103 protein-coding genes, 1 tRNA gene, 1 pseudogene and 1 riboswitch (1 of these 106 running past the window's edge) are annotated in these 106,612 nt (G+C 45.1%); of the genes and pseudogenes, 33 read left to right on the forward strand and 72 right to left on the reverse strand.

The window, feature by feature from the left end:
- From FN782_RS11050 to FN782_RS11085, 8 genes are all read right to left on the reverse strand, one after another.
- On the reverse strand, nt 1-305 hold the beginning of the coding sequence (locus tag FN782_RS11050) for a DNA-3-methyladenine glycosylase family protein (RefSeq protein WP_142505867.1). It extends 598 nt beyond the left edge of the window; 305 of the gene's 903 nt are visible here — the first part of the coding sequence; its start codon is at nt 303-305; the stop codon falls past the left edge of the window.
- A 61-nt stretch (nt 306-366) separates the two neighbouring features.
- The gene (locus FN782_RS11055; RefSeq protein WP_142505868.1) at nt 367-987 is read right to left on the reverse strand and encodes a 3D domain-containing protein; all 621 of its coding nucleotides are present in this window, start codon (nt 985-987) and stop codon (nt 367-369) included.
- 244 nt (nt 988-1,231) lie between these two features.
- Nucleotides 1,232-2,893 (reverse strand): putative ABC transporter permease subunit, encoded by a 1,662-nt coding sequence (locus FN782_RS11060; RefSeq protein WP_142505869.1) that lies wholly within the window; start codon nt 2,891-2,893, stop codon nt 1,232-1,234.
- Nucleotides 2,894-2,895: 2 nt separating this feature from the next.
- Entirely contained in the window at nt 2,896-3,627 is a 732-nt protein-coding gene (locus tag FN782_RS11065; protein ID WP_142505870.1) for an ABC transporter ATP-binding protein, read from the reverse strand.
- Nucleotides 3,628-3,765: 138 nt separating this feature from the next.
- On the reverse strand, nt 3,766-5,016 hold the full coding sequence (locus FN782_RS11070) for an O-antigen ligase family protein (protein WP_142505871.1): 1,251 nt from the start codon (nt 5,014-5,016) through the stop codon (nt 3,766-3,768).
- Nucleotides 5,017-5,395: 379 nt separating this feature from the next.
- Entirely contained in the window at nt 5,396-6,364 is a 969-nt protein-coding gene (locus FN782_RS11075; protein ID WP_221930179.1) for an HPr family phosphocarrier protein, read from the reverse strand.
- Nucleotides 6,365-6,832: 468 nt separating this feature from the next.
- Complete coding sequence (locus tag FN782_RS11080; RefSeq protein ID WP_142505873.1) at nt 6,833-7,270, reverse strand: DUF6114 domain-containing protein; 438 nt, start codon at nt 7,268-7,270, stop codon at nt 6,833-6,835.
- Between the two features lie 19 nt (nt 7,271-7,289).
- Entirely contained in the window at nt 7,290-7,832 is a 543-nt protein-coding gene (locus tag FN782_RS11085) for a DUF6230 family protein (protein WP_185956241.1), read from the reverse strand.
- Between the two features lie 471 nt (nt 7,833-8,303).
- Here FN782_RS11085 and FN782_RS11090 point away from each other — a divergent pair, with 471 nt between their 5' ends.
- Nucleotides 8,304-9,500: a LuxR C-terminal-related transcriptional regulator gene (locus FN782_RS11090; protein WP_185956242.1), complete on the forward strand. Its 1,197-nt coding sequence runs from the start codon at nt 8,304-8,306 to the stop codon at nt 9,498-9,500.
- Between the two features lie 276 nt (nt 9,501-9,776).
- Nucleotides 9,777-10,118, forward strand: coding sequence for an IDEAL domain-containing protein (locus FN782_RS11095; RefSeq protein WP_142505876.1), 342 nt, complete (start codon nt 9,777-9,779; stop codon nt 10,116-10,118).
- 57 nt (nt 10,119-10,175) lie between these two features.
- On the opposite strand, the gene FN782_RS11100 is transcribed toward FN782_RS11095, so the two are convergent.
- On the reverse strand, nt 10,176-11,795 hold the full coding sequence (locus FN782_RS11100) for an ABC-F family ATP-binding cassette domain-containing protein (protein WP_142505877.1): 1,620 nt from the start codon (nt 11,793-11,795) through the stop codon (nt 10,176-10,178).
- A gap of 119 nt (nt 11,796-11,914) precedes the next feature.
- On the opposite strand from FN782_RS11100, the gene FN782_RS11105 reads away from it, so the two are divergent.
- A complete protein-coding gene (locus FN782_RS11105; RefSeq protein WP_185956243.1) occupies nt 11,915-12,853 on the forward strand; it encodes a DMT family transporter in 939 nt (312 codons plus the stop codon).
- A 17-nt stretch (nt 12,854-12,870) separates the two neighbouring features.
- On the opposite strand, the gene FN782_RS11110 is transcribed toward FN782_RS11105, so the two are convergent.
- The 6 genes from FN782_RS11110 to FN782_RS11135 form a co-directional block, all read right to left on the reverse strand.
- A complete protein-coding gene (locus tag FN782_RS11110) occupies nt 12,871-14,094 on the reverse strand; it encodes a transglutaminase-like domain-containing protein (RefSeq protein ID WP_185956244.1) in 1,224 nt (407 codons plus the stop codon).
- 19 nt (nt 14,095-14,113) lie between these two features.
- Nucleotides 14,114-15,469, reverse strand: a complete 1,356-nt coding sequence (locus FN782_RS11115; RefSeq protein ID WP_142505880.1) for a DCC1-like thiol-disulfide oxidoreductase family protein — start codon at nt 15,467-15,469, stop codon at nt 14,114-14,116.
- Nucleotides 15,470-15,487: 18 nt separating this feature from the next.
- The gene (locus FN782_RS11120; protein ID WP_185956245.1) at nt 15,488-16,156 is read right to left on the reverse strand and encodes a DUF5819 family protein; all 669 of its coding nucleotides are present in this window, start codon (nt 16,154-16,156) and stop codon (nt 15,488-15,490) included.
- Nucleotides 16,157-16,222: 66 nt separating this feature from the next.
- Nucleotides 16,223-16,546, reverse strand: coding sequence for a hypothetical protein (locus FN782_RS11125; RefSeq protein WP_142505882.1), 324 nt, complete (start codon nt 16,544-16,546; stop codon nt 16,223-16,225).
- A 145-nt stretch (nt 16,547-16,691) separates the two neighbouring features.
- Nucleotides 16,692-17,000: a hypothetical protein gene (locus tag FN782_RS11130; protein WP_142505883.1), complete on the reverse strand. Its 309-nt coding sequence runs from the start codon at nt 16,998-17,000 to the stop codon at nt 16,692-16,694.
- Nucleotides 17,001-17,322: 322 nt separating this feature from the next.
- On the reverse strand, nt 17,323-17,646 hold the full coding sequence (locus FN782_RS11135) for a hypothetical protein (RefSeq protein WP_142505884.1): 324 nt from the start codon (nt 17,644-17,646) through the stop codon (nt 17,323-17,325).
- Between the two features lie 367 nt (nt 17,647-18,013).
- Here FN782_RS11135 and FN782_RS11140 point away from each other — a divergent pair, with 367 nt between their 5' ends.
- Nucleotides 18,014-19,654, forward strand: coding sequence for an SLC13 family permease (locus FN782_RS11140; RefSeq protein WP_142505885.1), 1,641 nt, complete (start codon nt 18,014-18,016; stop codon nt 19,652-19,654).
- Nucleotides 19,655-19,693: 39 nt separating this feature from the next.
- On the opposite strand, the gene FN782_RS11145 is transcribed toward FN782_RS11140, so the two are convergent.
- Complete coding sequence (locus tag FN782_RS11145) at nt 19,694-19,873, reverse strand: hypothetical protein (RefSeq protein WP_142505886.1); 180 nt, start codon at nt 19,871-19,873, stop codon at nt 19,694-19,696.
- 55 nt (nt 19,874-19,928) lie between these two features.
- Complete coding sequence (locus FN782_RS11150) at nt 19,929-21,263, reverse strand: transcriptional regulator (RefSeq protein ID WP_142505887.1); 1,335 nt, start codon at nt 21,261-21,263, stop codon at nt 19,929-19,931.
- Between the two features lie 417 nt (nt 21,264-21,680).
- On the opposite strand from FN782_RS11150, the gene FN782_RS11155 reads away from it, so the two are divergent.
- The 4 genes from FN782_RS11155 (at nt 21,681) to erm (ending at nt 27,923) form a co-directional block, all read left to right on the forward strand.
- Nucleotides 21,681-22,778, forward strand: a complete 1,098-nt coding sequence (locus FN782_RS11155; protein WP_142505888.1) for a hypothetical protein — start codon at nt 21,681-21,683, stop codon at nt 22,776-22,778.
- Complete coding sequence (locus tag FN782_RS11160) at nt 22,775-24,733, forward strand: McrB family protein (protein WP_142505889.1); 1,959 nt, start codon at nt 22,775-22,777, stop codon at nt 24,731-24,733. Before FN782_RS11155 ends, FN782_RS11160 begins: the two co-directional genes overlap by 4 nt.
- A complete protein-coding gene (locus FN782_RS11165) occupies nt 24,717-26,501 on the forward strand; it encodes a DUF2357 domain-containing protein (protein ID WP_185956246.1) in 1,785 nt (594 codons plus the stop codon). The genes FN782_RS11160 and FN782_RS11165 overlap by 17 nt, the downstream gene beginning before the upstream one ends.
- 561 nt (nt 26,502-27,062) lie before the next feature.
- On the forward strand, nt 27,063-27,923 hold the full coding sequence (gene erm / locus FN782_RS11170; protein WP_142505891.1) for a 23S ribosomal RNA methyltransferase Erm: 861 nt from the start codon (nt 27,063-27,065) through the stop codon (nt 27,921-27,923).
- Nucleotides 27,924-28,257: 334 nt separating this feature from the next.
- Here erm and FN782_RS11180 read toward each other — a convergent pair whose 3' ends face one another.
- The 8 genes from FN782_RS11180 to FN782_RS11215 all read right to left on the reverse strand — a co-directional run bounded on the left by FN782_RS11180 (nt 28,258) and on the right by FN782_RS11215 (nt 35,581).
- Nucleotides 28,258-29,592: a helix-turn-helix transcriptional regulator gene (locus FN782_RS11180; protein WP_142505893.1), complete on the reverse strand. Its 1,335-nt coding sequence runs from the start codon at nt 29,590-29,592 to the stop codon at nt 28,258-28,260.
- Nucleotides 29,593-29,836: 244 nt separating this feature from the next.
- On the reverse strand, nt 29,837-31,210 hold the full coding sequence (rlmD, locus tag FN782_RS11185) for a 23S rRNA (uracil(1939)-C(5))-methyltransferase RlmD (protein ID WP_142505894.1): 1,374 nt from the start codon (nt 31,208-31,210) through the stop codon (nt 29,837-29,839).
- A gap of 135 nt (nt 31,211-31,345) precedes the next feature.
- Entirely contained in the window at nt 31,346-31,528 is a 183-nt protein-coding gene (locus FN782_RS11190; protein ID WP_142505895.1) for a hypothetical protein, read from the reverse strand.
- 86 nt (nt 31,529-31,614) lie between these two features.
- Nucleotides 31,615-32,418: an energy-coupling factor ABC transporter ATP-binding protein gene (locus tag FN782_RS11195; RefSeq protein WP_221930180.1), complete on the reverse strand. Its 804-nt coding sequence runs from the start codon at nt 32,416-32,418 to the stop codon at nt 31,615-31,617.
- On the reverse strand, nt 32,415-33,257 hold the full coding sequence (locus FN782_RS11200; protein WP_142505897.1) for an energy-coupling factor ABC transporter ATP-binding protein: 843 nt from the start codon (nt 33,255-33,257) through the stop codon (nt 32,415-32,417). The genes FN782_RS11195 and FN782_RS11200 overlap by 4 nt, the downstream gene beginning before the upstream one ends.
- A complete protein-coding gene (locus tag FN782_RS11205; protein WP_142505898.1) occupies nt 33,254-34,021 on the reverse strand; it encodes an energy-coupling factor transporter transmembrane component T family protein in 768 nt (255 codons plus the stop codon). The genes FN782_RS11200 and FN782_RS11205 overlap by 4 nt, the downstream gene beginning before the upstream one ends.
- Nucleotides 34,022-34,043: 22 nt before the next feature.
- On the reverse strand, nt 34,044-34,649 hold the full coding sequence (locus FN782_RS11210) for an ECF transporter S component (protein ID WP_142505970.1): 606 nt from the start codon (nt 34,647-34,649) through the stop codon (nt 34,044-34,046).
- 29 nt (nt 34,650-34,678) lie between these two features.
- Nucleotides 34,679-35,581: a YegS/Rv2252/BmrU family lipid kinase gene (locus FN782_RS11215; RefSeq protein ID WP_142505899.1), complete on the reverse strand. Its 903-nt coding sequence runs from the start codon at nt 35,579-35,581 to the stop codon at nt 34,679-34,681.
- A gap of 91 nt (nt 35,582-35,672) precedes the next feature.
- On the opposite strand from FN782_RS11215, the gene FN782_RS11220 reads away from it, so the two are divergent.
- Entirely contained in the window at nt 35,673-36,191 is a 519-nt protein-coding gene (locus FN782_RS11220; RefSeq protein WP_142505900.1) for a hypothetical protein, read from the forward strand.
- Nucleotides 36,192-36,550: 359 nt separating this feature from the next.
- On the opposite strand, the gene FN782_RS11225 is transcribed toward FN782_RS11220, so the two are convergent.
- The 5 genes from FN782_RS11225 to gatC all read right to left on the reverse strand — a co-directional run bounded on the left by FN782_RS11225 (nt 36,551) and on the right by gatC (nt 40,530).
- Entirely contained in the window at nt 36,551-36,853 is a 303-nt protein-coding gene (locus FN782_RS11225; RefSeq protein WP_142505901.1) for a hypothetical protein, read from the reverse strand.
- A 129-nt stretch (nt 36,854-36,982) separates the two neighbouring features.
- Nucleotides 36,983-37,279, reverse strand: coding sequence for a hypothetical protein (locus FN782_RS11230; RefSeq protein WP_142505902.1), 297 nt, complete (start codon nt 37,277-37,279; stop codon nt 36,983-36,985).
- Nucleotides 37,280-37,333: 54 nt separating this feature from the next.
- Nucleotides 37,334-38,770, reverse strand: coding sequence for an Asp-tRNA(Asn)/Glu-tRNA(Gln) amidotransferase subunit GatB (gene gatB / locus FN782_RS11235; RefSeq protein ID WP_142505903.1), 1,437 nt, complete (start codon nt 38,768-38,770; stop codon nt 37,334-37,336).
- Nucleotides 38,770-40,227: an Asp-tRNA(Asn)/Glu-tRNA(Gln) amidotransferase subunit GatA gene (gatA, locus tag FN782_RS11240; protein ID WP_142505904.1), complete on the reverse strand. Its 1,458-nt coding sequence runs from the start codon at nt 40,225-40,227 to the stop codon at nt 38,770-38,772. The genes gatB and gatA overlap by 1 nt, the downstream gene beginning before the upstream one ends.
- Nucleotides 40,228-40,239: 12 nt before the next feature.
- Nucleotides 40,240-40,530 (reverse strand): Asp-tRNA(Asn)/Glu-tRNA(Gln) amidotransferase subunit GatC, encoded by a 291-nt coding sequence (gatC, locus tag FN782_RS11245; RefSeq protein WP_142505905.1) that lies wholly within the window; start codon nt 40,528-40,530, stop codon nt 40,240-40,242.
- Between the two features lie 370 nt (nt 40,531-40,900).
- Between gatC and FN782_RS11250 the strand changes: the two genes are divergently transcribed.
- Together FN782_RS11250 and FN782_RS11255 are read left to right on the forward strand one after the other, a co-directional pair.
- Nucleotides 40,901-41,506 carry a DUF5819 family protein gene (locus tag FN782_RS11250; RefSeq protein ID WP_142505906.1) on the forward strand — a complete coding sequence of 202 codons (606 nt, stop codon included), beginning with the start codon at nt 40,901-40,903 and terminating at the stop codon, nt 41,504-41,506.
- Entirely contained in the window at nt 41,503-42,474 is a 972-nt protein-coding gene (locus FN782_RS11255; protein WP_142505907.1) for an HTTM domain-containing protein, read from the forward strand. Before FN782_RS11250 ends, FN782_RS11255 begins: the two co-directional genes overlap by 4 nt.
- Before the next feature lie 282 nt (nt 42,475-42,756).
- On the opposite strand, the gene FN782_RS11260 is transcribed toward FN782_RS11255, so the two are convergent.
- Nucleotides 42,757-43,746, reverse strand: a complete 990-nt coding sequence (locus tag FN782_RS11260; protein ID WP_142505908.1) for a ketoacyl-ACP synthase III — start codon at nt 43,744-43,746, stop codon at nt 42,757-42,759.
- Nucleotides 43,747-43,976: 230 nt separating this feature from the next.
- On the opposite strand from FN782_RS11260, the gene FN782_RS11265 reads away from it, so the two are divergent.
- The gene (locus tag FN782_RS11265) at nt 43,977-44,729 is read left to right on the forward strand and encodes an SDR family NAD(P)-dependent oxidoreductase (RefSeq protein ID WP_142505909.1); all 753 of its coding nucleotides are present in this window, start codon (nt 43,977-43,979) and stop codon (nt 44,727-44,729) included.
- Between the two features lie 305 nt (nt 44,730-45,034).
- Here FN782_RS11265 and FN782_RS11270 read toward each other — a convergent pair whose 3' ends face one another.
- The 8 genes from FN782_RS11270 to FN782_RS11310 form a co-directional block, all read right to left on the reverse strand.
- The gene (locus FN782_RS11270; RefSeq protein WP_142505910.1) at nt 45,035-46,150 is read right to left on the reverse strand and encodes a hypothetical protein; all 1,116 of its coding nucleotides are present in this window, start codon (nt 46,148-46,150) and stop codon (nt 45,035-45,037) included.
- Between the two features lie 333 nt (nt 46,151-46,483).
- Nucleotides 46,484-46,777, reverse strand: a complete 294-nt coding sequence (locus FN782_RS11275) for a TM2 domain-containing protein (protein ID WP_142505911.1) — start codon at nt 46,775-46,777, stop codon at nt 46,484-46,486.
- Nucleotides 46,778-47,429: 652 nt separating this feature from the next.
- A complete protein-coding gene (locus tag FN782_RS11285; RefSeq protein WP_142505913.1) occupies nt 47,430-47,987 on the reverse strand; it encodes a cysteine hydrolase family protein in 558 nt (185 codons plus the stop codon).
- Nucleotides 47,988-48,369: 382 nt separating this feature from the next.
- A complete protein-coding gene (locus FN782_RS11290) occupies nt 48,370-50,145 on the reverse strand; it encodes an acyl-CoA dehydrogenase family protein (protein ID WP_142505914.1) in 1,776 nt (591 codons plus the stop codon).
- 31 nt (nt 50,146-50,176) lie between these two features.
- Entirely contained in the window at nt 50,177-51,358 is a 1,182-nt protein-coding gene (locus tag FN782_RS11295) for an acetyl-CoA C-acetyltransferase (RefSeq protein WP_142505915.1), read from the reverse strand.
- 43 nt (nt 51,359-51,401) lie between these two features.
- On the reverse strand, nt 51,402-53,843 hold the full coding sequence (locus FN782_RS11300) for a 3-hydroxyacyl-CoA dehydrogenase/enoyl-CoA hydratase family protein (RefSeq protein ID WP_142505916.1): 2,442 nt from the start codon (nt 53,841-53,843) through the stop codon (nt 51,402-51,404).
- 216 nt (nt 53,844-54,059) lie between these two features.
- Nucleotides 54,060-54,296: a 4Fe-4S dicluster domain-containing protein gene (locus FN782_RS11305; protein ID WP_142505917.1), complete on the reverse strand. Its 237-nt coding sequence runs from the start codon at nt 54,294-54,296 to the stop codon at nt 54,060-54,062.
- A 286-nt stretch (nt 54,297-54,582) separates the two neighbouring features.
- Nucleotides 54,583-54,876, reverse strand: a complete 294-nt coding sequence (locus tag FN782_RS11310; protein ID WP_142505918.1) for a Rossmann-fold NAD(P)-binding domain-containing protein — start codon at nt 54,874-54,876, stop codon at nt 54,583-54,585.
- Nucleotides 54,877-55,377: 501 nt separating this feature from the next.
- On the opposite strand from FN782_RS11310, the gene FN782_RS11320 reads away from it, so the two are divergent.
- From FN782_RS11320 to FN782_RS11330, 3 genes are all read left to right on the forward strand, one after another.
- Nucleotides 55,378-56,088: a YqcI/YcgG family protein gene (locus FN782_RS11320; RefSeq protein WP_246064931.1), complete on the forward strand. Its 711-nt coding sequence runs from the start codon at nt 55,378-55,380 to the stop codon at nt 56,086-56,088.
- Nucleotides 56,088-56,726 carry a LysE family translocator gene (locus tag FN782_RS11325; RefSeq protein ID WP_142505921.1) on the forward strand — a complete coding sequence of 213 codons (639 nt, stop codon included), beginning with the start codon at nt 56,088-56,090 and terminating at the stop codon, nt 56,724-56,726. The genes FN782_RS11320 and FN782_RS11325 overlap by 1 nt, the downstream gene beginning before the upstream one ends.
- A gap of 234 nt (nt 56,727-56,960) precedes the next feature.
- Nucleotides 56,961-57,848, forward strand: a complete 888-nt coding sequence (locus FN782_RS11330; RefSeq protein ID WP_142505922.1) for a DUF6612 family protein — start codon at nt 56,961-56,963, stop codon at nt 57,846-57,848.
- Nucleotides 57,849-57,915: 67 nt separating this feature from the next.
- On the opposite strand, the pseudogene FN782_RS11335 reads toward FN782_RS11330, so the two are convergent.
- The 9 genes and pseudogenes from FN782_RS11335 to FN782_RS11380 form a co-directional block, all read right to left on the reverse strand.
- A pseudogene (locus FN782_RS11335) lies at nt 57,916-58,173 on the reverse strand (zinc ribbon domain-containing protein); the annotation flags it as partial.
- A gap of 98 nt (nt 58,174-58,271) precedes the next feature.
- Nucleotides 58,272-58,718, reverse strand: a complete 447-nt coding sequence (locus FN782_RS11340; protein ID WP_142505923.1) for a riboflavin biosynthesis intermediates N-glycosidase — start codon at nt 58,716-58,718, stop codon at nt 58,272-58,274.
- Nucleotides 58,719-58,736: 18 nt separating this feature from the next.
- On the reverse strand, nt 58,737-59,669 hold the full coding sequence (rnz, locus tag FN782_RS11345; RefSeq protein ID WP_142505924.1) for a ribonuclease Z: 933 nt from the start codon (nt 59,667-59,669) through the stop codon (nt 58,737-58,739).
- Between the two features lie 46 nt (nt 59,670-59,715).
- Entirely contained in the window at nt 59,716-60,552 is an 837-nt protein-coding gene (locus FN782_RS11350) for a methyltransferase domain-containing protein (RefSeq protein ID WP_185956247.1), read from the reverse strand.
- Between the two features lie 265 nt (nt 60,553-60,817).
- Complete coding sequence (gene bioB, locus FN782_RS11355) at nt 60,818-61,816, reverse strand: biotin synthase BioB (RefSeq protein ID WP_142505926.1); 999 nt, start codon at nt 61,814-61,816, stop codon at nt 60,818-60,820.
- Nucleotides 61,817-62,044: 228 nt separating this feature from the next.
- On the reverse strand, nt 62,045-63,637 hold the full coding sequence (locus tag FN782_RS11360) for a helix-turn-helix domain-containing protein (RefSeq protein WP_142505927.1): 1,593 nt from the start codon (nt 63,635-63,637) through the stop codon (nt 62,045-62,047).
- Nucleotides 63,638-63,973: 336 nt separating this feature from the next.
- Nucleotides 63,974-64,654 carry a molybdate ABC transporter permease subunit gene (modB, locus tag FN782_RS11365; protein WP_142505928.1) on the reverse strand — a complete coding sequence of 227 codons (681 nt, stop codon included), beginning with the start codon at nt 64,652-64,654 and terminating at the stop codon, nt 63,974-63,976.
- A gap of 2 nt (nt 64,655-64,656) precedes the next feature.
- Nucleotides 64,657-65,445 (reverse strand): molybdate ABC transporter substrate-binding protein, encoded by a 789-nt coding sequence (gene modA, locus FN782_RS11370; protein ID WP_142505929.1) that lies wholly within the window; start codon nt 65,443-65,445, stop codon nt 64,657-64,659.
- Between the two features lie 379 nt (nt 65,446-65,824).
- Nucleotides 65,825-66,583, reverse strand: a complete 759-nt coding sequence (locus tag FN782_RS11380) for a C40 family peptidase (protein ID WP_246064932.1) — start codon at nt 66,581-66,583, stop codon at nt 65,825-65,827.
- A 321-nt stretch (nt 66,584-66,904) separates the two neighbouring features.
- On the opposite strand from FN782_RS11380, the gene FN782_RS11385 reads away from it, so the two are divergent.
- From FN782_RS11385 to ptsP, 4 genes are all read left to right on the forward strand, one after another.
- The gene (locus tag FN782_RS11385; protein ID WP_142505931.1) at nt 66,905-69,547 is read left to right on the forward strand and encodes a sigma 54-interacting transcriptional regulator; all 2,643 of its coding nucleotides are present in this window, start codon (nt 66,905-66,907) and stop codon (nt 69,545-69,547) included.
- A gap of 247 nt (nt 69,548-69,794) precedes the next feature.
- Nucleotides 69,795-70,133, forward strand: a complete 339-nt coding sequence (locus FN782_RS11390) for a PTS sugar transporter subunit IIB (protein ID WP_142505932.1) — start codon at nt 69,795-69,797, stop codon at nt 70,131-70,133.
- Nucleotides 70,134-70,262: 129 nt separating this feature from the next.
- Nucleotides 70,263-70,532: an HPr family phosphocarrier protein gene (locus FN782_RS11395; protein ID WP_142505933.1), complete on the forward strand. Its 270-nt coding sequence runs from the start codon at nt 70,263-70,265 to the stop codon at nt 70,530-70,532.
- A 22-nt stretch (nt 70,533-70,554) separates the two neighbouring features.
- Nucleotides 70,555-72,267, forward strand: coding sequence for a phosphoenolpyruvate--protein phosphotransferase (ptsP, locus tag FN782_RS11400; RefSeq protein ID WP_185956248.1), 1,713 nt, complete (start codon nt 70,555-70,557; stop codon nt 72,265-72,267).
- 99 nt (nt 72,268-72,366) lie between these two features.
- On the opposite strand, the gene speD is transcribed toward ptsP, so the two are convergent.
- Nucleotides 72,367-72,771 carry an adenosylmethionine decarboxylase gene (gene speD / locus FN782_RS11405; protein ID WP_142505935.1) on the reverse strand — a complete coding sequence of 135 codons (405 nt, stop codon included), beginning with the start codon at nt 72,769-72,771 and terminating at the stop codon, nt 72,367-72,369.
- Between the two features lie 194 nt (nt 72,772-72,965).
- Nucleotides 72,966-73,736 (reverse strand): enoyl-ACP reductase FabI, encoded by a 771-nt coding sequence (gene fabI, locus FN782_RS11410; protein WP_142505936.1) that lies wholly within the window; start codon nt 73,734-73,736, stop codon nt 72,966-72,968.
- Nucleotides 73,737-73,948: 212 nt separating this feature from the next.
- Between fabI and FN782_RS11415 the strand changes: the two genes are divergently transcribed.
- The gene (locus FN782_RS11415; RefSeq protein ID WP_185956249.1) at nt 73,949-74,431 is read left to right on the forward strand and encodes a DinB family protein; all 483 of its coding nucleotides are present in this window, start codon (nt 73,949-73,951) and stop codon (nt 74,429-74,431) included.
- Here FN782_RS11415 and FN782_RS11420 read toward each other — a convergent pair.
- Entirely contained in the window at nt 74,428-74,763 is a 336-nt protein-coding gene (locus FN782_RS11420; protein WP_185956250.1) for a DUF2512 family protein, read from the reverse strand. The two genes, FN782_RS11415 and FN782_RS11420, sit on opposite strands and share 4 nt — an antisense overlap.
- Nucleotides 74,764-74,861: 98 nt before the next feature.
- Here FN782_RS11420 and FN782_RS11425 point away from each other — a divergent pair, with 98 nt between their 5' ends.
- A complete protein-coding gene (locus FN782_RS11425) occupies nt 74,862-75,215 on the forward strand; it encodes a L,D-transpeptidase (RefSeq protein WP_142505938.1) in 354 nt (117 codons plus the stop codon).
- Between the two features lie 21 nt (nt 75,216-75,236).
- On the opposite strand, the gene FN782_RS11430 is transcribed toward FN782_RS11425, so the two are convergent.
- Nucleotides 75,237-75,623, reverse strand: a complete 387-nt coding sequence (locus FN782_RS11430; protein WP_142505939.1) for a hypothetical protein — start codon at nt 75,621-75,623, stop codon at nt 75,237-75,239.
- A gap of 10 nt (nt 75,624-75,633) precedes the next feature.
- Complete coding sequence (locus FN782_RS11435) at nt 75,634-76,563, reverse strand: alkaline phosphatase family protein (RefSeq protein WP_142505940.1); 930 nt, start codon at nt 76,561-76,563, stop codon at nt 75,634-75,636.
- Nucleotides 76,564-76,668: 105 nt separating this feature from the next.
- Here FN782_RS11435 and FN782_RS11440 point away from each other — a divergent pair, with 105 nt between their 5' ends.
- The 4 genes from FN782_RS11440 to FN782_RS11455 all read left to right on the forward strand — a co-directional run bounded on the left by FN782_RS11440 (nt 76,669) and on the right by FN782_RS11455 (nt 78,594).
- Nucleotides 76,669-76,983 (forward strand): DUF1811 family protein, encoded by a 315-nt coding sequence (locus FN782_RS11440; protein ID WP_142505941.1) that lies wholly within the window; start codon nt 76,669-76,671, stop codon nt 76,981-76,983.
- Between the two features lie 243 nt (nt 76,984-77,226).
- Nucleotides 77,227-77,592 carry a winged helix-turn-helix transcriptional regulator gene (locus tag FN782_RS11445; protein ID WP_142505942.1) on the forward strand — a complete coding sequence of 122 codons (366 nt, stop codon included), beginning with the start codon at nt 77,227-77,229 and terminating at the stop codon, nt 77,590-77,592.
- Between the two features lie 35 nt (nt 77,593-77,627).
- Nucleotides 77,628-78,326, forward strand: a complete 699-nt coding sequence (locus FN782_RS11450) for a tetratricopeptide repeat protein (RefSeq protein WP_142505943.1) — start codon at nt 77,628-77,630, stop codon at nt 78,324-78,326.
- Between the two features lie 88 nt (nt 78,327-78,414).
- Nucleotides 78,415-78,594: a hypothetical protein gene (locus FN782_RS11455; protein WP_142505944.1), complete on the forward strand. Its 180-nt coding sequence runs from the start codon at nt 78,415-78,417 to the stop codon at nt 78,592-78,594.
- 128 nt (nt 78,595-78,722) lie between these two features.
- On the opposite strand, the gene FN782_RS11460 is transcribed toward FN782_RS11455, so the two are convergent.
- Both FN782_RS11460 and FN782_RS11465 read right to left on the reverse strand, forming a co-directional pair.
- Nucleotides 78,723-79,043, reverse strand: a complete 321-nt coding sequence (locus FN782_RS11460) for a YbjQ family protein (RefSeq protein ID WP_142505945.1) — start codon at nt 79,041-79,043, stop codon at nt 78,723-78,725.
- Between the two features lie 386 nt (nt 79,044-79,429).
- Entirely contained in the window at nt 79,430-80,398 is a 969-nt protein-coding gene (locus tag FN782_RS11465; RefSeq protein WP_142505946.1) for a 4-hydroxy-3-methylbut-2-enyl diphosphate reductase, read from the reverse strand.
- A gap of 206 nt (nt 80,399-80,604) precedes the next feature.
- On the opposite strand from FN782_RS11465, the gene FN782_RS11470 reads away from it, so the two are divergent.
- A complete protein-coding gene (locus FN782_RS11470; RefSeq protein ID WP_142505947.1) occupies nt 80,605-80,943 on the forward strand; it encodes a hypothetical protein in 339 nt (112 codons plus the stop codon).
- 272 nt (nt 80,944-81,215) lie between these two features.
- Here FN782_RS11470 and FN782_RS11475 read toward each other — a convergent pair whose 3' ends face one another.
- From FN782_RS11475 to FN782_RS11485, 3 genes are all read right to left on the reverse strand, one after another.
- Nucleotides 81,216-83,105, reverse strand: coding sequence for a bifunctional homocysteine S-methyltransferase/methylenetetrahydrofolate reductase (locus tag FN782_RS11475; RefSeq protein ID WP_142505948.1), 1,890 nt, complete (start codon nt 83,103-83,105; stop codon nt 81,216-81,218).
- Nucleotides 83,095-86,571, reverse strand: a complete 3,477-nt coding sequence (gene metH, locus FN782_RS11480) for a methionine synthase (RefSeq protein ID WP_142505949.1) — start codon at nt 86,569-86,571, stop codon at nt 83,095-83,097. The genes FN782_RS11475 and metH overlap by 11 nt, the downstream gene beginning before the upstream one ends.
- An 88-nt stretch (nt 86,572-86,659) precedes the next feature.
- Nucleotides 86,660-86,768, reverse strand: a riboswitch (SAM riboswitch).
- Between the two features lie 86 nt (nt 86,769-86,854).
- Nucleotides 86,855-87,208 carry a hypothetical protein gene (locus FN782_RS11485; RefSeq protein WP_142505950.1) on the reverse strand — a complete coding sequence of 118 codons (354 nt, stop codon included), beginning with the start codon at nt 87,206-87,208 and terminating at the stop codon, nt 86,855-86,857.
- 264 nt (nt 87,209-87,472) lie between these two features.
- Between FN782_RS11485 and FN782_RS16885 the strand changes: the two genes are divergently transcribed.
- Nucleotides 87,473-87,628 (forward strand): hypothetical protein, encoded by a 156-nt coding sequence (locus tag FN782_RS16885; protein WP_185956251.1) that lies wholly within the window; start codon nt 87,473-87,475, stop codon nt 87,626-87,628.
- 171 nt (nt 87,629-87,799) lie between these two features.
- Nucleotides 87,800-88,657: an EcsC family protein gene (locus tag FN782_RS11490; RefSeq protein WP_142505973.1), complete on the forward strand. Its 858-nt coding sequence runs from the start codon at nt 87,800-87,802 to the stop codon at nt 88,655-88,657.
- A gap of 357 nt (nt 88,658-89,014) precedes the next feature.
- On the opposite strand, the gene FN782_RS11495 is transcribed toward FN782_RS11490, so the two are convergent.
- On the reverse strand, nt 89,015-89,593 hold the full coding sequence (locus tag FN782_RS11495; RefSeq protein WP_142505951.1) for a type 1 glutamine amidotransferase family protein: 579 nt from the start codon (nt 89,591-89,593) through the stop codon (nt 89,015-89,017).
- A 721-nt stretch (nt 89,594-90,314) separates the two neighbouring features.
- On the opposite strand from FN782_RS11495, the gene FN782_RS11500 reads away from it, so the two are divergent.
- The gene (locus FN782_RS11500) at nt 90,315-91,016 is read left to right on the forward strand and encodes a pirin family protein (protein WP_142505952.1); all 702 of its coding nucleotides are present in this window, start codon (nt 90,315-90,317) and stop codon (nt 91,014-91,016) included.
- Between the two features lie 180 nt (nt 91,017-91,196).
- Here FN782_RS11500 and FN782_RS11505 read toward each other — a convergent pair.
- The 3 genes from FN782_RS11505 to FN782_RS11515 all read right to left on the reverse strand — a co-directional run bounded on the left by FN782_RS11505 (nt 91,197) and on the right by FN782_RS11515 (nt 93,780).
- Nucleotides 91,197-91,272 (reverse strand) — tRNA-Ala (locus FN782_RS11505).
- A 147-nt stretch (nt 91,273-91,419) separates the two neighbouring features.
- Nucleotides 91,420-92,808, reverse strand: a complete 1,389-nt coding sequence (locus tag FN782_RS11510; RefSeq protein WP_142505953.1) for a hypothetical protein — start codon at nt 92,806-92,808, stop codon at nt 91,420-91,422.
- Between the two features lie 42 nt (nt 92,809-92,850).
- Nucleotides 92,851-93,780 carry a DUF6612 family protein gene (locus FN782_RS11515; RefSeq protein WP_142505954.1) on the reverse strand — a complete coding sequence of 310 codons (930 nt, stop codon included), beginning with the start codon at nt 93,778-93,780 and terminating at the stop codon, nt 92,851-92,853.
- 310 nt (nt 93,781-94,090) lie between these two features.
- On the opposite strand from FN782_RS11515, the gene FN782_RS11520 reads away from it, so the two are divergent.
- Entirely contained in the window at nt 94,091-94,333 is a 243-nt protein-coding gene (locus FN782_RS11520; RefSeq protein WP_142505955.1) for a hypothetical protein, read from the forward strand.
- A 100-nt stretch (nt 94,334-94,433) separates the two neighbouring features.
- On the opposite strand, the gene FN782_RS11525 is transcribed toward FN782_RS11520, so the two are convergent.
- The 5 genes from FN782_RS11525 to FN782_RS11545 form a co-directional block, all read right to left on the reverse strand.
- Nucleotides 94,434-95,759: an esterase/lipase family protein gene (locus FN782_RS11525; protein ID WP_142505956.1), complete on the reverse strand. Its 1,326-nt coding sequence runs from the start codon at nt 95,757-95,759 to the stop codon at nt 94,434-94,436.
- A gap of 151 nt (nt 95,760-95,910) precedes the next feature.
- The gene (locus FN782_RS11530) at nt 95,911-96,627 is read right to left on the reverse strand and encodes a Gmad2 immunoglobulin-like domain-containing protein (protein WP_185956252.1); all 717 of its coding nucleotides are present in this window, start codon (nt 96,625-96,627) and stop codon (nt 95,911-95,913) included.
- Between the two features lie 80 nt (nt 96,628-96,707).
- Nucleotides 96,708-97,979: an MFS transporter gene (locus tag FN782_RS11535; protein WP_142505958.1), complete on the reverse strand. Its 1,272-nt coding sequence runs from the start codon at nt 97,977-97,979 to the stop codon at nt 96,708-96,710.
- Between the two features lie 105 nt (nt 97,980-98,084).
- Nucleotides 98,085-99,455: an ATP-grasp domain-containing protein gene (locus FN782_RS11540; protein ID WP_142505959.1), complete on the reverse strand. Its 1,371-nt coding sequence runs from the start codon at nt 99,453-99,455 to the stop codon at nt 98,085-98,087.
- Nucleotides 99,452-100,585: a KamA family radical SAM protein gene (locus tag FN782_RS11545; RefSeq protein ID WP_142505960.1), complete on the reverse strand. Its 1,134-nt coding sequence runs from the start codon at nt 100,583-100,585 to the stop codon at nt 99,452-99,454. The genes FN782_RS11540 and FN782_RS11545 overlap by 4 nt, the downstream gene beginning before the upstream one ends.
- A gap of 323 nt (nt 100,586-100,908) precedes the next feature.
- On the opposite strand from FN782_RS11545, the gene FN782_RS11550 reads away from it, so the two are divergent.
- Complete coding sequence (locus FN782_RS11550; protein WP_142505961.1) at nt 100,909-101,814, forward strand: acyl-ACP desaturase; 906 nt, start codon at nt 100,909-100,911, stop codon at nt 101,812-101,814.
- A 74-nt stretch (nt 101,815-101,888) separates the two neighbouring features.
- Here FN782_RS11550 and FN782_RS11555 read toward each other — a convergent pair whose 3' ends face one another.
- A complete protein-coding gene (locus FN782_RS11555) occupies nt 101,889-102,302 on the reverse strand; it encodes an Lrp/AsnC family transcriptional regulator (protein WP_142505962.1) in 414 nt (137 codons plus the stop codon).
- A 119-nt stretch (nt 102,303-102,421) separates the two neighbouring features.
- Between FN782_RS11555 and FN782_RS11560 the strand changes: the two genes are divergently transcribed.
- Entirely contained in the window at nt 102,422-103,180 is a 759-nt protein-coding gene (locus tag FN782_RS11560) for an MBL fold metallo-hydrolase (RefSeq protein WP_142505963.1), read from the forward strand.
- 50 nt (nt 103,181-103,230) lie between these two features.
- On the opposite strand, the gene FN782_RS11565 is transcribed toward FN782_RS11560, so the two are convergent.
- Nucleotides 103,231-103,920 carry a Crp/Fnr family transcriptional regulator gene (locus FN782_RS11565; RefSeq protein WP_185956253.1) on the reverse strand — a complete coding sequence of 230 codons (690 nt, stop codon included), beginning with the start codon at nt 103,918-103,920 and terminating at the stop codon, nt 103,231-103,233.
- Nucleotides 103,913-104,158, reverse strand: a complete 246-nt coding sequence (locus FN782_RS16890) for a thioredoxin domain-containing protein (protein ID WP_185956254.1) — start codon at nt 104,156-104,158, stop codon at nt 103,913-103,915. The genes FN782_RS11565 and FN782_RS16890 overlap by 8 nt, the downstream gene beginning before the upstream one ends.
- A gap of 172 nt (nt 104,159-104,330) precedes the next feature.
- On the opposite strand from FN782_RS16890, the gene FN782_RS11570 reads away from it, so the two are divergent.
- Nucleotides 104,331-104,735, forward strand: coding sequence for a DUF6789 family protein (locus tag FN782_RS11570; RefSeq protein WP_142505965.1), 405 nt, complete (start codon nt 104,331-104,333; stop codon nt 104,733-104,735).
- A 136-nt stretch (nt 104,736-104,871) separates the two neighbouring features.
- Here the strand turns inward: FN782_RS11570 and FN782_RS11575 are convergent, their stop codons facing one another.
- Both FN782_RS11575 and thiM read right to left on the reverse strand, forming a co-directional pair.
- Nucleotides 104,872-105,432, reverse strand: a complete 561-nt coding sequence (locus tag FN782_RS11575) for a DinB family protein (protein ID WP_142505966.1) — start codon at nt 105,430-105,432, stop codon at nt 104,872-104,874.
- Between the two features lie 109 nt (nt 105,433-105,541).
- Nucleotides 105,542-106,360 (reverse strand): hydroxyethylthiazole kinase, encoded by an 819-nt coding sequence (gene thiM, locus FN782_RS11580; protein ID WP_142505967.1) that lies wholly within the window; start codon nt 106,358-106,360, stop codon nt 105,542-105,544.
- Between the last annotated feature and the right edge of the window lie 252 nt (nt 106,361-106,612).

A 106,612-nucleotide genomic window follows, 5' to 3' on the forward strand; every position in this document is an offset into this window, starting at 1 on the left:
TTCATGCAGTCATAAAAAGGTTGCAATTCTACATCCAGGGAGAACATTCTTCGAATCGTTCCCTTTAGGATCTCACACTCCTGTTCACTTAATGATTCCTCCGCTTGGACTCGGATCTGTCCGGCCTCCCATTCCAAACAGATCGTAACAGGTCGGTCCTTTAGCCACAAGGTTCGATACAGCAAACCATTTCGATATCGATATAGCATTTTATCAAAACGAACCAAACGCCGAATGGTCGCTTCAAAAGAATACGGCTCTTTAGGTGAAAAGTGCCATTCCACCATATTTGAACTCCCCTTCACATATGTATCCTCCTGATTATACCATTCATGTTAAAGGGAAGCATCTGGAAACCAAACCAGATCAATCAATCAGTTCCACTTGAATTCCTCTTTTCACACCAAATTGGCGTGCTTCATTTACGTCTTTCATATAAAGATCAATCCGTTTTCCTTGGATGGCACTGCCTGTGTCCTGTGCGACACGGTAACCAATCCCTTCAATATACACCAGCGAGCCGATCGGTATCACATCAGGATCGACTGCTATTGTATATCCCTCAACCGCTTCGGCTCCACTGGAAGTAACACCAAATGCAGGATGGTCTGGTGTCTTACCTGTAGACTCCGGACCCGATGTATAAGCCGTCAAAGTAAATTTTCCGATGGACTTCCCACGATTGATGGCCGGCATTGCATTTGTCTGTTTCTTCTTTTTCTCTCCTTGAACCGGGACGCGCAATGTTTGTCCTACCCGAATCAAGGAAGGATCAGCAAGGTTGTTGATCTCGGTAATCTTTTGTACATCCACCCCATATTTTTGAGAGATTGCATAAACCGTATCTCCTTTTGCGACAGATATCGTCTTGTACTGAGCTCCTGCTTCCGCCTTTTCAGACCATTCTGCTCCATCGTTTCCCCATATCATCACATATCCCAATCCCGCTATACTGAGAGCAATGATCAACCACCGGTTAACAGCCAATGATTTTCACCTCAATTATTAATAGATTGATTCATTTTGCTAGATTTCATCTAATATCATCATGGTCGAAACCGGTGAAAATTATACTCCCATACATTGCCCTTAAACGTAGCAGGATGCTTACGGTCAGGAAGCCTTTCAAAGCAAAAACAGCGTACTGGTAACAGATACGCTGTCTATCGCTATGGAATGAATGAGAAGTAATCGGAGATAATTGAGTTATGGGCAAAATCTAGGAAGAATTCTACATTTCAATATCCGGATATCTTCTCTCTGCTAACCGCTTGACTCCCTGAAAAATACCGTAATCGGCTCCCAACAGCAATATCAAAATGAGGCTATTCAGCAGAAGTTCGGGAAGGCCTGTCATTTTTAACAGCCAAACAATACCTCCAAACACCACTCCCAACAAGCTCTGGACCAACATCATCCACAGACCTTTACCTCCTCCACGAAACACTTCCTGTGGGGTATTCCAATCCAATCGTGGAAACAAAAGATCCAGACCGATTCCTATTCCCGTTGTAAGGGCCCCTGCAGTCAAACCAAGCAGAAATGTCCAAAACAGAACATCGCCTCCAGCTCCCATGAAAAACTGCAAGGTTCCGATCATAACAGTGATCAATCCGGTAAATGCCAGTGCCAGGAGCCACTTTGCCAACACTTGGACTCCCGCTGATACCGGAAGCGTCTTGGAGTAGGAAAAAAGCTTTCCCTCGCGGGACACAGAAGATAAGAATACGCCATTCATCCCGGTGAGAAAAACAACCGCTCCCACCCCAGACCAGATCAACAGGTCATGAAAAAAGGGCAGCGCCTGCAACTCCGCCAGATTCTGCTTCCACTCTCCTTTGACCCACATGGGCAACAGTATGGCCATCGGAGGAATCATCACTCCCAAAACTACTTGCATGGCAAAAGCGGGAGTTCGAATCAGCAATCGCCATTCCTTCCCAAACAGGGCCCTTAACGGTGAATGCGGTTCTCTGATTTTCTTTAAAAGCGCTTTTCCCCGTTTCCCATATTGTCGATCATTGCTGACCAAACCCGGATAGTACAGCCATTTAGCAAGCGTTGCTGCAAAAATTGCAGCCAAAAGACTCCCCACAAGGAAAAGAACCCAAGACATGATTCCATCTATAAAGGACGTTGTGATCATATCCGTCGCCCAGATTGCAAAGGGGAACGCATTTTTTAACATTTCCAGTATACTACTGGAGTCTTTTAACCAAGCTGCAGTCGACTCTTCATCCATATGCTCCAAAATGCCACCATTCATGACTATCTGAAATCCAAACATAGTCATGATGAGAATAAAAGGTCCCAGAGCATGTATCATTTCCCGGTATCGCCGGAAGTTGGTGACTCGCATAAACAACATCACCAATACTGCGGTCACTCCAAGGGGGACTACCGGCAGAATCATCATAATTGGAACCAACTTGATATAAAAATCGATTCCCACACCTTCCAACCATCCATAAACGAGAAAGCCAGGCAGTGTTAACAGAAGAAATAAAGGCATCTCTGCTGCCCAAATCCCAAACATCCGGGAAGCAAAAACCTGACTCGGAGTAACGGGAAGGGATAACAGTCCTTCACTGTCCTCCGCAAAGTAAAGTCGACCCGTTACATGAAAAAAGCCAAACAGAAGAACAGCCAGCTGACCGACTCCGGCCGCCAACCATAGTATGGCTTCCGGTTGACCGGTCCACTTAAACCCCAGATATAATCCCTGATAAAATACAACAATAAACAAAGAAACGGGCACCAAAGCGATCAGTAAGAAAATATAAATGGCAAGTTCCCATTGACGTTCTTTCTTGACAAAATATCGATGCTTCATAAGTGACAAACGGAATTGACTTTTGAATGCCAACCACAACAAAGCACGCCAAACTCCCATATTTATGTCAACTCCAAAAACAGATTCTCCAATGTTTGTTCATCGTTCATTTGACCACCGGTGCCTTGTCGCAATTCCTCCAATTTTCCTTCAGCTACCAACCGTCCTTCCTTCAAAACGGCCAAGCGATCACACAATCTCTCTGCCACTTCAAGAACATGGGTGGAAAAGAAAACCGTCTTCCCGTTTTCACTATACCTTCGCATCTCATCCTTGAGAATGGAGGAGGATTTCGGGTCCAATCCAACCATGGGTTCATCCAGAATCCAGACAGGGGGAGAGTGGATCAAAGCCGCAATCACGCTGATCTTTTGCTTCATACCACGGGAATAGCTGGAAATCAAATCTCCGAGAACATCTTGCATTTCAAATCGCTCCGCTAATTCCGGAATTCTCTTATTACGCTCATCTCTGGAAACCCGGTATACATCCGCCATGAACGTTAAATACTCCATTCCAGTCAAGCGGGAAAACGGATCAGCACCGTCCGGTACATATCCAATCCTTTTTTTGGCTTCTATTGGATTTCTGGAAATGGAGACACCATCCACCTCGATATCTCCTTCATCCGGCTTCAATATACCTGTAATCATTTTGATCGTCGTCGTTTTTCCCGCTCCATTGGGCCCTAGAAATCCAAAAATCTCACCCTTTGGAACCGTTAACTGAAGACCATCTACTGCCAGAGGACCTGTTTTTGCGTAACGTTTACTGACATTCCCAATCCAAATCATTCGAGTGTTGCACTTCCAATCCTATAGACTTATTTTTTAAAAATATTCCTCATTCCATTGTAGTTTGAAAAGATCCAATTCTCAATCGTCAATCACAAAGAAGAAAAAATATGGACCCATCGGTCCACAAAGTAAGAGTCAATATTCGCTTTTCTTCCTGTCCGAACACCAGTCCGGTCGATGAAGACACCGTTTTTCATATTGCTGATGAATAATGATGACGGCCAACATAAAGATCAGCCCAATCTGTGGAGCAATGATCGGATAATCATACATTCCATGACCCAAAAGGGCAAAAACAATCGAGATCAGTGACCCTGCCAATCGTTTCTCTTCTTTGGTATTTGCTGTTTTTCTCCAACGCCGGGCGCGGTGTGTGGTTACCACGATTAGACTGAGAAGCAAAGTCAATCCAACGATTCCATATTCCACAGCAATTCCCAAAAGAATATTGTGAGCATGAAACAAATATTTTCCCGTCATCTGATCAAAGAGATAACTGAAATGGAGCGGTAACACGCCTGTCAGCCAATTTTCCATAAACAACTGAAAACTGTTTTGCCACACAAAGATCCGGACTTCCGCAGTGGCAAAAAGTGTTTCTTCACGGGGAATCAAGGTTTTATTGGTATAAATAACCATCCCCAAAGTAACCAGTCCCAAAAACAGCAACACGGCACGTGTACGATTTCCAGTCATCCACACCTGAATCAACAGGCCGATCACCAAGCCTACCCAGGCTCCTCTGGAACCGGTGCACCATATGGCTCCGCAAAATACAACAAATGAAAGAAGCGCCCCTGATTTCATCAATCGTGTTTTCAGTACAGACGAAGCATAGATGCTGAGAAGCGACAGACAGATCAACATCGCCGCAGCCAAGTTGGAATTGGATGCTGTTCCAATGCTTCGTACGGATTCAGCCTGTTGCATCGGATAAAAGCCCAACAAATAAAAAAGAGTGGACTTCTCTGTGGGAATCCAATCCACACGCTGAAATATCGTAACAATCGCAACATACAGCCCAAAAAACCAGAACATCAGGTAAAGGTTCTGAAATTCCCGCCAATCCCAACGAAGAATCTCCTTTACCCAGACAGAAAGCAAATAATACAGACCGAAAAAAAAGATGGGAACAAAACCAACCGGCAACCATCCAAATAACAGATAGGGGTTAAAGAACCAACTGATTAACGACCAAAAAACAAACCCAAGGAATATTCGTTCCGGCCATCCGAATACATGCCACTTCCCCCTGTGGAATAACAGGACTCCCACACCGATTAACAATAAAACAACCACAGGAAAAATCGGGGAAAGCAAAATCATGATATATAATAATTGCATCCATCGCTTATTGATTTTATCTTTTCGTGAGTCAGTACCCAACTAAAAGACTCCCTTTACCAGAAATTACGATACTATAGCATTATATCCATCCAATAACAAAAGAACAAGATCTATAACATAAGAAGGATCTTAACTTATGCCAATGGACGAATTAAACCTCTTGGATTGGATACATCTTTTTGCTGATGAATAAATCTCTCACGCCACTTTATCATTTTAAACCAAAGGGGGTCAAAGCTAGGACATCTTATTCGTAATCATAGGAAGGTTGATCAATTATTTACTTCCATCTAACATAACGGCATTCCTTTGATCTTACTGTTATATACATTTTTTGTATAATATACCTGTCGTTTATTGTTATCCAAACAAAAAAGCAGACGGTGATTCGCCTGCTTCATTTCTGTCAGTCTCTACTCTACTTTTCTGTCAGAAACTGAACCATACCCTGAACGGCTTTCTTTGCGTCTGATCCTTTGGCGACAACCTCTGTAACGGTTCCGGGAAATCGCTTCATTAAAACCACTTTCCCCCATTCCTTCGCATTAAATTCCTTTTCTTCTTGCTTGAGTACGATAGTTGATTGATACCTTTTTGCCGTCTTCACAATTTCCAAAGCCGTAAAATATCGTTTCAGGGTGATTTTTTCTTCTTTGGAACCATCATTATGGTCCGGTTCCTTTAAACCCTCTTCAGAATCCGAAGGGTCTTCCCCGTCTGGGGGAGGAGCCTTTCCAGGATCATTGACTCCTTCCTTTTCTTGAGAAGTGTTATCTTTTTTGTCCTTTTCCATTTCTCCAGAAAGCATCTGGTTGATCTTATGCTTCATCTCTTCTTTGTTCTTGGTGGAAATGCTGCGAAGATCAATAAAGATCCCATCTTTTGGCCGTTCCAAGGATACGTCTTTTGTGGTGTCCAGTGCAAGAGAAGACATATTGGCATCCCTGGCTTTCATATGTTCCACTCGAAGATAGACATCATGAAGAACAATGGTAGGCAGCAGGGAATCCACTTGCAAAGGCGCATTCAGTTGATGAATGCCATCCGGCTTCATTTTGAATCCAATCGCACTGACATCTAGGGATAAACCATGAATGGTCACCACTTCTGAATCCTTTACATTTACATTCCATCGGCTCTGTCCATTCACATAGGAACCACCCATGTTCATACCGGAAACCACAGCTTTTTGAATATTAAGTTTTATCACCAAACCATGATTTCCAGGACCCAATCCCAACCCTAATCCCTTGGATTCAATTCGATCTGCACGAATTACCAGGGCCTCCGATACTTTATGGGATTGAATCGCAGATGCCGATGGAAAAGAAGCAAAAAGAAGACACAATATCAAGAATACAACCTGGAAGATCCTTCCCTTGTTCAAAAGCATTCCCTCGTTTCATTCATCCTGACCGCCGGTCAGAACCATACCAACTACATCTTCTCTTTAGTTTTTTATATCTTTACAGAACTGCTGTCTTTCATCCCACGATTCAAACTGTGGGATGAAAGATGGCGTTGCTCTTGCCCCCCTTTTAGAGGGGGAGCAAGAGCAACCCCGTCGCAGGACAATCGAACGTATGAGCGGTGCTCATCCCACTCGTAGCGGATTGTTCCCTGAAAACGTTATGGTATGGGGTTCCAGCGGCGAACGCGTCTCTCCCGCTGGGTAAAACCATAAGAGTGAGTGAAAGGAACCAGCGTACTGGTAACAGATACGTTGCCCATGCGGGTACATGCGAACTAGCCGTAGAACTGCATGGGACGGGCTGATTTGGGAGTTGTCCGAAACAAGAAATGGACTGAGGGCGCTAACTACCCAAAAATCCAATGCCTTTAGGCGTGTGGAGTCTCAAACGGCCACTTTCTCTTTCAACTTCTCCCTATCTTTTTCTCCTTTATTGGAATCCTTTTTTTCATCCCAGGCAAAACAGAGACAACCTCCCACCATCCCCAACAACATTCCGACCAACATCCCTCCCAAAGCTCCTATCAAGGAAAGAATGGAGATCAACACCCCGAAAATACCCAGTAATCGAACATATTTTGGAAAAAACCACCCGATAACACCGCAAGCCAGCTGGAGACCACCAAACAGGACTCCCGTAAAGGCAAAGTTTCCCGGAACAAAGGCCAGCCAGTACAAGTGCAACGGGATATACAGTGTAATGAATCCGGCAAGGGTCAACAAAATCAATCCTGCTTTGGGTCGCTTTGATTTTCTTTTATGTTGCAGTGAGTCGCTTTGGTTTTCAATGGTTCTGTCACCCAATGCCTGAGCTTCCCCCATACAAATCCTCCTTTCCTCTTTATTTCAGATAGTGCAGATCCAATTTCATTCCAGGAAGTGTAATGCTGTTGTTATACAGATAGTGCGCCCGTATTTTTGGATTCTTCAGAACCAGATGCGGGGACTTCATCTCAAATTTCTTACGGACATCGTGCGAATAGTTCTCCTTAATCGTTAATTTTTTAAATGAGTGATCACCGATCAGCCGAGTCATATCCAGCACCATTCCATTGGATTTGACTTCTCCTGATGAGGTTACCATCACGCGGACTTTTCCTTGACCTGGCACATTTAAATCCTTATACAGTTTCAGTCCCTTGATTTTTGCGTTCATTTGAGCATTCGCTTGAGGAATTGCTTTTTTTTCACTTGTTTCCCCCACAGTGGGCAATAAGCGAAAGTCTGTAATCATAATCCGATCGGCCTCGATATTAAACCCTCCAACACCGGCAATGGGAACCGCCAACGCCACTCCACCCATATAAAAAGCGGACAGGAAAAACATCAATACAGCCATTGAAATCGTGATACTGGACCAAAACAATTTTCCACGATAATTCAACCAAACCACCTCATTCCATTATTTTTGTCTTCTTCGAACCAACCAAAGACCTTGGCCTATCACCCAGTGATAACGCTTTCAATTCATGGGAAATATTTTGTAAACTGCCTATATGCAACCCCATGAAATCGAAATTGCCTTTTATTGGTTGTTTCGAATTGTATAATCATTCTGATTTGTCAACAACCCTGAAAATAAAGGAATGAATTTCCCTATGTATAGGGGGATGAGATAAATGGAAAAAAAGAGTGCATTGGAGCTTTCCGTCTCCCTTTCTCACTGCAAGATCGGTTATCAGCAGTTCAAAGACAATTGTTTCTCTTTTTGCATAAACTTTTATTCATTATATTCACTATTTATTGTATAATTATTAGATAACGGATACGAACCGCATGGTTCTTCGATTCCCTCATAGATCCTGACATGTATCAGGATCAACTGGATGATTTACAAAGAAAGGAATTGTCTGGGATGCGACTTCCTGTTTTCCTATCCGCTCCCTGCATCTCACGATCCGAATTGCAGCAACTTATGGACGTGATTCATCAAGGGTATCGAGAGGGGTTGGCGAGCTGGAAAGTTAAACTCTCCACCTTACAGATCTCGGAAGAGGAAAAACAATCATTTTATGAACTATTTCAACTTCTGATACGTAATATGAATTTAATCCCTTCTGATTACGACCAGTTTCAACGGAAATTTGTCCAGTTTATCCGACGGCAAAAACCCTTATTGAACAACGCCCATATGGTGCTTTCACTGGGAATGTTCGAGGAAATTCTTATGGGATTGCTTTTGGAGAGCAAGATTCCCAACATCCAAACCTGCTATCGTTGGCTTCATTCTCTTATCATAACCCTCACCCTTGATTTTTTTCATGAAAAATCTAATGATTGCAAAAAATATCCATCCACAAACCCACACACCAACAAAACATCCAAAAAGGAATCCTTTGCCTCTCTACAAAAAATCGTCCTTCGACTGGATGAATTATTGTTAACATCCCGCTCCTTGGAGGAACTTCTGACTGACTCTGTCCGTTTCATTGCCCAGGTTGCTGACTTTCAGCGAGGAGCCCTGTTCTGGTATTCCTCTGTCACCCGAATTGTGGAAGGAATCTATTCGTACCAGGTAGATCTTACTCAGGTTCGTCGGGTTCGGGCTCAGGAGTCAAACATTCCAGGATTGTTATCAGCTATCCATAAAACCCGTCCTGTATATATGAGAGATGCAAAAGTTTTTTTCCCTCTTCAATATGTAAAGCAGTTTCAGTTGACATCCCTCTTGGTCACACCTTTACACGGACAAAACAAACAACCGATTGGATTCCTTTTATTGGACCAGAACGGAGACCACTTTGAACCCGATGTCGAAATCATTCAGTTGGTGGAAAGCTTAGTATCAAGGGTATGTATGGCTCTCAGAGTAAAATTATACGAACATTCCCCTGCTGCAAAGGAAAGCCCTTCATTCCAATCTCTTACACACAGGGAACAGGAAATCTTACAGATGATTTCTTATGGATATTCCACAAAGGATATTGGAGAACTGCTTTATATCAGTGAACATACTGTAGCAGAATATGCTCAGGCAGTCCTGAAAAAGTTGAATGCTAAAAACCGTCCTGAAGCTGTTGCTAAAGGAATGAGAATCGGAGTGATTCAGTAGCCGAGTGTATTAGATATGCATTCCGACAAAAGCTGCAAGCTATGCAGTTTCTCGCAAATGTATTCAATGATCTTATTTTGAGGTTATATCTTTGACTAAAACGGGAATATTCATAATAGAAGGCCGAATTTCCAGAAACTACTCACCACACTTTTCTTGACGAAGGGAAATACAACCGTTATCATTTCTAGAAACGTTATGCTTATCCTTCACCCCTGACACTGGCTTCCAGTTCGGTCCAATCAGCCGACATCCATTCCAAAGGCGGTGAAAACCATGACAACCTTGCTTCACTTTAATATGCAGGACGGAGACTGGGTAAAAGGTAAAACAATAAATGATGAGCTATTTCATGGATATATTGAGTCCATTCATCCCGTTGAGGGAACCGTAAAAGTTCGGATTATTCAATCGGATAATCAGTTGAACATCGGAAAAGTTTCAGACAGTACCGTTGATCGCATCCAACCACTATATACCGAACCTTTGGATCACGAAGGACAGATCCTGAACTGTATCGATCTCGCTCTTTCTTCGAGGGACAAAAAGTGGTTTATGGAACTAACCCATATCCTGAAGCGAATTCAAACAGAAAAAAACAATAAATCAGCATCTTAAAAGAACAATCGGCGAAACCTTGGAGGTTCGCCGATTGTTCTTTCACTTGCCTATTGCTTATGCTTCATACATTTTTCGTACTTTTTCCTGCAAGCCTTCATCTTCCAGATACTCATCATATGTGATCATCTTATCCACCAGACCTTTCGGGGTCATCTCAATAATCCGGTTTGCCACAGACTGAACCAATTGATGATCGTGTGAGGTAAACAGGATGGTTCCCGGAAACTCTTCTAAACCCTTGTTCAAAGCTGTAATTGCCTCCATATCCAAATGATTGGTCGGGTCATCCATAATCAGAACATTAGCACCAGAAAGCATCATCTTGGCCAACATACAGCGTACCTTCTCACCACCCGACAATACATGTGCCTTTTTCATCACTTCTTCTCCGGAAAAAAGCATTCGCCCAAGAAATCCCCGTATAAATGTTTCGGATTGATCCGCGGAATACTGACGCAACCAATCCACCAAATTGTGTTCCACACCATCAAAATAGGCGTTATAATCCTTCGGAAAATACGCCTGGGTAGTGGTAATTCCCCACTGGTACTCACCGGCATCCGGTTCCAACTCTCCTGCGAGAGTCTGGAAAAGCGTTGTTTTTGCCAAATGATCCGGTCCGACAAAGGCTACCTTATCCCCTTTGTTGATGGTAAAGCTAACTTGATTTAGCACATGCTGCCCTTCCACTTTCTTGGTAAGACCCTCTACCCGCAACAGGTCATTCCCCGCTTCCCGTTCCGGCTCAAACTTAATAAACGGATATCTGCGGGAGGATGGCTTGAGATCCTCCAGGGTAAGTTTCTCCAGCATCTTCTTCCGGGAAGTTGCCTGACGCGCTTTCGCTTTGTGCGCACTAAAACGGGCAATAAAGGTTTCCAGTTGCTTCCGCTTCTCTTCTATCTTTTTATTTTTTTCTTTGGCCATCTGCTGAGCCAACTGACTGGATTCATACCAAAAATCATAATTTCCAACATATAGCCGAATCTCACCAAAATCAATATCTGCCATATGCGTACAGACGGTATTCAAAAAATGTCGATCATGGGAGACCACAATCACGGTATTATCAAAATGAAGAAGGAAATCTTCCAACCACCGAATCGCCTGAATATCCAAATGGTTGGTCGGCTCATCCAGAAGCAATATATCCGGTTGCCCAAATAATGCCTGAGCCAAGAGAACCTTCACTTTGTCATTTCCATCAATATCTTTCATTTTCTTATTGTGAATATCCTCGGTGATCCCAAGTCCAGACAAAAGCTGGGCTGCCTCTGACTCCGCCTCCCAGCCATTCAATTCCGCGAATTCGGCTTCCAATTCCGCTGCCCGAACCCCATCTTCGTCCGAGAAGTCCGGTTTGGCATAGAGGCTATCCTTTTCCTTCATAATTTCATATAATCGTTCATGACCCATAATCACTGTCTCTAACACTTGGTTTTCCTCATATTGGAAGTGATCCTGTTTCAGAACAGCCAATCGTTGTCCAGGGGTAATGGAAACATCCCCTTTGTTGGGTTCAACTTCCCCGGACAATATTTTCAAAAAAGTGGATTTCCCTGCACCATTAGCCCCAATCAGACCATAACAGTTCCCTGGTGTAAATTTGATGTTCACATCTTCAAACAGCTTTCGCCCACCATATTGCAGGCTGACACCTTGCACCGTGATCATAAAATCATCCGTCCTTTAATCTGTAAACTCCCACCTATTGTAACATGGAGACCAAAGAGAGAATAGAAGGACACCCCTCTTCTATTTACTTTATATATAAAGGGAAGGAGGAAGCCTCTTTGTTTCGAACACATGGGATATCCTATGTTCAGATGGGATTATCCATGATGATCGTTGGCAGTCTGGTAACTGCCAGCAAAATGACCATGGAGCAAATCCCTCCTTTTTTAGCCAATGAATTCCGTTTTTTGATTGCATCCATTATATTTCTTCCGATGCTAGTTCTCAAGGAAGGCGGAGTTTGCTTTACTGAAAACCGTCCCCATCAACCGCTTTTATTCATCCTGTCTTTTTCCGGAACCTTTCTGTTTAATATACTGTTGATGTACGGTGTATCGTGGACCACTGGTGTAGAAAGCGGTATTCTCACCAGTGTCACCCCGGCAGCAGTAGGGATTCTCTCATTCCTTTTGCTAAAAGAGCGACTTGGTCTTTTAAAGATCACCGGCATTCTTTTTGTCATCCTTGGAACAGGAGTCATCCAGATTCCTGGAGCTGAAGCAGGAACTGCCGGACAAGCGCCCCACCCCGGTCTGGGCAATCTGCTCGTTTTGGCTGCTGTATTCAGTGAGGGACTTTTTATTACACTGGGAAAAAAGGCGACCGGTCGCGTCTCTCCATTATATGTTTCCACCATGGTAAGCGTTTATGGTGTTCTCTTATTCCTACCGGGAGCCTTATGGGAACTTCGCACCTTTGATTGGGCAGAGGTTACTTGGGGAGGATGGACTCTCATTCTTTACAACGGTGTGATCGTTACCGTTGTGGGATTTCTGCTTATGTATGCGGGTATTTCCCGGATTCCCGCCAGTTCAGCCGGAATGTTAACTGCTCTGATGCCTGTCAGCGCTGTTCTGTTTTCCGCCTTCTTCCTGAAAGAAACGATCACATGGGTCCACGGGATCGGGATTTTCGCAGTCCTAACGGGGATGGGATTTTTGGCACAAGAAAAAAACCTGCATCCATCTCTGAAAAAACAGAAACGTCAGGTTCAATGAAGGAAAAGAAATATGATTTAGTTGACATTCAGATAGACAAATAAAACAAACAGATCTATTGCCAGAAAAAATAGAGCAATGGAAGAAAAGACCAGGGTTCTCTCCCCCCTCAAGGCGGACATCCATCCATAGAAAGGAACAGAGACGGCATAGAGAACACTGAACAGAGTGGACTCTGTGATCATAGACCAGACCATGAAGAAGATCGTTAACCAGGCGGCTGTTTTTTTCAAGATGAGAAACAGCCTGCTTTTCCCTCTTTCAACTACCTTCCAATTGCCCAGATAATCTTCCCCCTTGGGGGCAAATCGCTCCGAAGAGCTGTATAGATACATCGGCTGATAATAAGGTATTTTTTTATCTTTCAATAATTCTTTTCCCCATACCAATCTCTCTTCCCCAAACACCATAGTAAACTCTCGCATCTTACCAGAATGGTGCGACACAGTGTCAGGATAACGGGGAATACAGGGATGCTCTGTATCAACAGAAAAAATCACCCGTTGCCCTTCCGTGTTTCCAAAATAATGGGAAGGTTTTAGTGTACGGATATTACTGAAAAAAAAGCGCCATATCTGTTTTCTCTGAACATTGGCCATACTGGCATCCACAGGAATCCATCCTTTATCTTCCAAAAACACCTCATTCCACGCATGCGGTTGAAATACATCCACAGCAAAGGTACCAAACAACATTCGGCAAGGAATCCCAATGGAACGGCACAAGGCAGCATACAGGGCAGAAAACTCGCCGCAGTCCCCTTTTTTTGTCTTCAAAAAATGAATGCTCCCCCTTTTTTTTACTCGAACACGGTATGAAAACTGACGGTAGACATATTGAAAAATCGCATAGGCTTTTTCTCTATCCGTGTTTAAACCCTTGCAAATATTGAGTGCTACATCCTTGATTTCCTGGTTAATCGTGATAAATGAGGTGGACCGCAAATACCTTTCTCTTTCCTCTGAAGTTAATGAAACCGTTTGATGGCTGGAAGGGGAGGAATGGATTTTGACCCGGTAGCGAAGCTTCAGTTTTTCTCCGGATTCCAACTCATAATACTCAATGGTGTTTCCCCCAGTATTATTCACAGATAAAGGATCTCGGTTACGTTGAAGCAACGTTGCGGTTTGGGCGTGATTGGTGGGAAGTTTGGACAACCAAACCTTTGTTTTTCCCTTTCTCCTGTTTCGAAACTGAAAATAATAAGTCACTTCCCGATCCTGGGCTTTTTTCTTACGCAAGTCCCAACCCCCGTTTTTTCTATTTTTGCTCAATCCTACAGACATTCCCCTGGCACTGTCCCTGAGGAATAATCGTCCGTCTGCTGGCGAAAAAATCATATATTCGTTGCCCAAGTCCCAACCAGACTCCCAGGTACATTACAGGTACTCCCCACCACAAGATCGGAGCTCGTTTCGCAATTTCAATCAGGCTGTGGATTCCATTCACGGTTTTTCCTTTTTTCAGAAGAACCATGTGCATTCTCTTTTCCGCATCTTCCGGCGAAATATGATATTTGGAGAGAACTTCCTCATCCCGAAAGGAAGCAACATCCATGACTCCAAACCAGTCCAGTTTTTTAATATTGTTGATGCTTCCTGTACACAAAGGGCACCAAGAATCATACAGAACAATGGCAGTAGCCTGCGGCGGTACAGACGACTCTCTTTTTTTACCAATCAAAGCCTGTATTCGACTCCTCCATGTTCGAAGCATACTGTTTAACATACGGTATTCCCCATCAGTCAACAACAGAAGTTGAATGCTAATCATGGTGGCGGAGAAAGAGATCAATCCCATAACGATTGCAATTCCCACATGCATCGAAATAACCCCAGCCATTGCCACATATTTCGTCCGTCGATTAAACAATAGGAAGGGAAAGGAAACCTGTACCAAGACGGTAAAATATGCTCCGAGAACCATGGCAATCTCAAATCCATGAATGAGATCCCGAAAGAATGGGTGGGTATATTCCCCCACTTGCAATATATAGTACAAGGCTGTTCCCTTCTGCCACAACTCTCCCATCGCTTTATGCAACCCGGAGGTTAAATATACCATGCTTACCTGAACAATACATGCCAAGATCGCTAGGTTATGCAGATAATACCGGTACTTTACCGCAGAAGCTTTTGTTCCAGGATCAAAGGTGGGACCCTTCTTCTTTTTCAAATAGGAGTCGATGGAGAAATAAGCGGTGGTATCGGCTACACACAAGTAGAGTAACAGAATCCGCATGATATTATCTCCACCGTCAAGAATCACCCCATTACGTGAGAAGATGGACCATGTAAATATAAAGTTGATAATGGAAATGATTCTACCTTTAAATCCTAAAGTAAAAAGGAGCGCTGCCAATATCCCCAAATGAAAGATTACATCGAAATATGCGACTGAATCAGAAAACTGATACAGGGATATTTTCGAACTGAGGGAAAGTTCCGTCAAGAAATCTTTATGCTGAATCATTCCCTGTGGTCCCCACAAGAAGTAACGTTGACTGTAGTGAATCAGATAGAAATAGAGAATCAGTAACCCAAAAGAGATTCTTAAGATACTCGCTCCCATTAACATCTGTTTCTTTTTATTCACTTCTTTTAACATTTTCAGCATCTCTCTCACCTCTTTCAATTAAAAGATAGGTGCAACATCCGACTGGTAAGGAGTCCATTCCAAGTTCGTAACCGTTTCCTTGGGTGTATAATCGCTTTTGTTCCGCTTGGAATAAGGAACGGAAGAGATTCTTTTAATCAATACCTGCGATTCTTCAATCGTTGCTGTGGGATAAAGGCTTTTGGCATATGCCTGTGCATATCGGTTTAACATTTTTTTACCCAGTTTGACTCGGAGGTCGTCCGAATCACTTTGGATAATATCTTTATATTTTTTCTCGTCCAATTTTTTCTCCTTCACCTTGTCCTTTAACTCATACACAATATCATTTTTACGCGTCATCGCCGTTACAGCGCCCCTTTGAATCCGCACCAGGCGATTATAAGGAGTAAATCGGTTTTTTTGATTCTTTTCGATCATAAAGGTGGTCAAATCAATCCATCCTGTTTTACGTATCTTTCCACTCTCTTCTTTCAGTTTCAATCTCACATAAATCCGGTTTTTTTCCGTTACAGGATCAGGGGCAAACAACCTCCAGTTTTGCGTGAAAAGTGGCTCAATATAACCGGATATCACGGATGAATATTTTAATTTCACCGGATTAAGGGGTAAATTGTATAAGGCAGTCCATGTAAAATGAAATACAAAAACCATTCCTGTCACAAGAAATAATATTTTTTTAACCAATTTCCCACCCTCCATCCATTTTTGCGGGCACAGCGGAAAAATTCCACTGTGCCCGCAGTTGTGAGATTAATCAAACACGACGTCCAGCTTTTCCTTCTGAGCGCTGCTCATGCTCTCAACCTCTTTTTTCTCACTTCCAAACAATTGATTTTTACCCCATTCATATGCATCTTTTCCAGCCTCTGCTCCAACGGCTGCGGCCGCCCCAGTCAATGCTGCCATTCCCACAGCTGCTGGGGTCGCTTCAGGCTTTACCACATCTTCCTTCGCTTGGGATGTCTGAATCGCCAATTCTTTAGACTCCATCTCGGCACTGGCGGACACAGACCCAGCAGCAGCACTTCCCACAAAAACGGACAAAGCCATTCCAGTTGCTAAAAGCTTATTCACAGAAAACACTCCCTTTATTGAATATTCTGTTTAATATATCCATATTTTAAAATTGACGATAGTGACAAGTCAATAAATTTTTTGTAAAGAAATATCATATTTCCAAAAATCCTGTCCATAGCTCTCTTACCCTTGTCAAGTGAGATCAATCAAAAATGACGTCTAACTTTCCTGATTTAAGTTTTTCCGGAGAGGTTTGATCACCGAGTTGGTCTTTCCCCCAATCATAAACATCCTTGGCAGCATCGGCGCCAACGTATGCGGCTGCTGCTACCGCTGGTGCTGTTGTGGCCATGAAAGGGGTCGCTTCAGGTTTTATCTCACCTTCCTTCTCCTGGGATGTTTGGATCGCCACTTCCTTGGTCTCCATCCCGGCACTGGCGGACACAGACCCAACGGCGACACCACCCATAAAGACAGACAGAGCAACCCCCGTCGCTATAAGCTTTTTCATAAAAATAACACCTCCTTTACTTTTTGATGCACTTCATATTTTAAAGTTTAAAATGTGACAGGTCAATAAATGTTCCGAAAATAATTTATTAAAAATAGATAATTATACAATCTTCTATATCTAGGATGTTCACCATATGGTTTATCAATGCTTAATAATCATGTTGAAAATGATATTCTCCCATATGATGGAACACAGAATATCCTTTATATGCCTGATCACATTTCATTCTATTGTTAATTATAGGGAGTGCAGTACTCTACTCTTCACCATCTTTTATTCGGACACAGCGGAAAGCCCCGCTGTGCCCGTAATTGTGAGATTAATCAAACACGACGTCCAGTTTTTCCTTCTGAGCGCTGCTCATGCTCTCAACCTCTTTTTTCTCACTTCCAAACAACTGATCTTTTCCCCAGTTATATGCATCTTTTCCAGCCTCGGCACCAACGGCTGCGGCTGCCCCAGTCAATGCTGCCATTCCCACAGCGGCAGGAGTCGCTTCAGGTTTCACCACATCTTTCCCGGCATGAGACGTTTGAATATCCAATTCTTTGGAATCCATTTCAGCACTGGCAAAGACAGATCCTGCGGCAGCACTTCCGAGAAAGACAGAAAGAGCAATCCCAGTTGCCAAAAGTTTTTTCACAGAAAACACTCCTTTGATAAAATTTTCAGTTATCTTGCATGTAAAATGGTAAACTACAAGAATCGACAAGTCAATAACATTTACAGAAATATAAGAATAATTTTATATTTTTTTATTGGATAATCCTATTTTCTTTTTGAGTATAATTATTTTCCCCCAGAAGAAAGTGTGTATATTTAGGGGTATGCAATTGAGACTTAAACCCTGACACTAAGTGTAATTCATACATTGAATAAAAAGTTACAAAGATAAACATGACATTTCAATTGATTTTGATTATGAATAATCATAAACTATTTTATATTCACAGTTAATCTTCTATTTCTTCAAAAGAGGTTGCAAGCGCTTCGATGGAGGGGGATAACAGATGTACATATACCGATTACGTTCTTTGTGGAATCAACTATGGAGAATGCATCTGGAAATCAGGAATGCACTTATGTTTGACTCGATCAAATCAGAGACAAAAACCCCTTCCTTTGGAAGGGTTCCCACAACATCTTCGGGTGCGCAAAAAAAAGACAAACCTCCCTATGGAACCCGGCAAAGAGTTGGCCTCCTATTGGGACCGACGATCTTTACCTTGGTATATTTCTGCTTGTCTCCTGCGGGAATGCCCGCACAGGCCCAGGCCGTGTTGGCTTGCACCTTGTGGATCGCTGTCTGGTGGATGACTGAAGCTGCACCGATCCCGGCCACTTCCCTGTTGCCGGTTGTTATATTCCCTTTGACTGGTGCGTTGGAACTGGATATCACTACTCGTTCATATGGAGATGAAAAAATCTTTTTATTCATGGGTGGATTTATGATTGCCCTGACCATGGAACGATGGAATCTGCACAAACGAATGGCCTTAAACATTATTTCTGTCATCGGCACCAACACAGACCGAATCATTCTCGGAGCTATGATTGCGTGCGGATTTTTATCCATGTGGATTTCCAACACCGCCACTTCCATGATGATGATTCCCATTGGAATGGCTATCATTTATCAGGTATCAGACTCCTTGAAAAAGGATAAAACGATCGATACCTCACCTGGACGCTTTCCCTTTGGCACAGCTTTGATGCTGGGAATCGCCTACTCCGCATCCATCGGTGGGATGGCTACATTGATCGGAACACCACCCAACGCTGTTTTTGCCGCTACCGTAGAAAAGTACTATGGTGTGGAAATATCTTTCGCATCCTGGATGGTATTCGGCCTCCCTGTTTCAACACTACTGTTGGTTGGTGCCTGGTTTTATCTGGTCAAGATTGCCTATCCTTTGAAAAGCAAAAATATTCCTGGCGGAAAACAGATGATCGAGAATGAAAAACGAGCCCTAGGACCAATCACAGTGGAAGAACGCTCCGTGCTTATCGTTTTCTGCCTGACCGCCCTGGCTTGGATTTCGAGAGATTTTCTATTGAAGCCACTTATTCCGGAAATCAATGACACGATGATCGCGATCATCGCCGCAGTCACCTTTTTTATCTTTCCAGCACCCAATTACCCAGGCACTTTCTTATTAAACTGGGAAACAGCAAAAAAACTCCCTTGGGGCATCCTCATTCTGTTTGGGGGTGGGTTGGCCATTGCCTCTGGTTTCAAAGAATCCGGTCTCGCCCAGTGGATGGGAGAACAGTTAACATTGTTGCATGGTGTGAATTTTATCTTCATCCTGGCGTTCATTACCATTATGGTGACTTTTTTGACGGAGATTACTTCCAACACCGCCACTTCAACGATGATGTATTCCATTATGGCCTCCCTGGCAGCAGCGATTCATGTCCATCCATACGGACTGATGGTGGCATCAGGACTGGCAGCCTCTTGTGCATTCATGCTTCCTGTGTCCACTCCACCCAACGCAGTGGTCTTTGGTTCTGGGTCTGTTCAAATCGGAGATATGGCTAAATCGGGCATCTGGATGAATCTGATTTCCATCTTGGTGATTCTTGTCTCCGTTTATATTCTGCTCCCCGCCGTATGGGGGATTGACTTGCAAACACCCATGAAATGACCAAAAACAGAAATGACCCTTTGAGAATCGAAGCAAGGGTCATTTCTGAGGTTCATGACAAAGTGGTGAGGGAGATATCGTTTCCGCATCTCTTTCCTCCAGCAAGGAAGTGGAAGGAGTCCGCTTCACCCCCTCCGGTCCCAACCAGCGAACAAAATATCCGCTAAACGGTTGGAACCTCCAGGGGTTCCGCTGGGTCGTCGGAAAAGGATGCTCCACCGGATATATCCCCCTCTTATTTATCTTTGTCAGCAGTCTCATTTCTGTTTTTTATTTATAAAAGCATGCTCATTTCTTCTCCCTTTTCCTTTTTCCATTCCAATTGGGTGTAATACATGGTTTGCAGCGACTTTTGAAACGCCTGTTCATCTCGCCCATCATAACACTGGGCCAATCGATAGGAGGCCCAATACTCTCTTTTTCGGTAACCATGTTTCCCCGCCAACGCCAGCGTTTTCTGATAAAATGGAATCGCCTCATCAAATCGATCTTGCAGACGATACTGATCCCCGTTTAACATGAACGCTGTACAAAGACGGGGAATATCATTGCAATCTTGTGCGGATTGGGTAGCCCGTTGAAGTACTTCGGACGCTTTTAAGAATTGCTGTTGAGACAGGTACAGACTTCCGAGTCTTAGATAAATGGTTGTAATCGATGTTCGATCCGTCAGCTTTTCTTTCAACTTCAATGCGGTATCAAAACATGACTGTGCTCGGTCAATTTCTCTTTTGGACATAAACACACTGCCCAATACCGTCCAGAGATCAAACATATAGTCATATTGTTTGTTTCTTTGTGCAAGATCCAATCCTTCCATTGCATATTGGGTAGCAAGATCATATACTTTGTGTTTTCGGAGTAGCTCTGAACGCAGCCAGTAACATGTCAACAACGATTCCATGTCATCTATGTCGGAAAGTTTTGTCCACATTTGTTCAATTATTGCAAGACTTTCTCCGATCCGTCCCAACCGCTCCAAGTAAACCGCCTTATTTCGATGAATGATAAACCACAAATGCGGACGCTCTCCATCCGGAACAAACGTATTCAAACCTTGATCCGTATATTTTAAGGCTTCATTCAAATTGTTCTCATAATAACTGATGCATCCCAATTCAACATAGGAAGCTGATGCAATATTGCATACAGTTTGAGGGGAGTGCTGACCTGCCAGTTGAATCGCCCGATAAAGGGACTGTTTCGCCTGATCCCAGTCATTATCAGAAAAAAAACACCGTCCCTTCAGATAGTATAAAGTGGGAGTCATTGGGTGGGAATCTGCCATGCTCAATTGATTTAACCGACGTAATGCCTCATCAATGTCTCCAGTTTGCCGAATCGTTTCTACCATTGCAAAATACCGTCGTAAGTCATCTGTTTTTTGTTGTTCACCCATCACCAATTCAGGGAGTCTTTCCATATCAATCTCCAATTTTTTGAGCAGATAAAAAGCACGCTCCTGATGAACATAAGGGATTCCCCTTTCAATATTGCTGATTGTAGCCGTGGAAATATGTTCATCAGCAAGGTCTTCCAACCTCAGGCCCTTTTCCTTCCGAATCTTTCGTATCATTTCTCCCATTTCATTGATCCCAAGCCCGGGCATTCTGTTTTCATCCCCCTATTCTACTCTCCAATTTATCTCCTGTAACCGTTCTTAAGCATAAAAAATAATCACTTCACTTACTTTTTAAAATATCTACTTTGTTGATCGCAGTAATAGGGTATTCATCTGATTTTTCGCCCTCCCCCTCTAAATACAATACACAATCCGATGAATTTACAAAAGAGAGAGTCGAAACTTAAAAATAAAAACAGGATAATTCATTCTAATGCAGCACAATCACATAAAAGTAATGCTCGTAACACTCTGATCATATTTCATTCAAATCCCATTACCGTTAGAATGATTGTGATAGAACATATTAAAATGAAAGGGATTGAATATTGACTAACTTACGTATTCGCGCTCCCTCATTTCTATTCATAAGAACCCACCCGATGAAAAGAAAGGAGGAGCACAATGAAAAAGGATATCTGTAAATGGATATTAAACACGCTATCAGATGAGGATCTTGCAGGCCTGACCCAGACCATGAACATCAAACTGGATGGTTTTCGACAAATTCATCCGGAACATGTGAAACGACTGCGTCCACGATTGATTCATCAAATGTTAAAGCCATCCAATTTAAAACTGGCCGGTTTAATGGCTGAATCAGAGGGCGACTTTGATAAGATTCGCCATATGAACCGACAAACGTTGTATGATCGGATGGCTCAGGGAGAAATGAAGCCCTCCCTGGTTCTTACCGCGTTGATCACCAGTTCGGAAGCCGAGCATCAAACCTTGGCTGAATCATTGTATGAGGAATTGTCAAAGAGTGGGCATTTGGAGAAGTGGCAACACCAATATAAACATTTGATCGCTGAATATGATACGGAAGAATTGGATAGTCAGTCCTATAAAGAGCAGATGATACAACTGAAACAAGAAGCCGAGCAGGCAACAAAAAAAGTTAAAAAGACAGAAAAAAAGTGGTCTGAACGATATCAACGTTTGCAGAAGGAAACCCAAAAGTTAACCAATGACTTGCATCGTTTGAAAGAGGAGAATAAAAAATTAATGCGAAGCATCCAACAAACCAAACAAGAACTGCAACAACGGGATAAAGAACTGGCAGAACAGAGGGAAAAGGATTTTAAAAATAAAAAGAAACTGGATCAGTTAAAAGAAAAAATGAGTGTATTGGAAGAGGAAAATCGGGAACTGCGAAAGCGAAAAAAGGGAACTGAACCGGAATCCCATTCAACCAGCTTCTCCGTCCAAACAGGGAAAAGGATCGTCATCTTGGGAAACCCAAAAAATTCAAAAATAAATCAACAACTAAAGCAATTTCCATCCCTGATCGTTGACTCATCGGAAATCGAGAGCATTTTTGAAGAAAACAAACTTCAAACATCCGATCAAATCTGGCTTTTAACGTATAATACCTCTCCACAAAAGCAATATTTGGTGCGGACGCATGTTGAAGAAAAGAACTTAAAGGAGTTTTCCAATTTTCAATCGCTCTACAACCATCTCAAAACATTGGCACAAGGAAGGAATGACAAAGTATGAGCCATAATCGCTGGGATACAGATATGGTCGGCGTATTGGCTGAAGAAGGGTTTGTAAAGGAACAGATCGGTAAAGAGGCTGTTTTTGTCAATTCGCAAAATGTGATTCAGTTTTATGTTCGATTAATCTCCCAACCCCCTGCCAGTTTCCCAGATCAGGAGTTGATCACTTGTTATGGGGATGCGCTTGAAGAAAAATGGGGATTTGAAGATCCCATTCATCAACATCCTATGATCCGGGAACAGGAATTAAGGTCTTTTCTCAAGGACAGTCTCATTGTATTTCACGTTCAAACGACTGGACTTCCAGGTCGAACTCAATTTTATGTGGGGACGCATTTAAGATTGATCGGCAAGACAGACCGTTTTCATCCAAATCAGTTTTTTGTTCCTCTTCCCGTTTTCAGCCAAGAATCGCATGGAATCACTTTTGAGGAATTTTTGAATCGACTGATGAACCAAAAGTATCTTGGTCATATAGAACATATCTCCAAAGAACCCAATGATACCCCGCCATTCATCTTGTGGAAAGACCCTGGTGAACATTTTAAGGTCCTTGGAGAATTCACCTTTCATCATTATGCATACGGGGGTTTTCGATATTACGGAGAAGACATCCGGATGATGGATATGACGACGGACTGGAGCCATCATTCCTATTTAAACGAACTCAACCTGGAAAATATTGCTTTGGTAACCAAAGAAGTTTGCCAAGAAATTTCGGATGCTCTGAAAGAAGCTCCTCCCATCAAACAGCAAAAAGTGAACGCCATCGAAGAATTGGATCAAACACAACAACAGGTCGCAGTCACTGTCCCAACGGAAACGGCAACTATTGCTGATAAGGAAACAAATTTCCTGGCTGATTTTGTACAACTGACAAAAGATCAGGGATTGTTATATGACGAAACAGACCTTTACAACTTCCATACAGCCATGAAGTCATCAAATTTGGTTATCTTAGCTGGTATGAGCGGAACCGGGAAGTCTTGTTTGGTTCAGACTTACAGTCGTGCTTTGGGATTGGAAGATCATCAACTGGCCTTTATATCCGTTCGCCCTGATTGGTCGGATGACACGGATCTGATCGGCTACACAGACATGCTTCACAAGGTATACCGACCAGGGGATTCCGGTTTGATTAATGTTCTCCGGGACGCCGCCAAAGAAGAAAACCGGGACAAGCTCTATCTTGTCTGTTTTGATGAGATGAACCTGTCCCGTGTGGAGCATTATTTTTCACAATTTCTGTCCGTACTTGAAAAGGAACACAATCGGGAGCTCCGTTTGTATAACGATGATCTCACCCAATGTTTGTACAACTCCACACTGTATCCGCCAACCATCCCCATTGGGGATAATGTTCTGTTCGTCGGAACTGTAAATCTGGATGAATCCACTTACCATTTTTCCGATAAGGTGCTGGATCGAGCCAATGTTATCCGCTTACATGTGATGCCTTTTCATTTACTGAAAGAACTGGAGCAACGAAAACAGACCGTTCATCATGCAAATCGAACACTTCCTGAAATCTCTCTTTCGACTTATCAATCATTCCAAAAAGAAGACCATCTAAATGGTCTTACCGAACGGGAATTGGAATTTTTATGGACTTGTCATGAAGCAATTCAACAGGTGAATAACAACATCGGTATCGGCCCCCGTATTGTCCGGCAAATTGGACGTTATTTAAACAATGTACCGAAACACGGCCCATTAAACCGACAGAATGCCCTGGATCTTCAAGTTGTCCAACGGATTGTAACCAAAATCCGGGGGCCAGAAGATCTTCTGTGCGATTTACTTGGACGTTACAACCGACAGACTGGAAAGGTGTCAGACAGTCCATTACTAAACATCCTCGATGATTTCCGGGATATTTCATTCTTTACAGAAACCCGAAAAGCCTTGCAACATAAGACGAAAGAGTTGGAGATCAATGGATATACCGTTTGAAATTCATTTTGAACAAAAGGGACACCAACAGACATTGGATCGGTTTTTTACAGACGAAACCGATTTTTACAAGCATACAGGGGCACTCATTCAACTGACTGAAAACATCCCTTTGACGGTTATCTTTCACAGCAATGATCCCTCTGTCCGTTTTTATATGGATGGATTGGACAGTTTACCTGAAACAACGGTTAAAACAGATCCAGAGGGTGGGATATATTTGTCACCCTCCCCCTATCCAGTCACGCTGTTTGATCCACGGGATGATGTCTATCCCTTTATCCCTGGTTATTACCGTATTCGTATATCCACCCATCAACAGTCTTACTATGCCGGATTACGCATTTTGCCCAAGCAAATCCAAGTGTCGCAATTGGAACAGATGCGTGAGGAAGTAGAACATGTTCTTCAGGGATTGGCTCTAAACTGGTATCGCAAAAATATGGTCAACCGTCCAATGGCAATGGACACAACGGTCCCTCCCAAATTGATGTTGCAATCCATGATGATTCAGCGTCATTTTCCAAAGGCCATTTCTGCGTTAAATGACCTTCGCGAAAAAATTCACTACCGCGTCCAAAAGGCATACAAAAACCTCCCTGTGGAGCGCTGCAAAGTGATTGACAATGTTACTGTTAAACAGCATTTGACACAACCAGCAAACACTATGACTTTAAAAACACCTTACCGAGTGATTGATGTCGATCTTCCGGAAAATCGACTGTTAAAACATATCACGCGGTCGATCACCCGGATGCTACATCAATTCAATGACAGTGCGGATCAATATCGCAAAAAAATCAACGATGAACTGGGATCCTTTTCTGAAAACAGTACAATTGTTCGCCAAAAACAAAACGTATTAAAAGATCTAAATGATACCCTTCGTCAAGCACATAAATTGAAACGATCCTTCCAGCGCATTCAATCTGCTCCATGGTATTCAAATATTTCGGATACATGGTCTGTCAATGTCTCCCATGTCATGAACAGTGACGCACGGTATCGGGCAATTTATCAGTTATACAGGGAGTGGAAGCAGAAAGATATCACCATTACTCTGGACGAATCCCTCCAATATCAATGGAAACGAACAGATAAATTGTATGAAATCTGGAGTATGATTCAATTGATTCAATTGCTGTCAAGGGAGCCTCTCGGTTACCGTCCGGTGAGCGGATGGATGGTTCATTCCGTTATGAACAACGGGACCATGCATATCCCCTCTCTTCCGGCAGGAGAAAAGATTGTGTTTGAAAAGGAAGAGATCCGACTTCATTTGACCTATGACGGTACTGTTCCCACAAACAGCAAACAAACCACGCTATATGGTACCCCGGTTTACACGCGAGGTACCAACAACCGTCCCGATGCACGGTTGGATATATACAAACGAGGCACCTATATCGGTGGGCAGGTTATGGACTTTAAATATCGTCCAAAAATCGCTGTCTGGAATCCGAATCGGATCGGAAATAACCGGCAAACCGATACCATGCGACAGCTAAACAGTTATGGATCTGATTTTCGTTCTCCATTCCTGTATACACCGGATTGGAAATGGCGCCAAGCCATTCGGGAGGTTTGGGCCCTTTATCCTGAACAACATCCAAAAGAAAGTGTGGACTACATTGAGGACCACAGCATTTGCCTGCTTTCGCTCAGCCCCGGTTTTCACAACCGTCATGTGGCCAAGCGGTTACAGCAAGTCATCGATCAACTGGTAAAGGAATACGATGCTTTCTGCGGTAAGTCAAACAATCCATAAGTATCAAAAAAGACCGTTCCAAGCTCTGCAAGGGAACGGTCTTTGAACGACTAATCTCTTTTTCTGTGCGTTTTTTCATAGCCAAATCCCCCAGCTTATCGGCATCCCAACTTTAGCCAAAGCAGCTTGCTCCTTTCTTGCTGACAAATATGTGCTACAGGGAGCAAACAAGAAGTTGCCAACTTGCATTTCTTGACTTTCCCTACCCGTATCTATATACTTTAGTTGTTCTTTTACATTGAAGGAGGATTATAAAAAGAATGATCTTTTCCATCAGACTGCGTTTCCCAACTTTGAACAAGTAAATAAATACGTTCAAAGGCTCTGCTTGTGTATGCAGAGTAACGGGATCAGTCTGTCCTTTTTTAAATATATAAAACATGTATTGAAAAAAAGGGAGGAGACTTGGTCTGCCTTTCTTTTTTTCATGCAAAAATTTGGATTAAGAAAGCATTCGTTAAGTACTGAAATCTTATTACCCTTTTCATCATGAAGTAAACCACATCCCTTTACTCTGTCACAGGCATCCTGTGATTTTTTGATTTCAGAAGGGATGAACTGATGATGAAAAAGGGAGATAAATACAACAAAAAAATATTCAATCGGGTTGAACCCCCAAACTTTTCAGGTCAGCATTTTATGCATAACAAGAAATTGTTAAATGAAATCGTCAACAGGGCAAATATCAAAACCCATGAAACCGTATTAGAATTGGGAGCCGGAAAAGGTGCACTGACGACAATATTGAATCAAAGAGCGAAAAAGGTACTAGCAGTGGAATACGACGCTGAACTTGTCAACATTCTTCAACGTAAAACAGCCAACAGTTCCAATACCATCATCATTCAACAAGACATTATGAAGATCCATCTGCCAAAAGAGCCATTTGTAGTGGTCTCCAATATCCCTTACGCAATAACGACTCCAATTATGAAAATGCTTCTAAACAACCCTTCAAGCGGTTTCCAAAGAGGAGCCATCATAATGGAAAAAGGGGCGGCAAAAAGGTTTACAGCTTCACATATAAAAAATTCGTACGTTCTAGCGTGGCGAATGTGGTTTGATATTCACTATATAAAAGAGATTTCTATATCTAATTTTTCGCCACCCCCAAGAGTAGATTCTGCCTTGGTTTTGATTATGAGAAAGAAAAAACCGTTTTTGTCAAACCAAGATCAGAAAGCTTTTTGGGGACTTGCAGAATATGTGATGAAATATCCCAAGGCGAAAGTGAATCATGTGTTAAGAGAAATCTTCACCACTCCTCAATTCAAACATTTAAAAAGAAAGCTAAACCTTGATAGTGAATCCATGATTAGCTCTTTGACAGAAGAACAATGGGCAATGGTTTATAAAACTATGATTCAATTTGTACCAAAACCTTTTTGGCCAAGATTGAAAAAGAAGAAACGCGACAGGTGACAAACCTTTCAAAAAAACTGTTCCAAGTGAGAGCTTGGAACAGTTTTTTGCTTTGAATCGCTTCTTTTCACACAAATGGTTACATCCGATAGAAAATATTCGGACAAAAGAGCCATCTTCGTTCCCTGACAGCCGATGAGTGCTCCCATAAAAAAACAAGCCGGCCAAAGCCGACTCCCTTCATCCCACAATAACCAGCCTGTGCTACCCTCCCCCCGGTTCAAGGTTAGCCTTTTGGGAAGGAACGGCATAACAGTCCATATTGAGATCAGCAGGCACATGACTTACAGGAACAAATACGAAAACAGTCACTGTCAACAGGATTCGAAACATGTTAGCTAATCTCTTCAAGGTCATCCTCCACCATTTCTTCTGTTTCCTTTTTAATATTATACATATTTTGCAAGCAAGCTTGAAATTCCTTGTCATCTAGAAACTCCCAACATTTGGCCATACGGAATAAAATCTTGCCCAATTTGTTTTTGTATTTATACTGATGGGCCAGTTTCTCTGCTTTTTGGTAAAAGGGAATCGCTTCACGGTATTGTTTTTGGATGCGGTGGAAATCACCCTTTATCACAAATGCATCCAATAAACGGGGAGCATCATGATATCGCTCACCAATCTGGATCGCCAAATCAATCACTTTTTCAGCCTCATTCCATCTTTCTTGGTGTATGTACAGAACACCCAGCCGGGAATACGTAAATGCAAAAAATTTCTCTTTTACCGATGTCCCTTTCAGGAATAATGCTAATTGAAAACAACGCTCAGCATTTCTCCATTCCCTTTTTGCCATATGGATGCTGGCCATAATCGTCCAGAGTGTAAAGATGGTATCGTGTTTACATTCCATGCGGGCCTTGTCCAACCCTTCCCGGGCGACCTCAATCGCATCATCATACTGGCCGGTTCGGTATAACAACTCCGCTTTTAAACAGTAAAAACCCAAAACCACCTGCATATGCCCAATTTGGTCCAACTCCTTCCATGCTCCTTCCACAACCTTTAAAGCTTCTCCAAACCGATTTAACCGTTCCAGATAGATCGCTTTATTTCGGAGTAACACAAAACGAAAGTGTGGCCGCTCCCCTTCTGAAACAAACGCTTCCATCCCATTTTCTGTAAAGGAAAGTGCTTCTTCCAAATTGTTCTGGTAATAGTGACAAAGCCCCAATTCTGTATAACTGGCAGCTTCTATATTGCTGTTTTCCAATGCATCACTTTGGCTGGCAAGTCGAATCGCATTATGAAAGCATTTCTCTGCTTTATGTAATTTTTTCAAACTATTATAACATTTCCCTTTTATATAATACATCACCGCTGCATAGGGATGAGAATCTGCCAGATTTAATCGATTTAATTCCTTCAGCGCATCATTTGGACTTCCGATATCATTCATGGTTTCAATCGACAGTAATTCAAACTCCAGATGATCCATTCCCTGTCTTTTATCCGCAAGTAAATCAGAGAGCTGATTCTGGTCTATATCCAACTTGTTCAATACATACATACATTTATCCAAGCTGACATGAGGTACTCCTCTTTCAATATTGCTGATCGTCGCGGGAGATATATTTTGATCTGCCAGATCTTCTAATCGCAGTCCCCTTTCCTTTCGTATATTTCGAATAATGGCACCAATCTCATTGATCCCAGGCTGCGTCATTTTTCTCACTCCCTCTTCCCCTTTTTTGTTTAAGGTGATTATATAGGATAATAAAAAAATCGAAAATCATTATTTTTTATGTCCTTTTGAGCAGATATGAAGCTTGTACAAATATACTCTTCAGTTCTTCGGACGAATATTACCTATTCGATAATATATCTGAATAGGATCATATCTGGGAAATCGACATCCCAGACATGCCCATTCATTATTGGTTTGAAAGATCATACCCTGTTTGAATGCCTTATTTCCGTTCCACCAATGCACAACACTCCACATGACTAGTATGCGGAAACATGTCCACAGGCTGAACGTTTCGGATCTCATAATCCCGTTCTTTCAAATAGGCGGCGTCCCGTGCCAGGGTGGCAGGGTTACAGGAGACATAGACAAGGCGCTGAGGGGCCATTTTCACCACAGCATCCAGAAGTTGCGTTGCGCAACCCTTTCGGGGAGGGTCCACAATAATGACATCCGGTTGAACCCCTTCTCCGGCCCAACGGGACATAACGGTTTCAGCCAGTCCAGCCTCAAAAAAGCTGTTTTTGATTCCATTTAACCTTGCATTGTTCCGTGCATCCTCCACTGCCTGTGAGATGGACTCCACTCCCAACACACGGGCCGCATCCTTGGCCAAATAAAGACCAATGGTACCAATCCCGCAGTAGGCGTCAATCACTGTCTCTTCTCCAGTCAGATTCGCCATTTTTCTCACTTGATCATATAAAACTTCCGTCTGTTCCGGATTGATCTGAAAAAAGGAATGGGGTGAGATGGAAAACAATACATGTCCAATTTTATCATGAATTACCGGTTCGCCCCACAGGATTCGGTTCTCCTTTCCAAGAACCACATTGGTCCGTTTCGGCTGGATGTTTTGGATCAACGAAACCAATCCCGAAACCCGCTCTCTCATTTCTTTTACCAGCCTCTTTTTTTGTGGAAGATGCGGACCCTTTGTAACCAAAACCACCATCATCTCCCCTGTGTGGACTCCCGTTCGTACCATGACATGGCGCAGAACTCCACGATGTTGCTTTTCATCATAAGGGGGGATGGCCAATTCATTCACCAACTCCTTCACCTGTTGAAGAACACGGTCATTTTCCGGTTGCTGAATCATACAGTGATCAAACTCCACAATCTCATGAGATCCAACTGCATAAAATCCAGCTTGAATCTGCCCGTTGCTTCCACCGAAAGGAACCTGAGCTTTGTTTCTATAATTCCATGGATCTTTCATGCCTAGGACAGGATGTACCTTCACATGGTCCAACCCGCCAATCCGGGCAAACGCATCCATTACCTGCTGACGCTTACTCTCCAATTGGGCAGAATAAGAAATATGCTGAATCTGGCATCCACCACACCGTTGAAAAACCGGACAGGGTACATCCACGCGTTCGGGGCTCACTTCGACCAACTGTTTCAACCGGGCATGAGCATAGGTTTTCTTCACTTGAGTCACTTTGGCTTCCACCTGTTCTCCAGCAACCGCCATGGGAACAAAGATGGTAAAGCCTTTATATTTTCCTACACCATCTCCGGTGTGACTTTGACCTGAAATGGTAAGCGTAATCTTTTGACCCGGACGCACCGGGGGTTTGATCTTTGGCATCTTTCCGGCTCCTTGTTCACTTGATCAAGATTTTATTTTATCAGTCTTTCACATCTGAATAAAAGATAGGATGATCCATCTACAACAAAAAGACTTCATTTCCTATTGGGAAGTGAAGTCTTCGTTTCAACCCATTCATCCCCTCAACGGATGCTTTTCCAATTTGGGTATCCATATACAACATGTGTCTGGTGGTGCCTGATTCCATCCCTTTTGGAACAGTTTTTCACTCGCCCGGTTCTCATCCGGCTCATAATCGGACACGGAACCCAGCGGGAGATCATCCGCCATCAGTTCCCCACGAAATTCAAAAACCACAATTGTTTCACCTCACGTTACCCATATTGCCCACAATTCAAAATCCATATGCCTTCATTTTCCCCCATTCAGAATCCACAGCGCAGTCATCTATTACCGCCATTTCGCAATCCACTCACCAGTTCTTTCACAGTCAAAAAGGTCTCTGCAAACCCCAGTTTTTTCCCCAATTGGGTAACAGATGGCGGTTCCAGATGAGCTTGATGGAGTACATCCTGCCTGGAAAAAACATCCCTTGTCAACCCATCCATCAAAAGTTTCCCTTCATTAAAAACCAATGTTCGTTCAAAGCATTCCGCTACAAAGTCCATATCATGAATAATCGTCATCACAAGCTTGTTTTGCTCCTGCAACCCCCGAATCAAATGCTTGATCTGCTCTTTTCCTGCATGATCCTGGGCAATTGTGGGTTCATCAAAGATGATAATCTCCGGGTCCATCGCCACCACAGAAGCAATTGAGACCCGCTTTTTTTCTGACAGACTCAGGTCTTGAGGATTCGTCTCCGACAGATGCCCCAGGCCCACCCTTTCCAGAGCCTCCCTCGCACGTGTTTCTGCCGTTTCTTTATCTTGGCCGAGGTTCAGGGCACCAAACATCACTTCATCCCGTACCGTCCCTTTAAAAATCTGCTCATCCGGATTTTGGAATACCAAACCGACCTTACGTGCCAAAGAAGCAACGGTCGCCTCTTTTACAGAGGTCTTTCCGATGTGGATCTCTCCAAAGTCCGGTTTTAAGAGGCCTTTCAACAGTTTGACGAAGGTTGTTTTTCCCGCACCGTTTTGACCGACAATGGCTGTGGAACGACCGTCCAGGTCAAGGGTGATGTCTGCAAGAACCGGTCTTTTCTTGTCATAGGAGAAAGACAGGTTTTTCACTTGGATCAGGGACATTTTTTTAACACCTCACAGGCCGCATCCAGGGTAACTGGGTACACATCTGAATCCTTCATCCGACAGTCCAACGCTCGGCAAACCCTGGTATAGACAGGGGCTGTCACTCCATGTTTCTCCAAATCTCCCCTGGAAAACACCTTGGACGGGATCTCAAAGTCCACCCGTCGTCCACCGTCTAACAATAAGACTTTATCAGCATATTGTGCAATCTTCTCCAGCTTATGTTCCACCACGATGACGGTCCATCCCTCATGGCTCAATCGCTCTACGGCCTGAAATACATCTTCTGCACCTTGCGGGTCCAACTGAGAGGTTGGCTCATCCAGAACAATCACTTGAGGCTTCATGGCAATCATACTGGCAATAGCCAAACGTTGCATCTGTCCTCCGGAAAGGTCAAACGGGCTTCGGTCCTTGTATCGTTCCATATCCATCATCTCAAGGGCTTGTTCGACTCGCTCAATCATCTCACTTCGCCTGACCCCGATGTTCTCCAACCCAAAGGCCACTTCTTCATATACCGTTTCTTTGGAGCCAGAAATTTGAGTAAAAGGATTTTGAAACACCATTCCCACAATCCTGGACATCTCTCGAATTGTACTTTTCTTCACTTCGATTCCATCAATGATCACTTTTCCTCCATAAGCCCCGCGATAAAAATGCGGAACCAATCCCACAAAAGACTGACACAATGTAGATTTTCCCGATAGATTGCGTCCAATCACCCCAATCAGTTCCCCTTTGCTGATTTCAAAAGAGACATCATGAAGGGCCAATGTTTCCGCTCCGGGATATCGGTATTTCAAACCATCCACAATGATTTGCTTCATCCCATCAACCTCCCGATGACAGCCAACCCGATAACCGCCCATATCCCCCATTGAATCGGTTTTGTGGCGATATACGACTTTTCTTCATACAAAAATGTTTTCTTTCCCTCTGCATGAAATCCCCTTACTTCCAAAGCCATCGCCCGCTCTTTCACATGAGTGAGAGCATTGAGCACAACGGGTCCAATCAAGGGTAAAAAAGCCTTGATCCTTACCCTCAGCCCTCCTTCTGTTTCCAATCCGCGAGAACGCTGCGCATCCATAATGGTTTTCATTGATACCATCATTTGCGGGAGGATTTGAAATACGGAATTCAGTACATACCCAAAACGCGGGGACAACCCTCTGCGCACAAGGGAATCCACCAAGTCGGAAGGTTTGGTTGTCAGCACCAGAATTAAAAAAGCACCAACAATGTTCATCACCCGCAGTGTAATGGTTAACCCATAAAGAAGACCTTCCTGGTAGAATGCTGCCGGACCAATGGTAAAAACCAATACACTGTTCGTTGGATGAAACAGACCTTGGATAATAATTACGGTAAGCAAAATCAAAAAAACAAATCCTATCATCGGCAAAGCCCTTTTAAAAACCTTACCGATCAGCAACAAGATGAGCCCAAACAATGCACCACCGAGCAAAACAGCGAAGGAAGGCAGAAGGATGGGGACAAGGATCGATGCAAAAATATAAATGACTTTATTGGTGGGGTGGATGTGATGAATGATGGAATCACGTTCTGTATAAAGACTGATGGAATTCATACTCTGTCACCTTCTCCATTGATCAATCCAATTCTTCCATTTGATTGCTCCTGCTGAAAAGTTGCGTGACACGTTGCGGCAACCCCCGATAGATGGCATAACTGCACAACACAACCAATACTTTATCCGGCAAGTCCACTACCAGCTCATCCAAAAAAGAAGCCAGCCACACAGAAGATGTTTGGGACATAACCACCGCAAAAAGAGCGTCCCCCCATAAGTTTCCGGTCTGTCCTCCCCAAAACACAATATTGAGCGGAGTGGAAACCAGCACAGCTGTCAACCCCACCACCAGTCCAACAACAATCGCTTTCCCCCAGCTCTGAATCCATCCTCTGTTTGCCATCACACCAGTAACCAGTCCGATAAACAGGCTGGTGATTCCATAGACAAATGAGATGGGGTCCACGGTTAAACCGTAAATGATATTGTTCACCACCCCGGAAATCGCTCCGATCACAGGCCCGGCCAACATACTTGCCAACACCGTACCAATCGCATCCAACCACAACGGTAACTTTAGCACTCCCGCAAACAGTTTACCGATATAATTAATGCCAACTGCCACCGGGATTAAAGCAAGTGCAACCGTTGAAAAATGAACAGATCCCAGCCCTTTTTTTACCATCTTCTTGTCTCCTCCTTGTTCCATTACAATCATTCACCGATGGGCTTTGGACAAAAGACTTCCAAATGCCCTCCCAGCATGCTCACCTGACCGGAAAGACTGCCTCCCCATTCCCCATCCAGGTTTAGTTTCATCGTTTCTTCCGGGGTAACCAGCAGTTTATTTGTCTGAAAATAAAGAATGTGTTCATCCTCCAAATGTTCCCCACGTAGAACTGCCCTGACCAAATGAACCAGGTCGGATAACCCCCCTTTACGAACAACCAGTACATCCAAGAGACCATCATTCATCCGGGCCTGGGGAAGCAGTTTATCAAACCCACCGATTGAACAGCTGTTCGCCATTAAAAGAAGTAGAATCTCCTCCTCCACCACCCGATCTGATGTCTGCAGATGAACCCTGAAAGGACGCAGAAGCTCACCGATTTTTTCCATCCCCTTGGCATAGTAGGCAATCTGCCCAAGCAAAGCCTTCAGTCGACTGGGAGCTTCATAAGAAACCTCTGTTACAACGCCTGCCGCTGCTGCATTCACAAAGTATTGATCCGCTATATTCCCCACATCAATCCAAGAGGTTTCCCTTGAACCGATAATATCACACGCTTTTAGCAAATCCCTAGGAATGGACAGAGCACGGGCCAAATCATTGCTTGTCCCACAGGGTAAAATCCCCAGGGGAGGACGTTGTTTTAGTGGAGAAAGACCATTGACCACTTCATGGACCGTTCCATCACCACCGGCGGCAATGACAACATCAAATCCACTCTTTGCCGCCTGTTCCGCAGCATCGACAGCATCTCCCGGAAAGCGGGTAGAATGACAGGAAGTTTCCAAACCGAAGTGTTCCAATCGGTCCAAAATACGTGAAAGATGCCGTTGAAAGATTTCACGACCTGCTGTTCGGTTATAGATGATACGCGCTCGTTTCCGCATGACGATTTCCTCCCTCACCAACCAACATATGAAACCGGACTTTACAGCATACATATGAAACCAAAGAAATCAAGGAGGCTGATGCAAGACCATGAACTCCCATCCCAACCGAAAACGACCCGACCAGCCCGAACATAGACTGAAGCCTTCCTCTTCCTCATCCATCAAGCCCGAATGGATTCATAAAGCGAAGGCTTCTCTGGCCCAAAGTCTGTTTGCTGAATCCATCATGTTCAGCATATCGAAACAAATCTCTTCCCTTCCGGGAATCACCCATCTCCACAGGCTGCAATCTATCCATGAGGTGAACAGAGAAACAGGAACGCACCGTTTGACCGCCAAAGGATGTCTGGAACGGATCAGCAGCGGGGATTGGCATGAGTCCAACCTGAACCATCTGGTTCAAAGTATGTACGAAGCTCGTCGTCATGACCGAATTCAACGCGGACAACTGATGGAGTTAAAACGATCTGTCCCTGTCGATGCACGAACAGCAGTGGAAAACTGGATTCATTGGCTCGATTACTCGGAAAATACACTCCAAAAAGCGATGGTATCCACTCAGGAGTTAATTGGAAAACAATATTGGAACCGGTTTATTCCCCGATAAAAAAGCCACAAGTTTTTGTGGCCTTGAGTGGTTGACAAACTGGGGTAGGGGGTTCGATTTCCGTCTCCGCATCTCTGTCTGCTGAACGGTTGGAACCTGCAGGACTCTGCTGGGTAATTGGAAAAGGATGCTTACCGGAAACCGCCCTCCTTTTTTGAAGCTGTTCAGAAGTGCCTAGGCCACAGGATTTTGTGACCTTTTTTCTATTCATGGTGAAAGTCGGCTGTATATTTTCTTTTATGGTATCACACTTGCTTTTTCTTTCCCAATGTATTCAATGAAAGGGGACGGAAATGCACGCTTTCCGCCCCATCGACCTTTACTTTGGCCCTAGAACAAAGCCTTTAGCCTTTTTGGACTTAATATTGCTGGTAATCGGCAGGTTTGCTGATGGACTGGGCCTGCTGAATTTGCTGCTGGGCCTGATTCAATTCCTGCACGGCCTGTTGCAACTCCTGCTGCTGTTGAGCGTTCATCTGGACACCCTGACTTTGTTGCAACTGCTGCACCTGTTGCTGAGCCTGTTGCAATTGTTGCTGAGCTTGGTTTAAAGCCTGCGGGTTTGCCTGGGATTGAGCCTGCTGTACTTGTTGCATGGCCTGACGAGCATTTTGCACAGCCTGTTGAAGCTGTTGTTGCTGTTGGTTCTGCTGTTGCGGCATAAAAACAAACGCTCCCTTATATGATTTTGGTGGGTGGCTAAAGGAAAACCCACCAAACCTATTGTGCTTCTCCTTAACCAAAATTATGCCGAAAGAAACAACCCGCCCAAAACGGACGGGTTGTGATATCTAGTGTTTGACGCGGCGCCGGGCTTGTAACGCAAAGTAAGCCAAAAAGAGGCTAACCAGTCCTAAAACGGCGTTATTGGATGCGACAAAGAACTGAATCATCGCATTTCCCACAAGGATCAAGCTGACCAAAACATACATTTTTCGGGAAAAGGGGTTCCCACGAAATTCAAATAGCACAACAAAGAAAAACAGCGCAATGACAAAAAAGTGAACCGCATTCGGGGGATCTTCCTGCAAGTAGTACACGCCTGCACCCAAAAAGGACAGAACAAAGACCCCATACAAAATCTGCATGTAAAACACCTCATTTATCCCCTTAAAGGACTCCGCCTGTCGGGGGATGCACCATCATCCGTCCATCTGCTTCAGGATCAATTCATTGACCATTTTGGGATTGGCTTTTCCTTTGGTCGCTTTCATCACTTGACCAACCAGAAAACCCAATGCCCGATCTTTTCCGTTTTTGTAATCAGCCACCGATTGTGGATTGGCTTGAATCACTTCCAGGACAATTTCTTTCAGTTTTCCTTCATCACTAATCTGTACCCAACCTTTTTCTTCCACGATGGAGGTGGGGTTCCCACCTTTTTCCATCAATTCCTTAAACACTTTTTTAGCGATTTTGTTGCTGATGGTTCCCTTCTCAATCAATTGAATCATCTCAGCCAGGGATTCGGGTGTAATCGCTGTTTCGTCCAGTGATTTTCCCTGATTGTTCAGATACCCCAATACCTCGGACGAAACCCAATTCGCCGCCGCTTTGGGGTTGGCCCCTGCTGCCACCACTTCATCGTAAAAGTCAGCTGTCTTCTTTGTTGCTGTCAACAGTCCCGCATCATAATCGGAAAGACCAAACACTTTTTTATACCGTTTTTTACGGGCATCCGGCAATTCCGGAAGCGATTGTTGCACGCTTTCTTTCCAAGCTAAATCGATTTGTAGTTGCACCAGATCCGGCTCCGGAAAGTAACGGTAGTCATGAGCTTCTTCTTTGGAACGCATCACTTTGGTCCGTTCCTCATTCTCCATCCAACGCATGGTTTGCTGAATCACGGTACCACCTTCGGCAAGCACTTGAGCCTGACGTTGTTCTTCATACTTCAGCGCGCGTTCCACATTTCGGAAGGAGTTGAGATTTTTCATCTCCGTTTTGGTTCCAAAAGCTTCCGTTCCCACCGGCCGAAGGCTGATATTGGCATCACAACGCAATGAGCCTTCTTCCATTTTCACATCGGACACACCGGTATACTGAAGAATCTGCTTCAACTTCTCAAGATAGGCTCGTCCTTCTTCCGGGGATCGCATATCCGGTTCGGATACAATTTCAATCAATGGTACGCCCACACGGTTATAATCAACCAAAGAACTGTTGCCGTCATCCAAATGGTTCAGTTTACCGGCATCCTCTTCCAGATGAACCCGAGTAATGCCAATACGTTTTTTCTCACCATTCAGTTCAATCTCTATCCAACCACTCTCTCCAATCGGCCGATCATATTGAGAGATCTGATAGGCTTTGGGTAGATCGGGATAAAAGTAATTTTTCCGGTCAAATTTGCTGACATCCGCAATCTGACAGTTGAGCGCCAGTGCCGCTTTCATAGCAAATTCCACTGCCTGCCGGTTCAATACAGGCAATGTTCCAGGATGGCCGAGACAAATCGGACATGTATGTGTATTGGGCAGCCCTCCAAATTCGGTGGAACAACCACAGAAAATCTTGGATTTTGTGGATAATTCAGCATGAACTTCCAGTCCGATTACTGTTTCAAATGAATTCCCCATCAGACTTCACCCCCCACCGCGTTTGGCTCGGGCAATGGTTCTCTTTGTTGTTCATAAGCATGAGCCACTTTCAGCACGCCTGTCTCATCAAAGGGACGACCAATGATCTGAAGCCCCACCGGTAACCCTTCGGATAAACCACAAGGCAGACTGATGGCAGGAAGGCCAGCAAGGCTCACTGGGATCGTGCAGATGTCATTTAAGTACATGGTTAATGGGTCAACCGTCTTTTCTTTCATCTTAAAAGCCGTTGTAGGCGCAGTCGGACCTACCACCACATCATACCGATTAAAGATCTTTTCAAAGTCCTGACGGATGAGTGTTCTCACTTTCTGCGCCTTGAGATAATAGGCATCGTAATAGCCCGAACTGAGGGAATATGTCCCCAGCATAATGCGCCGTTTCACTTCATCACCAAAACCGTTGCTACGTGTACGTTCAAACATATCCACAAGGTTTTCCCCTTCGATCCGGTGTCCATAACGAACGCCATCATAGCGAGCCAAGTTGGAAGAGGCCTCTGCGGGAGCCAGTAGATAGTAGGCTGCCACAGCATAATCCATATGAGGAAGAGAAACTTCTTCCACTACGGCTCCTTCCCTTTCCAATACTTGAAGGGCCCTTTTCACCTTTTCTTTGACGCCAGAATCAATTCCCTCTCCCATCCATTCTTGTGGAACGGCCACCTGCAAACCGTTGATATCCCCGCTTAAGGAGGAAAGATAGTCCGGCACATCCACATCTGCCGATGTGGAATCCATGGGATCATGACCCGCAATCGTTTGCAGGACATAAGCTGCATCTTCCACATTACGGGTAATCGGTCCGATTTGATCCAGGGATGAAGCGAAAGCGATCAGACCAAACCGTGAAACACGTCCATAGGTTGGTTTCAATCCAACGACTCCGCAGAAAGCCGCCGGCTGTCGGATCGATCCGCCCGTGTCTGAACCCAAGGCGAAGGAGACCTGGTTGGAAGCAACCGCTGCTGCTGAGCCGCCGCTGGAACCTCCGGGAACACGATTCAGATCCCATGGATTTCGAACTTCAAAGTATCCGGAATTCTCGTTGGAAGATCCCATCCCAAATTCATCCATATTCATCTTGCCGACCAGGTTAACCTGTTCCTTTTCCAAATGCTCCATCACTGTCGCATTATAAAGAGGTGTATAATTCGCCAAAATCTTGCTACCAGCTGTGGTCAACATATTTTTGGTGCTAATGTTGTCCTTAACCCCTAAAGGCAACGCAGACAAAGGAGTCAAATCACCCTTTCGCTCGTCCAGCTGCCTGGCTCGTTCCCGCACTCCTTCTTCATCCTTGTACAAAAAGGTGCCGAGTTGATCATCCGTTTCCCCAATTCGTTTCAATGAATCCTCTGCCAGATCGACAGCACTGATCTCCCGGTTTTTCAGTTGCTTATGTAACACTCTAATCGGTTGTTTCAGAAGCGACATGTTTTTCCTCCTTTACTCTTCAAAAACGGCCGGTACGCGAAACATTCCATCCTGTTTGTCCGGTGCATTGCGGAGCGTTTGATCCCTGTCGAGAGAGGGACGATTTTGATCCTCACGCAAGACATTGGCCATATCCAGAACATGACTGGTAGGCTCTACATTCTCTGTATCCAGCTCATTCAACTTTTCAGCAAACGTTAAAATATCATTCATTTGCCCTGTATACATCTGAACTTCTTCATCTGTCAGAGACAACCGAGCCAGTTTTGCCACATGTCTTACCTGCTCCTTGGAAATCGCCATGAAATTTCCACCTCATTTCCTACTGATAATGAAAGAAACAAAGCGGCATATTGCCGCAGATGATTTCGTAAATGGAATCGTCCTTTCCTAACAGTATAGCACAAATTGAATAACTTCCACCCCCTATCCGCAGTAAGGAAAGCTCTATGAAGAAAGGCTTATTTCTAACCTTTATTCACCCAGACATGATGCTGGAATCCCTATCCATCGATCCTGTGATATGATAGGAAGAGGTTGTGTTCTGAGGAGCTGGAACCGATTTCCCAGCCGACTGCCCCATAGGAGACAGAGTAAAAGTTTCGACACCTATGTAATGGCCAGGATTGCTCTAGTGGCTTTACATCCCTGCTGAGGTGATTCCGTGAAGAATATGAAACGTTATCTGCCGCTGGTATGGGCTTTATTTTTAGCATTTGCTCTTTTGTTCCATTTTTTTGTGACCTCTCTCTATCTGACACCGGATAATCCGGTTAAAAGCCGATGGTGGGATTCACTGTACGCATATATGGACCCACTATTCGCTCAAAACTGGAAATTTTTCGCGCCTAACCCCGTCTCTCAACATCGGGAAATCTGGGTCAAGGGTCGGATACGGAATGAAACCGGCCAATTTCAGGAAACAGACTGGAAAAATATTACCCGACCCCTGATTCGCCAAAAACAAAAACGTCGGATCGGTTCGGACCAGAAAGTGCACCGTTATTTTATATCGGGAGCTCGTTTATTCAAAAGTGACAAGGATTCAAACAAGAAAAAGGGAGAGTGGATGCTGCAACGAGTCGCTTCCACTGCTTTGAAACAAATGTTTTCCGAACAGGAGATCCAACAGATTAAATTTCGAGTGGTTACCAATACCTTTCCCCGTTTCAAGGAGCGACAAAAGGGGGATCACACCACCCCGCTCCACTTTCAGGAATCGGACTGGTTGGAGATCCAACCCATTCCATCGGGGACAGCTAGGGAGTGGCCCGAATGATTCATAGGCTGAATCACTTTCTCTCAACGAAGCGTGTGCTGATTGGTACCAGCCTGATGCGATTCAGTCTGGGAACAGGAATTTTATTTTATCTGCTGTATCACTACCAGGAACGTCATCTTTTATGGGGATCTGAAGGGCTTTGGCCCACGGAAAAATTCATGGAATCCAGTGGGGAACGAGGAATCATTACATTGTTCCATCTCTCGGATGCTCCTTGGTTTCTGGATGGTATCTACCATATCGGAATCCTTGCCGTCGTCATGTTTACCATCGGCTTTCGAACCAGACTCGCCACCATTTTCACGTTCCTGATCTTCTGGTCCTTATACTACCGAAATCCCTTTATCACCAATGGTGGGGATAATATCGTGCGCATCCAGCTTTTTTTCCTCCTGTTTGCCCAAGCGGGAACGCATTTTTCCTTGGATCGAATGCTTTCACAGAGACGAACCTCTTCCAAGTCCAGGTTAGAACCTTATTCTTCGATCCTGCACAATTTTGCAGTGCTTGTTATGATTCTTCAGTTGGTATGTTTGTATACCACATCCGGTATCTATAAGATCATGGGGTCGATGTGGCAAGGCGGAACCGCGGTTTATTATGCCATGCGGGTTCAGGACTATGTTTGGCCTGGGGTAAGTGAGTGGATCTGGCAATCAGAAGGGTTGATCGTCTTATTGACATACTCATCCGTATTGTTCCAAGTCTCTTTTCCCTTTCTTCTGCTCAACCGATACACAAAGTATCTGGCACTTCTGGGAGCCTTTTGCTTTCATACCGGGGTTGGCCTGGTGATGAATCTAGCACTTTTCTCTTGGTATATGATCTCTTTTGAATGGTTGTTACTTACAGACTCTGAATATCACCGTCTGATAAAACGGTGGAAAACGCTTTATTCCAAGGGAGTGTCTCTGGTCAGGCGACAAAATATGGAAAAAGAATCCATGAGGGAATGGGTAGGATGATCCAGATATATACCGTCTTCCCCTGCCTTGTCCTTTCCTTCCTTTTTCACTTCTCTGCCGAAGTTTGGGTGTTGGACTACAGATTTATGATTGGATCGCCAGTCGATCATTCCCACAGGAGGGTGTAACGAACACTGTTCGATTGAGCATCGAAAATCATAGATCTTTTCACGTTACCAAAGCCCCGATGAATCTCATCAGGGCTTTGGTAACGAATCATTATATCGATGATATCAAAACTACATCAGTGGACAAAGAAAGCGGCTCCGTCCTGCATCAACATTAAATCGTCCATCGGATCAGCGAGGAGGCTTGTACCAACCCTCCCCCAAATCCATACAGAAGAACTGTGTCACCCGCTTTTAGCTTGTCTTCCCGCAACCCTTTATCCAAAGCCAAAGGAATGGTGGCTGCAGAGGTATTTCCGTAATACTCCAGGCTATACAACGTTTTTTCCAACGGAAAGCCACTTTTTTCACAAATCGCCTCAATCATCCGCAAATTGGCACTGTGTGGAACAAACCAGTCCAGTTCCTTCAGAGTAAAACCACCAGCTTCCATCAGGCGCTTCATTCCTTGAGGAACGGAAGAAACAGCCCATTTGTACACTTCTCTGCCATTTTGAACAATATGACCTGTGTCATGAAGCTTTTTCCCATCCATCTGATTGGACAGTCCGGTTCGATAAAGGTGAATCCCTCCCTCCCCTTTACTGCTGGCATCTGATAACAGAAAGCTCGGATTGTTTTCATCGTATTCCAGGAGCATAGCACCCGCCCCATCTCCAAACAAGATACATGTGGTTCGATCGGTATAATCAATGGCTTTGGAAAGAGTTTCCGCACCTATCACTAACACTTTCTTATGCATACCGGAAGTGATCAATCCATTGGCAGCCTGCATCGCATAGACAAACCCTGCACATACGGCATTTAAATCCCATGCCCCTGCATGCTTAATCCCCAGTCGTGACTGAACCTGGCTGGCTACACTCGGAAAGGCGTAATCGGGTGTAGTTGTAGCAACCAGAATTAGATCTACATCTTCCAAGGATTTCCCCGAACGATCCATTAAGTCCTTGGCTGCTTTCACACATAGATCCGTCGTAAATTCCTCTGCATCTGCAATTCGCCGTTCACGAATCCCTGTTCGTGTCCAAATCCACTCATCACTGGTATCCACTATTTTTTCCAGGTCAAAATTTGTCATGACTCGCTTGGGTACATACGTTCCAATGGCTGTTAACCGGGCGTTAGATGCATGGTTACTCATCGATGTCTCCTCCCTTGCCGGTCTATTATAACATCTGATAATAATACCTGGTACTAATTATTTGTGATATAAATATCTACTCGTAAAAATGATATAATGAGCGCAAAATACCTAATTATTAACGAATATATAATAATTTCTAATTAAAATGTTTAAATATAAAATAAATGGTATCATTCCCTCTTTCATCCATAAACACACAAGGTAGAAGAAGGAGTGCTTTCAAAAAAATGAAGCATGCATTGATTACAGGAGCTTCATCGGGAATCGGGGAAGCTTTCGCCCGCTTATTGGCCACAAGGGATTATCATGTCGTATTAGTCGCCCGAAGGAAAGATCGCCTTCAACAGTTGGCCGACGAAATCGAGGGAAATGGCGGTTCCGCAACGGCCATGGTTGCTGATTTGGTGTCACAGGAAGGATTGGAGCAAACGCGGACGTTTATCCATGAAAACCAACTGGACCTTCTCATCAACAATGCTGGATTCGGGGTTTACAGTCCGGCCATCCATGTGGATGAGGAACAGGAACAGGATATGATTCAGCTTAATGTGAATGCCCTTGTCTCACTCACCCGAACAGCGCTACCGCAGATGATCCGACGGAATTCCGGCGGAATCATCCAGATCGCATCCACTGCCTCTTTCCTTTCCACTCCTTATATGGCCGGATATGGGGCAACCAAAGCCTTTGTCCTCCATTACAGCGAGGCTTTGGCGATGGAATTGAGAGGAACGGGTGTTACGGTGACCACCGTCTGTCCTGGGAGCACAGAAAGTGAATTCGCCACTCAAGCTGGGTTTCGACAACCATTTGCCAAACCGGCAAAAAAAGTTGCCCGTATGGGCCTGTCTGCGTGGGAAAAAGGACGTACTGTAGTGATCACTGGAGCGGAAAATAAATTTTTTACCACTCTGCCCCGGTTCTTGCCTCGCTCTTGGATGACCCGTCTTGTGGCTCGCGCTTTCCGTAACCGGTTATAAGAAGTCTTGAGGTTTTCAGCACTTGCTGCTCCCACCGCTATCTGGTTGAGATCCGCTCTGACAGAAACGGCCTCTGAAAACCCACGGTTTGAACCGTGGGATGAAAGATGGCTCAGAGCCTCCCTTTTAGGGGATAGCAAGAGCAACCCCGTCGCAGGACAATCGAATGTATGAGCGGTGCTCATCCCACTCGTAGCGGGCTGTGCCTTGAAAAGGTTATGGTATGGGGTTCAGCGCGAACGCATCTCTCCCGCTGGGTAGAGGGGGCTAACTACCCAAGAATGCACCTTCAGGCGTGTGGAGTCTCAATGCAGCCACTCATGAAGAGTAAGCGCCAGTGCCCCGCCTTTCGGTTCCACTTCCATCGAGTATTCTAGTCCATCTTTTTCCCACACATTGCGCACTTTCCGGGCCAACTCTTCAAACCAGGCCCGATCCGTATACCGAACGTCTGTAATCGTATAACGTGAATCATCCAGAAGCGTAATCTGCACAACAGGGTCCCAGTAAAGGGCGGCTATACATTCATAGGGAAGGTTGATCGGTTGATGACCATCAAGGATCACCTGATTCTCTTCCAATCGAACTTCCCGATACTGTGCGGCACGAATCCATTGTGTTCCATTCCGGATGGAATCCAACCCTATTTCGTCCGCCGCTTGAGCCAACATCTTTGCTCGCTCTGTATCATAGGGAAAGTTATACACTGTTTCTTCCGTTTCCACCTGAATCTCTTCTTCAAAGGAATCCAGGCGAATAAGAATAATATCCGAAAATGGAATCTGCTTCACTTTCCACCAACGCTGAATACGAAGCTCATTGTTATCTATATATAACTCTCTCCACCAAACAGACATCACAACATAGAAAAAAACACTAAAGACGCCTACAGCAAGAATGCCCAATGCTTGATCCAGCAACCGATCCAACAGAGTATAGGAAGCATAGCTTTTGTCTGCAAATGAAAGGATAATCCCTTGATCGGAAACAAGAGTAACGTCCAGGTTTTCTCCTTCCTTAATGGCTTTCACCAAGCCTTCCTGAGAAACAGGAAAGTAAGGAATCTCATAGGTGCCTTCTTTTGCAATCAATTGCTTTTCCACCAGCCCCAACGGGTGCACCTGAGCGGTTGTCACATCCCCAAGATGATCCTGTACTTCCTTGGTTCCCAGATAGAGGATTCCGATCAACATCATCACTGTGATGGTCAAATATTGAACTGGATGTTTCTTTCCCCAGTGTATTTTCCAAGTCAAGAGAGCCACTGCAGGAAGTCCCAGATAAAAATAGGACTCCGCCAACCAAAAAGGATAATAATCCGGAGTATCTAACAAACGCTGGTAGACACATACATACATGAGCGCCAACAGGATGGGAAGAGCAAAACAAATCATCAGCCAATAACCTACCCAACGATGCATTTGAATCACCTCCGGATCTGTATACCATTTATTTACTTTTTATTTTATTATATTTTTTTGAGTAAATCTATAAAATATCAACCGCTAATTTCATCGTTTTTATAAAAAGATTGTCGAAATAATAGAGAGAATATTAATTGTATCTGAAAAAAACAAAAGAAATCCCTTAAGGATTTCTCGCAAAATATCTCCGTTTTATTGGAGACTGAAGACAAGGTAGCGGAGTATAATTTCCGTTCTCTGCACCTCTTTCCTCCACAAAGAAGTCGAATCCCTCTGCTTCACCGGAAATCTTCCACTTTTCTAGAATTGACCTTTGTCAGCAGTCTCATTTTATTTTTGTTCTGCCAGCCACTTTGGAAGCCTGATTGCATCAGAAATCAACCAAAGGAGAAATGGTGAGATGACCAGCAATGGAGAAATGTTTAATCCTGGCAACAGATAAAAGAACAAACCGAAAGCCAGAAAAAAAGGACCCACCAAAGCCATCAGTAATCCGGTTTGGATTCTTCCCAAATAAAATCGATGAGCTCCAAACACACCCAAAAAAAGCCATAATCCATAAGCTGTGATCAAACGTTCCCGGTGGTTTCTTTCGGGTGTGTGAAAGTTTTTGGATTCCGCCATATGCAACACCTAAGTCAAATAGTCTTTCTCTATATCATACCAAAGATCGATTGATCCAGAGTATGGGAATTTTGACGCACCATCCACAAAAAAACTCCCTGGGCAAACTGATGTGCATACCCCTTAAGGTAGACACTGGAAACCCCTGAGACAGCGGAAAAGCTGGGAAATCCATGATGCGGGACGTTTGATACATCAATACAAACAAAAAGATATAGCTTTATCTTGTCTGCAATCATAGATCTGTTCAACAATGAGATTTATCGCCTTTCAGATCAGCCAACGAAACGACAATGCCTTGCTCCTTCAAACTTGGAACAAACCGATTCAAAAAAAAGGATGTGTCCGGAACCCTCTCCTTAGCGACCAAGGATTCCTGTCCACATCCCAAGCGTACCACGACATGCTTGATCGGGCGCAGTATGTCACGACGAGACAATTGCTTTGACAATGCCTGTTTTTTCCCACTTGAAGAAAGAAGCTCTCTACCCGTATGTTACCTCTCTTAACGTCTACTCCTAAAGCGAGTGACCTTTATGTCGTCGGTTTCGATCTAAACGACGAATGGACTCTTGTGGTACTCCCAGTTTTCCCGCTAGTTTCAACTAAGTCCATCCGTTTTCGTTCATGGTTTTGTACCGGACTTTTATTTTTATCTATATGAATCATGAGTTGGATTAAACAAGTCTTCTTCTGCATTTCTTACAATGGAAAAGTGTTCAACATTGTAATGGCCATGAAGCGTTTCATTATGATGCTTTATAATTTGTTCTGCACTTAGAACATCACTGTCCGTTGTTGAATGTCCATCACTTACTAATGTGACATCCAAACCACAAATCGTTGCTGTTCTGACTGCACTATCTATACAGTGCTGTGTTGCACAGCCCATAATAACAACATGTTCTATCTCTTTAGATTGTAAATGACTTAAAAGTTCCGTCCCATGGAAGGAATTCGTTGCAGCTTTGTCGAAAATCTCTGCCTCCTGAGGTACATTGATTTCATCGTGAACTTGAAATCCTTTACCTCTACCTTCAGCAACATCAAGATCCCTTACAAAAATAATTGGAATATTGTAATTTTTCGCCTTTCCGATCACTATATTGATATTCCTGATAAGTTGCTCTTTGCCAAAAACAGCACTTGCTTCCTGATTACCATCAATTAATTCTTGTTGGGCATCAATAATTAACAACGATTGGTTCAAATGATTTTCCCCTTTCAAATGTGGGGAAACGCCATAATTTTTTATTTAGCCGTATTCCCCTTAGTATTCTTCAGACCAATATATTTTTTGTTCGTCATAATATCTACCTCCTAAACAAAATGACAAGGCATTTGCTTTGACAGTGCCTGCATGGAAAGCTTCTTTTCCCACTTGAAGAAAGAAGCTCTCTACCTGTATATTATCCCAAATGTAGTAAAATTGCAAAAACGGATTGAACCGTGTTCTACATTGAACAGCGGGTTCAACTGAAATGAAACAATTTGACGCCTGTAGAATACAGGCGCCAAATTGTAGCTTAACATGGGGCTTTTTACACGTGTCTACAAATTAGGAACTTGACCAAACCCATGACAGTTTTTTATTAAACCTCGTACGCTTCCGCTTTCAGGATTCTTTTGGCAATGATACGTTTCAATTTCACTTCGTTAATCGGTTCATATCGGGTCAATTTCTTCAGGATGGAAAGCTGGGTACGCAGGGTATCTCCTTCCTCCATAGCCGTCAATGTATGCTTGGCCCGTTGTTCAATGCGCGGGAACGCTTCATAGACATAAGCCGTCGTCATATCCACCTTGGCTTGAGCCTTTTCCGCTCCCTCTTTCTGTAACGCTTTTTTCGCCCGTAAATAAGCACTTTCCATGGCGAAGATTTCAATCGCGATATCCGCCAGATCCCGGATAATCTCCTGTTGTTTTTCCAACTCCGTCTGATACTTCTCCACAGCCAGACCCGCTACCATCATAAAGATTTTCTTGGCATAGTCAATTCGTTCCGCCTCTGGCTCCAAAAGCCCCGGCTCCTCTTCAGAAAGCGTCGGCATCATCATCATCAGCTCTTCCTGAAGACCAGAAGCTTGCTCCATAAACGGCAATTCACCCTTCATCACTTTCCGCATCAGGGTGGCGGGAATCAACAGACGGTTAATCTCATTGGTTCCTTCAAAAATTCGGTTGATCCGGGAATCACGATACATATTTTCAATTTCATATTCCTGCATAAAACCGTATCCGCCGTGAATCTGGACCCCTTCATCCACCACATAATCCAGTACTTCCGAGCCCAACACTTTGGTGATGGAACACTCCAAAGCATATTCGGCAATTGCCTTGGCCGCCTCGGCACCTTCCGCATGATCCAGATGGGAAAGGCCTTTTTCAAAGAATCCTGCTGTACGGTAAATACTGCTTTCCAAAGCATAGGTTTTTGCAGCCATTACCGCTAATTTCTCCTGAATCAGCGGAAATTTGGCGATGGGTTGCTTAAATTGCTTGCGCTCATTGGCATACTTGGCTGAAATTTCGATCGCCCGTTTGCATGAACCAACACAGCCGACTCCCAGTTTATAACGGCCGATATTCAGGATATTAAAAGCGATCAGATGTCCTTTTCCGACTTCCCCCAATACATTCTCCACTGGAACTTTGGCCTCATCCAAGATCAGTGTTCGAGTGGAAGAGCCCTTGATTCCCATCTTCTTCTCTTCCGGACCGGTGGAAACACCTGGAAAGTCCCGTTCCACAATAAAGGCTGTAAAATGCTCTCCGTCCACCTTGGCATAAACGACAAAAACATCAGCAAAGGCAGAGTTGGTAATCCACTGCTTCTCCCCGGTCAAAAGATAATGCTTACCATCCTCGGAAAGTTTTGCAACCGTTTTGGCACCGAGAGCATCCGAGCCGGAACCCGGTTCCGTCAATGCGTAAGCGGCAAACGTCTCACCTGTGGCCAATCCTGGGAGATATTTTTCTTTCTGTTCCTTATTGCCAAAAAAGACGATCGGCAATGTACCAATGCCGACATGGGCTCCATGACTCAAGGCAAAGGCACGGCCCACAGCGAGCTTTTCTGTGAGCAGTGTGGAAGAGATCTTGTCCAGACCCAATCCTCCATAAGCTTCCGGCACATCCGCACCCAGCAAACCGAGCTCACCGGCCTGCTTCAGCAAATTGACGGTGTGGTCAAAGTTATGGTTTTCGATCTCTTCCAAAACAGGCCATACTTGATCCTTTACGAAGTCTTCAGTCGTCTTGCCGATCATTTTCTGTTCTTCATTGATCTCTTCCGGGGTAAAAACATCCTCAAGGCTATGCTCTTCGAGGAGATAGCTACCCCCTTTGGTAATGGTTTTTTCCGCCATTTCTTCATTCCTCCCTTTTTGGTATCGACGGTTAATTCACCATTTCAAACACACCAGCTGCACCCATACCTCCACCCATACACATGGTGACCAAACCGTATTTGCCTTTTCTGCGCTTCAACTCATTTAGAATGGTCACGGTCAGTTTGGCTCCGGAACATCCCAGCGGATGACCCAATGCGATCGCCCCGCCATTGACATTGACGATATCTGGATTAATATCCAAATGACGAATCACTTGAATGGCTTGAGAAGCAAAAGCTTCATTCAACTCCACCAAGTCAATTTGATCCAAGGTAAGACCTGCTTTTTCAAGAGCTTTTGGTACCGCGACGATCGGACCGATCCCCATCACATCGGGGTCCACTCCACCGACACAGAAAGAGCGAAAGACTGCGAGCGGTTGAATACCGAGAGATTCCGCTTTTTCCCGTGACATCACAATGACTCCGGCAGCACCATCGCTGGTCTGAGAGGCATTTCCGGCTGTAACAGAACCACCGACCCGGAAAACCGGGCGCAATTTGCTCAATGCTTCCAAAGAGGTTCCCCGACGAGGACCTTCATCTGTATCAAACGTAAACGATTCTTCATGTAACCGATTGTCATCGCCCACATACCGTTTTTTAACGGTTACTGGAACGATTTCATCCTTGAATTTTCCTTCATCAATGGCTTGAAGGGCATTTTGATGACTCCGGAGGGCGAATTGATCTTGATCCTCACGCGTCACGTTATAACGTTTCGCCACTTCTTCTGCTGTGTGTCCCATGGACATATACAGTTCAGGAGCATGATCCATCAACCACGGGTTGGGCGCCGGTTTGTACCCCCCCATCGGAACCATGCTCATACTCTCCACACCACCTGCAATCACGGTATCGGCAAAACCGGCCATAATATGCTGGGCAGCAAGGGCAATGGACTGAAGTCCTGAAGAACAGAACCGGTTGATGGTCATCCCTGCCGCCTTTGTGGGAAGTCCCGCCCGCATCGCAATCACACGGGCCAGGTTCATCCCCTGTTCTCCTTCAGGGAAGGAACACCCCATAATCACATCTTCCACTTCGTTTGAATCTAACTGGGGTACCCGCTTCATCAAATCCTGGACAACAAACGCTCCCAAGTCATCAGGACGGGTATCTTTCAACGAGCCACGGTTCGCTTTTCCCACAGCGGTCCGTGCCGCGGCCACAATGACTGCTTCACGCATACTCCTCTCCTCCTTCAGTTGGGTTTGGCATCCCCGGCACCCTTCAGTTTCTGAGGGGTTTATTTTTGGTCAACATATGTTGCATCCGTTGCTGGGACTTGGGTTCGCCTGCCAAGCTGAGGAACGCTTCCCGCTCAATATCCAAGAGATATTGTTCATCCACCAAGGTCCCTTCCGGCACTTCTCCTCCAGCCAATACATAGGCCAATTTTCCGGCAATCTTGTAGTCGTGTTCACTGATATAACCGGACTGCAACATCCCATAAGCTCCCAAACGCAATGTGTTGTAGCCCGTTTCACCGACCACCGGAATCTTTTTCGGTTGTGGAGGCTGATATCCTGACGCATCCAAGGCCAACACCTGTTGTTTGGCATCATACAGGAGATGATCGGCATTCATTGTAATTCCATCCTCACGGCGCAAAAACTTATAATCCCGTGCTTCCACAGCACTGGTCGAAACTTTGGCCATAGCAATCGTTTCAAACACATGATTCACCAGCGGCTGAAGAGAAATCCGCTCTTTCGGGTCCACCCCGTCCATCCAACGAAGCAACATCTCTTTGTTGCCGCCACCACCGGGAATCAAGCCGACGCCGGTTTCCACCAATCCCATATACAGCTCAGAGGAAGCTTGGATTCGATCACAGGGCAGTGAAGCCTCTACCCCACCTCCAAGCGTCATATTAAATGGCGCAGCCACAACAGGTTTATCGACATAACGGAGTGATCCCATCGCTTTTTGAAATTGTCGAACCATCAAATCCAATTCCGGCCAATTCTGATCCTGGGCCTCCATCAGAATAAACATCAAGTTCGCCCCAACACAGAAATTGGCTCCCTGGTTTCCGATCACCAGACCGCGGTAGTTGGCAGAAACTTCTTTAACAGAAGTGTGTATCATTTGGATAATATCTGCGGCAATGGCGTTTTTCGGGGAATGAAATTCCAGACATGCGACATCATCCCCAATGTCGATCAAACTGGCCCCTTTATTGGACCTGATCACACGTCCCTGCTCTTTTAGACGGGCCAAATCAATCGTTTTGGGATGCTCATCCACCGTTTGATAGTGACCGCCAATATGAAACGCTTTTGAAGCATCTTCTGTCTTTTTATAGAAGGACTTGGATCCGGAAGCCAGAAGTTCTTCGACCAACGGTGGAATCGTTTCTCCTTCTTCCTTCATCCGTGCCACCGATTTCTCCACGCCGATGGCATCCCAGAATTCAAAAGGACCGAGATCCCAGTTAAAACCCCACCGCATGGCCTGATCCACACTTACAATATCATCCGCAATTTCCGGAATCCGTTCCGCAGAGTAAAGAAGCACTTTCTTCGCAATATACCAGGCAAAGCGTCCCGCTGTATCATCCGCATAAACTAACGCCCGGAGTTGTTCTTTCATGGACTTCGCCCGTTTGGCCATCTCCAGAGAAGGTGCTTTCAATTTTTTTCTGGAACGGTACTCTTTCGTCTTTGGATCCAGAACAAGAATCTCTTTTCCTTTATCACTTTTTACCTTTTTAAAGAATCCTTCACCACTTTTGGCCCCAAGCTGACCCTTTTCCACCATCTCCCGAAGGAGCTCTGGCACTTCAAATACTTTTTTCTCATTAGGATCTTGCACATTTTCACGCACATTATCCGATACATGAACAAATGTATCCAGTCCGACGAGATCCAAGGTCCGGAAGGTGGCACTTTTTGGACGCCCCATTGCGCGACCGGTGATGGAATCGACTTCATCCGGACCCAATCCGTCTCTCAACATCTTTTGAAAGGTGATCTGCAATCCATATACACCGATTCGATTGGCAATAAAGTTGGGCGTATCCTTGGCATTGACCACACCTTTGCCCAGCACAGACTCGGCAAACGCTTTCATTCCATTGACGAATCGTTCATCAGTATCTTTTGTTGGAATGATCTCCAGTAACTTCATATATCGCGGTGGATTGAAGAAGTGCGTTCCCATGAAATGGGATCGAAACTCAGCCGATCGCCCCTCCACCATGTCGTGAATGGAGATTCCGGACGTATTGGAACTGACAAGAGTGCCCGGCTTCCAAACATTTTCCACTTTTTCGAATAAACCCTGTTTAATTTTCAAGTTTTCAATAATCGCTTCGATAATCCAGTCCACTTCACCCAGTTTTTCCAGATCATCCTCCAAGTTCCCAACCTCGATCAGATCAGCGGTCTTTTTATGGAAAATCGGACTGGGCTTCTCCTTATAAAGCCGTTCTTTTCCATTCCGAGCAATCCGATTGCGGACCACCTTGTCGTTTAACGTCAACCCTTTTGCCTTCTCTTTTTCTGTCAATTCCTTGGGTACGATGTCCAGAAGGACTGTGCGAATCCCAGCATTGGCCAAGTGACCGGCGATAGAAGCCCCCATGACGCCAGCTCCGATCACGGCCGCTTTCTTGATTCTCACCAAGAGTACTCCTCCTCTCAAAGGCCCTGTTGAATGAATGGTCATTCATTTAAAGGGTAGAAAAAAACCTCTCCATAATGTGGACAGGTGGAGGTAGGGATGACTCATCCATCCACAACCTCTTTCTCCCTACTTCTATTTTATTCTTCAAATATTATTATTGACCGTCTTCGGTCTCTTCGTCAAGGGTTTCTACTCAACTTTTTCGATTTGCCAGAAAATCGCAAATAAAGCGGGCACAAAGATGCCCGCTTTATTCATTCATTTTTTAAAGAAATCGGCGTTAATCTGAATATACTCCTTCTCTTCCTCTGGAACCATCTCTTCTTCATAAATGGCTTCCACCGGGCAAGCCGGCTCACATGCTCCACATTCAATACACGTATCAGGATCAATATAAAACATGACTTCGTCCGAATGAATACAATCCACTGGACATACTTCCACACACTCTGCCGCTTTTTCATCCTTACAGGGAGAAGTGATTACAAAGGCCAAATTAAATTACCCCCTTCAGTTTAATTGTCCACGAGTCCTTTCTCAGGAAAAATCTTGTTTCCGGCCCGCTCCATTCAGATCACATCTTTCTCCGCATATTATTCCCCGTCCAGTCCTGATTCAAAACGCTGATAGTGGAATGGGAGGAAAGGAACTGAAAACACAGATTTTTCATATAAGCGAGTTTTCACCTATACATTTAAGATAACAAAAAAAGGGGGGACTTGACGAGAGAAAAATCTCTCACTTTCCGTCCCACAAGCGGACAACCTCCTTACAATGATACTTACATCCCTTGCTGTTTGGCGTTTACTGTTTCACGCAATCCTTCCTCTAGCTCAGTTACTGGCAGGGAGCCGATATATTTTTCATATTTCTTTGTATCCAATACAAACCGGTGATTGTAAAGATAATACAATTCCACCATCTCACGCATATCAATATAAAACCACCCCATCCCCCGCAACATCCATTTGGAAAGTGAACGGGCAGAGAGCGATTTGTTCATCACTTGTTGCAGCTTTTCTACGATCTGATTTCTAGTATATGTTAAAAGCAGTAAATATTTTCTTCTGCTCAACGCCATGTATCCCCACTGTGGTGATGGCCGGGAAGATGATTTTTCGTTCCTGTAGCCAGCGAAGGACCCAGTGGATCAAGGGTAAGACATGATCCTTTTTCATTGCTCGTAGTAACAATGCTTTGGTCCAATAGCCGATACTACTGTAACGTGAAAGGATGATACCGTATTCCTCCCGGATGGTTTCCTCGATCTTGTCAGCTCTCTCCCGGAGAAGCTTCCCTCTCGATTCATCGGGGATATCATTCGGCACCCCGCCGAAGAAGCAATCCATACGTATAAGGTGGAAGGATTATTATGTCAGCTCGATATTTACAATAAAATGAAGAAATAATAAAAACAGGACTGTTGAAAACGATTTTTTGATGAATGCAAGTCGGCAATTGATTTTTGGTAATTTTCCCAAATATGCTATATTTTCTTCAAGAGAAAAGGAAAGGGGCATATAGAGATGAAAATAACACAAAACGATCATTTGCTTGATCAAGGCACATTCAAGGGTTGATTGAGGCGTATGGAACGGAAGATTGGAGATGTAAAAGTTTTATTCATTTCCAAGAAAACATCCTTGATGAAAGCTCGCCATTTCCCTGCTACTTCGCCGTAGAAGCCGAGAAAAAAGGATTAGCAAGATACATATTTATTGACTCTCCATATGACAAGAACGAATTGAATCGGCTAAGGGATGGTTTATATGAGTATATCCAGGTTTATCAGAAAATAGGGAAGAGAACGACATTCATTACCTTTTTCAAGCCATCTAGCAATAATCTCCAAGCTGAGGACTACAAACGTCAATTCTGGCACGTACTTCAGTATTTAGCTAATCATGACCCCGATCCTTGGCCGTCCGATATCCCCCATAACCCGGAAGACCCTAAGTGGGAATTTTGTTTTGCAGGGGAACCCATTTTTGTAGTAGCACGAGCTCCTTTTTATTCAGCAAGAAAAAGCAGATACACACCATATGCCTTAGAAATTACAATGCAGCCTCGTGGTACGCTTGATGATATCACTGGTGATACAAAAAAAGGGAAGCAAGTAAGAAAAACTATTCGGGAGCGGTTGAAGCAGTATGATCTGATTCCCCCGCATCCGGATATCGGGGATTACGGGACGGAACAGACAAGGGAGTGGATGCAGTACATTCTGCCTGATACCAATGAAGAAAGTGTTGTTCGGTGTCCTTTCACTAAAAAGGGGAGAGATTAATGGGTACCTTCTTGAGCTTTGTTTTACTCGGTTTGTCTCTATCCGTGCCTATTGGAGCCATAACGATTGAGATGATCAAGAGAGGTATGAAGCATGGCTTTACCCATTCTTGGTTAGTGGGTATTGGTGGAATGTCGGCTGATGTGGTTTTAATGTTTTTAATCTATTTTGGAGTGGCATCGGTTTTAACCTATCCATTGGCTAAGCTGATTCTATGGGTCGCCGGCTTCTTTGTTCTCCTATACCTAGGTTACGAGAGTATTAAAGAAGCATTTAAGGATGTGGATGTTGCTGTTCAAAGTAAATTAGATTCTAAAACATCCAAGGCATTCTTTTCAGGGTTCCTCATTGCCATATCCAATCCGCAAAATATCATATTCTGGATCGGGATATACGGATCGGTGCTGGCTTCAACTGTAGAGTCAGTTGGGGAAGGTAATGCTTTGTTGTATAGTAGCGCGATTTTTATTGGAATCATTGTATGGGATTTGTTTGTTTCTATCTCTGTTCATTACGGTCGCAAATTTATAAACCAGAAGTATATGAAATGGGTTTCGGTATCCGCTGGCTTTGCCCTTATCGGGTTTGGAGCCTTCTTTGGATTTCGAGCGATAGAAAGTGTAATTCACATGTTGTGAAGCAATGGGGTTTTTGCTAGGTTTTGGGGATGCGACGGTAATCCGGCCACCAGGCACCATCTTTTTAAGTATATCCCTACTCTAACTTTCCGCTTAGCGTAGGATTTTCTCAAATTGCTGGCGGAACCCCTTTTGAAGTAAATCCTTTGCTCCCCCAAACCCTCTTCTTTATATTGTGTCTATATCCATGTTATGTGATAATGAATTTATAAATACATAAAAGGATGGGGCATAATGTATCGAAAATTTCATTACTTGATTCCTTTTTTGGTCATTGCACTGGTTTTGGGTGGATGCCAACAATCGGACCCGCAAGCAAAAGAGGATACTGAAAAGTCGACCAAAGCTGAAAAATTATCTGTGACGGAAGTCATCCAAAAAAACCAAAAAGCACTTCAGGAAAACAAAGGAAGCAGTTATACCACGGAGGGCACACAGGATTTTATCATTGAGGCCAATGGTTCCAGCCAAAAGATATCCCAAACCGTGAAAATGGACATTAAAATGACCAATGACCCTGCTTCCGTTCATACCAAGGGAGCCATTCAAGGAAACGGTCAGACCATCGACATGGAAATGTATCAGGTCGGGGATGAAATCTACCAAAAAGCACCCAATAATCAATGGCTGAAAAGCAAAGGGGCTAATCTGCAAGTTCCCAAAAACCAGATGCAGAAACCAAATCAGACACTGAAACAGCTGATTGATCTGATTTCCGGAGACAAAAATGAAAAATTCGACTTTCTCTCCATGAAAGAAACAGAAGATGAATATCTCTTGACACTGGATATCGGTGATCCACAGAGTGGAAAAATTCATCAGGAGTTTATGAAACAGTTCAAGGCAGAAATGATGCCAGGTTTGAAGCAGAGTGGCCTTCCCGTTCAAGAAGACCGTATCAAATTTACAAAAGTGGAACAATTGATCCATATTGATAAAAAATCGTTTGAAAACTCCAAGACTGAGCAAACGGTCATTCTGGAGATTCCTGTATCTCAAGGTGACCAATCCAGTACGATTAAGGTGGAACAAGCCATGACAATGAAGCGCAACGGCGAGTTTAATGGAACCATTGAAGTACCCCAAGAAATTAAAGACCAGGCAAAAGAATTCACACCTTGACACTCCACACAGCTGAAGCCGTGGGATTCTTGGGAACTCCCGTCAATTGACAGGATATTGACCAAGCTCAACCCGCCAGTCCAGCGGTGAAAAGCCTCATACCTTCTTGCAAGATATTGATGGATGCATTGATGTCTCTGTCATGGTGAGTTTGACACTCCGGTCATGTCCACTCTCTTAGATTGAGGTTCTTTACCTCTTTATGGCGATGCCCACAGTTGGAGCATAGTTGGCTAGATGGAAAGGTTTTACCTACTTTAACAATGGTTCTACCGTACCATTTAGCCTTATATTTCAACATGGCTACAAATTCAGACCAAGAAGCATCGGTGTGGGTTTTCCCGCTCGCATTCTATAATTTAAAAACCGGCCTTCATCCAAAGAAGGTCGGTTTTCTTTTATAATGGTCTCACATCAACAAGATCAACTTCTTTGCAAGAGCTCTCTTACCTCCATCAAAATCTCACCCAGTCTGTTTTTTCCCATCCCATCTTTCCCGTCTCCCCAGTAGTGGTCCTTGTCCGTATGTTCCACCAAAACTGCCCTTTCCGTTTTCAAGAGGGCGTTTTTTAAATCAGGATGCTGGGTAAACGTCGCATAGACAGCTTCCTTCATCACCTCATCCTTAACCGCTTCCCAATCCTCTCTTAATGGAAGCTTGCGACTCCTTCCAATCCGTGCGGCATTCATGGGGGAGGACTCCCTCCGAATTTTCTCCTCCCACTCGGTCCCGGCAAATTTCTGTGCCTGAAAATAATGTTCCGAAGTGGGCCAGACCTTTCCCTTTCGTTTAATCGGATAGGGAGCAAAATTGGAAAAGAATCCGTATTGATCCTTTACTCTGTAAAATCGAATAATGTTTGATGACAAACCGGGTCCCCTCCCAATTCACTTTACAATTCTCTTCTCTATACGGATGGCAAAGCCGTCCCTGGCAACCTCTGTATCGGAAAATACAGCCTGAGCCTCTTCAGCCAAGCGCTTTCCCTCGTCCAATGAATAGCGGGGACTGATATGGGTCACGACCAAACGTCTCACCCCAGCAGCCAAGGCAAGTTCCGCAGCTTGAACAGAGGTGGAATGGAAATAGTTCCAGGCCAACGCTTCTTGATCGGCCGCGTATGTGGCTTCATGTATAAGAAGATCCACTCCATGAGCCAGTTCTTTCGCTGCCGGAGTGGGACGCGTATCTCCCAGAATGGCCAAATGTCTTCCTGAGCGTGATGGTCCCAGATACTTTCGACCATCAATCATTCGACCATCAGGAAGAGAAACCTTCTTTCCTTCCTTAATCTGTTGAACGTGCGGACCTGGCGGAACCCTTTCCCGTCTTAACCGCTCTGCATCCAACGCACCTGGCCCATCCGGCTCTTTGATCCGGTAACCGTAGGAAGGGATTCCGTGTTCCAGACGGGCGACTTGAACCCGGATTCCCTCGCACTCCAGATGGTCCCCATCACACACTTCTACAATGTGCAAGGGATAGCGCAGATGGGTCCCACTTACCTCCAATGAAGATTGGATAAATTTTTCCAATCCTTCGGGTCCGTACAAAGTAAGCGGTCTCTTTGCGTCCTGAAAGGAACGGCTCCCCAATAGACCTGGAAGGCCAAAAATATGATCACCATGAAGATGAGTGATCCAGATCCGACTGATTCGGGATAGACGGACGGATGAATGAAGAATCCGATGTTGTGTGGCCTCTCCGCAATCAAACAACCAAGTATCTCCTCCTGACTCTGTCCAACGCAGGGCAATGGAGGAAACATTTCGATCCTTGGACGGAACCCCGGCTCCTGTCCCCAAAAAAACAACTTCCATCTTTTCTCCCTCTATTCTATCGATCCATTTGTATTCGTCCGTAGGTTCATTTCAACAGGAACAAACGTTCGTCTCTTTTCCAGCCATACAATTGAATCAGCTGATAAGTCGCATAAACACCCCCATCAACATTTCGAAAGGCTCGCTTGTACCGATGGATGATCTCTTCCATTATGTGACTGCTCTGAAAAAGAGAGATGGGTTGATCATCCCCCCGAATCGCAACCACTCCCATTGCACGAATGGAATCCAATAATTCCCGTACACAGGAATAGCCAATCCGATGCCAACACTGAAGAGAAGCGAGATTACAAATTCCAACGTTTCTGTATATCTTTTCCCACTCCTCCATTGTGCGAAGGGTTTTTACTTTTTGACCATGTGCGATCCCAACCGCTTGTGTAATATGTTGATACACCCAGTCCAGTTCTTTCAGGGTATCCGGACCAAAAGCAGAGCACACCATAAAGCCTCCGGGTTTTAATCCATTCACCAGTTGCCGCAAGGTGGACTCAGCATGATGAAACCAATGGATAACAGCATTCCCCGCAATTAAATCGTACCGCTCCCAGTCCACAGAATGGATTTCAATATCTTCCATTTGGAATCTTACATGCGAATCCACACGTCCCTGAGCCAGTTTGATCATACCCTTTGCGAAGTCGATTGCGGTTACACAAGCATGGGGAAACCGTTCCACTAGCAATTGAGTCAAATATCCGGTCCCACAACCCACTTCAAGAATCTCCTTTGCTTCCACTCCATGTTCATCCAGTGTTTCGATGATCCGGTGTGCCATTCGCTTTTGAACCACAGCATGCCCATCATATTCCTGTGCATACCGACTAAATTGAGAAGCAATTCTGTTTTTCTCAGGCTTCACCTTCCACCGCTCCCTAACAAAAAATATTGAGCTGTGCATCAAACATCTCTTCCATATACAAAGGCAGGGAATACGCCTGTGGATCTTCAACGTACAGATTCCCCCAAGCACCCTGCCCTCTTCACCTGCACTGGATCATTCAGGCAACGTGATTCGCTTTCTTCCCAAATAGATCAACCTCACAGGTGAACACAACGTGTAACCGAAGGTGATTGCGTTTGGATGTGTTTGACTCCCAGTTCCACCCAGTTTTTCCGTCGCAAAGTCAACATTCTTCTCCTTCAATCTCAAACCCCATATCCCGGATCATTTGATGATCTTCTTTCACCAACTGCCCCTCTGTCGTTAAGTAATCCCCCACAAAAATAGCATTCGCCGGATAGAGAGCCAAGGGTTGAACGGTGCGCAGCTGAACCTCTCTTCCTCCAGATATCCGAATTTCTTTGTCAGGACACAGGAAGCGAAAAAGACACAGTATTTTCAAACATCGTCCAGGGTCCAGTTCATCCATATTCTCCAATGGTGTCCCCGGAATGGCATGCAGAAAATTGACTGGAATGGAATCAACGTCTAAAGATCGTAATTCATAAGCGAGTTCCACAATCTGCTCATTCGTCTCTCCCATTCCGACAATACAACCTGAACAAGGAGAGATCCCTGACTGTTTTACTTTCGTAACGGTTTGAACACGATCGTCATACGTATGTGTCGTCGTGATGGCTTCATGGTGTTCACGACTCGTATTCAAATTATGGTTATAACGGTCTACACCCGCTTCTTTCAGCCGTTTTGCCTGTTCATCCGTCAACAGACCCAAACAGGCACAAATCTTGAGATCTGTCTCTGCCTTGATCTCCTGAACGGCTTCACAAACCGAATCCAACTCCCGCTTTCCAGGACCTCTTCCACTGGCCACAATACAATAGGTTCCCGCCTTCCGCTTAATCGCTTCCCTTGCTCCTTCAACCAGCACCTCTTTTTTTAGAAAGGAGTACTTTTCAACCGGGGCATTCGAAACGATGGATTGGGAGCAATAGCCACAATCTTCAGGACAGAGACCGCTTTTGGCATTAAAGATCATATTCAGCTTTACTTTTTTTCCAAAATAGTGTTGCCGTACCCGATAAGCTGCGTGAAGCAATAAAAGCAATTCATCATCTTTGGACTCCAGTACACGTAAAGCCTCGTCCTTGTCAATCCACCCTCCCTCCAAGGCTTTTTCCGCCCATTTTTCCCATGGATTATTCACTAATAAATCAGACATATTATCTCCTCCATCCTAACATAAAATCATCCGCAGAATCGTCGAACAACCATTCAAATATGTAAACCAAAGTAATATAATAGGTTTACAATCGCGGCATGAGTATATCATGTAAACCATAAACCGTCAAAAAAAAACGCCCTTGCAGGGGCGTGAGAAAGACTGCTGAATAAAGACTTTAAACTTCCAATGAGTTGGAAAGCTCATACCCTTGCAGGGACGTCATTTCTATTTCTTCAGTTGAATCAGCGACTTGGGTTGAATCGGTTGATTGTTGATTGTAATCTCCACATTTTCTGGAGAACCGATCTGAATCCACAAATCGCTCTTTATATCAGACTCTTGAAATTCAACGGTATCTCCAGCTTTTTTCAGTGTCACATCTTTTAAATAACGATCATTTGCCTTTTTTGTCTCGCGAATCTGTACCCAACTTTCTCCATTGGATTTAATATGAATGGCCACCATACCTGGTTGGCTTACTTTGTATTCTCCAATCTGCTTTCCATCACTCCGCACCGGCTCAACCTTTGCCAGCTTGGTACTTCCCTTATCATCCTGAGCCATTTCGGTTTGTTTCGGTTGCTCCTTTTTGCTGTCCGCACTACTCTTGGTCGACCCTTCCGCACCACTGTTAAACATCCAAACAGAAACGGGAACCACCAAGATGATGGAGGCCACTGCCGTCCAGATCTTCCATTTTCCATTGGAGGTACCCGTTTTCTTTTGTTTGGAGCGGGAAAGCCTCCTTTTTTCTTTCTGATTCTCTCCTTCTACATTCAATACCTCTGTCTGTTGATGGTCCATTTTCCGTGACCGGGATGGCAGGCTTCCATCCAATGGGCCTTCCTCTTGACCCGACAAAGTGGGTTGTTCGCTGAATTCCTTTGGTTGGTTTTCTTCTTCCGGCTCATCGTTCTCCCGTTTCAACGCCGGCATCTTCAGGGTTTCGGTTAGACGGGAAGAAGACTTTTTCTGCGACCGGGATGGCAGACTCCCGTCCAATGGGCTTTCCTCTTGACCTGACAAAGATGGCTGTTCTCCAGATTCTTTCAGCTGATCATCTGCTTCCTGCTCATCATTCTTCAGTTTCAATGCCGGCATTTTCAGGGTTTCGGTTAGACGGGAAGAAGACTTTTTCTGCGACCGGGACGGCAAACCTCCATCCAACGGGCTTTCCTCTTGACCTGACAAAGATGGCTGTTCTCCAGATTCTTCCAGATGATCATCTACTTCCTGCTCATCATTCTTCAGTTTCAACGCCGGCATCTTCAGGGTTTCTGTCAAACGGGCAGCCGACCACTTTTTTCCCTGAGACTGTGACCGGGACGGCAGACTTTCTTCTTCAATAGAGGAATTGCCTGATCCGGAAACAGGTTTTTGACTTTCCTGATTCCCTGGGTTGATTGAACCTGATCCGCTGGAATGACCCATTTTGGACTTTTGTATGCCATGAAATACAGAAGTCTTTTGCAGACCTTCCGCTGATGACTGATTCCCCGTTTCCTGATTGACAGGCCGAAAAACACTTGTCTGCTGTCCGATCGAATCATTGGTTTGATTGCCATTTTTTCTGCAATCATCTCCGTCCGGTATTGGACGATATTTTTTCAGTAAGTTTGTAGGCTCCAACCCCACAAGTTTGGCATAGGCTCGAATATGTGACCGGACATAAAATGGACTGGATATTTTGTGAAAATCCCCATTCTCCAACGATTTCAGTGTTACTGAATCAATTTGGGTCTGTTCCCTTATATCTTCCAAAGACAATCCTGCCTCTTCCCGGGCTTGTCTCAGCTGGGCGCCAATTTCTCTTGACACTCAAACCACCTCCGCTGTCAATTCCGGTTAACGACTACTTAAATCCTTCCCGATTCACTTGCCCAGATCCTGTTTATCCGTCAAAAAAGTTGTACAGGCGGTGGACATATTCACTGGGCTGAACTGTCAGTTATTCCGGATCATCAAGTCTGGGTTTTCCTACATACATACGATATACTGGTAAATAAACACTTACTTTGCAGGAGGGATCTCTGTGAACTGGCTAAAGCAACTGGGAGCCAATATCTATCTCTTCATTCTGTTGGGACTGATCTTTCTCCTACTGTTAATGGGAGGAATCAAAGTTTTTGGCTCCGGTTAACAAAAACTCATTGCTTACCGTGTTCCCAAAGCACCGCGAGAACGGACCCAATGCCCCAATCCCAACAAACAAAAAGAGATCCACACAACAACCAGAACCCAAGCTCCCGCAAGGTTCCAACGACCCATATCCACTGCCAGATAGATGGCAGTGGGCACTGTTTGGGTTTTCCCTGGAATGTTTCCAGCCACCATCAGTGTCGCACCAAACTCTCCCAGCCCTCTGGCAAACCCCAAAGTGTAACCCGCCAACAGCGATCGCCAAGACAAAGGAAGCGTAACCTTCCAAGCCAACTGCCACTCTCTTGCTCCCAGCACCCTTCCGGCCTCCAACAGCTCTTGATCCACATTTTCCAATCCGGTTTTCACCGTCTGATAAACCAATGGAAAAGAGACGACAGAAGCTGCTGCTACTGCTGCCCACCAATGAAATATAAGTGGTTGTCCCAACATCCGCTCCAGCAACACACCCAGCCAGCTCTCCCTTCCCAAAATCGCCAACAACCCAAATCCGACAACTGTTGGAGGAAGAACCATCGGCAACATCACAACGGTTTCCAAAAGCATTTTCCCTTTAAAACATCGACCTGTCATTATCCAGGCAAAAACCATAGCGGATAAAAAGGTAAGAATACTGGAAGTCATCGTTACCTGAAGAGACAAGAATACAGGTGACCAAAAATCATTGGCAATCATGGCTATTCAGCAGGCACTCCTTTAAAGCCGTGTTTTTCAAAAACATCCTTTCCACGGCTTCCCTTCAACCAACGCAAAACACTTCTTGCCTGTTGTGGATTGTCTGCACTCTCAACAATTGCAGCGACATAAACAATCGGAGAGTGGAATTGTGAGGGAACCGTGTCCACCATTTTGACATTCGCCTGTTGAACATCGCTCTGATAGACAAGCCCTGCGTCCACATTGCCGGATTCCACATAAGTCAAAACCTGACGAACATTCCCTGCTAAAATCATTTTGGGATGAAGCTTGTCCCAACGGTGACTCCTTATCAGATACTCTTTTGCATATCGTCCGGCAGGAACGGTCTCCGGTTCGCCAATCGCCAGCTTGTCCACTTTGTCAGGATAAAGATCTCGAAGGTGCTTAACCGGATAAACTTCTCTGCCCTGTTTTTCAGGAACAATGAGCACCAGTTGATTACTCAACAATTCCGTTCGGGTAGAAGAGAGGATTCGTCCCTGTTTCTCCAGCCTGTCCATTTCTTGTTTGCCAGCCGAAAGAAACAGGTCGGCAGGAGCTCCTTGTTCAATCTGCTGACGAAGTTTACCCGATGAAGCAAAGCTTACTGTCAGATCCACATCCGGGTGTTGAGCTTCATATTCCCTCTCCAGCTCACCAACGGCGTCGGTCAAACTGGAAGCCGCCAAAATCACCACTTCCCTGTCATCCTTGTTCCCTGCACATCCAAGCAACAAGAAACAACTGCATAACAGAATGAAGATAAAGACTGGGATTCGCTTGGTCAACTCTAACCTCCTCTCGGTGACCCACCCGCGAACAAAGTAAGAGTTATATCCTGTTTATCATATCATTTTGTACACAGAAAAGCACTTATTTAAAAAAAACTATCCAGAAAGACTATGATTTCTCGTCACTTTAAACATAAAGTTATATAGAAGCGGATATGAATTCAAAACATCCCCGCAATCACCTTTTTTAATATGAACCCCAGATTTTAAAACGGAAAAACCCGGTTTAGACTGGCTTTCAGCCTTCTCACTCTGTCTACGTCCCGTCATCCAGCGATTTACAAGAAAAATTTCAGCTTTTGGATCATCTTTTAGAAAAACAATACAAATAAAAGACCCTTGCTCCATCCAGGAACAAGGGTCAACGATCAAGTCTTCAGGGACGGACGCGAGTTGCTTTTACAAATCCCCAATCCAACCAACGATCACTCATCTCATCATAGCGAACACCACCAGGACCCCATGTGTGAAGGAGCTTTCCATTCCCAGCGTAGATCCCGACGTGTCTAATTCCAGATCTGCCTTTCAGTTTAAAGAAGACCAAATCCCCTTTTTGCATTTGGCTTCTGGGAACCTCCACACCTACTTTGGACTGCTGTCTTGATGTTCGGGGAAGTTTTACCCCATGCTTGGCAAACACATACTGCGTAAAGGAAGAGCAATCAAATTTCCCGCTGCTTGGGTATTCGGCGCCAAATTTGTAGGGAACGCCCAGATACTTTTCACCGGTTGCAATCACTTGATCGCCAAAGCTATCATTCGCTTCTTCTTGGGTCGTTTTCTGCTCCGGTTTTGGTTGTTCCGTCGTTTGCTCTTTTACCGACTCCTGAACCGGTTGTTGTGCCGGTTGTACGGATTGTGCCGGCTGATTTGCAGAAGAATCCTCCTGCGAAGTTTGTTCTTTCTCCTGATTGTTTTCCTGTTTTTGAACCTTCTGCTTTTGAACCGTGGGTGTTTTACCTTTGAAAGGAGAGTCCAAACCCACCTGTGAAAAAATGTCTTGTACCATGCGATGGGCATTTACATTATTGGAACTGGCAGCATGCGCTTCCCCGGTAAAGGGTACGGTCGTGCCCACCAGGACAACGGCAGTAGTTGCAAGAATTACTTTCTTCAATCGACTTATCTGTCTCATCATATCCTCCCTTTTCTACTGATTTTTCTACTGATCTTTCATGTTCATCGATATCCTAGCATAGATCATCCGGATTATTGGGAGGAAAATCATTGAAACAAATCCATTTCATAGATTCAGGGTGATTTTCACCTATTACGGGCAATTGGACCAGATTCGTCTGAAAACCTTGAAACCATCCCATCTATTAAACATGCAAATATATATATAGCTCTTTTCAATTCCATATAAAGGATAGAAATGTAAAAAAATATATATAGAGTTTTCTCTTCTTTTTGTGTGCAATCTGTGTATGATATTGGGTATGGGAGGGAATGAACGGTGAAAAAAATTGATTTGGTAGAACAAACCCTGTACCGGATTACAAAAAACAATCAAGAAGGCACGACTGCAGAGGAAATTTCCTCTCTCCTTCACATTGATCGCTCCACTGCCAGTCGCTACCTTAACCAACTGGTTCAAATGGGAGTCGTTGAAAAACACCCCGGCCGTCCTGTTCGGTTTTCATCTCTTAAGAAACCTTCGGAAACGTTGAGCCGACCAAATATTCTTAAACCTGAGGATCAAGAAAGCCTTCAACCGATTGTTGAAAAAGCGAAAGCTGCTTTGTTGTACCCTCCACGGGGATTGCCCATCCTTTTGTATGGTGAAACAGGAGTTGGAAAGAGTTATATGGCGGGTTATCTGGCAGAAGTAACCGCCCAATACCTCGGTCACGATCTTCCTTTTGTTTCTTTTAACTGTGCAGAATACGCCCAAAACCCCCAATTGCTGATGGGACACCTGTTCGGAGTCAAGAAAGGAGCTTTCACCGGCGCGGATACAGACCGATCCGGTCTTGTCCAACAGGCCAACGGGGGGCTTCTGTTTTTGGATGAAATCCACCGACTGCCTGAAGCCGGACAAGAAATGTTATTTCACCTCATTGACTCCGGCTATTATCGGCGATTGGGGGAAAGTAAACAACGAAACGTCAATATTCTCTTGATCGGAGCAACTACGCAGCCTCCCGATCACGCCCTTTTGCCAACGCTTTCCCGCCGATTCCCGGTTAAAATCACACTGCCCCCCCTTCGGAAACGAAGCCGCCAGGAAAGGGAACAACTGGTAAACCTGTTTCTCTCCATTGAAGGGGAACAGATGGGAGCAAGGCCGATACTGGAGCCGGAATGCCGGGAAGCTTTTTTGACATATGATTGCCGGGGAAATGTCGGACAACTGAAAAGTGACATTCAAATTGCCTGTGCCCAAGCATTTCTGCGTCGGCTCCATCGAAATGAACCCACGGTCACAATTCTTCCCGATGATCTCCCTCATTCTGTGCGTTACATAAAGGATGGGGACTCAACCGATGAGCAACCCTCCCTTGGCAACTCCTTAGCGGAGAAACCCCCAAAAATGGATCAATCCTTTTATGACCGGTTGGTTCATTTTCAACATGAACTGGAGTCCAAGGGTCTGAGCGCATACGAAAAAGCCCGCAAACTGCAACAGTTGGCAGAACCCTTTGTCCAATCCCGCATCGATTCATCGCAATTCATCCCTGCTCCCCCAAAAAACAGTCTCTTGGAAGCATCGCTGATGGATTGTTTTCGTAAGGTATGGAACCAGGTGGAAGCACTTCTTGAACGAACGATCCCTCTCTCTTACTTAACAACTCTTGCACTTCATATTCAGGCTTGGGTGAAAGCGGGAAAGCCGGCTCGAACAGATGAAGGGAATCTATCTTCTTCTCCCCCTCCCTTCCGTGAAGCCGCCGAACTGATTGCCCAATCACTCCTGCCATACCTTTCAGACCCCCTTCCTGAAGTGGAGGTAAATCGAATAGCCAGACTTCTGCAACATGGAGTGGAAACCCCTGAAAACGGACGAATCGCCGTATTGGTCGCCGCTCACGGCGATGCATCGGCCAGCTCGATGGCGGACGTAGCCAATGCCTTGATGGGAGAACAACACATTCACGCAGTGGATATTCCACTGCACCAACCGACCACGGTCGCTTACAATCGGTTGGCAAAAACCCTGCGGGAAATCGACGAAGGACATGGAGTCCTGATGTTGGTTGATCTGGGATCACTCACCACGATGGGAGAATCGCTCAGCAAAGAAACCGGAATCGCCGTTTCAACCATTGCGGATGTTCATCTGTCGATGGTGATTGATGCCGGACGCAGGTCCCTTCTTCCGGGATGGGATCTTCCCTTACTGACAGAAACCATCCGCAACCGTTCAGTTCAGCGAATTTCTGTTCATCAGGATGATTCCAAACAAAACCTGCAAAAACGTCGTTTGATCGCAACCGTTTGTCTGACTGGGGAAGGGGCAGCCCTTACTCTTGATTCCTGGCTACAGGAACATCTGTCCACCGTAGACGATGATGTGGAGATCCGTCCTGTTCAAATCGACCTTCAAAACCGTCGCTCCCCTCTGTTGGAACACTTGCGGGAAAATCACCAGCTTCTTGCGGTCGTGGGAACGGTGCAACCGGATCTGCCCGACGTCCCCTTCTTTCCTGCCTGGGAATTGCTTCAGCCTGAGGGAGTCGCACGACTGGAAGATTTATTGAAAAAAACGCGGGATGATCGAGAGACTGAAAGTGAGGAAACCTCATTGCAAGTGGAGGAAATCCCCACCCTGGTGGAGCAAGGTCTGATGGAAACTACTTCTCATCTGAACCCTCGACTTTTCTGTAGAATTCTCAAAGAAACGATGCCGTCCGTACGTCAGGCAGCAAACCTGGACCCTGCTCGTGAGACAGGCCTCTGGATGCATTTGGGAGCTTTAATGGATCGGCTTATCCAGGGAGAAGTGCCTCAACGTATTGCACACTCTTCTGAAGAAAATCAGATTCCCTTTGCCCTGATCAAGGCTTGGACAGACCTTCTCAATCGGCTTTCCTCCGCTTTTTCAATCTCTTTTCCCGATGGAATGGCTGAAGATCTTTCACGCCTTTCCGTCATATAACTGTGTCAAAACTTCTACACACTTTTTGTGCAAAACCATGTTTCACTTCGCACACTGATTCCTATTGGCGAGATATGTTGAGTTGGCATGATTTTTGCATTATATTTAAATGAGGTTTGGATGAGGTCTGGCAAATCATCCGTCTGAATGACACTTTTTCAGCGGGTCATGATAGGAAAGAGCCTATATTAGTCAAAGTGGAACGGACTGGGATCGCACTTTCTTGATTCCACAGGGGGAATGTACCATGAAAAAACCCCTACGGGTGCTCATCATATGTGGATTGGGAGGCACTTCCCATCTCCTGGCGAAGAAAGTGAAAGAAGCGGCTCAACGACGCAACATTTCGTTTGATGTGGAGGCAGGCAGCATTTTGGATTTCCGAAATCGACTCACCCAATTTGAGGTTCTTTTGCTTGAACCTCAAGTCCGCCATATGAAAAAAGAGTTACAATCTGTTGCAAAGAGGGACGGCATTGCGCTAGGAGCCGTAGATCCTCGCTCTTTTGCAACGATGGACGGAGATGCCGTACTGGACCAAATCCTTCACCTTTTGAAAGCTGACCTGGAAATCAACCAAGGATGATCGCTGGGTTTCGCTTTCAGTTCAACCCATGTCACGCTCCGATTTTATCGGCTCCCAACCTGGTTGAAATAAATGAATGATGACCTTTTTCCCCGGAGTTTGACATGAAAAACTAACGGATAAGGAATGATGAATATGTATCAGGAAAACGTAATCATCCAAAACGAATCCGGATTGCATGCTCGTCCTGCGGCGCTTTTGGTCAAGGAAGCTGGAAATTTTTCAAGCGAGATTCAACTGGTTAAAAACGGAAAGGAAGCAAACGCCAAAAGCCTTCTGGGCCTCATGTCTCTTTCCATCCAAAAAGGGGATGAAATCACTTTAAAGGCAGAGGGTGAGGATGCAGAAAAAGCCGTGACCACGCTCCGCCAACTGATTGAATCCGGTTTCAATGAATAACCTTGAGGGAGGCAGGGAACGTATGTCTGCGAAGCATTTAAACGGCATCGGGGCCTCTCCGGGCCTGGCGATTGGCAAAGCTGTTCACTGGCGGAAAGAACAGCCCCAAACTGAAATCTACACTGTAGAAGACACCGATCAAGAAATCTCCCGATTGGAAACGGTTATTCGCTCAGCAAAGGAGCAAATTGCTCACCTTCGGGAAGTCACAAAGGAGCGGATGGGGGACAAAGAGGCTGCCATCTTTGATGCCCACCTTTCATTCCTAGAAGATCCCGCATACATCGATGAGATGAAAAACCGAATCCGTGATCAAAAGAAAAACGCAGAAGCGATTTGCCGGGAAGTTACGGATGAAATGTCCAACATGTTAGCTTCCCTTCCCGATGAGTATATGAAAGCCAGAGCGGATGACATTCGGGACGTAGGCCATCGGATTCATCTGCTTCTCGCCGGAATCGCCCCGTTTGATCCCTCTCTTCTTTCACCGGGGAGTATTGTTGTGGCGGAAGAACTGACACCATCGGATACTGCCCAATTTCCACCTGGAATTGCCGCCATGGTAACCGCCAGGGGAAGCAAGACAGCCCATGCAGCCATTATGGCCCGAACACTGGGCATCCCAGCGGTTCTCGGTTTGGGAGAAGAGTTGGACAAGATTCAAGACAACGATATATTGATCGTCAATGGAGATGAAGAATATATCATCGTAAACCCTGACCCTGACACAGAGCAAAAAGCGCAGGGCGAGATGGAACGTCAGAGGGAACTTCAAGAAGCGGCTTTGAAGAAAGCGGATACAGATGCTGTAACGTCTGATGGAAAGCGCATCCAGGTCTTCGCCAACATCGGCAGACCCGCAGATGTGGACAGTGCATTGCAGAATGGGGCTGAAGGTGTCGGTCTCTTTCGTACTGAATTTCTGTATCTCGAAAACAGTCAATGGCCTACTGAAGAAGAACAGTATGAATCCTATCGAACCGTCCTGGAAGCATTTGGGGATCGACCCGTCGTGATTCGAACGCTGGATATTGGTGGAGACAAAAACCTTCCCTACGCTAAACTGCCGGAGGAAGAAAATCCGTTTCTCGGTCATCGAGCCATTCGTTTCTGCCTGGCGAACCCTGAAATCTTCAAAACCCAGCTTCGTGCACTTTTACGGGCAGGTGTCCACGGAAATTTATGGATTATGTTTCCGATGGTGGAAACGGTATCTGAAATTCGGCAAGCCAAGAACTTGCTGAAAGAAGCTCGAAAAGAGTTGGAAGATGAGGGGACCCAGACGGCTGAAAACATCAAAGTGGGGATCATGGTTGAAGTGCCCGCCGCTGCAATCATTGCCGACCTCCTGGCCAAAGAGGTGGATTTTATGAGTATCGGCACCAATGATCTCACCCAATATACGCTTGCTGCCGATCGGGGAAATGAGTTGGTTGCACCCCTGTATGATGCGATCCACCCTGCTGTCCTTCGTCTAGTGCGCCAAACCTGCGAAGCGGCTCATCAAGAAGGAATTATTGCCGGTATGTGTGGAGAACTGGCCGGTGATCCCAAAATGACAGAAGTGTTGGTCGGTCTTGGGCTGGATGAACTCTCCATGAGTGCTGGAACGATTCCAAACGTAAAGGAAAACATCCGACTGATCGAGACGGACAAAGCCAAACGCCTATCCGATCAGGCACTGACGCGAAACAGCTCGGAAGAAATCCGCTCCTTGGTGGAAAAGAATCGGTAACGCTTTTTAGGTGACGCCTGTGCAATATACAGGATGTCACCTGTTTTTTGGCACGAAGAAAACGCCTCCGCTTGGTTGGAGGCGTTTGGGCTTCAGGGTTCAAATCACTTTTTTGACATGAATAGGCATATCCGGCTGGATCACCTCGATGGGTCCATCGCCACGCTTCATCACCTTTTCAAACGCCTGCGTGGGCTTCAGCACATCCACCATGTAGCGAATGGCGATCACAGGATCCACGTCATGGCCACAAGTGTAACAATCCAATGCGGCAAATCCTTTCTCCGGATAAGTATGAATCGATAAATGGCTTTCCGACAGGAGAAGGAGCACCGTCGCTCCCTGCGGTTCAAAAAATTTGGATTGTGAAGACAGCACCGTCGCTCCGCACTTTTTTGCAGCGGCTCTCATATGCTTCTCCAACAGCGGGGCATCGTTGAGCAGATCAAAATCGACACCCCAAGCATCCATGGCAACATGACGCCCGAAAGTAGAATATTCCATCCCCTTCGGCCCCCTTCCTAGGAAATATGGTATTGAGCCCAATATTCCGCTAGGATCTGCTCGTTCACCACGGGGGAAGGTTAGTCCATAGAGGTCCCAACCCTTTCAGTGAATCTTGGATCCTTCTAGCGCGATATCACAAGAAACAACTTACCACACTTTTTTGCAGGGTGCAATCTTTTTTAAATGGAAAATTACATTCCCATGATGTGATATCCGGAGTCAACATGAATGACTTCGCCGGTAATTCCCCGTGCCATGTGGCTCGCCAGGAACAAAGCGGTGTCACCTACCTCAGAAGCGTCAATCCCCCGGCCTAACGGTGAGCGCTCTTCCACCACATGCAACATGGAATTGAAGTCCTTCACACCTTTGGCGGCAAGTGTGCGCAAGGGGCCTGCGGAAATGGCGTTCACCCGAATATTATCTGAACCCAAGTCATGAGCCATATATTTGACACTTGCCTCCAAAGCCGCCTTGGCTACCCCCATTACATTGTAATTGGGAATCACCCGTTCCGCTCCCATATAGGTAAGTGTAATCAGACTGCCGCCGTTCTTCAACAAGGGACGGGCAGCGTTGGCGCTAGCCACAAACGAATAGGCGCTTATATCCTGAGCCAAGGCATACCCGTCCCGTGACGTTTCCACATACGGAACTTCCAGGTCCTCTTTTTTGGCAAAAGCGATGGCGTGAACCAGGGTATCGATGCGATCCCACTTCTCACCAATCACCGCAAAGGTATTTTTGATATCTTCATCTGAGGTCACATCACAGGGAACACAGAGGGAACCCGGCATCTCTTTTTCAACCAAACCTTTCACTTTTTTCTCCAAACGCTCTCCCTGATAGGTAAAGGCCAGTTCTGCCCCCGCATCATGGAGTGCTTTCGCAATGGCCCAAGCAATGCTCCGTTGATTGGCCACTCCCATAATCACAGCCCGTTTTCCGTCCATCCAGTTCATAATCGTCTGCCCCTTCCTTATGTATCAAACACCGTTTTTAGTACCTGCTACTAAACCAGTAACAGCGTATCGGAAACCATCAGGAATGTCAATTTGATTCGCTTGTTACATCAATCTTTTTGCATTGCGAAGAAGGAATGGAAGGAATGAATGTGGAATAAGTCATAAAGGAACATATGTTCTTTTATTACGGTTATGAAAGGATGATTCTGATGTCCGATGTATCCATCTTGCGCGACGTATGGTTGGAAGAACTGAAAACAGGGGTTCGAACAACACAACAATTGTTTTCCAAGATCGAGCCACAGCAATGGTCCTACCGACCCAGAGAAAATATGATGTCCCTTCTGGAACTGGCCCGTCACCTGGCTCTATCCCCAATGATTCATCTCGCCATTCTTCAGGAACAGTCCGAAGAAGAGGTGCACTCACTGGAGAAAACGTTGAATTATCAAACAGCAGAGCAGTTATCCACGCTTATGGAGAAAGGCTACCACGAAGTGGAGTCTTATATGAAAGGTCTGTCCACCGAAGACTTTCTGCACAAAAAGACACGTCCATTCTATTTGGACTATGCCTCCACACAATCCAAATGGTTAGTGGAAATTGTCACCCACGTCTTTCACCATCGAGCTCAGTTGTTTAATTATCTGAAGCAATTGGGACATCCGGTTAACATGTTTGATCTGTATTAACTGCCTTTTGCCAACAGTTCCTGATGCATTTGATACTCAACAATCCCAAGAACCACACCGATTACCACAGCTACTGAAAAATAAACCTCTGATCCCGGAAAAACAAATTGAACTCCCCAAATCACGGCAATCATAAACAAACCACCGGAGATGGTGGATAAAATGTTCCCCCAGCGGGGCAAGATCCATTGATCGGCAAAATGTCCCACAGTCGCCAGAAAGAGAATCACCCCTGCCGAAACAAGCCATGTGGAATAGTTCAGACCACCCAGCAGCAGATAAGCCCCTTGAAAAACCGTAGTATACATGGCCACTTTTAAAAGAAAGTTCATCATCCAGCCCCCTTTTTTACTAGCATGCCGTATATCGAAAAAAATGAACCAACCCCCTCCTTCACCCATAAAATAAAGAGTGAAGGAGGGGGTTATTCATGCCATATATTATCGTGGATTTATCAGACCGCATTTTGTATCTTATGAGTGGAAATCGGATCATCCGCTCCTACTCTGTAGGCGTGGGAAAAGTGGTGACTGCCACCCCAACTGGATCATACCGCATCATCAATAAGATTCCTTATCCTTATTCCCGACCTGGCGGCCGATTGACTCCTTACGGAACCTTTTGGATGGGATTATCCCGACCGGGTTACGGTATTCATGGAACCAACAATCCCGCCTCCATTGGAAAGCAGGTCTCCAAAGGATGCATTCGTATGTTCAACCGGGACGTGGAAAACCTTGCCCGCCGAGTGCCCATAGGAACCCAGGTGATCATCCGCCCTTAATTAACATGATCACAATCACCTTCACCAACCGGCCTTGGGATGTCGTTTTAAGTAAAGATCTTGAAAAAGAAGCATCCCCGTTTCATCCGTAAGCTGATCCAAATCATCTGAAGTGATTAAAATGGAGAAGAACCCATAGGCCCGCTCATCTCTCAGAAGTCTACCGCCATGATCTTTGGCAAAAGCAACCGCCCATTCCGACCCATCCCTCAATTGAAAGCAAAAGATATAGGCATCTTCCCTACGATCATACATCCAAACCCTGCGCGCCCCTTCAAAAGATCGTTGAACTGTATTCTTCCAATCCGGCACCTGGATCATCAGAACATTCTTCCCGTTCAAATGTGCCCAACTGCCATCCACAGGGATTGCCGCTTCTGTCACTTGAGGTACATACCGCTCAGCCATTGTATTCTCCTCACCCTTTCGTTTTCCCTACGTCCGATAGCAAATGAAGCAAAAGCGGGGTGATTCCGGTCAGGTCCCACGTTTCACGGGAAGACGTAAATTGAATGGCCTTTTCCACAGATCTTCCCATCACCAAAGTGGGAACAGGAGCTGCCGTGTGAGTCCTGAACCGAAAATCCTCACTATTTCCATGATCACTCACCAGTACTACCGTATCCTCGGAACCGATTCGCTGAATGACCTCCTTCAGAAACCGGTCATAGTCTTGGATCACCTTTGCAATCAGCTCCCGATCCTGTCGGTGCCCCGCCAAATCACTCAAAAAGAATTCGTGAACCACCAAATCCTGTTTCACACCAATATTCAGAAGATCTTGAGCTGCCTTTTCCGGGCGGATCACCTCCACTTCCGGTCGTCTCTTGGCAAGCGTCCATCGGGTTAAATCATGATAAACAGCGTTTCCCTCCAACAAGTCGTCCAGCATTCGCAAAGGTTGTCCAGAACTCTGTATGGCAGCTGTGGATACCGAGACCCATCCTCGCTTGGTTTTGGGGAGGTGAAAATATTCCTCCGTATACGCATTGGCAAACGTCGCACGCCATCCCAAAACAGCCGCCCGGAGATACAGATTCTCCCGTTGAACCCATTCCCTGAGACGTCGAAACGGAAGCCCGCTCTGATGCTCTCCCATAGCCTGTGGAGCATTGCGACCCGTAAAGATGGTCGCTTGTCCTGTCGCACTTTGCGGCAGTCCTTCCACTCCCAGGCAGGCATCCGTTGACAGCAACAAAACCTCTGTTGACACTCGTCCTGCCGCTTCTCTAACCAAGGGAGAACCCAGTATGTTATGTATACCGGGGGTGGGTTCCGTATACCAAGGATTATAGGAAGCTTTCTCCCCCAGACCGACTCCGTCAATAAACAATAAATAAACCGTCATCCCGCACGCTCCCCCTTTGTACGGGTTTATTTTTCATTGTATCACAGGAACAACACAGATCCTCATTTGGTATAATACGTTTATCCTGCATGAGGGAGCGATTGCATGAAACACTACAGCCAAATGACCCATGATGAGTTGCATGAAGAAATCCGTAATCTGGAAAAAGAAGAACTCCGAGCTCGGCGCACCTCCATGCCCTTTGAGGAAGCTGTTATCCGACAAAAGATTCATTTTGCTAAATCCTACCTTATGGATCCCGATACCATCCTTCCTGGCAAATGGTATGAAGTAGAAGGGGAAGAACGCCTGTTTCAGGTAGATCGATTAAACGGTGTAATGGCTTGGGGAAGATGGGAAAATGAAACCCATTCCTCTGCTGTGCCGATCGGAAGTATGAAACGGGTTCGTCAACCGTGAAACCCGATTTTAGGACGTTTGAGGAACATGATACAATATTTCGGGGTTGGAAGTATAATTGGTTTCCTAAGTGACCTTTGCCATCCTCCAGCGTAGGATCTGGAGTTTAAGGGCAACCTCGTGAACCGCAAATGAATGAGGAGTCAATCGCCGCAGAGTATGGCATAGCATCATCCCAGCCTTCCCGTGAACCCCCATCAAACTTCAATCCATTATGATAAAATAGGGATAGGAGTGGTGCAAATGGAGAATCCTGAATCCCATAACGAAAAACTCTGCCCCAAGTTTGAATATGCATTCCGGATTTTGGGCAAACGATGGAACGGACTGATCATCCGAGTCTTATTGGATGGGCCCAAACGGTTCAAGGAAATATCATCGATGATTCCCTACATGAGTGATAAAATGTTGGCAGAACGCTTCAAGGAATTGGAGTTTGCCGGAATTTTAACCCGGAATATCTATCCGGAAACTCCAGTCCGGATTGAATATGCCTTAACCGAGAAAGGAAGAGCGCTGAAATCTGCGTTGGACGAGATACAATCCTGGGCAGAACAATGGTGCGATGAGATCCCGGAAGAAGATGAACATCACCCGCGTTCTCAATAACAGCGGGCTTCTTTTTTATCGCGGAGGGATGGTTTATGGCCAAGTTTTTTATTTTTTGGATTCTGTGGCTGATTACAGGGAATCCTTTTTTTGCGCTATTTATTCTCTTCATCATCCTATATCTGTTGGATCGGCGTTTTATCGGTTTACTCCCCGGAATGGTTCAACCCATCCGCAGAAACCGCCGCATCCGACAATTAAAGCAGAACCTGTTGTTAAACCCCCATCATACCTCAAACAAACAGGAATTGGCTGAATATCTAATGGAAAAAAAGCGATACCAAGAAGCACTCTCTTTTCTGCGAGAGGTCCAAGATATCATTCCCGATTCGGCTGATGTTCAGGCGAACATTGGACGATGCCTTTTGAAATTGGGACGGCTTTCAGAGGGTGAGCAAGCAATCCTTGACGCTTTGGAAAAGGACCCTCGAATTCACTACGGAGAGCCTTATCTGCATTTGGGTGAGGCATACCGCTCTAAAAACCGGGAAAAGGCACTTTTCTATCTGAAAAAATTCCCGGAAATCCATTCCTCCTCCAGTGAGGCCTACTATCATCTGGGTCGAATCTACGCGGACTTGGGGCGTCAAAGTGACAGCCGGAACGCCTACCAGGAAGCCATTGAAATCTACAAATCCTTGCCCAAATACAAAAAGCGCTCCGAACGTCCCTGGGCTCTGCGTTCAAAATGGCGTTTAACCGTTCAACCTCTTTTTCAGCCATTCCAAAACTAGAATATGTTAGAAAAAGCTTAAAAATCGTTCTGCCCATGATTAACCAGCGTGCATTTGGGCCACACTGCCGGATAGGAGGTGGGTTCGGATGTACTATGTCATTCTTGATTCAGAAAAATATCCCCTGTCCATTCTTCATGAAGACCAGTATTTCCAGTGGTATAATCCAATGAAGCGGGACCATCGGGTGGAATTCAGGGGTTCGATGAACCAATGTTACTCCTATGTTTCAAGAAGAGAGCAAAATCCACAACACCCTCTTATTTGACAGAATATTTCCAGAAACAATGAATGAGCACCACCCCTTAAGCATGGACTGCTTTTAAGGGGTGGTGCTTCCGTAAAAAAGGTACTAAACCTGTGAAGCCAAAGTGGGTTGTCAATACTTCCCCCACATCACTCCTCTTCTAACAATACGGCCGTCCCATAGGCAATAATCTCAGAAGCCCCATCCATCACAGCAGAGGTTTGCAAGCGAAAGGCAACAATAGCGTTGGCTCCTTTTTTTTCCGCCTCTTCTACCATCCGCTCAATAGCCATCTGACGTGCCTCTGCCATCATTTCGGTGTAATCTTTGATTTCACCACCCACCAGCGTTCTAAGACCGGCCATAAGATCCCGACCAATATGTTTTGCCCGAACTGTGCTTCCCTTTACATAGCCCTTCAATTCCTTGACTGTTCGGTTGGGCACCTGTTCAGTCGTCACGATCATCATTTTTTTCTTCCTCCTTTTTTCTTTCCTATTCCAACATTCAAGTCTAAAGCGTTAGAAACAGTAGACAGGAACAAGACATCAATGAAGAACAGGATAAAAAATCCAGTTCGAGCGACGCCAACATCAATCATATTTTAACCATTCTTTCATAACAAAACCACTCAGTCCCTCACCATGACTCACTGCTTCCAGATTACCATCAGGGAATCAAAGCAAGAAACCCAGAACCATCCAGACTCCCCCAAAGCACGTTGTCCAAAAAAGAAAGGATGTGTCAGAACCTCTCCAATGCGATCGAGGATTCCAGTACACATCCCAAGCCACCCAGCATATTCAATCGGCTTGAATGGCAAGCATGAAAACTTAGCCATGACGGCAGCGCTTTTTTATCCGTTTGACCTTGTTTTCGCAGTACGCTTTTTGCGTATTGGAGGAAGCAGCTTTCCTTTTCTAAGCGTCCGTTCCGGTGTCCAAGTGGAAGGATCATTCTCATCAAACTGCTCCAGATACTTGATTACTTCACGGGTAATCGGTGTTGGTGTAGAGGCTCCAGCTGTAACTCCTACATAACTTTTTCCTTTCAACCATTCCACATCGATTTCTGTGACATCGCTGACCCGATAAGCCTCCACTCCGGCTATCTCTTTCGCTACCTGAGCCAGACGCCGAGAATTATTACTGCGTGGATCACCCACAACGATTACCAATTCGGTCTTTCCCGCTTGTTCGGCCACCGCTTCTTGCCGTTCCTGAGTGGCCAGGCAGATTTCATTTACAATCTCAGCATGAGGATACTTCTCATGGACCTTTTTCATCAACAAGCGGGTATCCCACTGACTCATTGTTGTCTGATTGGTAATAATGATTTTATCAGACCGGATGTTGAGTGTTTCCACATCTTCTTCTCTCTCGATCAGATGGACGTGACCTGGTGCCACGCCAAGCGCTCCTTCCGGTTCAGGATGGCCTCTCTTGCCAATATATGCCACTTCATAACCCTCAGCCACTTTTTCCCGGATCAGATCATGTGTCCGTGTCACATCCGGACAAGTGGCATCCACCACAGTCAAACCCTTTTCGCGGGCCCTCTTTCTGACCTCCGGAGATACTCCGTGTGCTGTAAAAATAACCGTTCCTTTGTCCACTTTTTCCAAAAGATCCAGTCGGCTTTCGCCGTCCAAAGTAATAATCTCCTCTTCTTTGAAAGCCTCTACAACATGCTGATTGTGAACAATCATTCCCAAGATATAAATCGGGCGTGGAAGATCCAGGTTTTTAGCCGCCTCACGGGCCAATACCATGGCATCCACAACACCGTAACAATAACCCCGGGGGGTAATTCGCAATACATCCATCGGTATTCCCTCCCCGACCTGTTGGCCGTTCAAAAACATTCCCTGTCATTATATCGCATTTCAAAGGGATGACCAAGGAGAAACAAGACCCGGTTTTAACAAGTACTTCATTGAAAATAGGCATGTTTAACAGGTACAGTTGCCCCAGAAAAAACATAAAATGCATTGTATCCTGAGATTTTATCCACTTAAAAGGAGTGATTCCCGTGGGTGAAAAACCGAAAAAGCCCATGCACCCCAAATATCCATACAAGAAAAAACCGATGCCTCCAAAATATCCACCCATGCCCCCCAAGTGCCCGCCCATGCACATGCCCTACATGCCAATGATGAACCCTCATCATATGGACATGAATCCCTATCATATGGATATGAACCCTCATATGGGAACCTACATGAATCCACATATGATGTACAATTACATGAAAATGTGCCACCGGATGGAGCGTCAGATGATGAAAGACTATATGATGCAATGTGGAGCCCCACCTTATGAAAGTTCCAGTTGCGATATGTACCGTGAAAGCAGCCATTGTGGCTGTTAAGTCCGTTGTTTAAAACCTCCCTTTTTTCTCAGGGAGGTTTTGTTATTTGGATCTTATTTGTTCTTGTTTTTTCCTCGTTCCCGAATATAAAGAACCATCAGAATCGCAGAAACGATCATCATAAAAAACAACAGAATCTCCGTATTCAACAAACCGGCAAAAGACAATCCCAAGCCTCCTCTCCAAAAGAAGGAATTTCAGTTCTACCAAGATATACTATAAAGTCTACCGGTTTGTACAGGAAAAAATATACTCCAAAGAAAGTGAACATATCACTTCTGTTCGAACGCAACAGGAGTCTTCTGCTTTTGTCGGCTCCGGATATACCGGGTTAACTCCGCTGTCATCTTCCAATAATGAAAAGGAGTGATCAGGTAGATCCCTTTGAAATATTTCATGGCCTCATCCAACAGTTCTTTGGCCATTTCCACTCCGAGAACACGTGCCTGAGATGCATTCATCCCTTCCAGTTGCTTGATCACCCGATCCGGAATTTTCACCCCAGGCAGTTCATGATGAAGAAATAACGCATTTCGGTAGCTGGTCAATGGCATAATTCCGATAAAAATGGGAACAGGAATCTCTTTTGTCGCTTGATAAACATTTTGGATGGATTCCACATCATAGACGGGTTGGGTCATAATATAGTCCGCTCCAGCTTCCACCTTTTTCTTCAATCTTCCCACTGCCGCTTCCATCCGCGAAACATTGGGGTTAAACGCGGCTCCCACTACAAATTGCGCCTTCTGCTTCAACGGCTTACCTGAAAAAGAGATTCCTTCATTCAATTGTTTTACCATGCGGATCAAATCGAAAGAATTTACATCATAAATGGAACTGGCCCCCGGTAAATCCCCAATCCGGGTCGGATCGCCCGTAATCACCAAAATTTGATGGATTCCCAGTGCATGAAGCCCCATCAGGTGCGACTGTTGACCGATCAGATTTCGATCCCGGCAGGTAATATGGACCAAAGGCTCCGATTCTGTCCGTTGTTTCATAATAGAAGCAAGAGCCATATTGCTCATTCGGGTGGTCGCCATAGAATTGTCTGCTAAAGTGATGGCATCCACTCCTGATTTGTTTAACTGTTCGCAACCATATAGATAATCATGAATATCCAAATCTTTTGGGGAATCAAATTCCACAATAACCGTTGTCTCATTGCGCACCTTTTCTACCAAAGTGGGTTGGGTGCGCACCTCCAACCGAGGGCGTTCCATCTTCTCTTCCACCAAGTCCGGATTTATCCGTGGCATGGGAGATAAGCCCTCAAGGGCTTCAGACATGGCCTGAATATGATCCGGCGTGGTGCCACAGCACCCTCCAATCAGGTGAACACCCTGTTCGCGCAAAGCCATAGCCCGATCTTTAAAATAGTCCGGTGTGGAAGCGTATTGGAACCCCTCATCCGTCATTCCAAGCCGACCTGCATTGGGATAAGCGGAAAGAATCAGCCCTTGGGGAACCACCGTTTTTTCTAGTGCTCGCTGTATTTCTAACGGCCCCTGTCGACAATTGAGTCCCACCCCATCAGCACCATGTTTTTTCAACTGTTCGAAAGCGTCCGTTAAGGTATATCCATCGCGGGTTCGTCCCACTTCCATCATCGTGATTTGACACAAAATCGGTTTCTCTGTAAGTGTTCGGGCCGTCTCCAGTGCCAAAATCAATTCCTCCAGATCCAGAAAGGTCTCCAGGATCAAACCATCCACACCGGCATACAGGAGAGCGGTTACCTGCTCTTCATACAGATCCCGGTATTCTGACCGGGACCAATTGGGGACGCGACCGGCATTAATGGAACCCACCGCTCCGACGACATAAGCAGTATCCCCCGCAACCCGCCGGGCAATCGCCACAGACTCCCGATTGATACGAGTCACTTTTCCTTCCAATCCATATCGAGCCAGACGCTCTCGGTTGGCACCATACGTATTTGCCTCCAGGATTTTCGCCCCGGCTTGAAGATAACGACGGTGTACCTTCTCAATCCACTGAGGGCGTGTCAGAGAAAGCTCTTCCACCGGTATCCCCACAGGAATACCCAATTGATACAAATAAGTGGCCATCGCTCCGTCCCCCACCAACAATGAGCCCGTCAGGGCAGTGCCCAGATCCTGACGTTTCGCCACACTTCTTCCCCCTCTCTCACATTGCATTGAAATATCTCGCTTCAGGGTGGGAAAACACCATGGCTGAAACTGACGCTTCCGGCTCCATCATAAAACCGTCCGTCAATCGCACACCGATTGTCTCCGGTCTTAACAACCGGAACAGTTTGGTTTGATCTTCCAGATCCGGGCAGGCTGGATAGCCGAATGATACCCGAATTCCCTGATAACGAGCAGAAAAACGCTCCCGCATCGTCATCTCTGCAGGGTCTGGAAATCCCCAGCGATCCCGCATGATATGATGGAGGCGTTCGGCGAAGGCCTCCGCCAGCTCAAGAGCAAATGCCTGAACCATATGCGAACGCAGATAATTCCCTGCCTCTTTCCACTTCTCCGCCCATTCGCGAATTCCTGAGCCAGCAGTCACCACCAGAAAACCAACATAGTCCATTACGCCTGAATCCCTTGAGCGCAGAAAATCGGTCAACGAAAGATAGGGAGATTTGCTTTGACGGGGAAAGGAGAAGGTTTCCAGAATTTTTTCTCCCGGATATTCCGGATCATAGATTTGAATGGTATCCCCATCGGACTGAGCCGGATAAAATCGGTAGATTCCATCTGCTCGAATCCCCTCGTTGTTTCGGAGATCCGTAATCATATCATCCAACTCCCGTTTCAGGGTAACGGCCTTTTGATCCCCCTCGGATAGAAGCTGCTCCACATTTCCTTTCAGACCCAAATGTTTTCCAAACAACATCTGTTTATTGATATAAGGCTCCAGATAGGAAAGAGGATAATCCCTCAGGATATGGCGCTCCATGTCTGGAGGGAGGTAAACCGGAGCATTTCGGTCCACTGTGGATGTACGAACCGCAACAGCCACACCGCCCTTTTCCTCCTCCAGGGAACGGCGCTTTTCCTCCCGTTGGGACGCTTTCTGCCGCGTACGGCGCAATTCGTCCGCCAGATGCTGACGCTTCTTTGAATCCTTCAAGCGGTTGACCAACTCCAGACCGTTCATCGCATCTTTGGCATACAGAACCAATCCGTCATATTGAGGAGCGATTCGTTGATCGGTAAATTTCCGAGTCAACGCTGCTCCGCCCACCAAGATGGGAAGGTCCAGGTCTGCCTCTTTCATGTCCTGGGCCGTAAGAACCATTTGTTGGGCAGACTTGACCAATAATCCCGACAAACCCACCATATCCGGCTTTTCTCGCCTGCAAGCCTCAATTAACTGCTCTGGTGGAACCTTGATTCCCAAATTTACCACCTGATACCCATTGTTGGACAAAATGATCTCCACCAGGTTTTTTCCAATATCATGAACATCCCCTTTAACGGTTGCCAGCACCACTTTTCCTTTCGTCTCCGTACTTGCTTGATCCATATACGGCTCCAAAAACGCTACCGACGCTTTCATCACTTCAGCACTTTGCAAAACTTCTGCCACAATAAGCTGATTGTCGTTAAAGAGACGTCCCACTTCATCCATCCCTTCCATCAAGGGACCATTAATAATCTCCAACGGTTGGTATTTTTCAAGCGCCTTTTCCAGATCGGGAATCAAGCCATCCTTACTTCCTTCCACCACATAACCGGCCAGTCGTTCCTCCAGCGACAGGTTTTTTTCAATCGCTTTTTTCTCTGGTTTCTTTTCCCGGTAAAAAGCGGTAAACTCCGCCAAAACCGCATCATAATTGTTTGCATCCGTTTGAAATAACAGATCCTCTGCCAATTTTCTTTCTTGATCAGGAATGGAGGCATAACGCTCCAGTTTCTCCGTATTGACAATAGCGTAGTCCAATCCTGCACGGGTGCAGTGGTAGAGAAAAACAGCGTTCAACACTTCCCGACCGGCCGGAGGCAGTCCAAAAGAGACATTGGAAACACCGAGCACAATCCCACAGGCGGGTAAAACATCCTTAATTCGCTGGATTCCCTTCACTGTCTCTCCAGCGGAGCCAATATAAGCCGTATCACCCGTTCCAACGGGAAAAACGAGTGGATCAAAAATGATGTCCTCCGGCGGGATTCCGTATTGATTCACCAGAAGATCATAAGAACGTCTGGCGACATCCAATTTTTTATCCGCAGTGACAGCCATGCCCTCTTCATCGATGGTACCGACAACCACCGCTGCTCCATAACGATGAATCAGAGGAACCATCTCTGAAAAACGTTCCTCACCATCTTCCAGATTGATGGAGTTAATGATTCCCTTGCCCTGACACATCTTCAGAGCCTGCTCTACCACCGTCGCATCTGTAGAATCGATCATCAAAGGCGTTTTTACTTTATTGACCGCATAGTGTAGGAACTTCTCCATGTCCTCGGCCTCATCCCGGTCTGGATCAGCCAAACAAATGTCAATCACCTGCGCTCCGCCCTTTACCTGACGTCGGGCAATCTCGGAAGCCTCCTCGTATTTCCCCTCCTGAATCAGTCTCTTAAATTTTCGGGACCCAATGACATTGGTCCGCTCTCCAACCAGAACAGGCCGATTGTCCGCTTCCAAAAACAACGGTTCTATTCCGGATATGGCAGACAGTGGTTCTGTTCGGGGCTGGCGTGGAACCTTTCCTTCCAACGCTTCTGCTATGGCCTGAACATGCTCCGGAGTCGTTCCACAGCATCCTCCAGCAGCATTTAGCCAACCCCTGTCCGCAAAAGCAGCCAATTTTTTGGCCAGCCCTTCCGGTGTCTCATGATAATTCCCGTCTTCATCAGGAAGGCCGGCGTTGGGATAACAGCTGACTCCACAATGTGCCAAACCTGATAACGTCCGCAGATGATCCTGCATAAACTCCGGTCCTGTCGCACAATTCAATCCCACGGTAATCGGATGGAGGTGCTGAATAGACAGATAAAAAGCTTCCACATTTTGACCAGCCAACATCGTACCCATGGGCTCAATCGTACCGGAGATCATCAGGGGAAGCTCCTTTTGCAGATCTTTGAAAGCCTGCTCCATTCCGATCCCTGCCGCTTTAATATTAAGTGTATCCTGAGCGGTTTCCAATAGAAGAACATCCACCCCTCCTTGGATCAAGCCCCGGACTTGCTCCCGATACGCCTGAACCAACACATCAAACGTCACCCCGCCTGTAACTGACAGAGTCTTGGTGGTTGGCCCCAATGCTCCTGCCACATACCGGGGATGCTGTGGTGTGGAGTATCGTTCGGCCGCTTTTACAGCACAGACCGCCGCTTCACGGTTGATCACCTCTGTATGATCTTCCAGACCATAATCTGCCAACACTACAGATGTAGCTCCAAAGGTATTGGTTTCAATCACATCCGCTCCGGCTTCCAAATATCGTTCATGGATGTTGCCAATCATCTCAGGGCGTGTGATATTCAGGTATTCATTACAACCATCATAGGCCTCTCCTCCAAAATCATCTGCCGAAAGATCCATCACTTGCAGTTGGGTACCCATCGCCCCATCCAAAATCAGGATCTTCTCTTTCATTCGCTCTTGAATCGGTTTTTTCCCCTCTGTGCCCACCATGGATTCATCAACCCTTTACAAAAAATAAAAAAGATCCTTCATCCTGGAAGATGAAAGATCCTGATCGTTGGTTTCATACAACACGGATCTCTCATCTGCCAGAGATTTTTACTCTGCAGGAATTGGCACCACACCGTGCATGCACAGTAGGTTGCCGGGTTTCATCGGGCCAGTCCCTCCACCACTCTTGATAAGAGAAATCAAGAATATCCATTTGTGAACAACATTTAATTTCTATTTACTATATGGAAAGATCGTACAATTGTCAACCCTTAAGAACCCATCAGCTTCCTGTTTTCAGTTGATACCAATCCGTTTGATGAAGCAAATCTCCCAACTCACGATCGGTCATCCAAGCCAGTTCTTCTGTGGAATAAAAGCAGGATGCCAGTTCAATAGCCGCTGGCCTCCACTTCATTGGGTCCACATGATAGTTATGCACCTCTTGGGCATATCGAACAGTCGCTTCCCAAGACGCCTCCATAACTGAAAGGTAGTTTCCCACCAATCCTTTTCCAATACGATCCACCAGAGCATACCGTTGCGTATATTGAATGAAGTCTCCTTTGATAGGAGGTTTGCTTATTCCAAGGATTGAGTTCCATGGAACGATTACATAACCGTTAGTCCATTCCATTGCATCTCCCCCCCTTTTTTTCTCCAGTATGACCACTGCGAAATATCGTTATTCTATTCAGAAAATATGCGGTTTCTTCATATCAAATGTTTTACCTCATCACTGAAAAGCACTCATCCATTCCCTTTCACAGGGAAACCCCTTCCCCATATGTACAATTTTCCTTTGAAACAAGAAATACAACAGGAATTAACACAGGCTTAAAAAAGCATACTGTTGGATGTGTTACCTTTAAGACAAAGGAACGAAAGGTGCTGATCCCTCATGACGCTTCTGGATCTGGGCATTCTCCTGTTTGTGGTTGGTGTTCTGCTGTTTATGGGCATTTGGTATTTTAAAGAAGAAATGGAGCTGGCAAAACATCAACCCACTCCCAAGCAAAACAAACACCCACGGGAAAAACCTGTGTGCACGGATTGAGAGGATCAGATTAGGCATTATTGTCTTCATTCAATAATTACCCCATACTCACCGTCAGACGTTTCCATAAACCTTCAAAGATGTTTTTTCACAATGGATTGCTCTATCCCCCTGTCCATTCTACTTCCAACAGGCTATACTAAAATACGTACTGTGATTCACAGGAAACCGATGGATGAGGTGGTTGCTCTGTACGCCCAGAATGCAGAAGATTCCCAAAAACAATTGGAAGATGAACTTCAATTGATTATCCGTTGGGAAAACGAACAAAAAGATTTGTGGTTTTGGGAACGAATCGGTCGTTATCCTTTTGTACTGTTGGATCGAATCACCCCCCGGATCATACAAAAACGGATCGGCAAGTTGCTTGACGAACTTGGAGCCTATATTCAAACGGGTGGCCAATACCTGATCAATGAACAAGAGATATTGGACATGCTGGCCGATGAAGCCGGTCCCTCCATAAAATCGCTCTCTTTGGAGCATGTTCCTGCCTTGCCATTGACCGTGATGAACCGAGTATCCGACAAAATGAAGGAAGCCCGGACCCAGCAAGCCATCTATCAGGGTGCTGCCACTGGCTTGGGAGGTGTCTTCACCCTTGCCATTGACATCCCGTATCTGCTTGGTCTTTCCTTGAAGATCATTCAGGAAATGGCTCTTTCCTATGGCTATAACCCCAGAGAAAAAAAAGAACGCATTTTTATCGTTCAGTGCCTGCAATTCGCTTCCGCTGATTATGTCGGAAAACAGGCCGTCTTAAAAAATCTATCCGACTATCACCATGGAAATGCGGAACCTGAATCCTTCTCCCAGATTCAAGGGTGGAGAGAAGTCATCACGGTTTATCGCGATAACTATGGATGGAAAAAGCTGTTTCAAATGATTCCCATCGCCGGTGCTCTCTTTGGTGCCTGGATGAACAAGTCCATCATTGAGGAAGTGGCGGAAGCGGGACAAATGCTGTACCGGAAACGTCGCATTCTGGAAAAGCTGGATGCCTTGAGAAAAAAAGAAATGCTAGGATGATCGGTTCAATGGATGGATAAGTGTTTCTTAAAAACCAAAAAGCCGGGCAGAGATGCTTAATATCATCCCCGTCCGGCTTTTTGAGATCTATATACGCCTAAGCCAATTTTACGGCAAAGGGGGAGGCGTACGTGTTATTGCTCACCCCTTCCTAGACTGTATGAAAAGCGTTACAGCAAGAAGCGACGTTGAAGCCCCAGCGTCCGTTTCATTTAATAGCCCCAGATCCAGAAGTATAAACGCACTGAGCAGTGAATCCTTTGCGTAATGCTTTATCTTCTTGAGTTTACCGCTCCGTTTACAAATGTCAGAGTTGCTGCCGCTGAACAGCTCAGTAAAGCTACTCACCTGCATCGTCTAATGTTTATTCAAAAATTCGTAATAGCCTAATTTGTAAAATGCATAGGTATCGTGTATCTCTTTGTGATCCATTGCGTGTAAAGCTTGCAAAATTTCTTTTGCAAATTCAAGCGAAGCAGATCCATTTGCTGTAACAAGATTTCGATCTCTAACGGCCTGTTGTCTAATAAAATGATTCCGATTTGTGTAACGTTGATACTCTGACCACATTTCTAATGAATTCCCTGTATGCTTATACTCATTGAGTAATCCGTTTTTAGCCATAAAGTCCACTGCTCCACAAATCGCCCCGGTAACAACACGATTTTCTAACGAATCTTTTATCAGATTTACGATCCTGTGATCATCAATCCCCCAAGAATTCCCACCAATAAGAATTATCGCCTCATAATCATTCGGTATATTCGTAATGTCGTAGTTTGGCAGTGTAGTCCATCCACCAATCGATTTTACTGGTGTTTTCCTCAATGAAGCCGTTTGAACCACATACTTTCCGGTTTTCATCAGTTCAGGAGCTAAGTAAGCACCTTCCCAATCTGCATACTCGTCCAAAATAAAAAATATCACTTTTTTCATGTCAATATCTCCTTACAATAATATGAATTACACCCTCTTAGCTAACTCTCCACTTCAGTGTATGAAAACATATGTTCGTTAGTCAAGCTATGTTGAAGCCCAATTCCTGTGAAGTATCGACCAAAGCTTGTTGTCAAAATGTGGTCAATTTGATTTTCCACTCCGTAAATCATTACATTAAAAACACGAAAACCCCCGTAAATACGAGGGTTTGGTTTTTGAGTATAGCGGGATCGCTGACCTCTACACCGCCAGTGTAGCTTCATGTTTTTCTTCTGGGTCACCTCCATGTAATGGAGGTTTTTTTGTGCATCACTATATTTCGCAATGATGTATGGACAAAATGTGGTCGAGCCACAATGATAATCATAGGATCATACTGATCTTCAGCTACTGAATCAGCTGATTGCCTCACCTTAATGCGCTCATCCATTTGAGGCTGATCTTGTAAGATACACTCCGGTCCATTCTCTGCATTCTTTAAAGAAAAGTGAGCTTAGCACCCTTAAGTAGTGCTTCTTCCATAAAGCTGTTTATTGAAATGGGAGTCATAACACGATTATTTGACAAAAATGACCGAATCATATATTATACTAACATAAAGTAAGTTAATAACAAAAATAAAGATATAGATACTCAACAAATCTTGTTTTCTTTAACCCTCATTAGGAGTTTTTTATTGATGCGTTGACCCTATAAATGAACAAAACAGGAGGTACACATGATTAACATCTATCCAGCAGAAACGCGTTATACAGCGGATCACGGGTGGCTAAAAACTTCACACAGCTTTTCGTTCGCTGACTATTACGACCCGAATAACATGAATTTTGGTCCGCTTCGCGTACTCAATGACGATTTTATCGCCCCAGGAAAGGGATTTGGTGCACACCCCCACCGGGATATGGAGATTGTTTCCATTGTGATCAAGGGGGAATTAAAACATGAAGATAATACGGGAGGCTCCGGGATCATTCGACCTGGAGAAATCCAACGGATGACTGCCGGAACGGGAATCATTCACTCCGAGTACAACCCTTCCAGCACTGAGGAGGTCAACCTCTTACAACTTTGGTTTCTGCCAGAGAAAAAGGGATTAACCCCCTCTTATGAGCAAATCGCCTATGACCGGAATGCCTTGAGAAACCAATTGCTTCCTGTTGTTTCCAATCGGGTTCAAGCAAAAGATGTAGCGTTGATCCATCAAGATCTGACGCTTTACCTGTCCGAGTTAGATAAAAATCATGCTCTCACCTTTCATCAGGAAACGAATCGGAAAACCTTTCTGTTTGTGATGGAAGGGGATGTGACCGTCAATAAACACCGGTTAAAAAAGCGTGATTCAGCAAGAATCACCGATATAACAGAATTAACGATTGAAGCCCATTCAAACGCTCAATTAATGCTGATTGATTTACCTTAAGTTTATCTGCCGGCATACGTGTGCCAAGTGTTTAGCTGAAATAGGGTGCCTGACGAAAAAGTCAGGCTCTTTTGTATGCAATTTTGATTAAATAAATGATGTCTTTTTCATTTCCTTCTTTCACTCGATTCCATTTCCTTACACATACAAAAAAACCCTTGATTTCTCAAGGGTTTGGTGTGGTGGAGCATAGCGGGCTCGAACCGCTGACCTCTACACTGCCAGTGTAGCGCTCTCCCAGCTGAGCTAATGCCCCGCAAAGTGTTATCTCGTTCAGCGACATTAACTATTGTATAGAATACAGATCGCCTTGTCAAGGATTTTCCCAAAAAAATAACCTCCCCATCGTACCCGTTCAGTAAAGTGGGAGGTTCAATGCATTTTTTCTGTCCGCTTCATCTCTTTAGATGCCCAACCATGAACCTATTTTTTGTCGATAGACAAAGCCCAGCAGGAAGAAACCAATGCCAGCAATGATCACACCATACAGCATACGTTGCGGTTGTTGTGTCGAGGTTTGAGGTATTTTCCCGCCTTTTACATCATCCATGATCTGCTCACCTGTATCGGGATCACTTACAACGGAATTGGAATCATCGTCTGGTTTGTTATCTCCTCCCTGTTGATCTACCTGAAAAGAGACAGAGTGGAACAAACCCAGTTCCTTATCATCCACACTTCCGCGAAAAACCACGACCCCGACATATTTACCGGGCTTCAGCTCCTTAAAGTCAACCGATTGTTTTAAACCTTCACGATCATCCAACACTTCTTGAGCCACCTGCTCACCATCCGGGGTAAAGATCCCAATGACCCAATCACCCTGAGCTTTTTTGCCTAACGTGATTTCACCGCTAATGGTATGTTTTTCGTCGTTGTCATCATAGTCCACGTTTAAACCCGGAACAGCCAGTGGATAGGTAAACGTTTTTGAAACATCCTGTCCAGCAACATTGCCTTCAAACCTGATTTCAATGTCATACATCTTGCCAGTTGACATTGTATCATGGAGAAGGGAATAATCCGCTGTCACTCTCCCATCCTCATGGGTAAACTCCTGATGCGCCTGATCCCCTTTTACTCCCTTGATATCAAAGCTCCACGTACCCTGAACCTTTTCCGGAACATAACCGTTTTCATCTTCCAGCTTGGCGGATACATGGGCAACCACATCTTCGATTGTTTGATCATCATATCCAAGAACTTCAAATGTATGATCTGCATTTACAGAATACTTTTTTTCGTCAACCGGCTCTTCAACCGTAAATAACGCCTCCCCTTTCGCCCCCAGAGGGCGCCGATCCCACTCTCCTTTCCATTGAACGATGACACGATATGTCCCCGCATCCTTCCAGGGAAATTCCTGCTCTGCCCCTTCGCCAATCACATTTTTCTGAACTTCGCGCATCAGGGTTTTCCCAGATTCGTGATCCTGAATGATAAAGTTCCATGTTCCCTTGACACCAGACCCAACCGAGCCATCGGGAACCATTCCGGTCAGGTTTCCGGTCACTTTCAGCCCTGTAACATTTTCATCCTTATCCTTTTGCACTTCCGGAGTGATATCAACTTGTAAGTTTTGCGGTAAAACAGGTTTTTTGGGTTTGTTTCCCTCATCCACTGGAGGAGCAGTCTGGATTTTCCCACTTGCTCCTGAACCAGATTCTTTTGAAGGACGTCTGTCCATGGACTCCTCTGCGCTCTCATAGGCCAATGTTTGAAAAGGTGAAGCCATAAAGAGCAACATAAAGAGCAATAACCAGGCAGACATTACACGTTTATTTGTCTTCACACATTTCTCCCTCCAATGGTTATTTTGCTCATATCCGCAGAATTAAGGAATGACTTTGGCGGTTTTCTTTACTTTCTCCGGAATAAAAATATCTCCTGCTTCTTCCCGGATATCCGTTTTCAGATGGAGATCTGACGAAACGCGGATATCATCTGTCTTCATTTCCGTCACAATGTGTTGATCCATTCGAATCGGTTTCAGTGTTTCCGCATCCAGTCGAATGCTTTGTTTGATACTTTTCACTTGGATGGAATTCATCCACTGCTGAAACATTTGCGTCATTTCCTCTGGCTCTTCTTCCAGAGTCGGAACATCCAATACCCATTCCGGCGGCATCATTCCCATGGACCCCATCGGTGCCACGCTCATCAATGCCATATCCTTCTGTCCTTCCCAAACTTCACGAATATACTTCTTGGTGCGGTCACCGGACAGATTTAGTTCCAGAATGTATAGGCCCTTATCCCGTTTCACCTTCATTTCCTGTGTCATGGACCTCAGCGAATGCAAGATCGCCTTGGGATCTGAGGGATCAATCTTTCCTTTTTGCGATTCTTCCGTCAACACCTTCTCCCATTGAAGACCGCCCGGAAATCGGACATATATTGCATTTTGATCGAGATAAAACTCTTCTTTTCCAAAGGCGTCATTCTTCGTGACCACATGCATGATATAAGGGGAGTATCCAACCTGTGACCGTATGTTGATTTTATAGTCCGTATCTGAATTTACATTTTCGCTTTTCACCTGGGATCGTCGGTTTCCAGTTGTATAATATTCCAGTCCCTTTGCATCCTCCAGATGAAGATAGGCTTGCTTTAAAGCTTCTTCTGATTGAATGTTCTGTTTGTGTTCATTTTCTCCTGTCAATTTGTAGACAATGACTGCGATGAAAATAACCAATATCAGACTGACTCCGATTACTGCCTTACGCAACGCCTTCACCCCTTCCCCATTCACTACATAGCTCATATTCCGTCTCCATCTGCTTCCTCCCTTATATCCCAACCCTCATACTCATCGATTATTGATTCTCAGCCAGATGTCCTATATGCTTATTGGGCACCAGTTTAAATCTCATGAGTCTTCATCGGAAGCCAAACCGTTTAAAGAACACCCCATTTCTAAATAGCCATCACAATGATGACTCCCTATAAACGTTATTCGAATAAAAATATGCTTTTTTGTCAATACTCCGTTCATTATGTAACATTTCAATGTAAAGCCCCCAAGGGAGGGCTCTCAATCCCTTGCCATAGATAGGAGAGAAAGGAGAATCACAATGAACGTTCGCATACCTGGAGAAGGAGAGGTTGTAATCCCTAACGATGAAATCAAACGATTGAAGAAGCTATTAAAAGAAGGAAAAAATGTGGGAGCATTTGACCTTCACCATGGGACAATCTCAGAGCTTGCAGCCTTAGCCCTGAATCGAGGAATTGGAAAACTGGAAGATGAATTAACCCGTGTGAAACTGGCAAAAAAACTGAACGAAATGGAAAAAGAGTCAAAACAAAACGAGTAAACCTCAGCATTATAAAACAATCAAACAGCCGTCCCCTAAGGGACAGCTGCAAAAATTGAGAGCGCTTACAAGAAAACGCTTACATTTATTTCCTTAAAAACTATCGCGGAAGGGATTGAAGGAGTTGAGCCAAATCGCCAAACCAATCTCTCATATCCCTGATGCCAATCCCGACAATATCCAGATGGTCGTAGGAATCTAGGGTCCCTAAATAGTTCCATTTTCCGATTTTTGGTTTTCCATCAAAAGAAACAATCTCATCTGTGGAACCGATTTCTGGTCCATCCATCGAGTTTGTGCTGACCAAACCGTCATTTTCCCACCAACTTTGATTAATGACAATGTCACCATTTATTCGGTTCGAACGTCCAATCACTATGGCGGGATAGTAAAACAACGGATTCATCCAAAGCTCTGGACGCTGATATCCGGTAAATGGATCTCGATACGTTTGTTCATTCCCAACCGAAAAATAGTATATATCCGGTTGAGCCGAAGTCAGACGGTTGATCTCTCTGGCTCCCTCCGGGCTCAAGTCCCATTCAGCGGTATCCTTTGTTTTTTCCCAGAAACGACTGTTGATCACCCGATTCAAATAACTGTCAAAGGACTCACCCGATTTTCGTTTCAACCCCCACTGATCCAGTTTAAAATCATAGTCAATGATGGGACGATTACCGAACACCGCCGCCATCGCTCCGATTACTTGCTGGATATAAGGGAACTTTTCACTCACTTCATATAAAAAGGGTGTTCCATCATGAGGTGTTGAAAGTGTCACCATACTGTGGACCCAAGACCGTTTTTTTTCAGCAAAAAGGGAGGAAACCTTCTTTTTCGGTGTATGTTTACGCTCTTTCGAATCTCCATGTACCAACAAATGAACCAGCATTCGGGCGGTTTGTCCACCCATGCTATGGGAGATCAGATGTACTTTTCGAACGTTGTTTGTGTGTGGGTCCACGGTTCCCCACTCCGGATACAATCCCGGATATGTGCGACCATACCGGGCATGTCCATGTTTTTCAGAATGAGCTTTCCCGTAATCCACCCGTCCCCCTTTAATCTGGGCATATAGCTCACACGCTCGATCCCAATTGCTGGAGAATGTGCCGATATCCGTTGTATAGACTTCATAGCCTTTTTTCCTCAATGACTCAGCGATACTGCGACTGCCTCCCCAATAATGAAATCCGTAAAGGGTGTCAAATCCGCCCAACCCATGTACCAAAATGATGGGATAGGTATTGTTCGGTTGCTTTTTTTCCGGTTCGACGTCAACATTGGGTTTGATCTTACGTTCTTCTTCTTTCTCAGTGGAATGTACGCTGTCAGGCAAACTGGGGGAAGAAGTAGAAGCCTCCAAGGTACCCAGTGGTAGCAGCGAAAGAACGACAACCATCCACCCCGACAACAAAGATTGCATAACGATCATGCGCCTCCTTTTTTAAATATTTAGATTTGTGTCATTTATGAGTTAATTATAACCAGAATATACAGGTATTTGAACCGAAAAAATAATATCGATTTTTTTCATAAAAAAAAAGAGGCTGATCGCCTCTGTTTCAATAGAGTGATTACTTGCATTCCGGCCAAGGTGTCTGATCCAACAGCACGTAGTGGAAGCGACTTCGTTGACCGTTTTTCCCATCCAGCTCATATAACTCCAAGACTAATGCACCATTGATCGGAACTCTTTTCAAGGGAACGACGATTGTTTCCTGAAACACTCCCCAGTCCGGTGCTCCTGTGGAAGCTGTTCCATGACCCTCAACCAACTCATAATGCCCATCACTGACCACATAATGATAGTTGGCTTCAAATACCCTCGCTTCACCACCAACCGGATATTTTACCTGAGGTTCCTGAATCTGAATCTTTCGGAAAGCATCATTTTTTTCCGCAACATCTCCAGCCCTTAAAGGGATCGTCAAACGATGCACCTCTGAACCATCCTTGGCGGATCGCTCAAACAACTCCAGTTGAAGCGTTTCCTTCAGAGCAGCTTTACATGTCGGAATTTGAATGGTCTGCTTAAAGCTTCCCCATTCCGGCCCACCTTCTGATGCCGTTCCCCAACCTTCTGCAAGAATTTTCTCCTCATCTTTTACCCGGTAGTGATAGGTTCCTTCAAAAACACGCGCTTCTCCTTCCACCACATACTCCACCCACGGATCGGACCGTTTCACATGCCGGAAGGCATCATCTTCCTCTGCGGCAAAGGCATTTGATCCTGCCGGAAACAGAGCAGTCACCAAGATAAAAACCGACATCCAGGAAATCCACGGTTTCAACTCTCTCCCTCCACTTCTTATGTAATATATGGTTATTATAACATTAAAAACCATATATCTTCTTTTTCAGTCATGATTTGTCAAGAAGTTCTCGTTTTTTCCTGTTCAAGCACGGCGCTTCCTTCTTGACGATAACGTTTAACGTAATGCAAGGAAAAGAGGAAGGAACATACCAGTGGAATTCCATGCATCAATCCAACTACAACCAATGGGCTAAACCATTCAAACAAAGGGGAACAAAGGATCATTCCCACCCCAAACCCAATCGTGTGAAAGGTGGACGCAACACCAAAAATTCTTCCACGAACACGATCCGGCTCCTGTTGAAGACGCGAATTGAAGCAGATGGAGGAAACACCATCCGATAGACCTGCGATCAAAGCAAAAGGAAGAAGGGTGTACCAACTCTCTCCCCAAAACAGAAGGATAAAAAAGCCGGACATCAGAAACGTGGAAATACCAAAAGCAATTTCGCTCCACCGTTCCCGTTCCCCACGAAACCAGCGAGACATTCCCTTAGATCCCGCCAGATTCCCAACAGCCCATACTCCCCAGATCAAACCCATGTACAGCGAAGGATTGTCAGGATCCAACTCGGCTGAAAATATGGGCATCCCCACATTATGGGAGGCAGAACCAAAGGTATCGATGAGGCGAATAAACATTAACCCCAACAGCAGTGGCAGACCCCTCATATATTGGAACATCTCTTTCGCCTCATGCCAAAAACCTGCTTTCACTCCTGAAACAGGAGTTGACTCCTCCCCTTCTTTTGTGCGAATCGGCAGCCAAAAGAGATTCAAAGCGGATAGCAAATAGGTAATTGCATCAATGATAAAAACCACTTCATAGCCGAGAATATCCAATGTCACTCCGGCAGTAACCACACCGATCACCATGGCAATAGATTGCCATGCAGTCAAAATAGCGTTGGCCCGTACCCGGTTTTCCGGACCAACAACAGTGGGAATGCTGGACTGCAGGGCTACATTAAACAGTTGACTGAACGCTCCGATCATAAAAGAGACGAAAAACAGCAAGGGTACTTTCCAGGAGGCCGGACTGACCACAAGCAGAATGAGGGCCGCACTGCGAATGGCGTCCGCTGTAATCATAAGGGTTTTCCGATTGAACCGGTCAGCCAATATTCCCGAAAAGTAACCGTTGATAAAACCACCCAACAGACGGACAGCCATGAATAAACCCATCATCCAAGCGCTTCCGGTCAAAAAATACGCATACATATTGATGGCCACCATATTTAAAAAGTTACCGATATCAGATATGCTTTTCCCCGCAGTCAACAGGTACAGATAAAAAAATGAGTTCTCCCTCTTGTCTACCTTTTTCATGAATGACCCTCCCTTTATTCACTCCCACCATCTACCTTGTTTAAGTCATGTACTCCCGACAGACAGACCGCCTCACCATGGGGTTGAGGCGGTCTATCTATCGATTCAGTTATTGACACCGGCTTCTTCCGTTTCGCCAATTTGAAAGCGGACCGTCGCTTTTGCCTGTTCGTAGATTTCCCAAAGCTCCTCCTGTGAGCTTCCCCGAACCCAACACATGATGAGAAAGACTTCTTCATCCTCCCCTTGAATGATTGACCCTTCCGGAAAAAGAAGCGTGGAGGAAATCATCCCTGGAAGCCGCTCCAGCTCTTCCAACCCTTCCACCTTTTCCAAGCGCCCGGAATCGTATGGATACAGGGTAAACATGGCGTGGGGCTCCGATATGGAGGGGGGCGCCTCCTCTAGTCGGAATGTTCCGAGAGACAAGTCCAGCATCGCTTTCACCGGATCAAAGTTGATCATCGTTTTCAGGCTTTGTGTGACCATCATTCCTCCCACCCTGGGATTGATCTCCAGCAGTTGTGGACCGTTTTTCCCATACCGGAGTTCCACATGGCAAAGGGAATAATCTACACCTGTCGCCTGGACAACAGAGACTGCATAATCCTTCATCGCTTGAATCTCTCGCTCCGTAAAACGGACCGGAGGAACCATCAGTAGATGTTCATAAACAACCCGCTCTTGCTCAGTCACCAAAACCTTGTCATGAACCAGCAAAGGGATTGCCTTCCCATCAGCCACCACTACTTCGACACTGGCTTCCCGCCCATCGATATACCCTTCCACCAGCATCGAATTCATGGGAGAAAAATGAATCTGCTTCCCTTTTTTATCCGGATAGGTATGTTCACAGGCATACATATCCTGATACGTGGTATGCGGAAGTTTACGCAAAGCCATTCGGAATTTCTCCACAAGCTCTCTGTCATTTTGACACTTAAGAACAAGCTGGGACGCTGCTCCATTTAATGGTTTCAAGATGACCGGATATCCAATGCGATGAGCATGGGCAAGAAGACTTTCTTCATCCACCGCCAATCCAAAATCCACCGTGGGCACACCCGCATGAACCAACGCATCCCTGGTCAAATATTTATTGTTGGTTCTAAACAATCCCTCTTCCGACTGGGATGCGAGTCCCCTTTCTTCAGCCAAGCGAGCCACTTGCGCCCCCAGAATCCCGTCCCGATTAAATAAACCGGCTACTGTGGCAAATCCTTTGATATTCCAGGATGTTTCAAACGATTCCACATGGACACGAAGTGTTTCCAAATCCCAACGATCCGTTTCCACTACCCGATCAAACAACTCACGGCCATGCTCTTCACGATAATCAGCCAATATCTTTTTTTCCTTATCTTGCAATGGCCGAAAGATCAGGAGGTTTCTGTATCCTCTGTCTATAGCCTGTTCGGCGACCTTTGTCAGTGTACGGAAGGCACCACTGTCCATAAAGAGAACGGCTTCCTTCACCTCAAAACCTCCTCTTCGTCATGACCATCCAAATAATGGGATACAATATACCCATTTTCGTCCACATCATGTAATGGAGGCAACTTCTCACTATCCGAAAACTTCAGATAATCCGCTGCTTTGTAGGGGGTTGTCGCTCGGATAAAACGTTCTCCATCGATCTCTACATAGTCTAACGGGTGATTGGGGCCGATTCGATGTTTGCCCACAGGAGTGACATAAACATATTGGAACGCTGTCGTTCCGGAATAGGCCGCCAGATCTTGAATGATCTGGATTCCTTTCTGAACGCTGGTCCGAAAGTGCTTGGCTCCCACCACAGGCATACAATGAAACAAATAATAGGGCACGATCCCCGTACTGAGGAATGCTTCCGCCAATTCCCGAATCGCCTGAGCGTTATCATTCACACCTTTAAGAAGGACCACCTGTCCCCGAACGGAAACCCCTCTCCGGATAAAACGCTGATACGCCTGAACCACCTGGGGTGTCAACTCATCCACATGATTGATGGACAATCCGATGGAGATATTTTTGGACAGATGGGGCTGTCCCTCATCAATCCGTTTATAACGGGCGATCATATCCGCAAGCTCTTCCGTCACAGTCTCCGGTGAAAAAAGAATATTGCGGGTTCCAATGCGAATGTTTCGAATATGAGGAATCGGAAATACTCGATCCAACACTTTTTCCAACAGCGGTGCATCTACGAAAGGGTCCCCACCGGTAATAAGAACTGTTCGAATCCGGTCATCACTTTCAATAAAACGGATGGCTTGGTCAATATTTTCATCAGACATTCGTTTTGCCTCTCCGGCCAGAGTCCGAGACTTTTTAAAGCAGTAGCGGCAATAGGCTGAACATTCAAAATACGGAGTCAAAACAGCTCTGTCTTCGTATACTCGTTCCAACCCGTAGATTCCTTGGTTGTTCTTCCCTTCCTCAAAGGGCTTATCCGTCCCGAAGTTCAGTGATTCAAAGGGGCTGGGCATAAATTGTTTTGCCACGGCATCCGAGCGCTTTACAAGGCGGGTCAACGATGGACTGATTTTGGTACGGTACTTCCCGATCACTTCCCGAACCATTTCACGTTCTGTCTTGCCAGTAGGACGATCAGACACACTGCTCATTGAAATAGTCCCCTTTCTTAGAGAAAAATGATTTAGAGCTTCGGGGGGATTGCAATCTTATTTGATGATCAATGCTTGTCCCTGATATAATCAAAGTTTCATATGTATAAAAAATAATTACTTATTAAGTATTACTTTCTTTTCATAATACTGTATGCCTGTTCGTTATTCAATATTTTTATAACAAAGAAAATTATTGTTTTTTAAAAAACATCAATCGGATACTCGCTTCCAAATATATCAAACTGTACAAAGCTCTCATTCATTATGTTATACTGTGACCAGGTCATAATTTACATTATTTTCAGACGGGTGGGGAACATGTGTTAACAAATGACTTGGATTTTCGTTTAGAACCACGTTTAAAAGCATTATATGATCAACATAAAGAGCGGGCCGATAAGATCGACTGGAGTTATCATGCATTTTTACCATGGGATAAAGGAATGGATTTCAAGCGCGTTCCTTGGGACCCCAGCCAAATCACTTTGCCTTCCGGAATCATCACCGCCGTTGAAACAGCACTGCTAACGGAGGTCAACTTACCTTGGTTTACCACCTATCTTTCCGAAACATTTAGGGGATCGTTGTCCGTGATCACAGATTTCATCCATACATGGACAGCGGAAGAGGACCAACATTCCAATCTATTGGAAACGTATCTGCTACTGACCCGCAATGTTAACCCGGATCGATTGCACCAATTGAGAAAACAAGTGCTCGAAGGTGGATTTGTCCCTGATTTCCATACCCCGATTGAAGCAATGGCGTATACCACATTACAGGAACTTGCGACGATGGTATTCTATAACAATGTAGCAAAAACTGTGGGAAAACATGACCGTGACCTGGCTACTTTGCTACGCCGTCTGGCCAAAGATGAAACGCTTCACTATGCCTTTTACAGAGACGTTATTCGTACTCACCTTGAGCTGGAACCCAATTATTGCTACCATATTGCCAATGTAATAATGAATTTTAAAATGCCCGGTGCTGTCATGCCGGATTTTGAAGACCGAATGGGTATTATATCGAAGGAAGCCAATTATGGACCCCTTCAGTACTTTGACCAGGTTTTGGATGTTGTCGTAAAATACTGGGGAATCCATGATTTACGACCCATCGCACCAATGGCAGAAAAGGCGAGAATCCAAATATTGGAGTACCATGCCAAACTAAAACGCATTCGGGATCGTTATCAGCGAAATCACGCCCAAGGTAAAAGCTGAATCCTTACATCCATGCACTCTTCCGCACGAAGCCCGCTAACAGCGGGCTTTTATCCTATTCATTCTCTTTTTAGTTATTTATTATTAATTACGATCGATAGTTTATAATTAACATATTTGTTTAACTGGGTTAGGAAATGATCCAGTACTTCATTGGATGGAAACTTACACTCCAGAAGATAGCAACCTTCACCGCTAATTTTATAGTTATTGATAATATACTCCGATTGATTTCCCAAAAACGACAAATAGGGCTGATGTTGAATATGTTTTGTATATATATTGATAAATGAATGAACAGGATAGCCTATTTTTCTTTCATTTAACTGGATTGTATACCCTTCAATAATCCCCTCTTCTTCCAACTTGATGACTCTGGATGAAGCCGCCTGTCCTGTCAAATGGACTTTCTCTCCCAATTCTTTCATGGTTATACGAGCATTTTTTGATAATTCTTCCAGTATTTTTTTGTCTGTAGCATCCAGCATTGCGACAACTCCTTTCACATTTCAAGGAAAATCCCACAAGCACTTGATTTCATCTATGTCAGCCGATATTGCTTATACTCTATACTATGAGTGAATCGTACACAAGGGAGGAACCCGCAATGAAGATTCAACTCATACGAAATGCAACATTGGTTTTGCAATATGCAGGCAGGAAGTTTTTAATTGATCCCTTCTTAGCGGAAAAAGGATCCATACCACCATTCCCCAATACACCCAATCAAGATCAATCAAACCCATTAGTCAGCTTACCTTCTTCAATCGAAGAAATCATCGATGTTGATGCGGTAATTGTTACGCATTTACATCCAGATCATTTTGACGAGGTTGCCAAAGAGGTTCTACCGAAAGATATAAAAATCTTCGCACAAAATGAACACGATGTGGAAGCCATCAAAAAGGACGGGTTTTATAACGCAGAATCCTTACACCCTGCTGCCTATATGGGAGAGATCCGACTTACCCGAACCAATGGGCAACATGGAATAGGCGAAATCACCAAGTTTACTGGAGAAGTATCCGGTGTGGTATTTCATCATCCGGATGAACAGACTCTATATGTGGCAGGAGATACCGTATGGTGCGGTGATGTTGAGGAAGCCATCCACACACATCACCCGGATGTCATTATTGTGAATGGAGGCGCAGCGCAGTTTCTGGAAGGGGGCCCGATTATCATGACGAAAGAAGACATTTATAAAACCCATCAGGCAGCCCCCCAAGCCACGATGATTGTTTGCCATATGGAAGCTTTGAACCACTGTCTGTTAACACGAGAAGAATTAAATCGCTTCATCGATGAAAACGGGATTTCCAACCATATTTTCGTCCCATCTGATGGTGAAACCTATACACTTTAAAGGAACAACACCCACAAAAGTGATCAAGGCTTTTTGTGGGTGCTGTATTTTTATTTCTCATTCATCATGGATTCCATCTTCTTTCGATGAATTCGTAAATCCCGCTTGTTTCTCTCTTTCGAGATTACACCCTGTCGCGTCAATTCCGAAAGCGTCGCGCTGACCGTCTCCCTTGTCGCCCCGATCATCGCCGCCAGATCCTGATGACTCAACCGTAGATCCAGTTCCCAATACGCTCCCTTTTGATTTCCGAAATGATGAACCAGCTTGGAAAGAAGATACAACAGACGCTTTTGGACACTGCCATATGCCAGGTTCTCCAACATTTCCTCCGCTTCCCGCAACCGTTCGGTCAATATGCCGATCAATTTAATGGCCAACTGGGGCCGTTCTTTCATAAATTCCTCAAAGTCCTTTTTGTTCAACACACATAAAAGGGTTTCTTCCATCGCCTCCACATAGGTATCCCGCGTTCCTGTGGAGAACGTCTCCACTTCCCCGAAAATGTTTCCATCTCCGAGAATCCCCAAGGTAAATTCTTTTCCTTCGCGGTTGAGTTTGTATAATCGCACTTTCCCTTTTTTCAGTAAGTACAGAGCAGGTGGAGCCTCTCCAGGGGAAGAAATGATCGTGCCCTTGGGGATTTTGGACATGGGAGCCATTCGCTCGATCTCTTTCAGATCTTCCAATGGAAGCTCTTCCATCAAGTTGATCTGAGACAGGTACCACAATTTATTCATCCTTCTCAACCTTCCGGTTATACACTTGTTGAAAATGCTTTGGATCAAACCCACGCAAAACTTCATTCCCAACCAGAATCATCGGACTGACCATCACGGGGGAATCCATCGCTTTACGGATCCCCGATTTCTCCACTTCCGACCAGAGAATTTCTTCATATGGAATTTGATGGCGTTGAAAATAGATTTTTGCACGGCGTCCCCCTGGACAGCCCGGATGAGTCAACAGTTTAATCAAGGTATCCTACCCCTTTCCTTACGGGTCTTTATTCATGATTTTATCTTATGACTGCCGAAAAACGCTGTAAGGAATGTTACAACCTCCTCTCTCATGATTGTAAGGAAGATTACAGATACCATTATCCGAAGGTGTTTTAATCATGTTAACTCTACATGGAGGTGGATAGGAAATGACGCGTCATTTCAATTGGAAAGCGGGCATCCTTGGAAGTCTGAGCGGCGGTTTGGTGTTTGGAATCATGATGGCCATGATGGGGATGCTCCCGATGGTCGCTGGATTGGTCGGTAGTCAATCATCATTGGTAGGTTTTGCGGTTCACATCATCATCAGTTTCATTTTTGGACTCACCTTTACCGTATTTGTGAGCTTCTTCAAAGGCTCCGCACTGATTCCAGGTTTGATTTTCGGATTCGTTCTCTGGGTATTGTTCCCCTTTATTTTCATGCCGATGATGATGGGAATGCCTCCCTTCCCGATCAATATGTCCAGCATGATGAGTCTCATGGGGCATCTGATTTACGGAGGAATGACCGGCGCAGTTTATGGTGCCATCCAAAAACGAACAGCCAGTTGAGTAAAAACAGACAAACGAGAAGAAAGACACTCAATGAGTGTCTTTCTTCTCATCCCCCTAGGGCCCATCCTTATAGGAATTCTTGGAAGGGTGACTGCCAAATTTATGGTATAGCCCTTTCAACCACCCCATCGATTTAACAGGTTTGTCCGTCTCCCGCTTCAAACAGATAAAATAGATAATCCGTCGGTACCCCGCTATGACCGGATTGGCGGAGCATCGCAGCGATGTTTCCACGGTGGTATGTACCGTGGTTGACGACATGCTGCACTAAATCCAACAGGTTGGTCTTCAACTTCCCATAACGTGGGTGTTCGATGGACAGTGGTTCATTCCAATTCGGTTGCTGTCGCAAAAAGGTCCGGTACCGTTCGGACAAATGTAAAAACAGGTTTTCCATATCTTCGATCCGTTTTCCTTCGACCTCATTCTCTGCTTGATCTATGATCATCATCACCTGGTTGAAGCTGTCACCGGACATCACACTTAACCAAAGGCTGTCGACAACATAGATATGGGCGAGTGCTTGGGAGATGGAAGGAAAAACACTTGGCATCTTTTGTTTGTAAAGCTCTGGCGGAAGTTCCTTTAAGTGATGGAGTAACCTCTTGTTCGACCATGCGTGATATTCATATAATTTCAACCCATGAAGTTCCACTTGATTCTTCCTTTCCGTGATTTTTGCTAATAAGATCATCCAAACGAAGTACACTCCTAGGAAAGAACAACTGAAAACGCCTTATTTGAGACCTAATCATGGAGGTGTGAATGAGGGACACGAAAGGTTCAACAACGATTCGCCTTTCTTAAATGACAAATTCCCGGATGGACACATTCCCTGCCAATGAAACCGGATTCAACCTTGAGAGTTCATCCAAAAACGCAATCTGGAAGCTTCCCACCCCCTGGTTCTCCGTCCGCTCTGCCCCCCGGAGTGCTGCCGCTCCATAAAACCCTAACCCAGCGGTTCCTGCAAGCAAGCGATCCTTTTCCACTGCAACAAAAGCGCCCAGCACCGAAGTTAAAAGACATCCCGTCCCCGTTACTTGCGTTAACAATGGATGACCACCTCTTACCATATTGCCAGACTGGCCATCAGTAATGACATCTTCCGACCCAGTCACCACAACAACCGTATTCAGCTTTTTCGCGGCGCGAACGGCTAATGCCCTCCTTTCGTCCCCCAGCTTCGTATCACCGGCATCCACTCCTTTGATTGTATGATCCTCTCCAATCAGATGAGCGATTTCGGCTGCATTTCCCCGAATCAGTGACACATCTACTTCCTGAAGAATGCGTTGAGCGGATATCGTCCGATAAGGAGTCGCTCCCGCTCCCACTGGATCAAGCAACACAGGCACACCATGCTTATTTGCTGCTTGTCCCGCAATCATCATCGACTCGACCAATTCTGCAGACAGAGTGCCCAGATTTAGCACCAATGCCCCTGCGATCCGCGCCATATCCGCTACTTCCTCACGGGCGTAGGCCATCACTGGAGATGCACCCAATGCCAACAATCCATTGGCTGTAAAGTTGGTTACGACTACATTCGTCATATTATGTACAAGTGGGCGTTCTTCCCGAAGTTTTACAATAAGAGCACTGAGGTGGTCGGCTGTCATCATCTGTTCACCTTTCTTTTTTGGCAGGACTGACGTTCATTGTTTGAGATCGCGCAAGAGAGTCTGAACCAATAATTGTAAATATTGTTCCGTTTTTACATCTATCACTTGCCCACCGGCATCCATCTTCTTTTGCACAAACGGTATGGTCATGGTGCCGTTACGAAAAACTTACAAAACTCTACAAAGAGTCTATGTTTTCTTCCTGATTCATCGTATCCCGCTTCGGCACGTACTCCCTACAACGGTTTG

Source organism: Melghirimyces algeriensis, assembly GCF_900182565.1.
Classification (GTDB): Bacteria; Bacillota; Bacilli; order Thermoactinomycetales; family DSM-45169; genus Melghirimyces; species Melghirimyces algeriensis.

Bases quoted from the DNA above. Each gene is read 5' to 3' on its own strand.
- FN782_RS11060 (WP_142505869.1), bottom strand. From the start codon at position 2,893: ATGGGAGTTTGGCGTGCTTTGTTGTGGTTGGCATTCAAAAGTCAATTC.
- FN782_RS11065 (WP_142505870.1), bottom strand. From the start codon at position 3,627: ATGATTTGGATTGGGAATGTCAGTAAACGTTACGCAAAAACAGGTCCT.
- FN782_RS11080 (WP_142505873.1), bottom strand. From the start codon at position 7,270: ATGGGGGAAGCTCAGGCATTGGGTGACAGAACCATTGAAAACCAAAGC.
- FN782_RS11090 (WP_185956242.1), top strand. From the start codon at position 8,304: ATGCGACTTCCTGTTTTCCTATCCGCTCCCTGCATCTCACGATCCGAA.
- FN782_RS11095 (WP_142505876.1), top strand. From the start codon at position 9,777: ATGACAACCTTGCTTCACTTTAATATGCAGGACGGAGACTGGGTAAAA.
- FN782_RS11100 (WP_142505877.1), bottom strand. From the start codon at position 11,795: ATGATCACGGTGCAAGGTGTCAGCCTGCAATATGGTGGGCGAAAGCTG.
- FN782_RS11115 (WP_142505880.1), bottom strand. From the start codon at position 15,469: ATGCTGAAAATGTTAAAAGAAGTGAATAAAAAGAAACAGATGTTAATG.
- FN782_RS11130 (WP_142505883.1), bottom strand. From the start codon at position 17,000: ATGAAAAAGCTTATAGCGACGGGGGTTGCTCTGTCTGTCTTTATGGGT.
- FN782_RS11140 (WP_142505885.1), top strand. From the start codon at position 18,014: ATGTACATATACCGATTACGTTCTTTGTGGAATCAACTATGGAGAATG.
- FN782_RS11150 (WP_142505887.1), bottom strand. From the start codon at position 21,263: ATGCCCGGGCTTGGGATCAATGAAATGGGAGAAATGATACGAAAGATT.
- FN782_RS11155 (WP_142505888.1), top strand. From the start codon at position 21,681: ATGAAAAAGGATATCTGTAAATGGATATTAAACACGCTATCAGATGAG.
- FN782_RS11160 (WP_142505889.1), top strand. From the start codon at position 22,775: ATGAGCCATAATCGCTGGGATACAGATATGGTCGGCGTATTGGCTGAA.
- FN782_RS11165 (WP_185956246.1), top strand. From the start codon at position 24,717: ATGGATATACCGTTTGAAATTCATTTTGAACAAAAGGGACACCAACAG.
- erm (WP_142505891.1), top strand. From the start codon at position 27,063: ATGATGAAAAAGGGAGATAAATACAACAAAAAAATATTCAATCGGGTT.
- FN782_RS11180 (WP_142505893.1), bottom strand. From the start codon at position 29,592: ATGACGCAGCCTGGGATCAATGAGATTGGTGCCATTATTCGAAATATA.
- rlmD (WP_142505894.1), bottom strand. From the start codon at position 31,210: ATGCCAAAGATCAAACCCCCGGTGCGTCCGGGTCAAAAGATTACGCTT.
- FN782_RS11200 (WP_142505897.1), bottom strand. From the start codon at position 33,257: ATGAAGCAAATCATTGTGGATGGTTTGAAATACCGATATCCCGGAGCG.
- FN782_RS11205 (WP_142505898.1), bottom strand. From the start codon at position 34,021: ATGAATTCCATCAGTCTTTATACAGAACGTGATTCCATCATTCATCAC.
- FN782_RS11210 (WP_142505970.1), bottom strand. From the start codon at position 34,649: ATGGTAAAAAAAGGGCTGGGATCTGTTCATTTTTCAACGGTTGCACTT.
- FN782_RS11215 (WP_142505899.1), bottom strand. From the start codon at position 35,581: ATGCGGAAACGAGCGCGTATCATCTATAACCGAACAGCAGGTCGTGAA.
- FN782_RS11220 (WP_142505900.1), top strand. From the start codon at position 35,673: ATGAACTCCCATCCCAACCGAAAACGACCCGACCAGCCCGAACATAGA.
- FN782_RS11225 (WP_142505901.1), bottom strand. From the start codon at position 36,853: ATGCCGCAACAGCAGAACCAACAGCAACAACAGCTTCAACAGGCTGTG.
- FN782_RS11230 (WP_142505902.1), bottom strand. From the start codon at position 37,279: ATGCAGATTTTGTATGGGGTCTTTGTTCTGTCCTTTTTGGGTGCAGGC.
- gatB (WP_142505903.1), bottom strand. From the start codon at position 38,770: ATGGGGAATTCATTTGAAACAGTAATCGGACTGGAAGTTCATGCTGAA.
- gatA (WP_142505904.1), bottom strand. From the start codon at position 40,227: ATGTCGCTTCTGAAACAACCGATTAGAGTGTTACATAAGCAACTGAAA.
- gatC (WP_142505905.1), bottom strand. From the start codon at position 40,530: ATGGCGATTTCCAAGGAGCAGGTAAGACATGTGGCAAAACTGGCTCGG.
- FN782_RS11250 (WP_142505906.1), top strand. From the start codon at position 40,901: ATGAAACGTTATCTGCCGCTGGTATGGGCTTTATTTTTAGCATTTGCT.
- FN782_RS11255 (WP_142505907.1), top strand. From the start codon at position 41,503: ATGATTCATAGGCTGAATCACTTTCTCTCAACGAAGCGTGTGCTGATT.
- FN782_RS11260 (WP_142505908.1), bottom strand. From the start codon at position 43,746: ATGAGTAACCATGCATCTAACGCCCGGTTAACAGCCATTGGAACGTAT.
- FN782_RS11265 (WP_142505909.1), top strand. From the start codon at position 43,977: ATGAAGCATGCATTGATTACAGGAGCTTCATCGGGAATCGGGGAAGCT.
- FN782_RS11270 (WP_142505910.1), bottom strand. From the start codon at position 46,150: ATGCATCGTTGGGTAGGTTATTGGCTGATGATTTGTTTTGCTCTTCCC.
- FN782_RS11275 (WP_142505911.1), bottom strand. From the start codon at position 46,777: ATGGCGGAATCCAAAAACTTTCACACACCCGAAAGAAACCACCGGGAA.
- FN782_RS11290 (WP_142505914.1), bottom strand. From the start codon at position 50,145: ATGGCGGAAAAAACCATTACCAAAGGGGGTAGCTATCTCCTCGAAGAG.
- FN782_RS11295 (WP_142505915.1), bottom strand. From the start codon at position 51,358: ATGCGTGAAGCAGTCATTGTGGCCGCGGCACGGACCGCTGTGGGAAAA.
- FN782_RS11300 (WP_142505916.1), bottom strand. From the start codon at position 53,843: ATGACCATTCATTCAACAGGGCCTTTGAGAGGAGGAGTACTCTTGGTG.
- FN782_RS11325 (WP_142505921.1), top strand. From the start codon at position 56,088: ATGGGTACCTTCTTGAGCTTTGTTTTACTCGGTTTGTCTCTATCCGTG.
- FN782_RS11330 (WP_142505922.1), top strand. From the start codon at position 56,961: ATGTATCGAAAATTTCATTACTTGATTCCTTTTTTGGTCATTGCACTG.
- rnz (WP_142505924.1), bottom strand. From the start codon at position 59,669: ATGGAAGTTGTTTTTTTGGGGACAGGAGCCGGGGTTCCGTCCAAGGAT.
- bioB (WP_142505926.1), bottom strand. From the start codon at position 61,816: ATGTCTGATTTATTAGTGAATAATCCATGGGAAAAATGGGCGGAAAAA.
- modB (WP_142505928.1), bottom strand. From the start codon at position 64,654: ATGATTGCCAATGATTTTTGGTCACCTGTATTCTTGTCTCTTCAGGTA.
- FN782_RS11380 (WP_246064932.1), bottom strand. From the start codon at position 66,583: ATGAGACAGATAAGTCGATTGAAGAAAGTAATTCTTGCAACTACTGCC.
- FN782_RS11390 (WP_142505932.1), top strand. From the start codon at position 69,795: ATGAAAAAACCCCTACGGGTGCTCATCATATGTGGATTGGGAGGCACT.
- FN782_RS11395 (WP_142505933.1), top strand. From the start codon at position 70,263: ATGAATATGTATCAGGAAAACGTAATCATCCAAAACGAATCCGGATTG.
- ptsP (WP_185956248.1), top strand. From the start codon at position 70,555: ATGTCTGCGAAGCATTTAAACGGCATCGGGGCCTCTCCGGGCCTGGCG.
- speD (WP_142505935.1), bottom strand. From the start codon at position 72,771: ATGGAATATTCTACTTTCGGGCGTCATGTTGCCATGGATGCTTGGGGT.
- fabI (WP_142505936.1), bottom strand. From the start codon at position 73,736: ATGAACTGGATGGACGGAAAACGGGCTGTGATTATGGGAGTGGCCAAT.
- FN782_RS11415 (WP_185956249.1), top strand. From the start codon at position 73,949: ATGTCCGATGTATCCATCTTGCGCGACGTATGGTTGGAAGAACTGAAA.
- FN782_RS11420 (WP_185956250.1), bottom strand. From the start codon at position 74,763: ATGAACTTTCTTTTAAAAGTGGCCATGTATACTACGGTTTTTCAAGGG.
- FN782_RS11425 (WP_142505938.1), top strand. From the start codon at position 74,862: ATGCCATATATTATCGTGGATTTATCAGACCGCATTTTGTATCTTATG.
- FN782_RS11430 (WP_142505939.1), bottom strand. From the start codon at position 75,623: ATGGCTGAGCGGTATGTACCTCAAGTGACAGAAGCGGCAATCCCTGTG.
- FN782_RS11435 (WP_142505940.1), bottom strand. From the start codon at position 76,563: ATGACGGTTTATTTATTGTTTATTGACGGAGTCGGTCTGGGGGAGAAA.
- FN782_RS11440 (WP_142505941.1), top strand. From the start codon at position 76,669: ATGAAACACTACAGCCAAATGACCCATGATGAGTTGCATGAAGAAATC.
- FN782_RS11445 (WP_142505942.1), top strand. From the start codon at position 77,227: ATGGAGAATCCTGAATCCCATAACGAAAAACTCTGCCCCAAGTTTGAA.
- FN782_RS11450 (WP_142505943.1), top strand. From the start codon at position 77,628: ATGGCCAAGTTTTTTATTTTTTGGATTCTGTGGCTGATTACAGGGAAT.
- FN782_RS11455 (WP_142505944.1), top strand. From the start codon at position 78,415: ATGTACTATGTCATTCTTGATTCAGAAAAATATCCCCTGTCCATTCTT.
- FN782_RS11460 (WP_142505945.1), bottom strand. From the start codon at position 79,043: ATGATGATCGTGACGACTGAACAGGTGCCCAACCGAACAGTCAAGGAA.
- FN782_RS11465 (WP_142505946.1), bottom strand. From the start codon at position 80,398: ATGGATGTATTGCGAATTACCCCCCGGGGTTATTGTTACGGTGTTGTG.
- FN782_RS11475 (WP_142505948.1), bottom strand. From the start codon at position 83,105: ATGCAATGTGAGAGAGGGGGAAGAAGTGTGGCGAAACGTCAGGATCTG.
- metH (WP_142505949.1), bottom strand. From the start codon at position 86,571: ATGGTGGGCACAGAGGGGAAAAAACCGATTCAAGAGCGAATGAAAGAG.
- FN782_RS11485 (WP_142505950.1), bottom strand. From the start codon at position 87,208: ATGGAATGGACTAACGGTTATGTAATCGTTCCATGGAACTCAATCCTT.
- FN782_RS16885 (WP_185956251.1), top strand. From the start codon at position 87,473: ATGACGCTTCTGGATCTGGGCATTCTCCTGTTTGTGGTTGGTGTTCTG.
- FN782_RS11490 (WP_142505973.1), top strand. From the start codon at position 87,800: ATGGATGAGGTGGTTGCTCTGTACGCCCAGAATGCAGAAGATTCCCAA.
- FN782_RS11495 (WP_142505951.1), bottom strand. From the start codon at position 89,593: ATGAAAAAAGTGATATTTTTTATTTTGGACGAGTATGCAGATTGGGAA.
- FN782_RS11500 (WP_142505952.1), top strand. From the start codon at position 90,315: ATGATTAACATCTATCCAGCAGAAACGCGTTATACAGCGGATCACGGG.
- FN782_RS11515 (WP_142505954.1), bottom strand. From the start codon at position 93,780: ATGAGCTATGTAGTGAATGGGGAAGGGGTGAAGGCGTTGCGTAAGGCA.
- FN782_RS11520 (WP_142505955.1), top strand. From the start codon at position 94,091: ATGAACGTTCGCATACCTGGAGAAGGAGAGGTTGTAATCCCTAACGAT.
- FN782_RS11525 (WP_142505956.1), bottom strand. From the start codon at position 95,759: ATGCAATCTTTGTTGTCGGGGTGGATGGTTGTCGTTCTTTCGCTGCTA.
- FN782_RS11535 (WP_142505958.1), bottom strand. From the start codon at position 97,979: ATGAAAAAGGTAGACAAGAGGGAGAACTCATTTTTTTATCTGTACCTG.
- FN782_RS11545 (WP_142505960.1), bottom strand. From the start codon at position 100,585: ATGAGCAGTGTGTCTGATCGTCCTACTGGCAAGACAGAACGTGAAATG.
- FN782_RS11555 (WP_142505962.1), bottom strand. From the start codon at position 102,302: ATGCTGGATGCTACAGACAAAAAAATACTGGAAGAATTATCAAAAAAT.
- FN782_RS11560 (WP_142505963.1), top strand. From the start codon at position 102,422: ATGAAGATTCAACTCATACGAAATGCAACATTGGTTTTGCAATATGCA.
- FN782_RS11565 (WP_185956253.1), bottom strand. From the start codon at position 103,920: ATGAATAAATTGTGGTACCTGTCTCAGATCAACTTGATGGAAGAGCTT.
- FN782_RS11570 (WP_142505965.1), top strand. From the start codon at position 104,331: ATGACGCGTCATTTCAATTGGAAAGCGGGCATCCTTGGAAGTCTGAGC.
- FN782_RS11575 (WP_142505966.1), bottom strand. From the start codon at position 105,432: ATGATCTTATTAGCAAAAATCACGGAAAGGAAGAATCAAGTGGAACTT.
- thiM (WP_142505967.1), bottom strand. From the start codon at position 106,360: ATGACAGCCGACCACCTCAGTGCTCTTATTGTAAAACTTCGGGAAGAA.